Origin of the sequence: Bradyrhizobium sp. BR13661, assembly GCF_029892425.1 — a bacterium.
GTDB lineage: Bacteria > Pseudomonadota > Alphaproteobacteria > Rhizobiales > Xanthobacteraceae > Bradyrhizobium.
The window spans coordinates 1-115343 of sequence record NZ_JARXWB010000005.1 but is presented as its reverse complement, the minus strand read 5'-3'; the positions used below and the strand labels follow the sequence as shown (position 1 = coordinate 115343).

The 115343-nt window shown below is 63.6% G+C and carries 96 protein-coding genes and 1 tRNA gene (1 of these 97 running past the window's edge); 55 read left to right on the top strand and 42 right to left on the bottom strand.

Features of this window, described 5'->3' with window-relative positions:
- The 3 genes from M2427_RS10200 to M2427_RS10190 form a co-directional block, all read right to left on the bottom strand.
- Positions 1-645 carry the 5' end (the start) of a hypothetical protein gene (locus M2427_RS10200; RefSeq protein WP_280706149.1) on the bottom strand. Its footprint begins 648 nt before the window's first position, so only the first 645 of its 1293 coding nucleotides appear in the window; its start codon is at positions 643-645; the stop codon falls past the left edge of the window.
- Positions 645-1655 carry a peptidylprolyl isomerase gene (locus tag M2427_RS10195; protein WP_280706148.1) on the bottom strand — a complete coding sequence of 337 codons (1011 nt, stop codon included), beginning with the start codon at positions 1653-1655 and terminating at the stop codon, positions 645-647. The genes M2427_RS10200 and M2427_RS10195 overlap by 1 nt, the downstream gene beginning before the upstream one ends.
- Before the next feature lie 135 nt (positions 1656-1790).
- Positions 1791-2888 (bottom strand): thioesterase domain-containing protein, encoded by a 1098-nt coding sequence (locus M2427_RS10190; protein ID WP_280706147.1) that lies wholly within the window; start codon positions 2886-2888, stop codon positions 1791-1793.
- A 643-nt stretch (positions 2889-3531) separates the two neighbouring features.
- On the opposite strand from M2427_RS10190, the gene M2427_RS10185 reads away from it, so the two are divergent.
- The 6 genes from M2427_RS10185 to M2427_RS10160 all read left to right on the top strand — a co-directional run bounded on the left by M2427_RS10185 (position 3532) and on the right by M2427_RS10160 (position 23444).
- Complete coding sequence (locus M2427_RS10185) at positions 3532-5130, top strand: substrate-binding domain-containing protein (protein ID WP_280706146.1); 1599 nt, start codon at positions 3532-3534, stop codon at positions 5128-5130.
- A 440-nt stretch (positions 5131-5570) separates the two neighbouring features.
- Positions 5571-18134, top strand: coding sequence for a filamentous haemagglutinin family protein (locus tag M2427_RS10180; protein WP_280706145.1), 12564 nt, complete (start codon positions 5571-5573; stop codon positions 18132-18134).
- Positions 18135-18297: 163 nt separating this feature from the next.
- Positions 18298-20574, top strand: a complete 2277-nt coding sequence (locus M2427_RS10175) for a polysaccharide biosynthesis tyrosine autokinase (protein ID WP_280706144.1) — start codon at positions 18298-18300, stop codon at positions 20572-20574.
- Between the two features lie 360 nt (positions 20575-20934).
- Entirely contained in the window at positions 20935-22017 is a 1083-nt protein-coding gene (locus M2427_RS10170) for a polysaccharide biosynthesis/export family protein (protein ID WP_280706142.1), read from the top strand.
- A 153-nt stretch (positions 22018-22170) separates the two neighbouring features.
- Positions 22171-22584 (top strand): hypothetical protein, encoded by a 414-nt coding sequence (locus M2427_RS10165; RefSeq protein WP_280706141.1) that lies wholly within the window; start codon positions 22171-22173, stop codon positions 22582-22584.
- A gap of 47 nt (positions 22585-22631) precedes the next feature.
- Positions 22632-23444 (top strand): transglycosylase SLT domain-containing protein, encoded by an 813-nt coding sequence (locus M2427_RS10160; RefSeq protein WP_280706140.1) that lies wholly within the window; start codon positions 22632-22634, stop codon positions 23442-23444.
- Between the two features lie 50 nt (positions 23445-23494).
- On the opposite strand, the gene M2427_RS10155 is transcribed toward M2427_RS10160, so the two are convergent.
- Positions 23495-23758, bottom strand: coding sequence for a DUF4880 domain-containing protein (locus tag M2427_RS10155; RefSeq protein ID WP_280706139.1), 264 nt, complete (start codon positions 23756-23758; stop codon positions 23495-23497).
- Positions 23709-24368 (bottom strand): RNA polymerase sigma factor, encoded by a 660-nt coding sequence (locus M2427_RS10150; protein WP_280706138.1) that lies wholly within the window; start codon positions 24366-24368, stop codon positions 23709-23711. Before M2427_RS10150 ends, M2427_RS10155 begins: the two co-directional genes overlap by 50 nt.
- A gap of 381 nt (positions 24369-24749) precedes the next feature.
- Between M2427_RS10150 and M2427_RS10145 the strand changes: the two genes are divergently transcribed.
- From M2427_RS10145 to M2427_RS10095, 11 genes are all read left to right on the top strand, one after another.
- Positions 24750-26480: a ShlB/FhaC/HecB family hemolysin secretion/activation protein gene (locus M2427_RS10145; RefSeq protein ID WP_280706137.1), complete on the top strand. Its 1731-nt coding sequence runs from the start codon at positions 24750-24752 to the stop codon at positions 26478-26480.
- Positions 26481-28439: a MotA/TolQ/ExbB proton channel family protein gene (locus tag M2427_RS10140; protein ID WP_280706136.1), complete on the top strand. Its 1959-nt coding sequence runs from the start codon at positions 26481-26483 to the stop codon at positions 28437-28439.
- Positions 28440-28443: 4 nt separating this feature from the next.
- Entirely contained in the window at positions 28444-28848 is a 405-nt protein-coding gene (locus tag M2427_RS10135; RefSeq protein ID WP_212235883.1) for a biopolymer transporter ExbD, read from the top strand.
- A gap of 21 nt (positions 28849-28869) precedes the next feature.
- Positions 28870-29583 (top strand): TonB C-terminal domain-containing protein, encoded by a 714-nt coding sequence (locus M2427_RS10130; protein WP_280706134.1) that lies wholly within the window; start codon positions 28870-28872, stop codon positions 29581-29583.
- Positions 29584-29665: 82 nt separating this feature from the next.
- Positions 29666-31450 (top strand): putative porin, encoded by a 1785-nt coding sequence (locus M2427_RS10125; protein WP_280706133.1) that lies wholly within the window; start codon positions 29666-29668, stop codon positions 31448-31450.
- An 86-nt stretch (positions 31451-31536) separates the two neighbouring features.
- Complete coding sequence (locus M2427_RS10120) at positions 31537-32046, top strand: hypothetical protein (protein WP_348521921.1); 510 nt, start codon at positions 31537-31539, stop codon at positions 32044-32046.
- Positions 32043-33080 (top strand): peptidylprolyl isomerase, encoded by a 1038-nt coding sequence (locus tag M2427_RS10115; RefSeq protein ID WP_280706131.1) that lies wholly within the window; start codon positions 32043-32045, stop codon positions 33078-33080. The genes M2427_RS10120 and M2427_RS10115 overlap by 4 nt, the downstream gene beginning before the upstream one ends.
- 220 nt (positions 33081-33300) lie before the next feature.
- A complete protein-coding gene (locus M2427_RS10110) occupies positions 33301-34764 on the top strand; it encodes an undecaprenyl-phosphate glucose phosphotransferase (protein ID WP_280706129.1) in 1464 nt (487 codons plus the stop codon).
- Between the two features lie 158 nt (positions 34765-34922).
- A complete protein-coding gene (locus tag M2427_RS10105) occupies positions 34923-35201 on the top strand; it encodes a hypothetical protein (RefSeq protein WP_280706128.1) in 279 nt (92 codons plus the stop codon).
- Positions 35191-35796 (top strand): A24 family peptidase, encoded by a 606-nt coding sequence (locus M2427_RS10100; protein WP_280706127.1) that lies wholly within the window; start codon positions 35191-35193, stop codon positions 35794-35796. The genes M2427_RS10105 and M2427_RS10100 overlap by 11 nt, the downstream gene beginning before the upstream one ends.
- A gap of 291 nt (positions 35797-36087) precedes the next feature.
- Entirely contained in the window at positions 36088-36309 is a 222-nt protein-coding gene (locus tag M2427_RS10095; protein WP_280706126.1) for a hypothetical protein, read from the top strand.
- Positions 36310-36400: 91 nt separating this feature from the next.
- Here M2427_RS10095 and M2427_RS10090 read toward each other — a convergent pair whose 3' ends face one another.
- The 3 genes from M2427_RS10090 to M2427_RS10080 form a co-directional block, all read right to left on the bottom strand.
- Positions 36401-37372 (bottom strand): helix-turn-helix domain-containing protein, encoded by a 972-nt coding sequence (locus M2427_RS10090; RefSeq protein WP_280706125.1) that lies wholly within the window; start codon positions 37370-37372, stop codon positions 36401-36403.
- A 443-nt stretch (positions 37373-37815) separates the two neighbouring features.
- Positions 37816-38091, bottom strand: coding sequence for a hypothetical protein (locus M2427_RS10085; protein WP_280706124.1), 276 nt, complete (start codon positions 38089-38091; stop codon positions 37816-37818).
- A 228-nt stretch (positions 38092-38319) separates the two neighbouring features.
- Positions 38320-38583, bottom strand: coding sequence for a hypothetical protein (locus tag M2427_RS10080; protein ID WP_280706123.1), 264 nt, complete (start codon positions 38581-38583; stop codon positions 38320-38322).
- Between the two features lie 306 nt (positions 38584-38889).
- Between M2427_RS10080 and M2427_RS10075 the strand changes: the two genes are divergently transcribed.
- The 3 genes from M2427_RS10075 to M2427_RS10065 all read left to right on the top strand — a co-directional run bounded on the left by M2427_RS10075 (position 38890) and on the right by M2427_RS10065 (position 41127).
- Positions 38890-39336 (top strand): hypothetical protein, encoded by a 447-nt coding sequence (locus M2427_RS10075; protein ID WP_280706122.1) that lies wholly within the window; start codon positions 38890-38892, stop codon positions 39334-39336.
- Between the two features lie 89 nt (positions 39337-39425).
- A complete protein-coding gene (locus tag M2427_RS10070) occupies positions 39426-40298 on the top strand; it encodes a DMT family transporter (protein WP_280706121.1) in 873 nt (290 codons plus the stop codon).
- Between the two features lie 91 nt (positions 40299-40389).
- Complete coding sequence (locus tag M2427_RS10065; RefSeq protein ID WP_280706120.1) at positions 40390-41127, top strand: hypothetical protein; 738 nt, start codon at positions 40390-40392, stop codon at positions 41125-41127.
- A 60-nt stretch (positions 41128-41187) separates the two neighbouring features.
- Here M2427_RS10065 and M2427_RS10060 read toward each other — a convergent pair whose 3' ends face one another.
- Together M2427_RS10060 and M2427_RS10055 are read right to left on the bottom strand one after the other, a co-directional pair.
- Complete coding sequence (locus M2427_RS10060) at positions 41188-41460, bottom strand: hypothetical protein (RefSeq protein ID WP_280706118.1); 273 nt, start codon at positions 41458-41460, stop codon at positions 41188-41190.
- A gap of 68 nt (positions 41461-41528) precedes the next feature.
- Positions 41529-42920, bottom strand: a complete 1392-nt coding sequence (locus M2427_RS10055; protein ID WP_280706117.1) for a deoxyribodipyrimidine photo-lyase — start codon at positions 42918-42920, stop codon at positions 41529-41531.
- A 170-nt stretch (positions 42921-43090) separates the two neighbouring features.
- Between M2427_RS10055 and M2427_RS10050 the strand changes: the two genes are divergently transcribed.
- Both M2427_RS10050 and M2427_RS10045 read left to right on the top strand, forming a co-directional pair.
- A complete protein-coding gene (locus tag M2427_RS10050; RefSeq protein ID WP_280706116.1) occupies positions 43091-44821 on the top strand; it encodes a Cache 3/Cache 2 fusion domain-containing protein in 1731 nt (576 codons plus the stop codon).
- A 92-nt stretch (positions 44822-44913) separates the two neighbouring features.
- Positions 44914-45309, top strand: a complete 396-nt coding sequence (locus M2427_RS10045; RefSeq protein ID WP_280706115.1) for a DUF2177 family protein — start codon at positions 44914-44916, stop codon at positions 45307-45309.
- Between the two features lie 5 nt (positions 45310-45314).
- Here M2427_RS10045 and M2427_RS10040 read toward each other — a convergent pair whose 3' ends face one another.
- Entirely contained in the window at positions 45315-45974 is a 660-nt protein-coding gene (locus tag M2427_RS10040) for a peroxiredoxin (protein ID WP_280706114.1), read from the bottom strand.
- A gap of 392 nt (positions 45975-46366) precedes the next feature.
- Between M2427_RS10040 and M2427_RS10035 the strand changes: the two genes are divergently transcribed.
- Entirely contained in the window at positions 46367-46939 is a 573-nt protein-coding gene (locus tag M2427_RS10035; RefSeq protein WP_280706113.1) for a hypothetical protein, read from the top strand.
- A 65-nt stretch (positions 46940-47004) separates the two neighbouring features.
- On the opposite strand, the gene M2427_RS10030 is transcribed toward M2427_RS10035, so the two are convergent.
- Positions 47005-48861 carry an alkaline phosphatase family protein gene (locus M2427_RS10030; RefSeq protein ID WP_280706112.1) on the bottom strand — a complete coding sequence of 619 codons (1857 nt, stop codon included), beginning with the start codon at positions 48859-48861 and terminating at the stop codon, positions 47005-47007.
- A 1158-nt stretch (positions 48862-50019) separates the two neighbouring features.
- Here M2427_RS10030 and M2427_RS10025 point away from each other — a divergent pair.
- Positions 50020-50466, top strand: a complete 447-nt coding sequence (locus M2427_RS10025; RefSeq protein WP_280706110.1) for a hypothetical protein — start codon at positions 50020-50022, stop codon at positions 50464-50466.
- Positions 50467-50501: 35 nt separating this feature from the next.
- Here M2427_RS10025 and M2427_RS10020 read toward each other — a convergent pair whose 3' ends face one another.
- Together M2427_RS10020 and M2427_RS10015 are read right to left on the bottom strand one after the other, a co-directional pair.
- Entirely contained in the window at positions 50502-50816 is a 315-nt protein-coding gene (locus M2427_RS10020; protein WP_280706108.1) for a hypothetical protein, read from the bottom strand.
- Positions 50817-50965: 149 nt separating this feature from the next.
- Positions 50966-51808, bottom strand: a complete 843-nt coding sequence (locus M2427_RS10015; protein ID WP_280706107.1) for a GNAT family N-acetyltransferase — start codon at positions 51806-51808, stop codon at positions 50966-50968.
- A gap of 155 nt (positions 51809-51963) precedes the next feature.
- On the opposite strand from M2427_RS10015, the gene M2427_RS10010 reads away from it, so the two are divergent.
- The 4 genes from M2427_RS10010 to M2427_RS09995 all read left to right on the top strand — a co-directional run bounded on the left by M2427_RS10010 (position 51964) and on the right by M2427_RS09995 (position 54713).
- Positions 51964-52668 carry an SDR family oxidoreductase gene (locus M2427_RS10010; RefSeq protein ID WP_280706106.1) on the top strand — a complete coding sequence of 235 codons (705 nt, stop codon included), beginning with the start codon at positions 51964-51966 and terminating at the stop codon, positions 52666-52668.
- Between the two features lie 106 nt (positions 52669-52774).
- A complete protein-coding gene (locus M2427_RS10005; protein ID WP_280706105.1) occupies positions 52775-53179 on the top strand; it encodes a metalloregulator ArsR/SmtB family transcription factor in 405 nt (134 codons plus the stop codon).
- A gap of 2 nt (positions 53180-53181) precedes the next feature.
- The gene (locus M2427_RS10000; protein ID WP_280706104.1) at positions 53182-53673 is read left to right on the top strand and encodes an SRPBCC family protein; all 492 of its coding nucleotides are present in this window, start codon (positions 53182-53184) and stop codon (positions 53671-53673) included.
- Positions 53674-53870: 197 nt separating this feature from the next.
- Positions 53871-54713 (top strand): hypothetical protein, encoded by an 843-nt coding sequence (locus M2427_RS09995; protein WP_280706103.1) that lies wholly within the window; start codon positions 53871-53873, stop codon positions 54711-54713.
- Positions 54714-54716: 3 nt separating this feature from the next.
- Here M2427_RS09995 and M2427_RS09990 read toward each other — a convergent pair whose 3' ends face one another.
- Genes M2427_RS09990 through M2427_RS09980 form a run of 3 tightly spaced genes read right to left on the bottom strand, consistent with a single transcriptional unit; the run spans position 54717 to position 58332 of the window.
- Entirely contained in the window at positions 54717-55922 is a 1206-nt protein-coding gene (locus tag M2427_RS09990) for an ABC transporter substrate-binding protein (protein WP_280706101.1), read from the bottom strand.
- Positions 55923-55964: 42 nt separating this feature from the next.
- A complete protein-coding gene (locus M2427_RS09985) occupies positions 55965-56816 on the bottom strand; it encodes a fumarylacetoacetate hydrolase family protein (protein WP_280706100.1) in 852 nt (283 codons plus the stop codon).
- Positions 56817-56835: 19 nt separating this feature from the next.
- A complete protein-coding gene (locus M2427_RS09980) occupies positions 56836-58332 on the bottom strand; it encodes a bifunctional 3-(3-hydroxy-phenyl)propionate/3-hydroxycinnamic acid hydroxylase (RefSeq protein ID WP_280706099.1) in 1497 nt (498 codons plus the stop codon).
- 228 nt (positions 58333-58560) lie between these two features.
- On the opposite strand from M2427_RS09980, the gene M2427_RS09975 reads away from it, so the two are divergent.
- Positions 58561-59709, top strand: coding sequence for an ABC transporter substrate-binding protein (locus M2427_RS09975; RefSeq protein ID WP_280706098.1), 1149 nt, complete (start codon positions 58561-58563; stop codon positions 59707-59709).
- Between the two features lie 19 nt (positions 59710-59728).
- Positions 59729-60910 (top strand): cytochrome P450, encoded by a 1182-nt coding sequence (locus tag M2427_RS09970; RefSeq protein WP_280706096.1) that lies wholly within the window; start codon positions 59729-59731, stop codon positions 60908-60910.
- Here M2427_RS09970 and M2427_RS09965 read toward each other — a convergent pair.
- Positions 60907-61698: a DNA-binding transcriptional regulator gene (locus M2427_RS09965; RefSeq protein WP_280706095.1), complete on the bottom strand. Its 792-nt coding sequence runs from the start codon at positions 61696-61698 to the stop codon at positions 60907-60909. The genes M2427_RS09970 and M2427_RS09965 overlap by 4 nt on opposite strands.
- A gap of 143 nt (positions 61699-61841) precedes the next feature.
- Here M2427_RS09965 and M2427_RS09960 point away from each other — a divergent pair, with 143 nt between their 5' ends.
- Positions 61842-62825, top strand: a complete 984-nt coding sequence (locus M2427_RS09960; RefSeq protein WP_280706094.1) for a VOC family protein — start codon at positions 61842-61844, stop codon at positions 62823-62825.
- A 17-nt stretch (positions 62826-62842) separates the two neighbouring features.
- Here the strand turns inward: M2427_RS09960 and M2427_RS09955 are convergent, their stop codons facing one another.
- Both M2427_RS09955 and M2427_RS09950 read right to left on the bottom strand, forming a co-directional pair.
- A complete protein-coding gene (locus M2427_RS09955; RefSeq protein WP_280706093.1) occupies positions 62843-63496 on the bottom strand; it encodes a response regulator transcription factor in 654 nt (217 codons plus the stop codon).
- Complete coding sequence (locus tag M2427_RS09950; protein WP_280706092.1) at positions 63493-64878, bottom strand: HAMP domain-containing sensor histidine kinase; 1386 nt, start codon at positions 64876-64878, stop codon at positions 63493-63495. Before M2427_RS09950 ends, M2427_RS09955 begins: the two co-directional genes overlap by 4 nt.
- 186 nt (positions 64879-65064) lie before the next feature.
- Between M2427_RS09950 and M2427_RS09945 the strand changes: the two genes are divergently transcribed.
- Entirely contained in the window at positions 65065-65928 is an 864-nt protein-coding gene (locus M2427_RS09945) for a DUF3280 domain-containing protein (protein WP_280706091.1), read from the top strand.
- 2 nt (positions 65929-65930) lie between these two features.
- Here the strand turns inward: M2427_RS09945 and M2427_RS09940 are convergent, their stop codons facing one another.
- The 3 genes from M2427_RS09940 to M2427_RS09930 are packed head-to-tail and all read right to left on the bottom strand — an operon-like array spanning position 65931 to position 68965.
- On the bottom strand, positions 65931-66962 hold the full coding sequence (locus M2427_RS09940) for an L-idonate 5-dehydrogenase (RefSeq protein WP_280706090.1): 1032 nt from the start codon (positions 66960-66962) through the stop codon (positions 65931-65933).
- Between the two features lie 23 nt (positions 66963-66985).
- Positions 66986-67753 (bottom strand): SDR family oxidoreductase, encoded by a 768-nt coding sequence (locus tag M2427_RS09935; protein WP_254132089.1) that lies wholly within the window; start codon positions 67751-67753, stop codon positions 66986-66988.
- 12 nt (positions 67754-67765) lie between these two features.
- Positions 67766-68965 (bottom strand): mandelate racemase/muconate lactonizing enzyme family protein, encoded by a 1200-nt coding sequence (locus tag M2427_RS09930; RefSeq protein WP_280706088.1) that lies wholly within the window; start codon positions 68963-68965, stop codon positions 67766-67768.
- A gap of 178 nt (positions 68966-69143) precedes the next feature.
- On the opposite strand from M2427_RS09930, the gene M2427_RS09925 reads away from it, so the two are divergent.
- Together M2427_RS09925 and M2427_RS09920 are read left to right on the top strand one after the other, a co-directional pair.
- Positions 69144-69911, top strand: a complete 768-nt coding sequence (locus tag M2427_RS09925; protein WP_280706087.1) for a GntR family transcriptional regulator — start codon at positions 69144-69146, stop codon at positions 69909-69911.
- Positions 69912-69935: 24 nt separating this feature from the next.
- Positions 69936-71300, top strand: a complete 1365-nt coding sequence (locus tag M2427_RS09920; RefSeq protein ID WP_280706086.1) for an MFS transporter — start codon at positions 69936-69938, stop codon at positions 71298-71300.
- Positions 71301-71356: 56 nt separating this feature from the next.
- On the opposite strand, the gene M2427_RS09915 is transcribed toward M2427_RS09920, so the two are convergent.
- The 5 genes from M2427_RS09915 to M2427_RS09895 form a co-directional block, all read right to left on the bottom strand.
- Positions 71357-71584, bottom strand: coding sequence for a hypothetical protein (locus tag M2427_RS09915; protein WP_280706085.1), 228 nt, complete (start codon positions 71582-71584; stop codon positions 71357-71359).
- Positions 71585-71680: 96 nt separating this feature from the next.
- A complete protein-coding gene (locus tag M2427_RS09910) occupies positions 71681-72931 on the bottom strand; it encodes an arsenic transporter (protein ID WP_280706084.1) in 1251 nt (416 codons plus the stop codon).
- Between the two features lie 22 nt (positions 72932-72953).
- On the bottom strand, positions 72954-74237 hold the full coding sequence (locus tag M2427_RS09905; RefSeq protein WP_280706083.1) for an MFS transporter: 1284 nt from the start codon (positions 74235-74237) through the stop codon (positions 72954-72956).
- A 67-nt stretch (positions 74238-74304) separates the two neighbouring features.
- Positions 74305-74745 (bottom strand): EamA family transporter, encoded by a 441-nt coding sequence (locus M2427_RS09900; protein ID WP_280706082.1) that lies wholly within the window; start codon positions 74743-74745, stop codon positions 74305-74307.
- 11 nt (positions 74746-74756) lie between these two features.
- Complete coding sequence (locus M2427_RS09895; RefSeq protein ID WP_280706081.1) at positions 74757-77234, bottom strand: PAS domain S-box protein; 2478 nt, start codon at positions 77232-77234, stop codon at positions 74757-74759.
- A 213-nt stretch (positions 77235-77447) separates the two neighbouring features.
- Here M2427_RS09895 and M2427_RS09890 point away from each other — a divergent pair, with 213 nt between their 5' ends.
- The 5 genes from M2427_RS09890 to M2427_RS09870 all read left to right on the top strand — a co-directional run bounded on the left by M2427_RS09890 (position 77448) and on the right by M2427_RS09870 (position 82818).
- A complete protein-coding gene (locus tag M2427_RS09890; protein ID WP_280706080.1) occupies positions 77448-78590 on the top strand; it encodes a putative zinc-binding peptidase in 1143 nt (380 codons plus the stop codon).
- Between the two features lie 186 nt (positions 78591-78776).
- On the top strand, positions 78777-80792 hold the full coding sequence (locus M2427_RS09885; RefSeq protein ID WP_280706079.1) for an acetyl/propionyl/methylcrotonyl-CoA carboxylase subunit alpha: 2016 nt from the start codon (positions 78777-78779) through the stop codon (positions 80790-80792).
- A 59-nt stretch (positions 80793-80851) separates the two neighbouring features.
- On the top strand, positions 80852-81718 hold the full coding sequence (locus M2427_RS09880) for an isocitrate lyase/PEP mutase family protein (RefSeq protein WP_280706077.1): 867 nt from the start codon (positions 80852-80854) through the stop codon (positions 81716-81718).
- Entirely contained in the window at positions 81715-82014 is a 300-nt protein-coding gene (locus M2427_RS09875) for an acylphosphatase (protein ID WP_280706076.1), read from the top strand. Before M2427_RS09880 ends, M2427_RS09875 begins: the two co-directional genes overlap by 4 nt.
- 156 nt (positions 82015-82170) lie before the next feature.
- The gene (locus M2427_RS09870; RefSeq protein ID WP_280706075.1) at positions 82171-82818 is read left to right on the top strand and encodes a Crp/Fnr family transcriptional regulator; all 648 of its coding nucleotides are present in this window, start codon (positions 82171-82173) and stop codon (positions 82816-82818) included.
- Positions 82819-82846: 28 nt separating this feature from the next.
- Here M2427_RS09870 and M2427_RS09865 read toward each other — a convergent pair whose 3' ends face one another.
- Positions 82847-83494, bottom strand: coding sequence for a c-type cytochrome (locus M2427_RS09865; RefSeq protein ID WP_280706074.1), 648 nt, complete (start codon positions 83492-83494; stop codon positions 82847-82849).
- A 280-nt stretch (positions 83495-83774) separates the two neighbouring features.
- On the opposite strand from M2427_RS09865, the gene M2427_RS09860 reads away from it, so the two are divergent.
- From M2427_RS09860 to M2427_RS09845, 4 genes are read left to right on the top strand one after another with little or no spacing between them, the layout of a single operon-like run.
- Entirely contained in the window at positions 83775-85259 is a 1485-nt protein-coding gene (locus M2427_RS09860; RefSeq protein WP_280706072.1) for a cytochrome C, read from the top strand.
- 25 nt (positions 85260-85284) lie between these two features.
- Positions 85285-86055, top strand: a complete 771-nt coding sequence (locus M2427_RS09855; RefSeq protein WP_280706071.1) for an outer membrane beta-barrel protein — start codon at positions 85285-85287, stop codon at positions 86053-86055.
- A 29-nt stretch (positions 86056-86084) separates the two neighbouring features.
- The gene (locus tag M2427_RS09850) at positions 86085-86732 is read left to right on the top strand and encodes a c-type cytochrome (protein WP_280706070.1); all 648 of its coding nucleotides are present in this window, start codon (positions 86085-86087) and stop codon (positions 86730-86732) included.
- A gap of 59 nt (positions 86733-86791) precedes the next feature.
- A complete protein-coding gene (locus M2427_RS09845; RefSeq protein WP_280706069.1) occupies positions 86792-87394 on the top strand; it encodes a c-type cytochrome in 603 nt (200 codons plus the stop codon).
- A gap of 30 nt (positions 87395-87424) precedes the next feature.
- Here the strand turns inward: M2427_RS09845 and M2427_RS09840 are convergent, their stop codons facing one another.
- The gene (locus tag M2427_RS09840) at positions 87425-88945 is read right to left on the bottom strand and encodes an ATP-binding protein (protein ID WP_280706068.1); all 1521 of its coding nucleotides are present in this window, start codon (positions 88943-88945) and stop codon (positions 87425-87427) included.
- 152 nt (positions 88946-89097) lie between these two features.
- Between M2427_RS09840 and M2427_RS09835 the strand changes: the two genes are divergently transcribed.
- The 3 genes from M2427_RS09835 to M2427_RS09825 are packed head-to-tail and all read left to right on the top strand — an operon-like array spanning position 89098 to position 91770.
- Entirely contained in the window at positions 89098-89655 is a 558-nt protein-coding gene (locus M2427_RS09835) for a MarR family transcriptional regulator (protein ID WP_280706067.1), read from the top strand.
- A gap of 16 nt (positions 89656-89671) precedes the next feature.
- Positions 89672-90337, top strand: a complete 666-nt coding sequence (locus M2427_RS09830; RefSeq protein WP_280706066.1) for a DUF4166 domain-containing protein — start codon at positions 89672-89674, stop codon at positions 90335-90337.
- Entirely contained in the window at positions 90334-91770 is a 1437-nt protein-coding gene (locus tag M2427_RS09825; RefSeq protein ID WP_280706065.1) for a TIGR01777 family oxidoreductase, read from the top strand. Before M2427_RS09830 ends, M2427_RS09825 begins: the two co-directional genes overlap by 4 nt.
- A 6-nt stretch (positions 91771-91776) precedes the next feature.
- Here M2427_RS09825 and M2427_RS09820 read toward each other — a convergent pair whose 3' ends face one another.
- The gene (locus tag M2427_RS09820) at positions 91777-92631 is read right to left on the bottom strand and encodes a LysR substrate-binding domain-containing protein (protein WP_280706064.1); all 855 of its coding nucleotides are present in this window, start codon (positions 92629-92631) and stop codon (positions 91777-91779) included.
- A gap of 111 nt (positions 92632-92742) precedes the next feature.
- On the opposite strand from M2427_RS09820, the gene M2427_RS09815 reads away from it, so the two are divergent.
- Entirely contained in the window at positions 92743-93165 is a 423-nt protein-coding gene (locus tag M2427_RS09815) for a tautomerase family protein (protein ID WP_280706063.1), read from the top strand.
- 43 nt (positions 93166-93208) lie between these two features.
- On the opposite strand, the gene M2427_RS09810 is transcribed toward M2427_RS09815, so the two are convergent.
- Positions 93209-93922 (bottom strand): DNA helicase, encoded by a 714-nt coding sequence (locus M2427_RS09810; protein WP_280706062.1) that lies wholly within the window; start codon positions 93920-93922, stop codon positions 93209-93211.
- A gap of 198 nt (positions 93923-94120) precedes the next feature.
- Complete coding sequence (lipB, locus tag M2427_RS09805) at positions 94121-94855, bottom strand: lipoyl(octanoyl) transferase LipB (protein ID WP_280706061.1); 735 nt, start codon at positions 94853-94855, stop codon at positions 94121-94123.
- A gap of 82 nt (positions 94856-94937) precedes the next feature.
- On the opposite strand from lipB, the gene M2427_RS09800 reads away from it, so the two are divergent.
- Both M2427_RS09800 and M2427_RS09795 read left to right on the top strand, forming a co-directional pair.
- Entirely contained in the window at positions 94938-95180 is a 243-nt protein-coding gene (locus M2427_RS09800) for a FliM/FliN family flagellar motor switch protein (RefSeq protein ID WP_011088012.1), read from the top strand.
- A 172-nt stretch (positions 95181-95352) separates the two neighbouring features.
- Positions 95353-95437, top strand: a tRNA-Leu gene (locus M2427_RS09795).
- 77 nt (positions 95438-95514) lie between these two features.
- Here the strand turns inward: M2427_RS09795 and M2427_RS09790 are convergent.
- Genes M2427_RS09790 through M2427_RS09770 form a run of 5 tightly spaced genes read right to left on the bottom strand, consistent with a single transcriptional unit; the run spans position 95515 to position 106087 of the window.
- Positions 95515-97587: an SWIM zinc finger domain-containing protein gene (locus M2427_RS09790; protein WP_280706060.1), complete on the bottom strand. Its 2073-nt coding sequence runs from the start codon at positions 97585-97587 to the stop codon at positions 95515-95517.
- A 14-nt stretch (positions 97588-97601) separates the two neighbouring features.
- On the bottom strand, positions 97602-98765 hold the full coding sequence (locus tag M2427_RS09785) for a VWA domain-containing protein (RefSeq protein WP_280706059.1): 1164 nt from the start codon (positions 98763-98765) through the stop codon (positions 97602-97604).
- Entirely contained in the window at positions 98762-101185 is a 2424-nt protein-coding gene (locus M2427_RS09780; protein WP_280706058.1) for a DUF5682 family protein, read from the bottom strand. The genes M2427_RS09785 and M2427_RS09780 overlap by 4 nt, the downstream gene beginning before the upstream one ends.
- A gap of 10 nt (positions 101186-101195) precedes the next feature.
- Positions 101196-102299: an AAA family ATPase gene (locus M2427_RS09775; protein ID WP_280706056.1), complete on the bottom strand. Its 1104-nt coding sequence runs from the start codon at positions 102297-102299 to the stop codon at positions 101196-101198.
- A complete protein-coding gene (locus M2427_RS09770) occupies positions 102299-106087 on the bottom strand; it encodes a DUF4132 domain-containing protein (RefSeq protein ID WP_280706055.1) in 3789 nt (1262 codons plus the stop codon). Before M2427_RS09770 ends, M2427_RS09775 begins: the two co-directional genes overlap by 1 nt.
- Positions 106088-106752: 665 nt before the next feature.
- On the opposite strand from M2427_RS09770, the gene M2427_RS09765 reads away from it, so the two are divergent.
- Positions 106753-107121 (top strand): helix-turn-helix domain-containing protein, encoded by a 369-nt coding sequence (locus M2427_RS09765; protein ID WP_280706423.1) that lies wholly within the window; start codon positions 106753-106755, stop codon positions 107119-107121.
- Here M2427_RS09765 and M2427_RS09760 read toward each other — a convergent pair.
- Both M2427_RS09760 and M2427_RS09755 read right to left on the bottom strand, forming a co-directional pair.
- The gene (locus tag M2427_RS09760) at positions 107118-107852 is read right to left on the bottom strand and encodes a transglutaminase-like cysteine peptidase (protein ID WP_280706054.1); all 735 of its coding nucleotides are present in this window, start codon (positions 107850-107852) and stop codon (positions 107118-107120) included. The genes M2427_RS09765 and M2427_RS09760 overlap by 4 nt on opposite strands.
- A gap of 236 nt (positions 107853-108088) precedes the next feature.
- The gene (locus tag M2427_RS09755) at positions 108089-108346 is read right to left on the bottom strand and encodes a hypothetical protein (protein WP_280706053.1); all 258 of its coding nucleotides are present in this window, start codon (positions 108344-108346) and stop codon (positions 108089-108091) included.
- 223 nt (positions 108347-108569) lie between these two features.
- On the opposite strand from M2427_RS09755, the gene M2427_RS09750 reads away from it, so the two are divergent.
- Complete coding sequence (locus M2427_RS09750) at positions 108570-108944, top strand: hypothetical protein (protein WP_280706052.1); 375 nt, start codon at positions 108570-108572, stop codon at positions 108942-108944.
- 1 nt (position 108945) lies between these two features.
- On the opposite strand, the gene M2427_RS09745 is transcribed toward M2427_RS09750, so the two are convergent.
- Together M2427_RS09745 and M2427_RS09740 are read right to left on the bottom strand one after the other, a co-directional pair.
- Positions 108946-110238 carry a polysaccharide deacetylase family protein gene (locus M2427_RS09745; RefSeq protein WP_280706051.1) on the bottom strand — a complete coding sequence of 431 codons (1293 nt, stop codon included), beginning with the start codon at positions 110236-110238 and terminating at the stop codon, positions 108946-108948.
- 193 nt (positions 110239-110431) lie between these two features.
- Entirely contained in the window at positions 110432-111199 is a 768-nt protein-coding gene (locus tag M2427_RS09740) for a polysaccharide deacetylase family protein (protein ID WP_280706422.1), read from the bottom strand.
- Between the two features lie 116 nt (positions 111200-111315).
- On the opposite strand from M2427_RS09740, the gene mgtE reads away from it, so the two are divergent.
- The 4 genes from mgtE (at position 111316) to M2427_RS09720 (ending at position 115159) form a co-directional block, all read left to right on the top strand.
- Positions 111316-112737, top strand: coding sequence for a magnesium transporter (gene mgtE, locus M2427_RS09735; RefSeq protein ID WP_280706049.1), 1422 nt, complete (start codon positions 111316-111318; stop codon positions 112735-112737).
- A 182-nt stretch (positions 112738-112919) separates the two neighbouring features.
- On the top strand, positions 112920-113252 hold the full coding sequence (locus M2427_RS09730) for a helix-turn-helix domain-containing protein (RefSeq protein WP_280706048.1): 333 nt from the start codon (positions 112920-112922) through the stop codon (positions 113250-113252).
- Positions 113253-113385: 133 nt separating this feature from the next.
- The gene (locus tag M2427_RS09725) at positions 113386-114204 is read left to right on the top strand and encodes an aldo/keto reductase (RefSeq protein WP_280706047.1); all 819 of its coding nucleotides are present in this window, start codon (positions 113386-113388) and stop codon (positions 114202-114204) included.
- A gap of 49 nt (positions 114205-114253) precedes the next feature.
- On the top strand, positions 114254-115159 hold the full coding sequence (locus tag M2427_RS09720; protein ID WP_280706046.1) for a hypothetical protein: 906 nt from the start codon (positions 114254-114256) through the stop codon (positions 115157-115159).
- Positions 115160-115343: the final 184 nt, after the last annotated feature.

Sequence of the window (115343 nt, the reverse complement as noted above, 5' to 3'; positions counted from 1 at the left end):
GACCTCGGGGCGTGCAGGGCGTAGCCCATGCCGATCCAATACGCCCCACTGCAGAAGGACCGTAAGGAAGTTGCCGATGGAGAACACGCCGCCAAGTAACGCACCGGCCGTTGCTCGCGAGACATGTGGCGCGAAGATCAGCGCCACTGCTGACACAACATAGATGATAGACCCGGTCAGCCCGCTGACCCCGCTCAGCTTCAAGCCATCGAGCATGCCCGCCGCGTTGATCGCGCACAGCAGGAAACCAGGAGACGCTAGCAGCACATAGAAGGATGTAAATGGCTCGGCGGAGATTGCCATGGCGTAGATCCCACCACCGAGGACGATAAGCAGGGCGAGCATAAGCCTGACCAGGCTGGTTTCCCAGAAGATCAGGGAGATCTCCTTTCGCGACGCTTGGCCGGCGGAAAGGTGGGCAACATGACGGGCCAGAACCGTGATCGCACCCGCGTCCACGAACATCGTGCCAAGGATGGCGAACGAGAAACTCGTACCGAACGCCGCCAGGAGGTCGAGCTCACTTCGCGCGACCAGCCAGGTCTGTGCGGCGAAGATTGATCCCTGGCCGAGGCCGAAACCGCCAATCAGCAATCCAATGTTCAGAATGCGGGCCCATCGGCCGTCACGATGGATTTGTGCCACTACTTCGCTGCTTCGGTCGGCGCTTGAGTGCCAGGCGTGTCCAGGATCTCGATCTTTGCCTCTGAGCGCAGATCGGAGATGAGCTGCAACTCCGCTTTGCGGGCGATCATCGTCTCGAGCTTGTCCCGCACAGCTTCAAACGAGATCGGCTCGCGCGTTCGCTTGTCCTCAACTTTGAGGATAAACCAGCCGAACTGCGTCTTCACCGGATGGGAGACGCCGCCGCTATTGAGGGCGAAGGCTGCGTCGGCGAATTCCTGACCCATCGTGGCTCGTGTCAAATAGCCGAGATCTCCTCCATTCTGCTTGCCGGCTGGGCTCTCGGAAGTCTCGCCGGCCACGGCAATGAAGTCCTCGCCATGGGCAATACGCTCGTACGCAGCTTTGGCCTTGCCCTCGGCAGCCTTGGCTCCCGCCTCGTCCTTGAAAAGGAATACGATGCTGCGCAGGCGGAGTTCAGTCTCGGCAGGGTTCTTGGACACGACTTCGCGATATGCCGCACGTACGGCCTCATCCGTAATTGCCGCACTGGCGGTCTTCTGCAGCAGCGTATCCATCAGCGCCTTCTTGCGCGCGAATTCCACGCGGTGCTGAATGCGCTGCATATCCGCCTCGTCAGCGACGTTGCGCTTCTGGGCCGCATTGGACATGATGACCATGTCTGTCAGAAAATGCAGCAGATTCTCGCGTTTGGCCTTCTCCTCTCGCGGCTGGCCCCTGCTGAGGAATTCCTCGGCCAACGCGAGGTCGCTCTGATGGATTTCAACGTTATCGACCTTCGCGATGACGGGATCGCTCTTGGTTTGCGTTAACACCGGGTCGAGCGCCACGATCTGGGCCTGAAGGGGATCTGTTGCGAGAGTTTGCCCGCGGATCGAAGCTGGCGCCGAAACGATTGCCGCGGTCGAGAGAGCGACTGCAATCATGTGACGACTTGCGACATAAGTCCGCGATATCGAAACGTTCATCTCTACCCCACACATAGCGTTAGTTTCGCCGACATTTGCCACCTCAACCCCTTGAAACTGGAGGCCAATGCGTCGTGCCGCTCCCTTAGGTTCCGGGCCGGTCTCGCGCCAACTTAAACGAAACGAGTGCAACGTGACTGTGATGCAAGAAAGAAGGATTCATGAACACACCGCTTGTTACACTGACGCAGATCGAACCGTCCTTTCGGCCGGCTCGTTCAGGCGGCCTGCGACGGCCGCGGCGAGGCCCTTCACCAGTGGCGGCCGGATCATGTTTCCATGACGACCTTCAACTTCGATCACATCGAGCGCCCGAATGTATGGTCGCCAGATTTCTTCCGCATCGACGAGGTCACTGGAATCCGGTTTTGCCTTGAACAGGACTATTGGAACATCGATCGCCGTTGGGATGTACTTCTCGTTCGCTACGATAATGCGATCCAGCACGGCCTTTAACCTGACATCGAGGGTCGGCTGATAGGCACTTGCAAACACCGGACGATTGAAAACTGCGCCGAGGATTCGATTTCGGAGGGGGCGCAAGATATTCCGGATCGCATCCGCCCGTCTTTCGCCATGAACATTAATGAGCCCACGCAATCTCGCAGTGCTGCGTGCCCACAGATAGCGAGCCCGCTTCGCGAACGGCCAGCGCCTTTCGGCGAGAGGGGTATCGATCAGTCCGATCAGTCCGGTCCTGCGATTTTGATCATGAAGCAGGCGTCCCATCTCAAGCGCGATCAGTCCTCCGAACGAGAACCCGATCACGTTGACCGGATGATCATTCATCCGGGACGTGTGCTCAACGTAGTGGGAAGCCAAAGCCTGAATGGAATCAAGCGAGGCCTCGTCGCCGTCGAAGCCAGGCGGCTGGAGGCCCCAGGTCTTGCCTGGGTGATCGATCGCCAAGGCCAGGTTACAGGTTTCGAGGATGATCCCCCACGCTCCCGCGATGAGATAGAGCGGCGGATGGTCGTCGCTTCCATCCTTCAATAGTACGAGCGGCGACGGCCCCGGCCAGCGGCGAGCCTTGATGGCATCGGCAAGCGCCTCGACTGTTCCGAGTTTCAGGGCAACGCCGATCGGCAATTTCACGCCAAAGGCAGACTCGATCTCGTCCAGGAGACGCAAAATCCGTTTCGTGCCGACGCCGATATGAAGGAGGCTCGCATTTTCGCCACGGCCCTTCGGGCCGAGTGCACGGGTCCAGATATCAGATACGGTTCGCAGGGTCTCCGCGGATACCGTCTGGACGCCAACAGCCTGGTCTCCCATCGACCCACCTTTTCAGGACACCGCGTGGCGCCCGGCCTATGATATTAGAAACACTGGATACTTACACGGCGCGTGACAAATGATAGCTATTCAATGGCAGTCATTTTGAAGGCGCTCATTGTGATCCGGCGATGATATCCAAACAAATCAATGTTTCAGGGCTGTGACGTGCGTTGTGTCTGATTCCGCGGCAAGCACGGCCGCAGTGATCGGCCGACTTATCATAACGCTTCGTGCGCTTTCGCGATGCCGCTGTGATCGGGGACGGAGAGCTTCATCTCGATCAACTCCTGCGGGCCGCGAGCCGCAGCGGAGTCGATTGCCGGAGGTTTGCCGTGCCGGCGTCGCGTAGATCATCGCAGGAAGCGCAATGCGACGAATATGATATGCGTGTGCCGACATTATGTTGGTGCGTTGCGTTGACGATGACCATGCGATCAATCGGCCCGTTATCAACAGGGATTTTTTGCATTCGCGCGCGCGAGAATTTCGTGTCGCGTGATGTTATGTGATTTTTATCATAAATTCACAAAACAAAGGACAAAGCATCATAAGTCCCGCCTAGGGTCCGCGCACCCTACACAAGTTGTCGATCAGGACGACGTGTTTCGGGGGCGTTATAAAATCCATGGAGAATTTGGATATGCGGACTCTCAAATCTTGCATGCTGGCGGGCGTCGCCCTCGGCTGCTTCGGCCTGACCGGCGGTGCAAACGCCCAGCAGGTTTTCGGTGCCGGCTCGACCTTTGCCGCTCCGACCTATCGCCTGCTGATGGATTGCTGGGGCATTCCGGTTGACGGCGTCGGCTCCGACCATACGATCGATGCCGGCATCGTCGTGCAGCCGGTCTCGTCGCTCTGCCCGAGCGCTACGGGCGACGCCAGCGGCCGGACCGCGCAGATCCTGTTCGCTCCCGTCGGTTCGGGCGGCGGCAAGCAGGGCCTCGCCAACCACGACGGCTCGACCAACACCAGCACGGGCATCAAGACGCCGGGCGCCGCTAACACCGTCCCGTTCACGTCAACCTTCTTCTCGACCTACGGCTATCCGGCCCTGCAGTTCGCCGGCAGCGACGATCCGTGGCTGGCCTCGGACGTGGCCAAGTACAATGCCATCAGCGGCCCCAGCAAGTACGGCAAGATCCTGGAGTTCCCGGCGTTCGCTGGCGCTGCCACGATCTCGTTCAACAGCACCGGTTTGACCATTGCCAACCCCACCCCCACCGGCGGCAGCAGCGGCCTCAATCTGTCGCGTCAGGCTCTCTGCGGCATCTTCTCGGGCCACATCACCAAGTGGAACAACCCGATCCTGACCGCGCTTAACGGCGGCACCACCCTCGGCACCGGCTCGATCACCGTCGTCCATCGTACCGATGGCAGCGGCACCACGTTCATCACCACCAATGCCCTGATCACGCAGTGCGTTGGCGTGACCGGCCCGAACAGCGAGACCGACTCGCACGTCGCGTCGTATCAGTTCCCCTGGACCGACCGCGGCGTCGGCACTTCGGTCTGTAACGCGACCGCTCCGCTCAGCGCGGCTTCCGTCGGCGCCAGCACCGTCATGAACTGGCCTGATCTCGGCACCGACCAGTGCGGCGCCACGATCTCCAACCCGGGTGGTGGCACCTTCGCGACCGCGAGCGGCAACTCGGGCGTTGTCGCTGCGATCCAAGCCACGACCGGCGCGATCGGCTACTCGACGACGGACTACACCCAGCCGGTCGTTCCGACCGGTCCGAAGAACGCGAACCTCCAGAACTCCTACACGATCGCCAATTCGGGTGCTCCTGGCGTTCTGGCGTTCGTCCCGCCGACCTCCGCGACCGTGACGGCCGCGATGGACACGTCTGTGCCGTTCTTCCCGCCGATCGTCTCGGAGGCGAACGACATCACCAACACGCTCAACTGGAGCCTCCAGACCACCAATCCGAACCCGGTGTCGATCAATGCCTATCCGTTGGTCGGCTTCACCTACTTCGACTTCTATCAGTGCTTCAAGAACACCAACACTCCGGGTCTGGCGGACTCGAACAACCTGGAGACCATCTTTAGCTACCTGACCTACCACTACACGGACGCTTCGGCTGCCGCGATTATGTCGGGCCAAGGCTTCGCGCCGATCAGCCAGACCAGCCTCTCGAACTGGTACAACGCCGCGGTGACCCTGCTGTCGTCCGGTTCGTCGGCGATGAACGTTGCCGGCACCGGTGCCTGCAGCGCCGTTTCGCCGGGCGCGTAACAACGCGTCTCATCAACTGCCAGCCTCGGCTGGCAGTTGATACCTGCCACTGCTGGTGCACCCGGTCACGCCGGGTGCACTTTTTTTTGGGAGCAGCAACGCGCCGCCGCGACGGGGCGATATCGTTCACATTCACGTGGGAGCGGTGAGGCTCGGTGATGGAACATCCCGCCGTGACACTTGCCGCCCTCGGCAGATCGCCCGTCCGGCTCCCCAAGTAACGCTACGGGTCGATTAACAGTATGCGATAACACTATAAAATTGACATATAGCCGTCAGGTAATGCCGCTAAACGCTTTGTTAACGGTATTATGCCTGCCGATGATATCCAGGGCAGTGCCGACCAAGTCCGGATCGATCGGGGGAGAAGACGCGCGACGCTCTTCGCGTGATCTCCTGCGATTGCTCCGGATTTTGTTCTGTCTGGAAAAGGACTTGCTATGGCCGCGAATGGCACTCTCGTCCCGCACTACCGGTCGCACCGCTTTCGCGAGCAGATGCTGCTCGGCAGTGTCAGCGTTCTCGCGTTGGTGGCGTCTGGTGCCGTGGCCGAGGCGCGGAACCTGAACAGCATTGGCGCCCCGTCGGCCGTCGCCGCCACGCAGGCGGCTCAGCAGGCGGCCGCGATCCAGGCCTCGATGGCCGGGTTGCAGGCCCAGCGATCGCTGACGCAGGGTGCGCAGGCGCTGCGGGCCCAGCTCGCCGCTCAGGCCGCGGCAGCTGCTGCGGCGCAGAGGGCGCCGACCTCGGTTCCGGACGGGCTCGCGATCGGCGGTCTCAACCCGGCAGCGGGTGCGATCGTCAACGGGAAAGTGGCAGATACGACCCTGTGGAAAAATGCCGACGCGCCTGTCACGTCCAAAAAGGACGGGCGCACCTATGTCGATATCACGCAGACCCAACAGAACGCGATCCTGAATTGGCAGACGTTCAATGTCGGCCGCAACACTACTCTCGATTTCAACGGGCAAGCGTCGAACTGGACGGTGCTGAACCGGGTCACGGATCCGAGCCTGGCGCCGAGCCAGATCCTCGGCCAGATCAAGGCGAACGGCGGCGTCTACATCATCAATGCCAATGGCATCATTTTCGGCGGCAGCTCGCAGATCAATATCGGCTCGCTGATCGCCTCCGATCTCGACGTCGGAGCCCGCGGCTCGAACCGAACGGCACGCGACAATTTCTTTCTCAGCACCGGCATCGCCAATACGACGACACAGAGCTTCTCCACCACCTTGCCGGAGGATGCCGTCCCGACCGGAAGTGGCGTACGCGTCGACGCCGGCGCGACGATCGCGACCAACCCCAATCCATCCGCGCCGGGCTTTGTCTATCTGTTCGGCGTCAACGTCGCCAACCACGGCAGCATCATCGCGCCCGGCAATGAAGTTGCGCTGATCTCGGGGCAGGAGATCACGGCCACCGCGGGAAGTTACATCAACGGTACCATTCCGAAGTCGGTTCTGACCAGTGCCGGCTTCCGGGGCACCGGTTTCCAGATCCAGCAATATGCCACTGCATACAATCCAGCTACAGGTGCCCCGGCCGGCACCAGCCCATTTCGACCCGGGACAGGTCTCGTCAGCAACGACGGATTGATCGTGGCGCCGCAGGCCGCGGTGGTGATGATGGGCGACCGGATCTCGATGGACGCGCTGCACGACGCTGCCGGCAACGTGATTCTTGATCCGGCCACCGGCAATCGCGTGGGTGGCGTCATCTATGCGCCCACCAGCATCTCCCGCAACAGCATGGTCCTGATGGATGCCGCGACCAGCGTAACCATGAACGGCACCATCTACGTTCCCCCATTGGAAAATGGGGAGACACTGTCCGGCGGCTCATCGGGCAGTTCGGTCCAAGACTTTACACCGGCCTTCGTCGAGATGAGCGGTCAGCTCAGCGTCACGCTCGGAGCCGGGGCGCTGGTTTCGGCACCCTCCGCAGTGGTGTCGCTCAACGCCTTTGCCACAAACCCGGCTTATAACGGCAACGTCAACAGTCAAATCCCTCCCAGTCTCAGCGGATCGCAGGGCATCGTGATGTCGGGGCCCGCGACCGTTGACGGGATAGCCCAGGCCGGTGCCACAATCGACGTCGCCGGTTTGCAGGATGTGCAGCTGCCGGCGAGCTATAATTTCATCTCGATCCAACCGCGCGGCATCGACTTCGCCGACGAGCCGCTCCAGCGCAGCGGCGTGCTCTACGGCAAGACGCTTTGGATCGACATCCGTGCCTCGGGGAAGAACAGCAACGGCTCGACTTGGTGCGGAACACCGGTCGCAAACGCCTGCGGCTATGCGGACGCCGTCCCCAGAAGCATCGACCAACTGATGACAAAGGGTGGGAGCGTCAGCTTCAAGACCGACATCAACTCGGCGACCCCCACCGCCGTCACGCTCCAGTCGGGCTCGGTGGTCAACGTTGCCGGTGGCTACGAGGAGCTTCTGGCCGGCATCGTGCCGACGACCGTGCTGCTCGGATCCGACGGCCACCTCTACGACATCGCCCATGCCAGCCCGGATTTGACTTACACCGGCATCGTCGGGCAGTTCACTGTCAATCATGCGCATTGGGGCGTGACGGAGACCTGGACCTTTTTCCAGACCCGCTCCGTGCAGGCCGGCTATCTGCAGGGGTCCGATGCCGGCAGCATCTCCTTCACCGCTGTCAACCCGCAATTCCAGGCCGGCACGTTGATCTTCGGTGCGGTTACAGGCGCGCGGCAGGCTGCGGCCGGGACCGCGCCCTCGCAGGGGACGCTCTCCGTCACCACACCCTCGAGCGTGGTGGTCACAGGACAGAGCGGCGGCACGTCATCAACCAATTTTACCTCGACCAGCCAGCTCAGCCCGACGACGCTGTCGGCCGACCAGCTGTCGTCCTACGGCCTGAGCGGCCTCTCCATCACCGCCAATGATCTGTTCGTGACGTCCGACAGCACGCTGAATCTTGCCGCGGGTGGCAGCTTCTCAGTGGTGGTGCCGGGCGCGATCGACATCGCTGGGACGGTGTCAGCGGCCGGCGGCAACATCAGCCTGGTAACTGATCGTAATCTTTTCACGAATGCCCCGCATGGGAATCCGTTCGGCACTTGGGTTAGCACGCCGCAGACCGCCTCGGGCAAGGCTGATATTTTCGTCGAGGGTACGCTGGATGCCAGCGGTCGCTGGGTCAACGATTCTGGTCGGCTCGGTACAGGCTTAGTCGGCCCAGGATTCATCAACGGCGGCAGCATCTCGATCACGACCAACAACAGTTCTACTCGCCAGCAGGTGGATACGACTGGCAACATCGTGCTCGCGTCGGCGAGCCAGCTCGACGTATCGAGCGGTGGTTACATTTCTCCGCAGGGCAAGGCCAAAACAGCGTCGCCGGGCGTCATGGCCGGAAGCGGTGGCAGCATTTCGCTCGAGCTCTACCAAGGGAATCCCTGGGGAGGCGAACCGGACTCGCCAATTCCAGGGGATCCCCTGAACCCACATAGCGGCGCTATCTCGACGCTCCAGTTGAACGGATCACTGCGCGCCTATGGTTTCCAAAACAACGGCACTCTCACGCTTGCCGCGCCGCAGACCATCCAGATCGGCGGACAGCCCGACTCCGACGGGCAGCCGGCGGGCGGTGGCTTGTATTTGCCCGCGTCGTTCTTCAATAGCGGCGGCTTTGGCGCCTATGTCATCGAATCCGCCAGTTCCGGCCATCCTGGCGTTACCGAGAACATCACGATTGCCGCGGGAACGTCCCTGCGCCTGGAGCAGCAGAACCTCTCCAGCATCGCAAGCTACATCTCGGTGCCGACAGGCACCAAGATCGCCTCGGTGCCAAACGGGAACGGGTTCGCGCCGCTATTTCCGCTGGAGACGCTGGCGGACGATTTGCGTACGCCTGTCAATCTCACCCTTGCCTCGAACAACATCGCGCTTGGCGCCGGCGCCTCCGTCGTCACCGACGCGCGTGCGAACATCGCGCTCTATGGCACACCTGGTGTCGCGTCACCGTCGCTCGGCGTCGACACAACAACGCAAACCACGGCCCAGAGCGTCCTCCTGCTCGGCCAGATCGTCGACCACGGCGGCGCTGTGTCAGTCTATTCGCAGCAGACCTGGCTCGGCCCGAATGCGCTCATCGACCTGTCGGGGACTGTGATCGCCAATTCAAGCTTCGGCAACACCGGCATCACCAATGGTGTCAGTGCCACGTTGTTGTCTGGTGGTACCTTCACGGTCGAAGCGTTTCCTCAGACCTCAATTGCGGCAGATTCGACCGGGACCCTGACAGGAACTTATCTGGTTGCCCAGCAGGGCGCAGTGGTCGATGTGTCCGGCATCTCGGCCACGATCCAGGCCAAGGACGCCACCGGGCGCGGCGCGAGCCCGGTTTCGATGTGGAGCGATGCGGGCACGGTCAGCGTTGATGTCGGCGCCTTCGTGTGGGGCGGGACGTTCACCGCGGTCGGCGGCCGGTCGCCGGTCACGGGGCAGGGCAATCCCTCGGCCAATGGCGGAACATTGATGCTGGGCGGGTCGAACGTCACACTCCAGCAAAGCTCGGCCAATTTGACGGCAGCGCTCGCATCTCTCGCGACGCCGGCGAGCGCGGGAGATCTCACGTCGCTAGCGTCGCTCGGCAGCGGTCAGCTCGCGCCTTTTACCGGTCAGATCGTGGCCACGGTGGATCGTTTGGGGGCGTTCGACAATGTTTTCCTGTACAGCGGTTACTCGGTGGGTGGCCCGGGCCATATCTTCACTGATCTGACCGACAAGACCTTCGGCTTCAAGGCGCCCACTTTCCTCAATCTCACTATTTCCGGCGCGCTCGACTGGAACGTGACCAACCGGCTGCAAATCGCCGCCAGCTCCATCACGCTTGACGGAAACACTCCCGGCAGCAGCACGGTGCTGTCGGCGCCCTATGTGCTGTTCACCGGGGGCGGGGGGACTTCGACTGTCGCGACCAATCCGGCCGGCAGTCTCGTCGTCGATGCGATGAACATCGACGTCGAAGGTGCTGCGTTCTCAAACTTCGGTCAGGTCACACTTGGTGGTTCGCCGAACCCGGGCAATGCCAACCGCTACACCACCGCCGATATCCGCCTGAGCACGCCCAAGGTCGCGAACGGAATCAGCCAGATTGTCGGACAAACGGCGGTGGTGGTCTATCCCTCGACGTTCTCAGGCAGCCTTGCGGCGAGCGGCAATCTGACGCTTTCGGCCGAGCGGATCTACCCGGTCTCCGCCGTCAACTTCACCATCCAGGCGCCGGGCACGGTAACCTTCACCGCGCCCGCCGGCAGCGCGCCTCAAACGCCGCTGTCAGCCGGCGGCAGCATCAAGGTGCTGGCGCCGAACATCGTGCAGGATGGCAATCTGTTTGCCCCGCTCGGCACCATCACTCTCGGCGGCAGCGGCACCCAGCAGGTCACGCTCGGGGCAGGGAGCCTCACGTCGGTCTCGCTGGACAATACCGTGGTGCCGTATGGCACGACCCAGGACGGCATCAACTGGTATTACAACAACTCGCTCGCGCCGCTTACGCAGCTTCCGGGCAAGGCCGTGACGCTGAGCGGCACCAATGTGAGCGTGGGTGTTGGATCGACCACCAATTTGAGCGGTGGTGGCGACGTGGTCGCGGGCGAGTTCGTGGCCGGCACCGGCGGCACGAGGGACACGCTTGCAACCGCCAGCGGCCAGCCGACCGTTTATGCGCTGCTGCCTTCGCGCAACGACCCGGTCGCGGCGCTCGACATCAATTTCACGGCGGCGCTGAGCGCCAGCCAGGCCGGCGATCCGTACCCGCTCGCGGGAACGCAGATCACGATCAGCGGCGGCGGTGGCATTCCGGCCGGCACCTACACGCTCTATCCCGGCCATTACGCGATCTTGCCCGGCGCGCTGCGGGTCGTCGACTATGGCAGCAATCTGGGCAGGAACATCGTGTCCGGGACCACGTTGCAGGACGGCACCGTCCTGGTGTCGGGCAATTACACCCAGTCCACCAATGCCGCGACGCGTTCGGCCGGCAGTGAGTTGTTCGCGATCCAGACCGGGTCCGTCTGGCGGCAGTACAGCGAGTACAACGTCACCAGCGGCAACAGCTACTTCCCCAAACACAGCAGTACCACGACCCCGTCGCCGCTGCCGATCGACGCCGGCCGGCTGGGCGTCGTGGCGCAGCAGCAAATCCTGCTGTCCGGCACGGTGCTGACCCAGCCAGGGACCGATAGCAGCGGCAATGTCGGCCGTGGCGGTCAGCTCGACGTTTCCGGCAGCCAGGTGGCGGTGGTCAATGGCACCGGCAATGCGCCGGCCGGTTATGTCGGTCTCGACGTCAACGAGCTCAATGCGTTCAACTTCGAGAGCATCCTGATCGGCGGCCAGCGCAGCGACCAGGCCAATGGCACCACCACGATCACGCCGACAGCATCGAGTGTTGTGATCGATACCGGCGGTGTGGCCTTTACCGCACCGGAAATCCTGCTGGTGGCGGGGGCGACACCGCCGCAAACCCAGACCGTCAATCAATCGTTCTCGATCGCGGGCGGCACCTTTACCACCAACTTCCAGGTGAGCACGACGGGCGGGGGGCAGGTCGTCGTCAAATCCGGCAGTGTGATCGACACGGTCAGCGGTGTACAGAGCTCCTACGGCCGAAACTATGTCTACGCGAACCCGGCGTCCGCCGCTGCCACCTCGGCGCAGGCGATCGCAACAGCGCTTGGCGGCACGCTGGATTCGACCGGCACGCATATCACCGGCGCGAATATCTTTTCGTTCTTCACCGGCAGCGGCACGCCTCTCAGCAACGTCTCGTTGCCGCTGTACAGCGGCGGCCTCGGCGCGGTGTTCATGGCGACCAGCAATCCGAAGAACACCATCACGGGTCCGACCGGCACGTCGACGCCCGCGCTCACCATCGACTTCGCCGATATCTCGGCGGGCCCGGTAATCGGTTCGCTAACACTTCCCGCCGGCAACACCAGTAACGTCACCATCGAGGCCGGCACGCGCGTTTCCACCACGACGTTGAGCCTGCAGGCGTCTGGGCCGTCGAACGCGATCGCGCTGAACAAGCCGGTCAACGGCGCAGCCGCCGCCGTGATCCAGGCCAAGCAGCTCAACCTGACCGCTCAGACTATCGGCCTCGGCAACGGCGCGACCGGCGCACTAGCGTTGTCGGCCGATACGCTCCAGACCACGCTCGCGTCGGTGCAGGGGCTGACGCTGAAGGCCTACAACGGCAACATCGCATTCGCCAGCGGGGTTGCGTTTGCACCAACGCTTCAGAACCTGACGCTCGATGCGCCGGCGCTGCTGGGCAGTGGCGCCGATGTCAACATCAGCGCTGGCGCCAGCGTCACTCTCGTCAACCACAGCGCGATAGCCGGGGCGGCGAGTGTGCCGTCCACCGGCGGAACGCTCACCATCGAGGCTGCCGAAATCGATCTCGGCGGCGGCGTTCAGACGATCGGCGGATTCTCGCAAGTGAACTGGACTGCCAGCAAACAGATATTGCTCGCCGGTTCCGGCGCAATGACTCTCGGCGGCTCGGGTGCCGCGCCAGTCAATCTCTCCATGACGACACCGGACTTGCTGGTCGGCGGCGCGACCGCGAGCGGCACCGGGTCGCAATTCATCCTGACGACGCTCGGCAATGTCAGCATCGCGCGCCCGGCAGGAGCTTCTGCCAATCCCGGCTCCAGCAGCCAGATTGGCGGCAACTTCGCGCTGAAGGCAGCGAGCATCGACGTGTCCGGCACCATCCAGGCCCAGGCCGGAACGTTGGGGCTTGAAGCGACCACGGGCGATCTCACGCTCGAGAACGGCGCCTGGATCGCCGCGGGCGGCTACGCGAAGACGCTGGTCGACGCCACTCAATACGTTGCCGGCGGCAAAGTGTCGCTTCAGGCCGATCTCGGCAATGTCGTGACCATGGCCGCCAGCACGATTGACGTGTCCCAGCCCGTCGGAGGTCAGGGCTATGGCGGCGTGATCAACGTGACGGCGACGGCCGGCTCTGCCAAGCTGAGCGGCCAGCTGCTTGCGGCCGGCTATGCCGGCAATCCACAAGGAGGCGTGGCGAGCCGTGGCGGCAGCTTCAACCTCTTCTCCAACGGAGCGATCGAACTCGATCCTTTAGCCGATTTGCTCTTTGCGGGTGGCGTCACTGGCGGAATCTCGGTTCGCACGCAGACCGGCAATCTCCAGCTTTCGGCAGGTCACACGCTGAGGGCCAACACCGTCACGCTCACGGCAGACGACATCACCTGGACGAGTTCGGTGCAGAATGGGCAGGTCATCATCGGCGGCCTGATCGAGACCGGCTGTACGGTGACATACTGCAACGGCCAGGCGGGCGGCCAGGTTGGGCTCTACGGCAGCAATGCAGTGGTGCTGCAGAGCACCGCCTCGATCGTCGCTTCGACCAAACAGGCCGGCCAGCTCGGCGGCGACATCAAGCTGGGCACAGGGTGGAACGCGAGCGGCTATATCGACCTGCAGTCCGGCGCGAAGATGGACGTGTCGGGTGTCGGCAACGGCGGGAACGGCGGGACGGTGTACCTGCGCGCCCCGCTGGTGACCGGTCACGCATATCAAGAAGGCACTGTGAAAATCCTGGGCCTTGACGCCAACATTACCGGCGCCCGCAAGTTCAGTCTTGAGGACTACGCAACGGTCTCGACCGAGAGCGGCGTTGGGTTGCCGAATGTGAGCTGGAACGGCGTCCTCGATCCCGCCAACAACCCGGCCTTCACGAATGCCGTCGCGCAATTCGTGCAGGGAACGCTAACCGGGCTGGACTCGGCGGGGAAGGTCGTGAGCTACGGCTTCAATGGTGCGGTCGCCCAGCTCACGCAGTCTAAGATATTTGCTGATCTCCAGAATAATAAAAATAATCAAGGAGCCGCGGTCGAGTTTCTCCCTGGCGTCGAGCTGGTCAATACAAGCACCGCGGTCAATTCCGGCAACATCACCATTGCAAGCAACTGGAATCTGGCGGCCGGCACGGCGGTGAAGCTCCAGGGCAGTGGCATCACAAAAACATACGATCCTGCCACCAGCGCCGTGAATTTCGAGTACCGCTATGTCGCCAATTTCGGCACCCAGTCACAACCTCAGTTCAGGATTGAGCCGGGCGTGCTGACGCTGAGGGCCGCGGGCAACATCAACGTCAACGCCTCGATCTCCGACGGTTTCTTTCAATTCGGGAACTACAACGACAAAAACTACGTCGCGAATGTAGCCAATTATCTGAAAAATCAGGGCAATCGGGGTATTGATCCCATTGGCAATAATCCCAATAACACCGGATATCTCTACTATCTGAACAATTACACCGCCGTTCCAGTCGCTCCCTACGATCCCACCGCGAATATTTCGAGCCCGACCTCGCAGCAACTGGCGGGGGCGGATCTGTTTCCGCATCAGCTGAACGTCTGCGTCAACTGCAATGGCGCAATCGCATCCAGTCCGCCGGTGACGCCCGATTCCAAGGTTCAGATCGTTCAGGTCACCAATCCCGCTTCCTGGTCCTATACGTTCACGGCGGGCGCCGCGGCGCGATACACCAACGGCGCCGTCGCCATCAGCGCCAATCCTAACGCCATGGTACCGCTTGCGTCGATCGACACCGGTCATTTCCCCGGCAGCGGCGACGTCGTTGTCTCCGGTCACACGAGCTATACGCAACAGGTCTATGCTTCGGGCAATCAGACCGGCACAACCACCGTTGCGCTGCCCACAATGATCCGCACCGGCACCGGCAGTATCACGGTGTCGGCGGCGCGCGACATCCTGCTTTCGGACCAAACTGCTCCCGGCGTGATCTACTCCGCCGGCGTCAACACCGCGCTGCCCGCGTCTCCCGGATATTATCTGGATGGCTCGGGGAATGTCGTTGCAGCCAATCCCAATGGCTTCCTGGCGCCTCAAGTCCTGGCCTACTCGCAATTCAGCAACAGCAACGCGCTTAGCAACGGTTATGCTGCGGTTTACGGTCCTCCGACTGCGGCGGCTTTCCCGACCGAGGGTGGCGACGTCACGATGGTGGCGCAACGCGACATCATTCGTACCGGCAATCCAACCGAGACCGTTACGGCATCAATCGCTGGGACCAGGACGGTCTCGGACTATCAGTACTTCTTCCCATGGCTGCTCGCCGATGCGGCGATCACGCCGATCGGCTCCGCGAATGACGCGCCGAATGTGAGTCTGCTCGGCGCGGGTGTGTTTGCCCCATTCGGAACCGCAATAGCGTCGCAATCCGCATGGTGGATCCAATACGGCAGCTTCCAGCAGGGCATCCTCAGCGCCGGCGGCAATGTGTCGGTCACGGCAGGGCGTGACCTGATCGACGTGTCGGTGTCGTTGCCGACCACTGGCTATGCCAGCGGTGGCCTCGCTTCGGTCGGCAGCGGCGTCTTGAACACGCCGGTCATGACCGTCAACGGCAGCGGCAACATGGTCGTGCAGGCGGGCCGCAATATCCTCGGTGGATCCTTCTACGAGGGCTCGGGCACGGCAACGATCGTTGCCGGCGGCTCGGTCGGCCCCAACGGCAACCTGGCCACCAAGACCGGTACGTTGCAGGACCTGCCGGTGCTCGCCGTCGATTCCGGCCAGATCACGCTCACCGCTGGAGGATCGGTCTCGATCGGCGGGGTAATCAATCCGGCCGAGTTGCACTTCCAGACCACTTCCTATGCAAATCCTGGCAACTCAGGTGCCGCGGCGCTGCTGCCCATCTTCATGGACACCTATGGTCCTGACAGCGCGGTCAACGTCGTCGCTATCGGAGGCAACATCAACATCGCACTCAGTCAGACAGCGACGATCTCCTCGAAGATCGCGTTCCAAGGCTCGATCTACGAGACCAATTTTCCAGCGAGCTTCAGCGCGATTGCCCTGAACGGCGACATCACAACCAACGGACTGACCGGTGCAAAAAACAACGGTCTGGTGCTCAGCGGGTCGCCGAACGGTACATTCCAGTTGTTGGCCGAAGGCAACATCGATCTGACCGGCGGCGTAAGCCCGACGTTGCCGGGCGGCGCACATAATCTTGATTCGAACTTCCCGACCATCTCGGCTGGCCCGTCCTTGCTCGACCAGGCGTTCGATCCGTACCAGCCCAATAACGGCGCTCCGTACGACCCGAAAGACGGCGCCACCGGCGCCTTCAGCCAAGCGTACCTGGCACAAGGCAAGAATGCCTCCACCGCCAAGATCTACGCGGTGACCGGTAGCATCACCGGCGCCGGCCCGATCAACATCAACCGGCCGACCAAGGTTCAGGCCGGTCTGGACATCGTCGACCTTAACCTGACCGTCGAGAACATCGCTGCCAGCGATGTCAGCAGCGTCATCGCCGGCCGGGACATCTCTTATACCGGTTTCCACAATCTCGGTGGCATGCAGGTCGCAGGCCCGGGCTTCTTCCTGGTGGAGGCAGGGCGCAATCTCGGCCCCTTCCTGCCGGTGAACTTCGACACCGCTGCGTCCGCCAAGGTGCAGGAAGGCATTACCTCGGTGGGCAACGCCGGCAGCATCCCGGTGGGCAACCAGTGGGTTCAAGGTTCGCCCGGCATGTACAACCCGGCGTTGCTCGGTCCGTTCACCGCCGCGGTCAAGAACCGCAATCCGAAGCTGTATAAGCCCGGCGTGGACATCGTCGGCGCGGACATCATCGCGCTGTTCGGTGTCGGCAATCGCGTCAACTACCAGGGCGTGATCGACACCTACATCGATCCGGCCAACGCCACCAACGTCGCGCACAACTATATGGCTGAGCTCACGACCTTCCTCTGCTCGACCGGCGCGTTGAATTGCTCGACGGGTGTTCCTGCAGCCGCCGACGTGTTCGCGAAATTCCTGAACGAGCCGACCGCGCTGCAGCACGTCTTCATCGATCAGGTCTTCACCGCCGAGTTGAAGAACATCGGCAACACGAGCAGCAGCCTTTATCAGTACTATCAAGGAAATCCGACGCTCTATAGCCAGACCCAGAAGGCCGCTCTTCTCGACGGCTACATCATGATCAACACGCTGTTCCCGGCAGCGAGTGGCTACACCAACAATCTGGGTGGCTCGCTGCAACCGGTGGGCAGCGGTCTGGCGAGCGCGCTTGGTCAGGCCAACAGCTCGGGCAAGTACGCGGTCAACGTGCTCAGTTTGATCCAGACCGTCGACCTCAACGGCGCTGCCGCCAATTTTGCCAAGGAGGTCCCGACGCTGGTTCAGACCGGAGATCTCAATCTCCTGCACGCCACCATCCAGACGGACCTCGGCGGCAACGTCTCGCTGCTCGGCCCGGGCGGCAATGTGCTGGTCGGATCGCTGGCCGTGGAGCCCAACTCCAATCTGAAGCTAAACAACCTCGGCATCCTGACGCTCGCCGGCGGCGACATCAACACCTTCTCCGACGGTAACGTGCTGGTGAACACCAGCCGCATCTTCACCGAGCAAGGTGGCGACATCTCGATGTGGAGCTCCAACGCCGATCTCGACGCCGGCCGCGGCGCCAAGACCACGGCCTCGCAGCCGCCGTTGCAGGTGGTCTTCGACGCCGACGACTACCAGACCACCGATCCCGCGGGTCTCGTCACGGGCGCCGGCATCGGCGTGCTTCAGACCACCAGCAACAGCGCAGATTCCAACCTCTATCTGCTCGCGCCGCGCGGCATCGTAAATTTCGGCAGTGCCGGTGTCCGCGCTCCCCACATCGAAGTGGTGGCTCCCGTAGTCTTGAATTCGGACAACTTCCAAGCCAAGTCGGTGACCGGCATTCCGACCGTGACTGCCCCGAATGTCGGCGCGCTGACCGCCGCGTCGAACACCGCTGGCGCTGCCAGCAAGACCGCGGAGACGCCGACTGCCTCGAAGCCTGAGGGCACGGCCTCGGTCTTTGTTGTCCAGGTGCTCAGCTACGGCGACGGGCAGGATGCGACGGGTGCCAGCGGGGACAGCAATGTCAAGAAGAACAACCAAGGTAACGGTGCGCAATGAGGCGGTTTCACGAGTTTGGTAAGCGCAAATCCCCGTTGAGCAGCATGGCGCTATTCATGCCAATCACGCTGAGACGTAGTCGCGGAATTAGGTTGTAGATCAACAAATGGATAAAGCGTTACGACCCAGGAACGCCTCGCCCCAACTCCAGGGAAGCGGGTTGGTGCAATCTGATCGCGTTTCCGACTTCCTCGATTGGTGCACGGGGTTTCTTCGTCGGCAATATCTTGTAATTGCAATCGCAACGCTGTGTTCGGTTGGCTTTGGGCTCGTATATCTCGTCCTTACGCCGCCGCAATACACAGCCAAGGCGATGATATTGATTGACAGCAGCAAGGTCCGGGTTCTTCAGCCTCAACAACAAGCGTTAGGCGACGCCCCGCTCGACACCGCACAGGTCGAAACACAGGTCGAAGTTCTCAAGTCCGAGAAATTCGCACATTCCGTGATCAAGGAATTGCACCTGACCGACGACCCGGAATTCGTTGGACGAGGAGAGGGACTTCTTCATCGTATCGGTCTTGGCAATTCGACGCCGCCTTCGGAAACGGAGCTCGTTCGCGCTGCGGCGCGAACATTCATGGCACATCGGACGGTCGCGCGCGTCGGGAGGACCTACGCTATCGAGGTCGGGTTTACGTCGCGCAATCCTGCGAGCGCCGCTGCTGTCGCCAATGGAATTGGCCAAGCCTATATCCTGGATCTGCTCCAGTCGAAGTATCAGACGACTCGCCTTGCCAGTGATTGGCTACAGGATCGCATCAAGGAACTCCAGAATAGGGCATTGACGGCGGACAAGGCGGTCGTCGAGTACAAGGAGAAGAACAACATCGTGTCCATGGACGGTGGGGCAGGGTCCACGGTCTCGGGGCGCCTGATCGGCGAGCAACAACTCGCCGAATTCAACACGCAGTTGATCAACGCGCGCGTTGCGACCGGTGAAGCCAAGGCGCGGGTGCAGCGAATTAACGATATTCTCAAACAGGACAGCCCGGATGCGGTGACCGCGGATGCGTTGCATAACGATGTCATTACCCGCATGCGTAACCAGTATTTCGATTTGACCGCGCGGGAGGCCGACTGGACGAAGCGCTACGGCGCCGACCATCAGGCCGTGTTGCATCTCCGCGATCAGATTGAGGAGTTGCGCCGATCCATCAGGGAAGAACTCGGCCGTATAGCCGCGAGCTACAACAGCGACTACGAGATCGCAAAGGCGCGGGAGGAAAGTCTCGAACGGAAGGTCGTAAGCCTCGTCACGGAGGGGCAGTCCACCAATCGCGACCGGCTGGGGCTGAACGAGCTCGAGAGCAATGCGAAGGCCAACCACACAATTTACGATACATTTTTGCAGCGCTACACCGAAGCTCTTCAGCAGGAGTCATTTCCGATTACCGAAGCGCGCGTGGCTAATCCGGCGCTGCCGCCCGAACAAAAGAGCAGTCCGATCGCTTCGATCGTTCTCGTGGTCTCGGGACTATTCGGCCTCGTCGCAGGTCTGGGCGTCGGAGCGCTGAAGGAGTCGCTCGATCTGGTGTTCCGTACCGCTCGACAGGTCGAGGAGGCGCTGCGGACGTCGTGTCTTGCGGTGTTGCCGCTCGTGACTGCGGCGGACGCGCTGCAGCGGCCGGCGCAGCAAAAGGGCGCGCAGGAGCCAGGCGTGAGAGGTTTCCGTGGAAGGCAGTCTGTCGCCAGACAACTGCCGCAGGACCAGGTCGTGACACTGACTAGCACCTTGATGCGGCAAGTCGTTGAAGAGCCGTTTTCACCGCTCGCCGAGGGCGTGCGGTCCATCAAGATAGCTGCAGAGCTTCATGCGGCCTATGAAAAGAACAAGGTGATCGGCATAACGTCGACGTTGCCCGGCGAAGGCAAATCGACCCTTGCCTGCAATCTGGCCGAACTGATGGCCGATGCGGGCAAGCGCGTGATCCTTATCGACGCCGATCTGCGAAAACCGACGCTCATTGATAACCTCGAGCCGAGGCCGGTAGTGGGATGGCTTGAGCTGCTCGAGGGCAAGGCCGATTTGTCGCAGGTGGTACGGTTCGATGCCGAGACCGGTCTTGCAATGCTGCCGTCGATAAGCGATGCGAATCTCGCGCATACCGATGAGGTCGTTTCGTCCGACGCGTTCAGAGGTCTGCTGGAGCAACTGCGCGAGCACTACGACTACGTCATCCTTGATCTTCCGCCACTCGGTCCCATCGTTGACGTCCGCGCGGCAACGCAGAGCGTGGACTCCTTTATTTTCGTGGTGGAGTGGGGCCGCCTCCGCGTCAACCTAGTCCAACGTTGCCTGGACTCCGCGCCCGAGGTCCATGACCGCCTCTTGGGCGTCGTCCTCAACAAGGCCGATCCCAAGATGCTGGGTCGCCACGACCACAGCTACGGTGGCCTCTATTGGAGCCAGCCTTACGGGCAGTATGGGCGCTCCTGATATCTCCGCGCACCAGAAAAGCGCTCCCGACACCGACCTGACATAGCCGGCCAGGTGGTGCTCCGAAAGCTGCTCCGGCCGTGAGGGCGTTGAGCGCATTCGTCTCCCGGTGTTCTGTCCTGTTTTCGCAATCCCCTCAGCTGCATCGTCTATTGAGCATAAACCGCACGTTGGCGCACGCCCTCGGGCGGGAGGGCGGGCTCACGCGAACAGCGTCGTGCAGGCTCGGTGAGATGTGCGTTAGCTCGGTGCGAATGAAGCGTCATGCGATTAAGAAATATCCCGGCCATCGCGTGCTGCCTGATCTGGTCGACCTGGTTGGGCGGCTGCGGCTTCATTTCCATGTCGGGACCGGCGAGCATGGACGTGAAGAGCGAAAACACGACAACCTTGCCGTACGCCGTCGTGAAGCTTACGCCCGAGATCGTCCAGGTGCTCGATAAGTTCGAGCCCAATGGAATTCCAGGAAGTCTGGCGGCTAGCAAGCCTCCGAGCAGCATCCGCTTCGGTATTGGCGACATCGTCAGTGTGACGATCTTCGAAGCATCCGCAGGCGGGCTCTATGTCCCCCTGGAAGCCGGCGTGCGTCCGGGCAATTACGTGAGCCTTCCGGATCAGTCCGTCGACAACGACGGCAATATCACTGTGCCCTATGCCGGCAGAATTCGTGCGGCAGGTCGTACCAACGGGGAAATCCAGGACGACATCCTCCAGCACATCAAAAAACGCGCGATCGATCCGCAGGTCATCGTGACGGCGAGCCAGCAGCGTTCGTCGCTCGTCAGCGTCTTCGGCGAAGTCCGAACGCCGGTGCGGTTTCCCATGCCGTTGGCGGGGGCGCAGGATCGAATTACCGACGCGATCACGCGCGCGGGCGGCATCAGCGGCGCCGGCTGGGAGACCTGGGTTGTCCTCGAACGCAACGGCAAGCGGGCAACGGTGCCTTTCGGCAATCTGGTCTACTGGCCCGCGAGCAACATCTTCGTGCAGCCGGGAGACCGAATCTATCTGTACCGGGAGCCGATGAAGTTCACGGCTTTTGGGGCGACGGGCCAGCAGGGCGAGTTCAATTTCGATGCGTGGCGGATCAATCTGACGCAGGCGGTCGCCAAGGCGGGAGGCCTGCTCGACCTGCAGGCCGATCCGGGATCGGTGTTTCTTTATCGCCGCGAACCGCGCGAGGTGGCGCAGCAACTCGGGGTCGACTGCTCGAAGTTCAATGGCGATACCGTGCCGATCATCTTCAACGTAAGCTTCCAGGATCCAGCGGGTTATTTCATCTCGACGAAGATGAAGATGCGTCCTTTCGACGTGCTCTATGCTGCCAATGCGCCGCAGGTGGATATCACCAAGGTCCTCAACTTTATCAATACTGCCGTCACAACGGCCGATGACGCGACGCTGCTGGTCAATGATGTCAAGGGGCTTCGAACGAGGCTCTAGGTGAAGGTATGTATGAGAGAGCCCCGATTTCTCGGATCTCATTCGGGTAATTGCAGTAGTGTGAGAATCTCGTATCGTATCAGGCAGTCGGCAATGGTATCATTCCCGTGGCGCCGCCGGATCGAAGCGCGCAGGTCATTGGAGGCTCGCAGCATGGGCGTCGCTCTGTCGAGACACGGATTTGTGCGCCGTGGTGGCCTTGCGATCTGCCTGGTCGCGATCATCACAACGCCGGTAACGGCCCAGGCCCCTGGTCCGGCCAATCCACCCGCTCAGCAGCGTGAGGGCACGATCATCGGCGGCAAGCCGACCGGCACGGTACGGCGTTGCGTCGATGTGCAGATCGGCGGCGATAGCGCGTTCGGGTGTTTGAACGAACAGCTTCGGCGAGAGGTGGACAAGGTCAATCCAACGCTCAATCTGCCGCCGATCGATGCACGCTCATCGGACGTGCGCGTGGGTAATGCCAACGAGGCGGCCATCCGCCAGCAATATGGTTCCAACTACGGTCGTTCGGCCACTCCGTTCCGCCCTCCCGCTATTTCCAACGTGCTGCCGCACCGCTGATGTCGAGGTCCCCTTCAAGAGCCAGGACGGTCGGAGCCGAACGCCAATTGTGGCCATCGGTCGCGTTGTGCCTGTTAGTCGTCCTGAGCGGCACGGCAAGGGCGCAAGCCGATGAGGTCGGCCGCACGGCCGAAACCGGCAGCACCGAAGGATCGTCAACAGATGCGGACGATACCGCGCCCGAGCCTCTGACGCTCGAACCGTTCGCGCCGAGACCACTTACGGCCGCCGATTTTCCCCCTGCCAATCCGCTTCTCTCTACCTACACTTACCGGACGAGCGCAATGTTCGGCCGCGACTGGCGCGCCGGGCGCGCGCAATACCGGCAACTGATCGAGCGTGAATCGCTTGCCTTTGGCCTTCCGCCTGCGCTCGTGGATGCGGTCATGGCTGTCGAGAGCCGATACAATACGGCCGTCGTCGGAATGGATGGCGAGGTCGGCCTGATGCAGGTCATGCTGCCGACCGCGCGAATGATGGGCTTCACAGGTACACCGGCCGAACTGGCCACGCCCGACGTCAACGTGCATTACGGCGTCCGCTATCTAGCCGGCGCCTGGCGTCTCGCCCATGAGGATCTCTGCACAGCGGCAATGAAATATCGCGCTGGTCACGGCGAGACCCGGTTTTCCTATCTGTCGGTCGAATATTGCGCGCGCGTCCGTGCACATCTGGCAGCCAACGGCGTTGCCGTCACCGGCTCCGTCCCGCAGCCGACATTCGGCAGGCCTGGTGGTGGCGGTACCGCCCCGCGCAACAGCCGCGTCCGGACCGCCATCGGGAGCCCGATCAACTTCGCGGAGCTCAATACGCGCCTGCGCGGCGCGGTCGAGCGAAAATCGCCCTCCGATCTACGCTGATCCAATTCAAGCCGAGATTCAATCGGCGGCCCGACGGCTGGCCTGCCAGATCATGCCCGCTTCTTGTTGCCCGTTTGACGCCGGCGTCGCACCGCGGGTGCCGGGCGGCCGGTCGCCAGCGCCTTGCCGATCGCGCGCCAGCATTTTACGGCATCGCGGAAGGCATGCTCATGGGCGGAGCTTTTGCCGCGCCAGTCCATCAGTTGTTCGGCATCCGCAATCGTCGCCTCACCCGATTTGAGGCGCATGATCCACGACAACGCCTCACGGATTAACGGATCTAAGTGATCGACCTGATGGTTTCGCTTCGTCACGACCCAGCGCTTTCCCGCCCATGCCGGTCATGAGCGGATGGCCCCGATCGACATATCTCTTTAACTGAGACGATGCGACGCGCTGAAAACCGAATTTGTCGCGCACGGGTCTTTTGAGGCGCTCGGCGCAGTGCTCGACCGCCTGCTTCAGGTCGGTCTCGACGGTCCGGACCGTGACGCCGAGCAGCGCGGCGATCTCGCGGTTCGGCAAGCCCTCGATGCGGGAGAGCATCAGGACGCGGCGACGTCGTTCCGGAAGCTCGGCGATCGCGCGCTTGAGATGCTCGACGTCCGAGCGGTTCTCGATCACGCGCGCTGCGTCCGGCTGGTCATCCGGAATCTCGAGCATGGCGTCGACCTCGTCGGAGGTGAGGCGGCGCTTCTCGGCGCGGCGGCGATCGGTGGCGATGTTGAGGGCGATCCGAAACAGATACGCCTTGGGGCTGCGCACGGTCCCGATCTCCCGCATGCCGGCGAGACGGAGATAGGTCTCATTGAGGGCTTCGGAGGCGAGGTCCGGCGAACCGAGGCGGCGCGTCAGTCGTCGATCGAAGTCGACATACTCGGCGAGCAGCAAGCCGCGCAGGTTGGAGATGACGTCGATGGTCATGTTACGCCCCACTTATTAAACCCCGAATTTTGGCCGGACGGTAGAGAGGGCGCACAACGATAATGTGACGAATTGTTGGTGAGTAACACATGCACATCGATAGTCGTGTTATGTTGCGCGAAATCATCACATCAACGGTCGCGCCTCATCACGGCTTGCGAGAATCTTTTCGCGCCGGCCGCGGGCGTGACGTCTATCGGATAAGGCCAGGTAGACCGGCGCGTTCCGGTCGGTTCGGGCTGTCCGAAGATCACTGCGGTCGCGACGTGTTGGCCGCAATGCGAGCATGATATCGAGGCTTAGGTGAATTCGCGTGGTCTGTATGAGAGGAGCGCGCGCCGCCATGCGCAGCTTCCGTTGCGCGCCACGCGGAGAAGCGGGTTGGCTTCCGCACGCCCCGCGCGTCTCGTCTTCTGCGGCCTCTTGATCTGCGCGATGTGTACCAGCCCGGCGGTTGCGAAGTCCGGAGCCGGCGCCGCCAAGCCAGGCCAGCCCAAGCCTGCAGAGGGCAAGCCTGCGGAAACCAAGCCTGCGGAAACTGCGCCGGCGAAGAACGCCGCAGACGCCGGCAAGCCGGCGGCTCCACCAGCTCATTTCGATATCGACGAATTTCGCGTCGAGGGTGCGGACAACCTGCCGCAGATCGAGGTCGAGGCCGCGGTCTATCCGTTCCTCGGTCCAAACAAAAGCGAACAGGACGTCGAGAAGGCGCGAGCCGCGGTGGAGAAGGCCTATCACGATAAGGGTCTTCAGACGGTCAGCGTCGCGGTCCCGCAGCAGGATGCGCAGCGCGGCTTCGTCGTGCTCAAGGTCACCGAGAGCCGGGTCGGACAGCTCCGCGTCAAGGGTTCGCGATACTTCGACCTCAAGAACATCAAGGACAACGCTCCCTCGCTGAAGCAGGGAACGCTGCCGAATTTCCAGGACGTGACCAAGGACCTCGTCGCGCTCAATCGCTGGGCCGACCGGCGCATCACCCCGGCGCTGCGCGCGGGCGTGGCGCCCGGAACGGTCGACGTCGATCTCAACGTCGACGACACCTATCCGCTGCACGGCAGCGTCGAGGTCAACAACAAGCAGAGCCCGAGCACCACGCCGCTGCGGACCAGCGTCTCGATGCACTATGACAACCTCTGGCAGCTGGGCCATTCCATGACCTGGACCTACCAGTTCGCGCCGATGAATCCGAAGGACGCGATGGTGGTCTCCGGTTCCTATCTGGCGCGCACGGAGATCGATTGGCTCAGCGTTCTCGTCTACGGCCTGGTGTCGGACAGCTCGGTCGCGACCGTCGGGGGTGCCAACGTCGTCGGCCCCGGTCAGGTGATCGGCGGGCGTGCCGTTCTGACGCTACCGTCCAGGGGCGATCTGTTCCAGACATTGTCGCTCGGCGTCGACTACAAGGACTTCAAGCAGTCGCTTCGACTGGGCACCGATGCGTTCGACTCTCCGGTGACGTACGTGCCGCTCGTCGGGACTTACGGAGCCTCGTGGCAGGGCGATGGCCATCTCACGCAGCTCAACGCCACGATCACCACTGGCCTGCGTGGAATAGGCTCCAGCCGCGACGAGTTCGACGCCAAGCGCTTTGACGCGACAGCAAGCTTCATCACGCTGCGCGCCGACATCTCGCATACCCAGGATTTCGCCGGCGGGTTCCAGCTCTACGCCAAACTCCAGGGACAGGTGGCCGACCAGCCGCTGGTGTCCAGCGAGCAGTTCAGCCTCGGCGGTCAGGACACGGTGCGCGGCTATCTCGAGTCCGAAGTGCTCGGCGACTACGGCGTGGCCGGTACGCTCGAGCTGCGCACGCCAAATCTGGCGCAATATCTCGAGCAGAAACTGCCCAATCCGCTCGGAGATAGCATCAAGTACAACGCGTTCGACGAGTGGCGCTTCTTCGCCTTCGTCGACGGCGGCAATGCCAGGATCCACGAGCCGTTGATCGATCAGCAATCGCATTTCGACCTCGCCAGCTACGGGGTCGGCATGAAGATGAAGAGCCTGCGTTACCTCAACAGCATCGTGTTCGTCGGCATGCCGCTGACCAGCCAGCAGGTCACCGTCGCCAACCATCCACGGTTCAGCTTTCGGGTCTGGGGAGAATTCTAGATGTCGCTCCTTCGCTTTGGATTACGCCGCGGAAACGGCCTGAGTGCGCCGGTGATGCTGCTTCTCGTCCTCGCGGCCGTGTTGTGGCCGAAAGCTGCCTCCGCGTGGTGGAACGACCAGTGGACGCTGCGCAAGAAGATCACGATCGACACCGGTCAGTCCGGCGCCGGGATCAGCGACGCCATCGGCACGGCGCCGATCCTGGTGCGGCTGCATGTCGGCAATTTCCGCTTCGGCGCGGCCAAGGACGACGGCGGTGATCTCCGCTTCATCGCGTCAGACGACAAGACCCCGCTCAAGCATCATGTCGAGAAATACGACTCACTGCTTGGCGAGGCTCTGGTTTGGGTCAGCGTTCCCGATCTGAAGCCGGGCACGAAGAACGATATCTGGCTCTACTACGGAAACCAGAAAGCGCCGACTGCGATCGACGCCAAGGGGACTTACGATCCCGATACGCTGCTGGTCTATCATTTCAACGATCGTGGGACGCCTGCCCAGGACGTCACGGCCTGGGCCAATTCCGCGCAGAACGCGGTGCCCGCGGCTGACGGCGCCATCATCGGGCAGGGCGCGCGTCTCGATGGACAGACCGCGATCGCGCTTCCCGGCTCTCCGTCGCTCGTGCTTGCCGAAGGCGGTGAGCTGACCTGGTCGCTCTGGGTCAAGATGACCGCGCCGCAGCCGGGTGCTGTGCTCTTTTCGCGTACCGAGGGCGCGAACGGACTGACCGTCGGGCTGGACAATGGTGTCGCGTTCGTCGAGGTCGCGAACGGTGGCGACAAGCAGCGCAGCACCGGCGGTGCGGCTATCGCGGCTGCGGGCTGGCATCAGATCGCATTCACGGCCAAGAGCGGACAGATCACGCTCTTTGTCGACGGTAGCCAGGCCGCCACATTGGCCGCCAGCCTGCCGACCATGACCGGCGTGGCGCAGCTCGGATCGGCAGCGCCTGCGGCAGCTCCGGCCGCGACTCCCACCGCCGACGCGACCCCGGCTGCGCCGGCGGGAGATGCAGCGCAGACGCCGGCGCCAGTGGCCGCGCCTGCGGGCACGGCGGCGGGATTTGCCGGCGACGTCGACGAATTCGAGATTGCGAAGGTCGCGCGCCCTGCCGGCTTCATCAAGCTGTCGGCAATCGGGCAGGGGCCCGATCAGGCGAAACTGATGTCGTTCAGCGTCGACGAAGAAAACTCCGGCTGGTTCAGCGGCGGCTATTTCGGCGTGATCCTGCGCTCGGTAACGCTCGACGGCTGGGTCGTCATCGGCTTGCTGGCGATCATGGCGTTCATCAGCTGGTACGTGATGGTCGATCGCATCTCGTATCTGAACCGGGTCGCGCGCGGCAACGAGCTCTTCCTCGGACAATTCCGTGAGACCTCGACCGACATCGGCGGGCTGCTTCAGCTCGACAGCGAGGAAAACGACCCGAGCTTCGGCGGCGAGCTCGGCAAGAAGCAGCGCAAGGCGGTCCGTGCCGCACCGCTCTATCGCCTGTTCGCGGCCGGCGCGCAGGAAATCCGCAAGCGCTTCGCCGGCGGCGGTTATCGCCGGCTGTCGCCGCAGGCAATCCAGTCGATCCGTGCGGTGCTCGACAGCGGTTTTGTTCGGGAGAGCCAGCGCCTCAACCGGCTGATGGTGATGCTGACCATCGCGATCTCCGGCGGCCCGTTCCTCGGCCTGCTCGGCACCGTCGTCGGCGTCATGATCACCTTCGCGGCGATCGCGGCGTCCGGCGATGTCAACGTCAACGCCATCGCGCCTGGAATCGCAGCGGCCCTGGTCGCCACCGTCGCCGGTCTCGGCGTCGCGATCCCCTCGCTGTTTGCCTACAACTACCTGACGATCCGCATCAAGGACGTTTCCAGCGAGATGCAGGTGTTCGTTGACGAGTTCATCACGCGCATCGCGGAGTCCTACGAGCTTCCGGACGAGCCGGTGAAGCAGGCGGCGGAGTGAACCCATGCAAGTCCAGTCCGAAAGCAAACCATACGACGACATCAACATCACGCCGATGCTCGACCTCGCCTACGTGCTGCTGGTGATCTTCATCATCATGACCACGGCGACCGTGCAGGGCATGAAGGTGAACCTGCCGAAGGCGAGCGCGGCGCCGAGCCTTGCTCAGCAAACCACCAAGGCGATCACGGTTGCCAATGACGGCAAGCTGTTCCTCGACACCATTCCCGTGACTTTGGCCGAGCTCGAGCAGCGATTGGTGCAGCAGCGCGCGCTGACGCCTGAATTTCCGATCGTCGTGCGCGGCGACGCCCAGACCCAGTACCAGAACGTCGTCGACGTACTCGACATGCTCGGCCGCCTCAACTTCACGCAGGTCGGCATGGCGACCAAGCCGGTGGCTCGGTGAAGCGGGCCGCATGTGACACCGATGGATCAGCGCGACACCAGCGAGGAGAACGAAGGACCGGCCTGGCGGCGCTATTTGCTGCTGGGCGGCGGCGGTCTCCTGGTGGTCGCCCTGATGGTCGGCGGCATCATGGTTCTCATGAGCGGCGACAAGAACCCGCCGCGCAAGGTGAACGAGCTTCAGGTGACGATGATCGTTCCTCCGCCTCCGCCACCACCACCACCGCCGCCACCCGAGAAGCAGCCGGAACAACAGCCCGAGCAGAAAGTGGTGGAGCAGCCGCAGGTCAAGGATGTCATCGAGGAGAAGCCGGTCGACATTCCGAAGGACGCGCCGCCCGATGCGGGACCGGATCCAACGCCTGGGCCGCCGGATCTTGGACTCGGCAATGGCCCGGGCGCCGGCGGCCTTTCGCAGGGTAAGGGTCGTGGCGGAGGCGGCGGAGGTGGTGGAAGCAAATGGGGCTATTACGCCAGCATCGTGCAGACGCAAATCGAGGCCGCCTTGCGAGCCAACGAAAAGACGCGCCACGCGGTCATGCAGGTCAAGGTCAGGCTGTGGTCCGACGCGACCGGCCGGGTCAGCCGCGTGCAACTGGTGTCTTCGACAGGCAATGGCGAGCTCGATGCGGTGATCCGGGACCAGATCCTCAGCGGCATGACGCTGCGTGAACCGCCGCCGCGGGAAATGCCGATGCCTATCGTGATGCAGGTGACGGCGCGCAGTCCGAGTTGAACTGAAGACGAAACGGCGCGAGCCGTTCGTGTGATTGAGTGATGAGACTGGAAGAAGGGTTGATGTGATGTGGCGTGCAGAAATGACGAAGCGACAGCTGGCGGGTACCGCGGCTATCCTGCTTGCGCTTTCCGCTCCGGCGTTGGCCCAGGACGACACACAGCCGGGCAAGCGTCCGACGGTGTCGCGTGATGCGCCGCCGTCGTCGAACGCAACCGTGAACCTGATCAACCTGCTGGTAAAGCAGGGCACGCTGAGCGAGGAGCAGGCTACAGCGCTGATCAAGCAGGCGGACGACGAAGCCTATGTCGCCCGCCAGGCGACACGCGACGCCACCACCAAGGCGGAAGGCGCCGAGAAGGCGGCCGCGACCGCGACGGATGCGGTTTCGCCTGCTGGTACCAAGCGCGTCACCTATGTCCCCGAGATCGTCAAGAAGCAGCTGCGCGATGAAATTCGCGCCGAAGTCATGGCGAAGGCGGAGAAGGAGAACTGGGCCTCTCCCGGAAAATATCCGGAATGGGCGCAGCGCATCCGGTTCTATGGTGACATCCGCGCGCGGTACGAGGGGGATCATTTTCCATCTGGAAGCGGGCCGCTCGAGAACTTTAACGCCATCAATACGGGATCTCCCTTCAATGAGGACCCTTCGCTCAATCCCTACTTTCCCCCATTCTATAACACGACACAGGATCGTAACCGATTCCGCTTCCGCGCGCGGCTTGGCGCCGACGTCGATCTTTTTGATGGTTTCAGCGCCGGCCTGAGAATTGCGACGGGCGACAGCAGCTCACCAGTCTCAACCAACCAAACGTTCGGCGGTAATGGCGGTAACTTCTCGAAGTACGCGCTTTGGCTCGACCGCGCCTTCGTCAAGTATCAGCCGGTGCAGGATTTCGTCGGCACTGTTGGGCGGTTTGACAACCCGTTTTGGTCGCCGACGGACTTGGTCTGGTACAAGGATATCGGCTTCGACGGCTTTGCAATTCAGGCCAAGCACGAAGTCGCGGAGGGATTCACGCCATTCTTCGTCGGCGGCGCTTTTCCGGTCTTCAACACCGATCTCAACGCAGGCATCAACAGTGTAACCATTGCAGGACCGACCTTCGCGCCGAGCCGGGACAAGTGGTTGTTCGGCGCACAGGGGGGCCTCGGGGCGAAACTGGATTCCGAAACCAACCTGACATTGGCGTTTGCCTATTACGACTTTATCAACGTGAAGGGCAAGCTTTCCAGCGAATGCTTCGTCACCAGCGCGGTCGATACCTGCGATACCGATCTGCTGCGTCCGTCCTTCGCGCAGAAGGGCAACACGTACATGAAGTTGCGCAACATTCCGTTTACACCGGGATCGACGACCCTCTTCCAGTTCTACGGCCTTGCCAGCGACTTCCGTCCGGTTGTCGCGAGTGGTCAGCTCGATTTCGCGCAGTTCAACCCGGTCCACATCATTCTCGACGCCGAATATATCTGGAACACGGCGTTCGATCGCGCGGCGGTGGCAGCTGTTGTGGTGGGACCAAACAACACCGCTCCGTCGTCAACCCCTAACGTATTCGGCCCGTACAACGGCGGCAACCAGGGCTGGCTTGCGCGCCTCACGGTCGGCAATAAGGAGGTCAAGCATCTCTGGGACTGGAACGCTCACGTCGGCTACAAATACCTTGAATCCGACGCGATGGTAGATGCGTTCGTCGATTCCGATTTTGGCCTCGGCGGCACCAACCTCAAGGGCTATTTCATCGGCGGCAATGTCGGCCTCGGCGAAAACATCTGGGGTTCGGTGCGCTGGATGAGCGCCAACAACATCGCTGGCCTGCCTTATAAGGTCGATATCGTCCAGCTCGATCTCAATGCGAGGTTCTGATCATGCGGCTGTTGCGTCTTTCATTCGTGGCCGCATTGGTGCTGATGGTCGCCTCGACCGCGCGTGCGGACCAGGAAAGCGACCGGTTGCGCGAGGCGCTGCGCAGCGCCACCGCGCAGGCACGCGCGGCGGAAGATCAGCGCGCGGCACTGCAGGCCAAGCTGACCGCGACGGAGCAGGAGCGTGATCGCTTCCGCAAGCAGAGCGAAACCTATCGCGCCCAGGTCAAGGAAGCCGAGCAGGCCTACCGCCAGGCGGTCAAGGATTTCAACGACCGTATCGCCGAGCGCGACGACTCGCTCGAGAAATGGAAAAGCGCATACGGGGAGGCGGCCGCCGTCGCGCGCACGAAGGACGCCGAGCGCGCCAAGTTTGAAGCGGACGCGACGGCATTCAAGGCCAGCACCAAGGCCTGCGAGGCCAAGAACGTTCGTCTGGCGAAGATCGCCGACGACGTCGTTCGTCAATATGAGGCCATGGATCCGCTCGAGAAGGTGCTCGATCATGATCCCGTTTTCGGTCTGAAGCGCGTCGAGCATCAAAACGCCGCTCAGGATTTCCGCGACAAGATTCTCGAACAGAAGGCCAAGCCATGAACAAGACTTTTGCTTTTAGTGCGATCGCCGTCGCGCTGGTGTTCACGGCTGCGCCGCAGGTCGTTGCCCAAACCCGTAACCCAGCGCCGGCCGCTCCTGCCCGTGCGCAGTCCGCGCCGGCCGCATCGAGCCAAGCGGCGGCACCGGCCCAGCCTGCGCCCGCTGCGGCAGACAATGCGGCCGTCAGAGGCGGCGAAATCATCGCCAGGGTCGGGGACAGCGATGTCACGGCCGAGGAAATTCGCGCGACGATCCAGCTCCTCGACGCCCGCCAGCAGGCAGCCATGGCGCATGATCCCGCCGTGCTGAGCCAGACCGTGCGGGCGATCCTGGCCAATCGCCTGGTGCTCAAGGAAGCGATGACCAAGAAATGGGACCAGCAGCCTGCCGTCGTTGCCCAGCTCGCGCGCGCAAGGGAGAATGTGATCATCGAGACTTATCTTCAATCGGTCACTTTGCCGGCTGATAGTTTCCCGAACGATGCCGAGATCAAGAGCGTCTATGAGGCGAACGCCAGCGCGTTTCTCGTCCCTCGCCGGTTCCGTCTGGCCCAGATCCTGGTGGCCGTCGCGAAAGACGCCGACAAGAGCGCCCAGGATGCCGCGCGCAAGAAGCTCGACGATGTCGTGAGCAAGCTGAAGCAGCCCAACGCGGAGTTTGGTCAGCTTGCTCGCAGCTCATCGGACGATGCGCCGACCGCAGAGCGGGACGGGGAGATCGGCTGGGTGGGTGAACCGGATCTGCGCACCGAGATTCGCGGCCAGGTGACAGGCTTGCCAAAGGCGGGCTTCACCGACCCGATCCGGCTCGATGACGGCTGGCATATCCTGAAGTTGCTCGACACCGAGGCCTCGCACACGCGGCCGCTGGTTGAGGTCAGGGACGCGCTGGTGCAACGCATCAGGGCTGAGCGCGTCGAAGCCAATCGCCGTGCCTATGTTGCCGAACTTCTCAAGCAGAGCCCGCCCGTCGTGAACGAAATCGCGCTGTCGAAACTGCTGGACACAAAGTCCGCCACGGCACCAGCGCGATAGCATCCAAATCCGATCCGAGCGGCGGCCACCTGAAAAAAGCCAGCGCGGCCCGGTCCTTGTCCGGGCCCGCATGGTGGTATTCCCGTTGCGATTGTTCGGCGTCGCGGCTCCCGACCGCGAGGGTCGGTTTGGGCTGCAACAGACCGGTAAACGTTAAGTAAATATCATCATAATGTGATATATAACGTGCTATGCGGCGGTCTACCGGCGCAGGTGCAGCATGACTGACATAACCAATCTCGACCGTTCGTCATCAGCCGTCGAGGAGCACGCCAGACGGCCCCGTATCGGCGTCCGGTTTGAGGTTATTGAGCCGCTTTTCGCGCTCGCTGACGCCCTGGTGATCGTCGTGGCCGGCATCTTGGGCGGGGTCCTCTACCAGCGCGCGATCAGCGGCAGTTTCGGCGACGCTGGTGTCTACGCCGGCCTGGGCCTCGTGGCCAGCTCGACATATGTGCTTGCGGCGTACCAATTCGGTCTTTACCGGATGAACGAGCTGCTCGAGCGGGAGCGCGACCATGGACGCGTCTGGGCGAGCTGGTGCCTTGCAATTCTTGTTCTTGCAGTTGTCCTGTTCCTGCTCAAATCCGCGGGCGAGACCTCGCGTGGTTCTGTCGTTTGCTTCTTCCTCTTGGGGGGATTCGGCCTCGTGGCGACGCGGCGCCTGGCGTGCCGTTGCCTGAGCTCGGCCCTCATGACCGGAGCGATCCGCGGCCGGCCCGCGATCGTGATCGGAACACAGAGCGAGATGGCGCAGTTCGGCCGGCGCGATCTGCTGGTCAGGTTCGGCCTGGACGAAATCGAGCGCGTCGTGCTGCCTCGCGACGGGAAAGGTGACCCGTCCTCGGAGCTGCACAAACTGCACGTCGAAACGGCGCAGCAGCGCGTGCGGGGGACGCCGGCAGAGGAGATCGTTCTCGCCTTGTCGTGGGCGCGCGCCGGGGACATCGAGCTGGTTCTCGATCGGCTGAGGGCAATCCCCCTTCCGGTTCGCCTGCTGCCCGATTGCGCAGTGTCGACCATCTTGCGCCGTCAGACCTCAATACCGCAGCGGTCATACATGGTCGAGCTGCAACGCGCGCCATTGACCGCGGTTGAGCGCCTGTCCAAGCGCGTATTGGACGTGACGGTGGCGGCCACCTCGCTGTTTCTGCTATCTCCGGTGTTGGTCCTGGCAGCACTCGCCATCAAACTTGAATCGGATGGCCCCATCATCTTCCGGCAGCGGCGCCATGGGTTCAACGGCCAACCCTTCGTCATTTACAAATTGCGCAGCATGAAAGTGCTGGAAGATGGTGCTGCCGTCGTGCAGGCGACGAAGCAGGACCCACGCGTCACCCGGGTTGGTCGCTTTCTCCGTGAGACCAGCATCGACGAGCTACCGCAATTGTTGAACGTGCTGCAGGGTAACATGTCCATGGTCGGACCACGGCCGCACGCACTGGCTCATGATTACGAATACGGCAAAATGATCGCCAATTATGCTTTCCGGCACCATGTGAAGCCCGGCATCACGGGGTGGGCGCAGGTGCAGGGATGTCGCGGCGGTACTCCGCAGCTCGAGCTGATGGAGAAGAGGGTCAAGCTGGATCTTTGGTACATTGATAACTGGAGTCTGGCGTTCGACATCTCCATCATGTTCAGGACGGCCTTCGAGTTGATCCGGCCGCGCAATGCGTATTGATGCGAGGGGCTCCATGCGCGTACCGCGGCAGCGCGTCTAAAGCTGGATTTGCAAGATAAAAGATTTTGTGCCGAGCCTGCCGCCTCGGCCTGCTGGATTGACTATATCAGCCTGAAATTCGATCATCCTCCAGTTCACTTGGTGCTTGAGAACACAAGATGATGGCCAGGCTCGCAATTGTGGCATTTGGGCTCCTGTTTGGCGCTGCGGCCTTCGCGCAGCCGTTACCTGCGCTGACACCGGGCCAACCGCCCGTGCTGCTTGTTCCATTTCCCGTTCCGCCCAGCGCGTGCATTTGGGCCAGCCGTGTCTTTAGTGAAGGCGCTGAATTCTGTTTTGCCTCTAAAGCGGTCATGGTCTGTGGCAAGGAAAAGCAGGGTAAGTGGACCTACGAGGGCAGCGATGCCTGCAATGGCGCGCCCCTAGATGCAAAATGACGAGGCGGATCTCACGGTTGCGGCCGAAACCATCGTTGGCTATCGCTTTTGGTCTTACGTTGTCGCTGCCTTGGCCGGTCTCTTTTCGGTCGTAACGAGTCTGTCGGTTGCCCATGGCGCTTTAGGCGTGGCGGGCGCGGCGTTGGCGCTTGTCATGCTGACAATTGCCGTCATCGACGCGAAATATCTTCTGATACCCGATGCCTTGAACGTTGCCGGGCTGGTCCTGGGCTTGGTCAATGCGATGGTGGTGGCGCAGGGTGACCTGTCGGCGCTGTTGATCGCCGTGCTGCGTGCCATCGTTGTTGCTGGCGCTTTCTTGGCAGTGCGCGTGGCTTACGCTCGCCTGCGCGGCCGGCATGGCCTGGGACTTGGTGACGTCAAGCTCGCCGCCGTCGCCGGGGCGTGGCTTGATTGGTCGATCTTGCCGATTGCAATCGAAATCGCGGCGCTTTCAGCTCTTGCGACCTACGCGCTCCGCTATCTTGTTTTGCGTCAACGGCTGCGGCTAACCAGTCGTATGCCATTCGGCCTGTTCTTCGCTCCCGCGATCTGGGTCGGTTGGCTGTTGCAGATGACGCTGCTGGGCGCCTAGCAAAACAAATCCGTCGCGTCGCGAGGCTCGCTGCAACAATCGTAGTCGTAGCGACGGATGCATCTGCGAGATTGCGGTTCAGCGACAGGACAAGTTTTGCTGGCAACGCAAACGAAATTTGAGCAACGAATTTCCCACATTCGGCCGGAAATCTGACTCTTTGTTTAAGATCAGTCACAGCAACGATAAGAAACATAACTAGTAAGAGGCTGAAACAGGCTCGGCCTCGCGAGTGGGGTTGCTCGCGAGACTAGTTGGTGCGTCTGTTGTGTGCCGTTATTGGGGGTTGAGGTGCCTGGAACAACAAATCCGATAAAAAAATCGGGCTTTGACAAGGCGCCGCCGCAGGCGAACGCAAACTCAAATGTATACGATCTCGCTTTGAAGCAGGACGAGAGCAGCCGGCGGCGCCGTATTGCCGACCTTGAGCATGAGAATGCACTTTTGATGCGCGTGATTTTGGAGACGCGGATCGAGGTCGCGCGCCTGCGCAAACTGTTGTCCTCCAACTAATCGATGGCAGTCCTCCGCCGCCCGTGCCTTTTTATCGGCGGTGGATTTGACGCGTTTGTTATGCTGGTGTTAGGCCAGTGTTATTCTTGTGTTACGCTAGGTTGGTCGGAAAGCCGGCTTGCCGGGCCCGCGCCAGCGTATCCGAGGGCGCCTCGTGGAATGTCGCGCGGTAGGCTGCGGCAAACTCGCCGAGGTGATGGAAGCCTTGGGCGCGCGCACACGAGGCGACCGATGCCCCGCCGCTCCTGAGCAGTTGTGTGCGTGTCGCCCAAAGCCGCTTCAGGCGGATGTATTGATGCAGGCTCATCCCTCGCACCTTGGCCACCGCGCCGCCGAGGGTCCGGATCGAGACGCCGAATTCATCGGCGAGATCGGCCGTATAGATCGGAGCGGTCGGGTAGGCTCTGACATAGTCGTCGATCTGCTGCACGAGCCTGGCCGAGCGCGCGCCCGCGCTCGGAACTCCGCACTCTGCCAGCGGGATTCTTCGAAACAGGTCGTCGAAAGCGAGCAGCAGCCCCTCCTGCAGATGGGCGGCGACCTCGGTCGTCTCGAACATGTGCGGCTGGACCGACGCGGTCCGCAGGATGTCCTGCACAAGCTGCCGTGCGTAGAGATGAGCGGCGGGATCGGCGATGCGAACCCACAATGCATCGGCGCGATCGAACCAGCCGCGATCCCTGAGCGCGGGCGAGAACATGATCAGCGCGTGATGATTGACCTTGGGCTCCACGAAATGGCAGTGATGAATGCCGCGCAACGCGACGAAGAAGCGCGAGTCGAACTCCACTCCGCTCGAGCGGGCGCACAGATCGTCGCTCATTGGAAGGATCACCATGCCGCCCGGTGCGCGATAGGTTGTCTCCAGGATGCGTGCAAACGACCTTGCCACAAATATGCGGCACGCCGGCAGGTTTACGATCGCTCGCGCCGCGGCGAAATTGGCGACGTCGAGGGGAATGCTTCGAGAATCCTCCAGGGACTCGGCCGGCCGAAACGCGTCGATATCGGTAAACCGGGTCAGCTGGAGCGCGGAGGACGGGGCGAGAGCGTCGAAAAACATGCGTCTGGCCGGATGCTGCAATGTGACGATGAAATGAACGTCGTTACATGGCCATCAATGGCGATACTTGACGATTCAGTAAACAGGATTCAGTGCCGTAATATTGCGGACCTCATTCCACGAGGTCGGAACGATGCCGCCGTCAACGATCCCGGTTCATCGGCTTGCCGGAGGCGAGGTCGATGAAGTGGAGTCGTGTGCACGCTGGGCAGGGGAAGGACTCAAAACTTCGTCCTTCCTCGATCTTCTGCTTCTCGAGATGTGTTTGCACATTCATGCCCGTCTGAGGGCATCGGAATACGATCAAATCGGCCATCGATCCAGCATATGACCGAATGACGGATTTCATCCTTGATCTAGATCAGTTTTGGAAGCACTCCAGCAGCATCGACTGAGTGCACCATCTCGCAAATGCGAAGGGGCCCGAGGGCCCCCTTGAGATATCACCAGCGGCGATAGCCGTAATAGCCATAGTAGCGCGGACCATAATAACGCGGACCATAATAGCGCGGCGGCCCATAATATCCGGGGCCGTAACCGTAATACACGTTGGGCTGCCACCAGCAGCGTCCCCAGGCGTTGCAGACCATGCGGACCTGCTCGATGCCCGAGACTTGCGGCGTCGCGGGCGCCGGCGCAACAGGCATGGCCGACGCCGGCGACGATGCCGCGAGGGCACCGAACAAGGATGCGGCGACGAGGCCAATCTTTGAATTCATGATGTTCTTCCTCCGCTTACGCAATACAGGATATCGAAGTTGTTCTGATCAAATTGTGGCGGAGCCGAAATGTAATGCTGATGAACAAAGCTTCAGCCAGCCCACCGTAGCCATGACCACCGCAGGTACCCAGATTAGCATCCAGGGCTCATGCCAAGCAGGCGGGGCAAGGCTGTCGCTTCGAATAATTCGAAGTGCGGAGCGGATCGGCGGGTCGCCGCGGGTCCCTCAGTAGCAGGGGTGCCGCCGGCGGTCCTGGCCAACATAGGCGGCAGCGCTCTGGTAGCAGTGGTTGGTCGATGGGCCGTCGTAGAAGGCGAAGGTACCGGGCTCAATTCCGGGGCCGTAATTATGCAGATAGCTGATCGGGTAGGGCAGCGGGTTGGCGTAGGAGCGGTGGTACCGGTGGTGCACCCGCGCCTCCGCGAGGCTGGGGGCGAGGATTGCGGCCGACAGGGCAGCAACCGCGGCTACAAGCTTCAACTTGCTCATCTCGATTCTCCGGAACCTGCACGAATAGCTCAGCCATCTATAGCTATTTCGGGTCGCCGGGGCACCCGTCCGGGGCGGGGAAATCGGGTCCGATCCTGCAGATTCCCGGGCAAGTGTGACAGAAATGCCGGAAATGGGAGCGGAGCCTGCCCATTTTTGGCCTTTTCGGGATGCTTAACGAATTCCCCACACAAGTATGGCCAAAGAGAATCCGGTCAAAGATTCCTCCCGCCGGCTCCTTGGGGTTTTCATTGGGGGCTCTTCGGGGCCGGTTCATTCCTGCAAGGTTTTCGTCGTCACGCTGCCATGCGCATCACGCTCCTCAGCCTGCTGTTGCTCTTCGTCGCTGCTGCCGCGCCAGCGCGCGCCGAGCTGCATATCACCCGCGACCATGGCGGCTATGTCGAAGAGTACAAGGTCAAGTACAAGCGCGTCCGCGACACCGGTGAGCGCGTGATCATCGACGGCATCTGCAACTCGGCCTGCACGCTCGTGCTCGGCATCGTGCCGCTGAACAAGATCTGCGTGACGCCAAAGGCAAGCCTCGGCTTCCACCAGGCCTACTACGACAAGGCCTTCACCTTCGGCATCAAGGTCACGAGCTCGGAAGGGACATCCGACCTGATGTCCTACTATCCCGACACAGTGAAGGACTGGATCCGCCGCAATGGCGGGCTCACTACCGACATGAAGAAGATCAAGAACGGGGTCGATCTCTGGAAGATCATCGATCCCTGTCCGGAAGAATGGTGATCGGCTGATCTGAGCCGCCGCGTCCGTCGCAGCGCAGCATGCGAAATTCGCATTGCCGCGCCGTCCCCGCTCGGGCAATGAGGGCGGCAATGAATCATAACCAGGAAAATCTGGCCGCGCGGGCGGCGCCGGTCCTGTTCGTGCTGCTCTGGAGCACCGGCTTCATCGGCACGAAATACGTCATCAACAACGCCGATCCCTTGACCTATCTCGCCATCCGCATGGCCGTGGTGGTCTGCCTGATGGCCATCATCGCAGGCGTCGCCCGGCCGAAATGGCCTGATCGTACCGGCATCGCGCACAGCGCGGTGGCTGGCATCCTGGTCCACGGCTTCTATCTCGGCGGCACCGCGATTGCGATCGCGCACTCAATTCCGGCGGGGCTCTCCGCGCTCATTCCAGGCCTGCAGCCGATCCTGACCTCGACCATCGCCAACCGCTGGCTCGGCGAGAAGGTGACGCCGGTGCAATGGGGCGGCCTGCTGCTTGGGCTCGGCGGCGTGGCGCTGATCCTGCACGATCGCCCCATGACGGGAGAGGCCGGACTCGGCTGGCTTGCCTCGGTGGTCTCGCTGATCAGCATCACGCTCGGCACGCTCTACCAGCGCCGCTACTGCAATCACATCGACTGGCGCGCCGGCAATCTCGTGCAATACGTCGCCGTCACCATCTTCTTTGCCGCCGGCGCCTTCCTGTTCGAGGATCGCGTGGTGCACTGGACGCGGGAGTTTGTGCTTGCGCTTGGCTGGCTTGCCGTTGCGCTCTCGATCGGATCGATCGGCCTGTTGTACTGGCTGATCCGCCATGCTGCCGCGACGGCTGTTGCCAGCCTGTTCTACTTGGTCCCGGCGGTCACGGCGCTGATGGCTTATCTGCTGTTCGGGGAGAGGCTGGATGCGCTGGCGATTGGCGGCATGGCGATGTGCGCGACGGCCGTCTTCGTGGTCAACAGGCGCGTCTAGGCGTCGGATGACCGGAATACATCCCTGACGTGCGCCGCGCCGTCATGCTAGGCTGGGCCCATTTCAGTTTCCCTTTCACCCGGTGATTTCCATGAAAAAGGCGAGACGTGCACTGCTCGGCAGATCCATGAAGCCGGTTCGGATCGCCTGCATCAACTATGCAAAGATCGACGAGGGAGAGATGCGCCAGCTCACCGCGGCGCTGCAAAAGTGCTACGACAAGCATTTCCTTCCGGTGTGGGGCTGTCCGGTCGATCTCTATGTCACGCGCAAACCAGAGCGGACCGACTGGCAGCTGGTCTATTTTGACAATGCCTTGCACAAGAACATGCTCGGACGTCATGAGTTGACCCATCGCGGCCAGCCGATCTCGAAGATCTTCGTCGAGGCGCTGAATGGCGAGCCGATCAGCGTCGCGGCCTCACACGAGCTGTTCGAGATGGTGCTGGATCCCATGGCCAATCTCTGGGCCGACAAGAATCGGAACACCCAATTCGCCTATGAAGTCTGCGACGCTGTTGAGGAGGACACGTTCGACGTCGATGGATGGCCGATGTCGAACTTCGTCTATCCGTCCTGGTTCGAGCCGTTCAAGCATCCCCGCGGCACGAAGTTCGACCACAAGGGGACGCTCAAGGCGCCGTTCTCGATGACCGAGGGTGGCTACGTCATCAAGAAAGTCAACGGCAGGAAGGTGATCAGGGCGTTCGGTTCACCGGGAAAGCGACGGCGTTTCGCGAAGGAGGACCGGCGGGGTCATCGCAGCGAGTTTCGCGATCCGAAAGGCGTCCATCATCCGGGTCGCCGCAAGTCCAAGCGGGGAGGCTAGGGCGTCTTCGGGCGGAATCTCCGGGCGCCCCGCACCCGGAGACTTGCTCTGAAGCCGCGATCAGCGCTTGGCCTTCTTGGCCTTCTTCTTCTTGGCGGCTTTCTTCGCTGTTTTCTTGGCAGCCTTCTTCGCGGTCTTCTTGGCAGCCTTTTTCGCCGACTTCTTGGCGGTCTTCTTCGATTTCTTCGCAGCCTTCTTCGGCGCTACTTTCTTCGCAGCCTTCTTTGCAGCCTTCTTGGCCTTCTTTGCTGCAGGCTTGGGAGCCGCCTTCGGCGGCTCGGCAGCAGGCACTGCTGCTTCGATTGTCGGCTCAACTGCAGTTACGTCGTCCATTTCGTGTCCCCCACGGTTTGCATGGAGCGATGACGATAGCGGGTTTCATAATTGTGTCAAAGCAACCCTCAACCTTTGCGGATATTTGCGTAAGCGGCGAGCGCGCGCTCGCGTCCCTTGGCATGATCGATGATCGGCTGCGGGTAGGTCTTGCCGAGCGTGACGCCGGCGCTTGCAAGCTCGATCGGCGTCGCCTGCCAGGGCTGGTGGATCAGCTTCGCCGGCACGTCCCTCAGCTCCGGCAGCCAGCGCCGGACATAGGTTCCGTCGGGATCGAACTTTTCGCCCTGGAGGACCGGATTGAACACGCGGAAATAGGGTGCGGCGTCGGCGCCGCAGCCGGCGACCCATTGCCAGTTGGCGGGATTGCTGCCGGCGTCCGCATCGACCAGCGTGTCCCAGAACCAGGCCTCGCCGTCGCGCCAGTCGATCAGGAGGTGCTTCACCAGGAACGAGGCGACCACCATCCGGACCCGGTTGTGCATCATGCCGGTGTGCCAGAGCTCGCGCATGCCGGCATCGACGATCGGGAAACCGGTGCGGCCGCGCTGCCAGGCGGCGAGGGCCTTCTTGTCGGTCTTCCAGGGGAAATCGTCGAAATTGGTTTGCAGGTTCTCGGTGGCGAGGTTCGGGTGATCGTGGAGCAGGTGGCGGCAGAACTCGCGCCAGCCGAGCTCGCTCAGGAACTTGTCGATCCCGGATCCAATCGCCGGATTCTCCCCCGCGGCGAAACGCGCGGCGTGAAAGACCTGGCGCGGGCTGAGCTCGCCGAACCGCAGGTGCGGCGAGAGGCCTGAGGTGCCCTCGCGATCGGGGCGGTCGCGCTCGCCGGCATAGTTGCGGGCGGTGCGCTTGAGGAAGTCGCGCAGGCGGGCGCGAGCGGAGGCTTCACCCGGCGTCCATCTCTCTCGCAGGCCGCCGGCCCAGTCCGGCTTGGTCGGCTCGAGCTGCCAGCTCTCCAGTGTGTCGCCGGTGATCTTCGGGCCGGGGCGCAGTTGTGTCGGCGCGGGCAGCGGTTTGGGTGGATCACCAAGCGACAGCACCCGCCGCCAGAATGGCGTGAATACGCGCAGGCCTCTACCTTCCTTGTTGCGGATCGCCGAGGGGGGAACGAGCAGATCGCCGGGGAAACTTTGCGAGTCCACGCCGAGCTTTGCCAGCGACGCTTCGAGCTGTCTCTCGACGGCCTGATGCGGCGCCTGAGCGATCATATTCCAATAGACCGCGCCAGCGCCGGCCTCGCGCGCCACCTCGGGGATCACCCGGGCCGCCGGTCCCTTGCGCAGGGCAAGGAATCCGCCGCGCGCGGCGATGTCGGCGCCGAGCGCGCGCAGCGACTGCGCCAGCCACCAGCGGGCCGCGCCACCCGGTGCCCGTCCGGCCGCATCGTCCAGCACATAGAGGCAGATCACCGGCGCGCCGGATTTCGCGGCGGCGTGCAAAGCGGGATGGTCGGACAAGCGGAGGTCGTCGCGGAACCAGACGATGACAGGCGGGGGGCTTGGCGGGGGCAGGGCGCGTCCTCGTTTACGTCTTGGAAAGCATGCCGCGGGCGGCGGTGTGAACCAGCGTTAATGGGGTCGTAAGCGAATTGCATGAATATGCAGGAATTCCGGGGGTAGTTCCATTCATGACCAACTCATTAACGGCGAAGTTCGTGCCGCAATTCAAGCTGGGCACCAAGGCTGTCTTGTGTGCCGTCCTGCTGATTGCGATGAACACCGCATTGGTGGTCGGCGCCGGCTACTGGTCGCTCACCTCCGCCTTCAATGATCGCGCGCTGCGCGACATCGAGGTCAGTCTGCGCACGCTGGCGCTGACCTTCGCTGAAGTCTTTCCCGACGCGAAGATCACGATGCGGGATGGTGCGGTGGCGCGCGCCGATATCGCCAAGATGCCGGACTTCAAGGATCACGCCATCGTCGATCGTGCGGTCTCTTATGTCGGCGGCAATGCGACCCTGTTCGTGTTTGACGATGCGAGCGGGCAGTTCGTCCGTCGCTCGACCAATGTGAAGAAGGAAAACGGCGATCGCGCCGTCGGCACCCAGCTCGCCGCCGACCATCCGGCGCAGGCGCTGCTGCGCCGTGGCGAAGCTTATAAGGGGCCTGCCACGCTGTTCGGCAAGTCCTTCATGACCGCTTACTTCCCGATTGCGGACTCGGCCGGCAAGGTCGTCGGCATCCTCTATGTCGGCATCCCCATGGCGCAGTACGAGAGCATGCTCGCCCAGGCGATTTGGAGCATGGCTGTCGCGGCCGGTATCGCCGCGTTGCTGGTCCTTGTGCTCACCATGCTGGTCGTCCGCCGCGTCACCCGGCCGCTCACCTCGGTCACGCGCTCGCTGACGGCGCTTGCCAACGGCCAGAGTGACGTCGCGATCGATTGCGAGGACCGCGGCGACGAGATCGGCGAGATCGCCCGCACGGTGGCGGTGTTCAAGAGTAATTCGCTGGAACGGGCGCGGATGCGCAGCGAGCAGGCGGAGACCGCGGCCGCGGCGATCGAACAACGCAAGGCGGATCTGCGCAACTTCGTCGGCCAATTCCGCGGCAGCGTCGGCGGCATCCTTGACAAGGTGCTGCATTCCTCGAGCGAATTCGAGCGCGTGGCCCGGCAATTGACCGATACTGCGCGATCCACGGCCGACCTGTCGGCGAAGTCGGCCGGCGCCTCCGAGCAGGCCTCCGATCACGTCCGTTCGGCGGCGTCAGCCTCGGACGAGCTGTCGCAGTCGATCTCCGAGATCACCCGTCGGGTGCAGGAATCCAACGCGATCTCGGCCGAGGCGGTGCAGCAGGCCGAGGCCACCGACCAGCGCATCGCGCAGCTTTCGGAAGCAGGCTCCCGCATCGGCGACGTGGTCAAGCTGATCACTTCGATCGCCGAGCAGACCAACCTCTTGGCGCTGAATGCCACCATCGAGGCCGCGCGCGCGGGTGATGCCGGGCGTGGCTTTGCGGTGGTGGCCCAGGAGGTCAAGACGCTCGCCGGCCAGACCGCCAAGGCAACCGACGAGATATCGACCCAGATCGCGAGCATGCAGCTTGCGACCGAGGAGTCGGTGACGGCCATCAAGGCGATCACCGAGACCATCGAGCGCATCAGCGGCATCGCGGCCTCGATCTCGGCGGCGGTCGAGCAGCAGCGCAGCGCTACCCAAAACATCGCGGCCAGCGTTCGCGCCGCGGCCTCGGGCACCGCTGACGTCGTCGTCAATGTCCGTCAGGCGGCCGAGGGCGCGAGCGAGACCGGTGAGACGTCGAGCCGGATGTTTGCCTCCGCCCAGGCGCTGTCGGGCGAGAGCCTTCACCTCAAGGCCGAGGTCGACAGCTTCCTCGATCGCGTGCAAGCGGCTTGATCCCGGATTGGTGGGCTGAAACCAGCAGCCCGCCGTGGCGTAACTGATGGCAACATGACTGTCCGCGAAACCTGCGGGCAGGGAGGCCGCCAGTGAACCGTATCGCCGTGCTCTATGTCGCAACCCTGATCGTCCTGACCGGGCTGGACTTCCTGTTCCTCGGCCTGATCGCCAAGGGATTTTTCGCCGCTCAGGTCGGCAGCATGCTGGGCGACGTCAGGCCCCTTCCTGCCGTCCTCTTCTATCTGATCTACGTCGTCGGTGTTTTGGTGTTCGTGAGCGGCACGTCGACTGCGACTTGGCAATCGACGATACTATATGGCGCGCTATTCGGCTTGTTCTGCTACGCGACCTTCGAGCTGACTGCGCTGTCACTGCTCAAGCACTGGACCTGGCCCGTCGTCGTTTTGGACATCACATGGGGCGCGGTGGTGACCGCGGTCTCGTCGACCGCGGGTCTGTTGGTGGCGGATCGTGTGACCGGCTAGGCCATTTACTTCGGCTGCGGCACGATCCGGATGTAGGGCTTCGGCTCCTTCCAGCCCTGCGGGTAGATCGTCTTGGCCTCGTCGTTGGACACCGAGCCCGCTATGATGACATCCTCGCCCGGCGACCAGTCGGCCGGCGTCGCGACGCGATGTTTGGCGGTGAGCTGCAGCGAGTCGATCACGCGGAGGATTTCCTGGAAGTTCCGGCCCGTGGTCATCGGGTAGACCAGCACGAGCTTGATCTTCTTGTCCGGCCCAATGACGAAGACGTTGCGGACGGTCTGGTTATCGGCGGCGGTACGGGTGAGGGGATCACCCGAGATCGCGGCCGGCAGCATGCCGTACAGCTTCGACACGTTGTAATCGGTGTCGCCGATCATCGGGTAGTTCGGCGCGGCACCTTGGGTCTCCTTGATGTCCTCCGACCATTTTGAATGACGGTCTACCGGGTCGACCGAAAGGCCCATCAGCTTGACGCCGCGCTTGTCGAATTCCGGCTTCAGCTTGGCGAGGGCGCCGAGCTCGGTCGTGCAAACCGGTGTGAAGTCCTTGGGATGCGAAAACAGCAGGGCCCAGCTGTTGCCGATCCAGTCGTGGAACTTGATCTTCCCCTCGGTGGTCTCGGCTTCGAAGTCAGGGGCGGTGGTGCCGATCGGAAGTGTCATGGTTTGACCTCATCTCATTGAATTTGCTTGGAAATTACCGTCTAGCCGTGCGGATCAGTATAGGCGCTTGGCGAGGCCAAGTGAACGGCCCCTGAACTGCTTGAAGTAAAATGTGAATTTCTGCTCTGAAGGGCTGATTTCTCAGCACATTTTTGTTACGGGGACACCTGCGGCGAAACATCTCCACCGGGGCTTTGCGGTCTCGATTGCCCCGATAAAGCCTTTTATGACCCGCATCACGCTCGCCCGACGCTCCCTGGAACCGAAGTGGTCCTCATAGCGACTAATCGGCAACCATTGAGAAAAGTCGCGATCCCCATATCGAATCATTAACCGCCCCTTTACGCCCGCATGAAAATGCTGGTCGATCAGAAGAAATCTGGAAGTGAACTATGTCTGCCGCACTGTCGAAGTCAGTTGAGTCGCCGTCCCTCGAACCGTCCTGCTGCGACACCGCAGCCCACGCCCTCACCATCGTCCGCGACGGCGTGATCACCGGCGAAGGTCCGACCACCAAGGGTCGGATGCACTTTTCTCGCTCCCTCGATGCCGATGACACCGCCTGGTGCGCCCGCATCCTGACGGCCGTGGCCGTCAACGACCAGCCGGTCAGCCGCGCCGAAGCCGAGGCGCTGTTCGAGATCAACGAGGCCGCGACCGAGCGTACCGATGGTGGCCGTTTCGACGATTTGCTGGCCAAGGCTGTCGCGCATTACGCCGCGAGCGCCTCGGGCCTGAAGGTTCCCTCGCGTAGCGTCGCGCTGGCGCAGGACACCGACATCGAGAGCTGGGCGCCTTCCTATGCCTCGAAGGTCAAGAGCGAGATGCTCGAGTGGATCGCCGGCCAGATGCGCGGCAAGCGCCAGAACAACCGTCGCCTGATGGCGATGGTGGCGACCTTCCTGGGCGCCACCGCACTGCCTCTGGCGGGCCAACTGCCTAATGTCTTCGACATTGGAATGTAAAGAATCTAGGCATGTAACCAAGAGATTTTCGCGCCCTCATTGAGGGCGCGAATGAAGCGGCGGGGTTATTTCCCCGCCGTTTTTTGTTTGCCGGTCTCCGGCTCGAGTCCCTGAGTGCGGCCGGGGAAACCGGCGACGTCGAAATAGCGCTGGCTGCCGACGCGCTGGACGTTGAGCACGGTCTCGAGGCCGTTCTCGGACTTCTTCTTCGACCTCTCGACGGCCTTGAACGCCTTCGGCACGATGCCGTTCGGCAGCGCCTCCGACATCACGCGGCCGACCAGGCCACCGTTCTCCGAGCCGTGCAGGCCGAGGAGTCGCGCTGCGGTCATGCCGACGTCGGCATTGCTGACCGGCAGCTCGTCGACATAGCCGGCTTTGAAGTCCGGACCGATCGCGGCCATGAAGTTGTAGGTGTCGCCGCGGCTGAAGTTGCCATGCATGCCCTGGCCCTGACGCAGCACGGTGTCGGCCACCTGCACCGAGCAATTGGTCGGCGCCTCGCCGCATTCGCTGGCATAGGAGCGGAAGTTGACGACGATCGCCGGCGTCGGCGTCGCCGCCTTGCCGCGCAGATTGATGCTCGACAGCGGCAGGGTGCCGGGGAAGCGGCCGAGCTGGTCATCGACGAACAGGCCGGAGATATAGTCCTGTTCCAGCAGTGCGTTGATGGTCTTGGCCGCCAGCTTCTTGTCCTTGTTCGGCAAGTAGATCAGGTCCGAGCCGCCATTGGTGGCGACGACGAGGTCGGGCTTGGTCGGCTCCTTGCCGAGCACGCCGTTGCCGGCCTTCGGATGGGCGTTGCCGGTGACGGCCGCGTTCTTGTCGTTGGGGTCGAACAGCGGCAGGTCGAGAGCCTTGGCAAGGTCGAGGGCGAGGAAGCCCATCGGCAAAAAGTCCTTTGGCGTGTCGTCATAGCTGACCTTGGCCGAGGGACTGGTCTTGCTCTCCTTGGAGATGGTCGAGAAACCGTGGTCGGCCTGGATCATGATGTTGGTGCTCGCCGCGAGCCCGAGCTCGTCCAGCGCCTTGCGGATCTGGGCGAGGTTGTTGTCGGCATTCTTGATGCTCGCCATCGAGCTCGGGCCGTTGATGCCCGGCAGGATCTGGTTGAGGCTGTCGCCCTGGTTATGCTGGGTGCCGTCAGGATCGCGCGACCAGAACACCAGCACGAACGGCTTGTTGCGCGCCTTGAACATCGGCAGCACCACCTTGGTGGCGACGTCGGCGAAATAGGCCTGCTGCACGACATTGGCCGTCGTCGTGCCGGGCGTCTTGGCGTCGCCCGCCTTGCCGTTGTCGCCGCGGCTGGGGGCGGTGAGGGCGAGACCGGCCTTGGTCAGCGCATCCTTCATCTCGTCCGAGAGCGCCACGCCGACCTTGCCGCCGGTAGCATCGTCGACGACGATCGAGTGCTGGCCCGGCTTCTCCGGATGGTCGGTGTGATCAAACTGATAGGTCGGGCCGACCTTGCCGATCGCAGCCGTGCTCAGGCCCTTGTCGCGGGCCATCTTCAAGACGGTCTCTTCGTTGAGATAGTCGCCCTTGAAATGCTCGTCGATGTCGCCGAGCACGGCGTCGTTCTCGATGAAGGGAACCACGGTGTCGCCGGCCGGACCTGAGGTGTAGTTGGTCCAGATCGTGTTGGAGAACACGCCGGTGTCGCCGAGATAATGACCGGTCGACATCGCCGAACCGTTGGCCATGGTGAAGGTCGGGAACAGCGAGTGCGAGTTCTTGAAGTTGACGCCCTTGTCGCGGACCTCGGCCATGGCCGGCGCGGTCTCGGGGGTGACCTTCAGTGCGCGCAGCCCGTCGGGGATGAACAGGATCAGGTTCCGGGGCGTGTTATTCTCAGCGGACGCAAATCCGGTGGAAAGGACTGTCAGCCCGGCGGACAGCAACACCAGTGAACGGCGCATCAAAATCTCCTAGCGATGAGGCGGCATGGCCGCCGAACCGCGGCCCCCGGCAATCGTTTAGTTTTGCTGTATGACGCTTTTGTTACAAGGGCGGATCGGCGTGAAGAAGTGACTGGAAGAGGGCTCGGCATCCACGGATTCGTCGTTGCGGAGTGGCCCTCGCGTCCCGGACGCGCTGCAGCGCGTAGCGGTGCGGCGCAGAGCCGGGACCCAGAAAGCCACAGGGCACAATGCGGCGAGATGGGCCCCGGCTCTGCAGCGCATCACTTCGTGCTGCGCAGCGTCCGGGGCACGACACCATTTTTCAACGTCAGACATAGCTGATCATCCTCGCGGCTCACCTCGCCCGAGCTTTGCTCCGTCGCCTCACCCCCTTTGAAAGAGAGCGCAGGGAAGACCGGGTGCCCGACTGGCACCCGCGGTCCACTGTGCGAAGATTGCGCTACAAGAGGCTGCACAGCGGCATACAGGTGAAGCCGAAACATCCGGCCTTCCCTGCGCAGTGGGTTGACGGCTTATGTCGTGATCTCCCCGGGGAGCGATGCACTATTGCCCCCGTCGCCTTGCGGATGGCTGATGTGCACGCCCGGTTGGACATCGCACATCACCACAAGGCTTGGCGCACAGGCTCCGGGCGCCAGGACCACACGATTTTGCCGTACGCCGATCACACCGGTCGTTTGCGCGGTGATCTCGCTCACGGTCGCCCGCCCTGCAAAACCTGATCGCGCCGATGTGGCCTGCGTCCACCGCCGTCCGGCCCGCGTTCGTGACGATCGCGATACGCCCCTCTTCCATGGGCCGGGTTGCCGCGACACATACGCCGTTTCCGAATTTCGGTAAAGCGGAATATTTTCGACGGCGCGGATTGCCCCACGCCTAGCGTGTTTTGCCCGTCAGGCAACACAAAGGGTCGTAACCCCTTCGCCGAAGGCGTAATCCACCAGTGTCCGTCTCCGCGGTCACAGAAGCGGTGGATTACGCCCACGACTGCGCTTCGCGCGGTCGTCGTCCAATCCACCCTACGAGACCACCCGGTTCCCCATTAATCCCGTGCCTTAACCAATAATTAATTATAGGTTTGCGGGCGGGTGACGGACCGGCCTAGCCTGCGGTGGGGAGCCGTTATCTGCGAAGCCAGACGAGTTGGTGCGTATCATGATGTCCAGATCATATGGGGCGTTGTTCGCCTCGCTCAGCGCAGCCGCCGCGCTGCTCCTTACTGCCGCTGACAGTTTTGCACGACCGGGCGGCGCTGCTCCGCACGGCATGGTGGCTGCGGCGCGACCGCCGATCGCGCCTGGTGCGCGGTTCCACGGCCGCGGAAATCGCTTCAACAATCCCTGGGTCTACTGGCCGGGCGGCGGCGCCTTCTACAACGACAGCATGGGCTACAGCGAGCCGTTCGCCGATGCCGGGCAGCCGGTCACAAACGACGTTCGCTATACCTACACCTACGACGTACCGTGGGACTGGGCACATCGCTTCCCGCCAAATGTCGTACCGTCTGATCGGCCCTATGTGCCGAGCTGTCCGACGGAGCAGGTGACGGTGCCCGGCCGCGGCGGCGGCGAGCACACCGTCAACATCATGCGCTGCTACTGAGCGGCGCAGCTCACTGCATTCGAGGATTGCTGGTATCAGAGGATTCCCGCCGCGGCCGCCTGGTCGCGGTCGGATTGCTTCTGCCTGACATTGGCGAGCTCGCGGCTGCAGGCCGCAAATGCTGACGTCCCCGGGCGCAGCCCGAACTGACCGCAGACATCCCGATCCTCATCGGCAATGATTCGTGCCAGCTCCGTCTGGGCGGCCTCCCGTATCGCAGGCGCGGAGACGAGCGTGTGCAGACCGAGGGCCATCACAACGGCAAGCACCAGCGCAGCCCCGATCCCGATGCGTTGCGTCTCATCGGCCGTGTACTGAAGAAAGCGAGCCTTGGTTCTGGCTTCGGTCATGAAATCCTCGCGCATGAAAATATCGATGGTCAGAAAATGACGTTCTAGCCGTCCGGGACAATCGGCGGATCGAACACCCATACACGCTGCATCGCAGCGGCAACGTGAAGCAGATTACAAATTTCAGGCGGGCTTGTTCAAAATCGGTACTAGCCCAGTTCAAAACTGGTGACGCCGAACACGCGGTCGAGCCGCAGTGACGGGGCCGGTCCAGTGTACATTCGCGCCGTTTCGAATGTCGGCTTCAGCCCAAGGAATTCCGCGAGCGCAATAGCATCGCGGTTCACCGCGGGGATGTCGAGCACAATCTCGCGGCATCCCGGGCTCGCCAGCAAGGTATGCAACACGGCCTCCGCCGCGGCGCGATCATCGGCTACCAGCGGGCCGATCTTGCAGCCCGTCCGGCAAGGGCGGATCACTCCCCACGCGGCGAGCTTGCCGTCGCGCATCAATGCGCGGCTAACGTGTCCAGGTGCGTTGATCCAAGCGCGCAGAAAATCGCCGCGCTGCGCCGGGAAGACGGCGGCATCGCTGGCCTGCACGAGCGCGAACGGGATCTTGTCGAGCGCCACGACGTCCGCGGGCGGCGTCGGTGGCGCGGCAACGACGCCGCCATAACGGATATTGGCGTAAGCGAGCTGGAAGCCGGACTTTCTGTAATTGTCCTGCTGTGCCACGACGCCGTCGAGGCCGATCACGCGCGTGCCCGCATGCGCGATCGCGGCGTTCCAGATGCGCAGGCCGTGCCCTTTGCCGCGAAAGCCTGCACGTACGATGTAGAATCCGAGAAAGGCAAAGCGATCGTCGTAGATGACGCAGGAGACGGTCGCGACTGGCTCGCCGTCGATCTCGCCGACGAAGAAGCCTTGCGCGTCGGGGATCGCGAAGCAGGCGGCGTCAAGCAGGCCGGGATTCCAGCCCTCGGCCGCGGCCCAGTCGATCGCGATGGAGATCTCGTCGGGGCGTAAATTGCGGATCTGCAAATCGCTCATGTGGCGTGACCTCGTGACAATAGGCTTGTTGGCAAGTCTGGTTCGCGGGCGCGTCTGGCTGTAGAAGGCCTTTCGACTGGCTGAGCCCTGGTAGACTGCTCCTTGGGGGACTGAACCTTGAGCTCGCCGCAACGCTATCACAGGGATATCCGATCATGGCAGCAGAGAAGGTCGCATTGGTCACCGCAGGCGGCAGCGGCATGGGAGCAGGGGCCGCGCGGCGGCTCGCGGCCGACGGCTTTCGCGTCGCCATCCTGTCGTCCTCCGGCAAGGGCGAAGCGCTAGCGGCCGAGCTCGGCGGCTTTGGCGTCACAGGCTCGAACAAGTCCAATGACGATCTGAAGCGTCTCGTCGACCGTGCGCTGGCGACATGGGGGCGCATCGACGTGCTCGTCAACAGCGCAGGCCATGGCCCGCGTGCTGCCATCACCGAGATTACCGACGAGCAGTGGCACATCGGCCTCGACACGTATTTGCTGAACGTGATCCGTCCTGTCAGGCTGGTGACGCCGGTGATGCAGGCGCAGAAGGCCGGTGCTATCATCAACATCTCGACCGCCTGGGCGTTCGAGCCGAGTTCCATGTTTCCGACCTCGGCCGTGTTCCGCGCGGGCCTTGCCGCCTTCACAAAGATCTTCACCGACACCCATGCGGTCGACAACATCCGCATGAACAATGTGCTGCCGGGCTGGATCGACAGCCTGCCGCAGACCGACGCGCGCCGCGACAGCGTGCCGCTGAAGCGTTACGGCAAGGTCGAGGAGATCGCGGCGACGATCTCGTTCCTCGCATCCGACGGCGCGGCCTATATCACCGGCCAGAATATCCGCGTCGACGGCGGGCTGACGCGCTCGGTGTGAGGCGTTTTCGCGCATCTGCGCTGCGCTCCATCCGGGCCACGAAAAAACTTAGCTGATGAGCTAACAATTATTGACGCCGGATCGCGATGCGCCTATAGTTAGCTCCATGGCTAACCAATTATCCCAGCTCGACCAGGTCTTCGCAGCGCTTGCCGATCCGACGCGGCGGGCGATCGTGATGCGGCTGTGCGCAGGCGAAGCCTCGGTCGGCGAGCTCGCCGAGCCCTTCGAGATGGCACTGCCGAGCTTCATGAAACACATCCACGTGCTGGAGACGTGCGGACTCCTGCAGTCCGAAAAAGAGGGCCGCGTACGCACCTGCCGGCTCAGCCCCGAAGCGCTGCTCAGCGCGGAAGACTGGTTCCAGCACCAGCGCGCGATCTGGGAAGCGCGGCTCGATCGCTTCGAGGCTTACGTGATGAAGCTCAAGAAGGAGAGGGCGGCCGCCAAGCGGCCGTCCAAAACAACAGAGAAGACGACCAACAAGCCAAGTAAACGGAAAGGTGCCTGACGATGACGAGTGCTGCCAACGCTGCCCTGTCGCAATGGTCGATGGATCGCGAGATCGTGATGTCGCGCGTGATCGACGCGCCGCGCGATCTGGTGTTCGAGGCGTGGTCCGATCCAAAACACCTGCCGCAATGGTTCGGGCCGAAGGGATTCAAGATCGAGACCTTCGAGATCGATGTGCGGGTCGGCGGCGTCTGGCGCTTCAACATGATCGGACCCGACGGCACGGTCTATCCGAACCGCATGCGCTTCCTCCGCATCGAGCGGCCATCCTTCATGGAGATGGACCACGGCGGCGACCAGGACGACGATCCCGGCATGTTCCGCTTCACCATCACCTTTGCCGAGCAGGCCAACGGCAAGACCGTGCTGATGATGCGGCAGCTGGCCGCAAGCACCGAGCAGCGCGACGGCATGATCGGCTTCGGCGCCGTCGAATACGGCTACCAGACGCTGGACAAGCTCGCGGCCTATGTCGGTGGGCTGAAGAAATAGGACGGCTTCGTGATTCGGGGGCGCCGTCGAAATGGCGCCCCCGGAATAAGCCCGGAAACGCCGGCGCCTTCGCGATTTATGACAGCGCGCAGGCGAATTATGACAGTGCCGTCACGTAAATTTTTGTCGCCTGGAACGACAGATTTATGACAGAATTGCTACCGTTGAATGTCATGATGACTACGGCGGAGCGGTTCATGTTGCAGTGGCAGGCACGGTCAAATCCCCTGGCGTGGTGGTGGGGCTCCCTGACGCTGGTCAGCGCTACGAACATTCTCGTCTGGTTCATGCTGTACCGCGAGTTCTATCCGAGCGTGGCTGGCAGCATCGGCGGCGGCTCGGATATCGGCCTGATGTTCCTGCTCTGCGCGGCCTATGTGTTCGGTTGCGCCTTCCGCTCGGTGCTGCCGCGCGCCGACGTGCAGCGCATCTGCCTGTTCGACACCTGGCTGTCGAGCGTCTTCGTCGGCCGCACGGTCGCGACCGTGGCCGAAGTCTGCTTCGCCGCCCAATGGGCGATCATCCTGCATCAGCTTGGCAAGATGACGGGCGCCGAGACCGCGGTGAACGTCGCGCTGGTGATCGTGCCTGTCATCATCATCGCGGAATGCTTCTCCTGGTATGCGGTGGTGACCACCAATTTCTTGTTCAACGCGATCGAGAACTCGCTCTGGGCGGTGACGTTCTTCCTCGCGGGAATCGCGCTGTGCCGTCTGGTGCCGGAATTCCAGGGCGTGGTGCGCTGGGCGTTGATCGCGGGCATCGTCGGCATCGCCTGCTTCCTCGCCTTCCTCGTCACCGTCGACGTTCCCATGTATCTCAGCCGCTGGCGGGCAGGGCATGCAGAGGGCAACAGGTTCCTCGGCTTCCTCGAGGGCCTGCACGACGTCTCGACGCGATGGGTGGTGACCCATGACATCGCGCATTGGAAGGGCGAGCTGACCTGGATGTTCCTCTATTTCAGCGCCGCCGTGTGGTCGAGCCTTGCGCTCTGCGCGCTCTACGCCATGGAAGGCTATCTCACGCGCTATCTGGCCTGAAGGTTATTTGCCCACGAGGCTGCACTTGCTGCGGTCGAGCGGGCGGAACGCCTGGTCGGGCGAGATGGTCGCGACCAGCTTGACGAAATCCCACGGGCCCTTGGATTCGGCTGGCGTCTTGATCTGCACCAGATAGAGATCGTGCACCATGCGCTGGTCCTCGCGGATGCGGCCGTTGGTGGTGTAGGCGTCGGAGACGGGGGTCGCCTTCATTTTTTCCATCACGGTGGCGCTGTCGTCCGAATCGGTATCCTTCACCGCTTGCAGATAGTGGCGGACGGCGGAATAGACGCCGGCCTGGATCTGCGAGGGCATCGCCTTGCGGCGGGCGTAGAACGCATCGGAGAACTTTCGCGCCGCCGGGGAGACGTCCTCGAAGAACGAGGTGACGATCAGATCGCCGCGCGTTGCCTTTAGGCCGACCGCCTCGATGTCGACGTTCTGGAATGACATCGGCACGATCTTGATGCCTTGATCCGCGAGGCCGAACTCCTCGGCCTGCTTGATCGCGGTGGCGTTGTCGCCGGCGACGTTGATCGCGAGGATCTTTGCGCCCGAGGACTGCGCCTGCAGCAGAAACGATGAGTAATCGGGCGTACCGAGCTGCGCCTTGACGCTGCCGGCGACCTTGCCGCCGAGCGCGGCGATACGGTCGCGCGCGGTCGCCTCGATCGAATGGCCGAAGGCGTAGTCGCCGGTGATGAAGAACCACGGCTCCTTGCTGGTCTGCATGATTCCGGAGACGACCGCGGTCGCGGTTGAGTAGGCGTCCTGCGTCCATTGCACGCTCGTGGGCGCGCAAGCCTCATCGGTGAGCTGGTTGGCGCCGGCGCCGGAGACGAGGAAGATTTTTCCGTTGCCGCGCACGAGTTCCTGCACCGCGAGCGCTGCGCCCGAGCTGCCGCCATCCGCGATCGCCTGCACGCCGTCGCTGAACCATTTTCGCGCCAGCGAGGCGGCAAGATCAGGCTTGTTCTGGTGGTCGGCCTGCAGGATCTCGATCGGCTTGCCGTTGATCTTGCCGAACTCCTCCGCCGCCATCCGCGCCGCCTCGACAGAGCCCGGGCCCATCGCAGTGGCGAACACACCGTTCATGTCGGTGAGGACGCCGATGCGGACGGCATCGCCCTTGATCTCGGCGCGCGCGGTACTCGCGAGCGCCAGCGTGATCAGCAGGAGGGCGGTGGATGTCGAGCGGATGGCGGCCATGGCGTTTCCCTGATTCTATCGTTGATTTGATGTCGCAGACGGTCAGGCTGCTTCGGCCACTACCTTGTTGCGCAAGACGCCGATGCCGGAGATCTCGACCTCGACGGTGTCACCGGGGCGCATCCACAGCGGCGGCGTGCGCTTGAGGCCGACGCCACCCGGCGTGCCCGTGACGATGACGTCGCCGGGGACGAGCGGGCAGATCGTCGAGATGTAGGCGATCAGGTCGGGGATACCTGTGATCAGAAGATCCGTCGTCGTGTTCTGCACGACGGTGCCGTTGAGGCGGGTCTGAAGCGTGAGCTTCGACGGGTCGGGGATCTCGTCCGCCGTCGTCAGCCACGGACCGAAGCTGCCGCTCTCCGCGAAGGTCTTGCCGGAGAGGAACTGGCTGGTGTGGCGCTGCCAGTCGCGGACGCTGCCTTCGTTGTAGCAGGCATAGCCGGCGATGTGTTGAAGCGCGCTGCTCGCGGGAATGTGCCGGCCTTGCTTGCCGATGACGAGCGCGAGCTCGCCTTCATAGTCGAAATCGTCGCTGACTTTCGGCTTCACGATCGGCTGGAGATGGCCGACCTGGCTGCAGGGGAAACGGACGAAGAGCGCGGGCTTCTCGGTGACGGTGCGGCCGGTCTCGGCGACATGGTCGCGATAGTTGAGGCCGACGCAGATGATCTTGCCGGGATCGGGGATGACGGGCGCAAAGCTGATGGCATCGAGGGGATGATCGGGCGCGGTGGCGGCGACCAGCTTTGCAGCTTCGGCAACGCGATCCGCTTCGAGCAACTGCCGCAGCGTGGTGCAGGGCGCCATGCGCGATGCGAGATCGACGACGCCATTGTCCTTGACGGCCCCGAACGAGGCGCGGCCGCCAGCGATGAAAGAGAGCAGCTTCATGAGATATCCTGGTGTTCGGTCAGGCCGCGGACGGCACGTGGGTTGGAGGCGTAATGGCGGCGATGAGCCGGTCGAGCTCGGCATCGTTGCGGGCGGTGCCGCGGATGTAACGGTCGGGGCGAACCAGCGCGGCGGTGAGGCCGTGCTCGCGCAGCCAGGGGCCGATGCCCTGGGCATCGTCGCTGGTCAGCATTTTGATCCCCGTTTGCGAAATTGCGGGACGCACCGCGCTCTCGACCAGCAGAACGTGGCTATAGCCGATGACATCGTCGCCGCGGATGCCGCCCTTCAGCGTGAACTGTGGCGCGAGATGTCCGGCGAGAGGCAGGTCGCCGAGCGCGAGCCCGGGCCCGAGCAGGGGCTTCTTCACCTCGAGCTTGACCGGCGCATTCTCACGGGCTTGGCCGGCCGCGAGACCCGCTTCGATCGCCTTGGTGTTGATGACACCGCCGAGACGGATGGCGAGCTCAATGAACTCGCGCACATGCGGCTGGCGCTCGGTCTGATAGGTGTCGAGCAGGCTGGGCGAGGCGCCGTCGCGGACGACGCTCGCAAGCTTCCAGGCCAGGTTGGCGGCATCGCGGATGCCGGCGCACATGCCCTGGCCGAGGAAGGGCGGGGTCTGGTGCGCGGAATCGCCTGCGAGCAGCAGCCGGCCATTCCGCCATTGCTGGGCGATGACGGAATGAAAGGTGTAGACCGCGGCGCGTTCGAGCTCGGCATCCTCAGGCGTGATCCAGCGCGCCAGCAGCTCCCAGACCTTTGCCGGCTGGGCCACGTCGTTCGAATCCTCGTCGGGGAGGACCGTGATCTCCCAGCGCCGGCGCGTGCCGGTGCCGCGGACATAGGTTGCCGGCCGCTTGGGATCGCAATGCTGGAGGCTGTAGTCGCCGAGATCGTCACGCGCGCGCTTGAGCAGCACGTCGATCACCAGCCAGCGCTCGTGGAAGCCGAGATCGTCCATGCCGGAGTCGATGAAGCGGCGAACGAGGGACCGTGCGCCATCGCAGCCGATGATGTAGGCCGCGCGGACCTCGCTGAGTTTTCCATTGGAGAGATCCTCGTAGCGGACGCGCACGCCGCTCTCATCCTGGTCGAGCGCGAAGACATCACAGCGGTTGCGCATGCTGACGTGCGGCCAGCGTGCAAGGCCGGCGATCAGCACGTCCTCGAGATCAGGCTGGTGGAAGCGATAGCTGAGATTCCAGCCCATCGGCGTCGGCGTCTGCGGCCGGGACCAGTCCAGCAGCATCTTGCCGTCGGCATCGAGGAACAGCATGCCGGGGCTGAGGATGACATGCGGCAGGATCGCATCGGTGAGGCCAATGGTCTGGAATACGCGCATGCATTCGTCGTCGAAATGTACCGCGCGCGGCAGATGATAAGTCCGCGCCTCGCGCTCCAGCACCAGCGTCCGCACGCCACAGAGGCCGAGCAGATTGGCGAGCGTGGCACCGACCGGGCCACGGCCGACGATGACGACATCAAACTCTTCAAGGGCGGATTTATCTTGCATGGGGCTATCTCTTCCCCAAGCCGCGCCGCAGCATCAATGCCGTCGCGCCAAGTGTCCACCCAGCGGACGCGGGGTCATCGGGACGCGCGACCTCAGTATCGGCCTGCTGTCCGTCAGCCGGACAACTCGCTGATAGCGCTACGCGCCGCCGGCTCGTTTTGGCTAGGGAAGAGACAAAGGAAATAAAATTCAGGCCGCCCGCGCGGCGGCCGACGGGAGGAGACGACGATGCTGCGATCCATGCTGGGCGTGTGCCTTGCGATGCAATTGTGCGTGGCACCAGGCTTTGCTGCCGACATCAATGTCGGGATCATCCTGTCGGCAACCGGACCCGCTGCCGCAATTGGCAACGCCGAGCGGAACGGAACGACCTTTGGTCCGACCGAGATCGCCGGCAAGAAGGTCAATTATCTTTTCCTCGACGAGGCGTCGGACAGCACCGCGGCGGTCGCTGCGCTGCGCAAGCTCTACCAGGAGAGCAAGATCGACATTCTTGTCGGTCCGACCTCGACCCCAGGCTCGTTCGCCGCGATCGATCCGGCGGTCGAATACAAACTGCCGGTCATCACACTCGCGCCTGTTAACGCGCTGGTCGCCCCGGTCGATGCTAGGCGGCGCTGGATCTTCAAGACCACGACCAACGACGATCATGAGGCGACGCCGTTGTTTGCGAACATGAAGAAGACCGGCGTGAAGAAGCTCGCGCTGATCGGCTTTGGCGATTCCTACGGCGACGCCTGGAGCAAGGTCAGCGCCGATATGTGCAAGGCCGCGGGAATCGAGCTCGTCGCCGACGAGAAATATGCGCGGACGGATACCACGGTGGTGGGGCAGATCCTGAAGATCATCGCGGCCGGGCCGGATGCGGTTCTGATCGCAGCCTCCGGAGCGCCGGCGGCGCTTCCGTTGCTGCAACTGCGGGAGAAGGGCTATGAGGGCCAGATCTACGGCACGCTGGGTGCCACATTCGGCGATTTCCGCAAGCTGACAGGCGCGCAAGGCGATGGGATCTTCGTGCCATTGAGTCCGGCCGTCGGCGCCGCGTCGTTCCCGGACGACTATCCCGCCAAGAAGGCGGCGCTCGACTTCATCCAGCGCTATGAGGCCAAGTTCGGACCCGGCAGCCGCAACATCTTTGCAGGCTCGGCCTACGATGCATTGATCCTGATCGAGCGTGCGGTCCCTGCAGCATTGAAGGCGGGAGAGCCCGGAACGGCGGAATTTCGAGAGGGCCTGCGGAGCGCGATCGAAGGGCTCAAGGGCATCGCGGGGTCGCGCGGCGTCTACAATTACGGGCCGAACGACCACACCGGACTGGACCAGAGCGCGCTGACACTCGGCAAGCTCGATAAAGGCGAATGGATCGCCGTGCGCTGAGTAGCAGAACGGAGCAGGGATGATGCCAGCGATAGCGGAGTGTCCGGTCTACGATTTCGATCTCTACGGCGACGACGTGCTGCGCGATCCCTATCCGCACTACCGGGCGCTTCGGGATCTGGGCGCAGCGGTGTGGCTTCCCCAAAATGGGCTCTATGCGCTGGGACGCTTCGAGGACGTCCGCGCCGCCTTGCGCAACCCCGGTGTGTTTTCATCGGCGCAGGGAGTTGCCGCCAACGATCATGTCAACGAGATGTCGCGCGGCACGACGCTGGCGAGCGATGCACCTCTGCACGACCGGTTGCGCGCGATCATTGCCGCGCCGCTGCTGCCGCGTGCCCTGGAGGAGATCGGCCCGCAGATCCGCGCCGAGGCGCGGCGGCTGGTCGAGGACCTCGTAACGCGCGGGCAGTTCGATGCGGTGACGGATCTTGCGCAGCACCTGCCGCTCACCATCGTGTCCAAGCTGGTGGGGCTGGAGGACTACGGCCGCGGCAGCATGCTGCGCTGGGCGTCGGCCACGTTCAACGTGCTCGGGACGATGAATGCGCGCGGTTGCGCTGCGATGACCGACGTCCAGGATATGCGCGGCTATCTCGGCGGCGCAGGCATTCGCGAGCAATTGCGGCCGGGAAGCTGGGGCGATCGTATTTTCCAGGCCGGAGAGCGTGGTGAGGTCGAGCCAGAGCGTTGTCCGGTGCTGATGCGCGATTATCTTGGACCAAGCCTCGACACCACGATCTTTGCAACCGCGAACCTGATTATGCTGTTCGGCCAATATCCCGCGCAATGGGATCTGGTTCGAGGTGACCCCACGCTGATCCCCAACGCCATCAACGAGTCGCTTCGGCTGGAATCGCCCATTCGCGGCTTCACCCGCCATCTTGCCACGGATGCGACGATCGGCGGCATGACCATTCCGGGTGGAAGCCGGATGCTGCTGCTCTATGCCTCGGCCAACCGCGACGAACGGAAATGGGAAGACGCCGAGCGCTTCGACGTGCGCCGCCGTGCCAGTGATCATCTCGGCTTCGGCAACGGGACGCATATGTGCGCCGGCCTGCATCTGGCTCGGCTGGAGATGACCGCGCTTCTCGAAGTTCTGGTCGAAAAGGTGCGGCGCTTCGAGATCGGCGAGCCTGTGCTTGCGCTCAACAACGTGCTGCGCGGGCTTACTTCACTGCCAGTGCGGGTGAGCTAGGGACTGACCGGGATCGCTTCGGCCGTATCGCGCAGCGGGCCGACGAACTGCGCCATGGCTTCCGCGATCCCCAGCGCCGAGCGGATCCAGATGATGGAGATGCAGCCGAACACCGTGCCATTGCGAACAATAGGCACGGCGATCGATGCCGTCTTCGGATTGTATTCGCCCTCGTTCCGTATCGCGTAGCCGCGCGCCTGCGTCTCAGCGATCATCTTGTCGAGGCGGCCCTGGTCGAGGAAGGGACGATCGTCGGCTTCGTCGATGCGGCGGAGATGGCTGACGATGAGGTCGCGCTCGCGCGCGGGGCAGGCGGCGAGATAGGCGCGGCCCGCGGACGTCCGCAGCATCGGCAGGCGCTTGCCGATCATGCCGCGGTCGATCGAGAGCGGGCTGCGGGAATGGGTGGTCTCCTGCACCACCATCGCTGCGTTCTCGTAAGTGGAGAGATCGACCGGCCAGACCAGGGTCTTGCTGAGCTCGGCGAGATAAGGGGCTGCCGCCTGGCAGATCACCACGCCGGGGTCGTAGCCATCGCCGAGGCTGAGGGCGAGCCGGGTGACGCGAAAACGGTCGTCGCTGGCGCTGCGGGCGACATAGCCGAGTTCCTCCAGCGTTTCCAGCAGGCGGTAGACGGTGGGGCGGGGCAGGTCGAGCGCGCGGGCGACATCGCCGGCACGGATGCCGCCGGAGCGGTTGACCTCCTGCAGCACGTCCAGCCCGCGCTTGAAGGCACGGACGCCCTCCGACTGCCGCGGCGGCCCGTTTCGCGTCCGCTCCTTGGACACTTCCCAATTCCTCCCTTGCGTGGCGTCTTCCCACGACTATCGTCGTCGTTGCAAACGCGAAGCGATTGCGGCGCCACCGTAGGATCGCACGCGGCCGGTATCAAGTTCGCCGCAGTGCAGCGGGTGCCTTTGGGAGAACGTCGATGGAAATCACCGCGCTTGGCTATGTCGGCATCAATTCGTCGCAGCTCGAGCAATGGGGGCAGATGGCGACCGGGCTGCTCGGCATGCAGCAGGTCGATCGCGGCGGCAAGACGCGCGCCTTCCGCATGGACGACCGCAAGCAGCGCCTGATCGTCGACGGCAGCAGCGATGCCGGCCTCGCGGTGATGGGCTGGGAGGTTCCCTCGATCGCGGAGCTGGATCAATTGGCCGGGCGGCTGGAAAGCCACGGCGTCAAGGTCACGCGCGGCTCGCGCGCGCTGGCCGATGAGCGGCATGTCGGCGAGCTGATCGCGTTCGCGGATCCCGCCGGCAACAGGCTCGAGGCCTTCTGCAAGCCTGCGCTCGCAACCGAGCCTTTCAAGCCAGGCCGGCCGATCTCGGGCTTTCGGACCGGCGCGCTCGGCATGGGGCACGTCGTGCTCAATGTCGAAGATGTCGAGCCTCTGCTGCCGTTCTATCGCGACGTGCTCGGCTTCCACGTCTCGGATTTCGGGCTCAAGCCGTACGGGCTCTATTTCTTCCACGTCAACGGCCGCCACCACTCGTTTGCGATGGTGGGCTCCGGCCGCAAGGCGCTGCACCATTTCATGGTCGAGCTCGGCAGCCTCGACGATGTCGGGCAGGGCTACGATCTCGCGCAGATGGACGATGGCCGCATCGCCTACACGCTGGGCCGGCACACCAACGACCACATGACCTCATTTTACGTGAACACGCCGTCCGGCTTCTTTATCGAATATGGCTGGGGCGGACGCATCATCGATCCCGCGACATGGCAGCCGCACGAGACCTTCGATGGACCGTCGCTGTGGGGCCACGAACGGCTCAACATGCCGGACGAGCAGCGCAAGCGCCTGCGCGACATGCGGATGGATGCCGCGGCCCGCGGCGTACGCGTACCGGATCCGCGCGTGCCGCCGCTGAATTGCGCGTGGCTGGACCAGGTCGTTGCGCGCGAATGATCTCCGGCAGGTGATGCTCAGGCCTCGCCGAGATCGGGCTCTGTCAAAATTCCCTGGCGCAGCGCCAGCCGGACCAGCTCGATGTCAGAGCCGACGCCGAGCTTGTCCTTGATCAGCGAATGCAAATTCGCGACCGTTTTCGGGCTCACATGAAGCGTTTCGGCGATCTCGTCTGTGGTGTTCTCGGCGAGCAGAAGCCGCATCACTTCGAACTCGCGTGGCGTGAGCACATCGGCGGCCGAGCTCTCGCCGCTGATCCGGCTGAGCGCAAGCTCGTGGTCGATATCGGGGCTGATCGCGATCTTGCCGGCAAGCACGTCCATCACCGCGCGCACCAGCGTTTCGGGCGGGCTGGTCTTGGTGACGTAGCCTCTTGCGCCGGCGCGGATGGCCTGCACGGCAAAGCCGGCATTCTCGTGCATGGTGAAGACGAGGATCTTTGCCGCCTTGTCCCATTGCCGGATGCGCCTGACGGCCTCCACTCCGCCAATGCCGGGCATGCTGAGGTCCATGATGACGAGGTCGGGCGTCTCGGATTTGTAAAGGCGATAGGCCTCCGCGCCGTCGCCGGCCTCGGCGATGACGCGCAGGCCCGGCTGCTTCTCGAGCACGGAGCGATAGCCTTCGCGGACGACGGAATGGTCGTCGACCAGGAGGATCGTCGCGGTCATGCCGCGTGCTCCATCACTTGCTGATCGGGTGCCACGACCGGAATAATGACGCGCAACGCGGAGCCGCCGTGGGGGCCGGCTTCAAAACTCAGCCGGCCGCGCAAGGCCGCAACGCGTTCACGCATGCCGAGCAGGCCCATGCCCGATTTCGCGACGGGATCGGTCGAGCGGCCGTCATCGTCGATGGCGAGCGCGATCTCGTCGGCATGCATCGCAAGTTCGAGATTGACCTTCGTGGCGCCGGCATGCTTGGCAGCGTTGGTGAGCGCTTCCTGCACGATGCGGTAGAGGTTGGCGCTGATCGCGGCCGGAAGGGTCTCGAATGTGCCGTCGAAACGGATCGCAAAGCGCGTCTCGCCGCGGCTGCGTCCATTCCAGCCCGCGACAAGGCCTTCGAGACTGGCGACGAGGCCAAGCTCCTCGACGTCAGGCGGCCGCAGCCGGAACAGCGTGCCGCGCAGCGTCTCCATCATGCCAGTTGCGGTCCGGGCGATGCCGTCGCACTCGCCAAGCAAAGAGGGGCAATCCTGTGCGGCGGTCTGGCGGGCTGAGGAGGCGAGCGCGCGGATCGCGGCCAGCGACTGGCCGAACTCGTCGTGCAGCTCGCGGGCGAGATAGCGGCGTTCCTCGTCCTGAAGCGCGATCAATTTCCGGGTCAGCTCGGCGCGCTCGGCAAGCGCGGTGTCGAGGCTCTCCGCCAGATGATTGAAGACGTCGCGCACGGCGGACAGTTCGGCGAGGTCGAACGGCGGCAGCCGCGCGGTGAGGTCGCCGGCGGCAATCCGCTCGAGGCCGCTGCTGATCAAGCGGGTGGGGCGCAGCGCACGCGCCAGCGCGGCGTAGACCAACATGCACAGCAGCGGCAGTGCGATCGCCAGCGCCAGCATCAGGCGGCCCGCCTCGTGCCAGGCCTCTGCCGTCTGCACGGCCGGATCGACCGAGACCACGGCCTCGCCGAGCTTCGTTCCGCGCAGGATCACGGGCCGCGCGGCTTCGCGGCCGGGGTCGAACAGGCTGTGATAGAACGCTGTGAAGGCTTGCGGTGGTGGGTCATCCGTGACAGGCGCCCCGCTGCAGAACCGCTGGAGCATCTCGCCGCTTGTGGCCCGGAAAGCCAGGCACAGGCCGGGTGTCATCACATAGGCCGAGACGGGATCGAGGTTGGGAAAGTCCGAGCGCGGGCTCGCGGTCCACAACACCTTGCCTTGCTGCAGCTCCAGTGTCTTCGCCACGATGGCGGCAATGCCATCGATGCGTGCATGGGCGGCGCGGTCGGTGGTGATCAGGAAGTAAGCGGAGATTGCAGCGAAGCAGGCGGCCGATATGGCGGCCACGCGCAAGGTCAGGCGGACCTTGAGATCGAATCTCGGGCGGTTCCACATCGGCGGGCACCTGCGCGAACGGAATTGTCGCGCCCGCATTAAAGGGCAGAATGCAGGCGGCGGAAAGCGGCACGCTTACCGCAGTGCACCCCCGTGAAATTTTCCCGGCTCTGCTCGGGATAGCCACGGCTGCCTTGCGCGAAAGGTCCGCCTAACTTGCGGCTCTCCCGTCATGCGAGGCCCGCCATGCGCCGCACCCTCTCGTTGCTGTCTTTCCTTGGTCTTCTCGCCGCCGGCCTGGATGGCCGGGCCGCGGCCAATGAGGCCACCGCCATTGCTCTCGACGATTTCAGCTATACCGATACCTCAGCCGAGCCGACCGATCAGAACGCCGCCCACCAGAGGCGGCTGCAGGCGTTCATGGTTGCGCTCCGGCGCGACATCGCCGCCGACCCGCGTTACCGTTTGGCGCCGTCCGTGCAGGAGGGGGCGACGTTCAAGGTCATCGGCGGCATCCAGAAGACCAGCACGCTGGTGCAATGGGCCAAGGTCGCGGTGATCGACGTCGGCGCCAAAAAGGTCGTGATGGACAAGCTCTATACCTTCCGCGGTGACAATGATGAATCGTGGGAGCGTGCCGAGATCTTCGTGTCCCGCGAGATCATGGCCGCGCTCACAACGCCAGCGCCGGTCGCGCTGGCCGTGTTCGATTTCGAGCTCGAGGATACGACTGCCGCCTCGGCGGGCGCGTCTGCCACGTCGGATGCGTCCTATCTCGCCGAGGTGACGGCCAGCGTGCGCGAGGCGCTGGGCCAGTCTGGCCGCTATCGCATCGTCGATGTCGGCGGAGAGGCGGCGAAGGCGCGCGCCTTGCGCGACTGCGATGGCTGTGAGGCCGCGATTGCGCAAAAGCTCGGCGCTGACCAGTCGCTGATCGGCGTGGTGCGGCGGGTCAGCCGCACCGAATACACGCTCGGTTTTCAGGTGCGCGATACCAAAACCGGTGCCGTGCTGGCGCGCGGCGACAGTGGCTTGCGCCTGGGCGCAGACTATTCGTGGAAACGCGGCGCCGTCCGGCTGGTCAGTGACCGGCTAATCGAGAACCAATAGCTCTAGAATGTCAGCTGCACCTTCATTGATTGCGAGCGGTCGGTCGCCAATTCGAACGCCGCGACCGCGTTCTCGAACGGCATGGTCGCCGTGATCAGCGGCTTGACGTCGATCAGGCCTTCGCCCATCAGCCGGACCGCCAGCTCGAACTCGGGATCGAAGCGGAAGGTGCCGCGGAGCTGCAATTCCTTGGCGACGATGGCATTGATCGGCAGCGTCATCTCGCCGCCGAGGCCGAGCTGAACCAGCGTCGCGCCGGGACGGAGCACGTCGAGCGCAGCGCGTAGCGCGGCCTGATTGCCCGAGGCTTCGAACAGCGTGTCGAACACGCCCTTGCCGGCGCGCCAGGGATCGAGCGCGGTGGCATTGGTCGCGACATTGATGGCGTGCGTGGCGCCAAGCTTTTCGGCAACCGCCAGCGGCGCGTCGGCGACGTCGGTCACCACGATCTCGGACGCACCGCCAAAGCGCGAGACCAAAATCATCAGCGCGCCGATCGGGCCGCAGCCGGTGATCAGCACGCGCTTGCCGAGCAGGGGACCGGCCTGTTTGCCGGCATGAAGGCAAACCGCCAGAGGTTCGGCGACCGCGGCTTCCGCCAGCGAGAGCTTGTCGGAGATCGGCACGGCCTGCGCCGCATCGACGGTCATGAACTCGCGAAAACCGCCCTGCACATGGGGAAAGCGCATCGCGCTGCCGAGGAAGCGCATGTCGAGGCATTGGTTGCGCATGCCTTCCTGGCAATGAAGGCACACCCCGCACGGTTTGCTCGGATTGACCGCGACGCGCGTCCCGGCCTTCACGCTGGTGACGCCGTCGCCGACGGCTGCGACCACGCCGGCGATCTCATGGCCCAGCGCCATCGGCTGCTGGATGCGAACGACGCCGAAGCCGCCGTGATGGTAATAGTGCAGGTCGGAGCCGCAGATGCCGCCATTGGCGATCTTGACGCGGACCTCGCCCGGGCCGGGCGCCGGATCAGGGTAGCTGTCGATCCGCAAATCCTTCGGGGCGTGAATGACGACGGCGCGCATGGCTTCGTTCCTCAGTTTCGCGATCACATCGCGGCGATCATGCCGCCATCGACATAGATGATCTGGCCGTTGACGTAGGTGGAGGCGTCCGAGGCGAGGAAGATCGCCGCGCCGACCAGCTCGTCCGGCTTGCCCCAGCGCTTGGACGGGATGCGACCCATCAGCCAGTTGTTGAAGTCGGTGTTGTTGACCAGCGCCTCGTTCATGTCGGTGAGCATGTAGCCCGGACCGATCGCATTGGCCTGGATGCCATGCTGGGCCCATTCCACCGCCATCGAGCGGGTCAAATTCTTGATGCCGCCCTTGGCCGCGGTGTAGGGCGCGATCGTGGGGCGCGCCAGCTCGCTGCCGAGCGAGCCGATATTGATGATCTTGCCGCGCTTGCGCGGGATCATCCGCTTGCCGGCCTCGCGGCCGATCACGAAGGCGCTGGTGAGATCGGTCTCGATCACCTTGCGCCATTCGTCGGTGGTGAACTCGACCAGCGGCTTGCGATGCTGGATGCCGGCGTTGTTGACGAGGATGTCGACGGCGATGCCCTTTTTGTCGAAGTCATTGAAGGCCGCGACGATCGCGGGCTCGTCGGTGACGTTGAACGCCGCGCCTTCGGCCTGATGTCCGGCGGCGCGGAATTCGGCGACGGCCTGCTCGACACGCTTGGGATCGACGCCGTTGATGATGATTTTGGCGCCGGCCTTGGCCATGCCTTCGGCGATGGCGCGGCCGAGCCCGCGGGAGGAGCCGGTCACGAGGGCGGTGCGGCCGGAAAGATCGAAGAGGGCGGTGCTCATCTCAAATAATCCTCAAGCGTTGGAGCGTCGCACGATCAGATCGGAACGATCGAAGACGGCGGGAAGAAGGTCGACACCAAGGCCGGGGCCTTCCATCGGGAAGACATAGCCGTCCTTGATAACAGGCATCGTGGTGACGAGTTCATTGTACCAGCCCTTGTAGAAGGCGCGCACGGATTCCTGGATCAGCGTGTTGGGCTGGCTGAACGACATGTGGATGGCGGCGATGAAGCCGATCGGGCCGATGCAATCATGCGGCGCAAAAGGCCGGTGATAGGTCTCGGCCATCGCCGCGATCTTGCGGCCCTCGGTGAGGCCGCCGGTCCAGCAGAGATCTGCCATCACCACATGCATGGCATCGCGGTCGAGCATGTCCTTGTAGGGGAAGCGCGAGCCCAGCGTCTCGCTGGCGCAGACCCAGACGTCGGTCGAGCGGGCGTATTCAGCGAGCGCCTGCGGCGAGTTCATGCGGATCGGGTCTTCGTACCAGGTCGGCTTGTACGGCTCGAGCGCGCGCGCGATCTGCTTTGCGGTCGGCAGATTCCACAGCGAGTGGAGCTCGACCATGATCTCCATCTTGTCGCCGACGGCTTTGCGGATTTTCTCGAATGGCTCGATCGCCTGCTTCATCTGCGCGGCCGTGATGTAGAGACCCTTGTTCTCCTGCGCCGCCGGATCGAACGGCCAGATCTTCATCGCCGAGATGCCACTTTCGAGCAGGCTTTCGGCCAGCGCATCGGCGCGGTTCATGAAGCCGTCGAGGTCTTCGTAAGGACCCTTGTTGGCGCCGAGATTCCAGTTCGCAACCGGGCTGATATTGGTGGAGCGGACGTATTGCGTGCCGGCGCAGGTGTTGTAGATGCGCTGCTTGTCGCGGCAGAGGCCGCCGAGCATCTGGTGCACCGGCTGGCCGCAGACCTTGCCGAACAGATCCCACAGCGCGATGTCGATCGCTGACGCTGCACGATATTCGACGCCGGTGGACGATTGCGCCATCGGCAGGTTCAGCATGTCGCGATGGATGGCCTCGATGTGCAGGGGATTGCGGCCGAGCAGGCGGCCGGCAAAGGTGTCGTGGATCTGCGCCTCGACTGCGCCTGCGCCGTAGAAGGTCTCGCCGAGACCGATCATGCCCGTGTCGGTGTGAACCCGCACCCAGATGACGTTGGAGAATTCCTCGGTGCGCAGCGTCTCGATCGACGTGATCTTCACGGCCAATGTCCTCCCAGCACAGGCGCCTCGCGCCGCTCTTGTTCATTTCGCACCGCAACATGATGCGTGACGTGCGGGAGTCTTACGCCCGCTTGTAATATATCACAACATGTTTTAAGGGTGCCACAAATAAGGCGCCGCCCTGCGAGCGACAGCGCGAGGCGGACGGGAGGCGAACATGGCACGGCGCAAGCGCGCGCTCGAGGTGGTGAGATCAGACGACGACGGCGAGGGCAGGCCCTCGCGGCGCAACCGTCTCAACTTCTTCGAGCTGGCCTATCAGAAGATCGAGGAGCTGCTCGTTCATTGCGAGCTCAAGCCCGGCCAGTTCATGACCATGCTGGAATTGCAGCAGATCACGGGCTTCGGGCGCACGCCTGTGCATCACGCGGTCAATCGTCTGTCCGCCGACACGCTCATCATCATTCGTCCGCGTCATGGACTGCACATCGCGCCGATCGATCTCGCGCGCGAGCGCATGCTGTTGGCCTTGCGTCGCGACATGGAGCGTTTTGTCGTTCGTCTTGCGGCTGACCGCGCCAGCCTATCGCACCGCAATCAGGCGCTGCACATCGAGCGCTTGCTGCGCGAGCGACGCGCCACGTTGACGCTCGACGAATTCAACAGTCTCGACCGGCGCATCGACGCGCTGGTGCTCGAGGCTGCGGGCGAGCCGTTCCTGGTGCACACGCTGCGGCCGCTGCACACGTTGTATCGCCGCATCGGCTACATCCATCACCGCTTCATGCCGGGGCAGACTGATCTGTCAGGCACGATTGATCGCCATCTCGCCATTCTCACCGCGATTGCCAGCCGCCGCGTCGACGACGCCGTGAAGGCGAGCGATGCGCTGATCGACTACATGGACCAGATGTTCACGGGCATGGAGGCGGGGATCGATCCGCGCCTGCTCGATTGCAGCATCGAGCCGCTGCTTGGCGCGTAAAGAGTTTTGAAGAAGGGACCAGACATGTCGACTATGGCCGTGCCACAACCGACCGCGAGCGAAGCCGCGGTCCGCTACCTCATCACCAATTACAGCCCCAAGGGCAACAAGGTCGGCTGGCTGATGATGGCCTCGATCCTGGTCGAGGCCTGGGATCTCTATTCGATCGCCTTCGTGCTGATTTTCATCAAGGAGCAGTACAATCCCGATCCGCTGATGCTCGGCCTTGCCGCGGCGGGCACGCAGGGCGGCGCACTGATCGGCGCAATACTCGGCGGCTGGATGTCCGACAAGATCGGCCGCCGCGTCATGTTCCTGGTCACGATGGTGATGTTCATCGTGCTGGCGCTGGCGCAGGCCTTCGTGCCCAGCGTCGGCTGGCTCGTCGCAATCCGCTTCCTGCTCGGCATTCCGCTCGGCTCCGACATCTCGACCGGCTACACCTACATCATGGAATCCATGGCCAAGGGTGAGCGCGAGGTGATGGGCAATCGCTGGCAGTTCATGTTCGCCGTCGGCGAAGTCCTGACCATCGGCGTCATCGTGATCTTTCTGCTGCTTGATATCCATCACGAGACGCTGTGGCGCGTGACGCTCGGCCTCGGTGCGGTGCCGGCCCTGATCATCCTGATCATGCGGCACGACGTGCCGGAGACGGCGGTGTGGCTGGTGCAGAAGGGGCGCTTCCGCGAGGCCAAGCAAGTTGCGCGCGAGATGTTCAACGACGATCTCGCCATGCTGCCCGACCAGGACGTGGTGATGCCGAAGGTCTCGACCCGCGACTTCATCAGCGACCTCAGGAAGGATCCGATCCGCTGGCGCGCCACGATCTACGGCTGGATCGCCTGTTTCGCGCAAGGCAGCGAGTTCTCGACCTTCGCGTTCTATCTGCCCGTGCTGTTCGTGATGGTCGGCGTGTCGAGCATTCTCGGCAACAACCTCGTGACGATGGCGCTGTTCTGCTTCGCCGCTGTGTCGGGCTGGGTCGGCCCTCTGCTGACGCCGAAGATCGGCCATCGCGGGATCGCGATTGCGGGCTTCTCGATCGTGCTGTGCGCGCTGCTGGTCGCCGCCTTCGCGCTCTACACCGACAACAAGATGCTGCTGCCGTTCGCGGCCGCCGCGATGCTGTGGGGCCATTACTGGGATGCGTCGAACTGCATGACCATCCCCACCATGGTCGCCAAGCCGAAGTACCGCGGCACCGCCAGTGGCTTTGCCTACATGTTCGTGAAGCTGCCGTCGTTCCTGGCGATCTTCCTGTTCCCGTCGCTGTTCGCAGCGATCGGGCAGGCCAACGCCACGCTGTTCGTCGCGATCTTCCCGCTGATCGGATTGTGTGCGGCCATCTTCATCCTGCCGGAAGTCTACGGCTACGAGAACGACTAGAGCCTGATCCGGAAAAGTGCGGTCGCGGCCGTCATGGCCGCGACCGGGCCTTCTCGCTACGGGCCCATGAATGCGGGATCAATCCCGGTCGCTGCATAGCCGATGAGGCCGATGGCCTGAAGCTGGGCGCTGTGCAGGTCGATCTGCACGATGACGGACAGGGTCAACAGCACCACGGCCACGAAGACGAGCAGCGGGTGGGACGCATCGTCCGGTGCGGCGAGGCCGTGAAGCGAGCGGCGCAGGGAAAAGCTCTGCGGCAATGCCTTTGATTGAATGTGCATGATAAATCTCCTTGCCGCGCCTATCAGGCTACGCGACGGAGAAAAGTATAGGTTCGGTCTTGCCGGCCACATTGATGCGCCGCAAACTGCGCGCGATTATCGGATCGCAGCAGCCAATGCCGCGATCAGGGCCGGCGGCGTGACCAGCATGCCGAGCTTGAGGAACGGCCAGGCGCCGACCTCGATCTTCTCCCGCCGCAGCGCGACCAGCCAGAGAATGGTCGCGAGCGAACCGGTCACAGATAGATTGGGTCCGAGATCGACGCCGATCAGGATCGCGCTGACGACGGGCGCGGGCAGGTGATCGCTGGCAGCGACTGAGCCTGCGACGAGACCAACCGGCAGATTGTTGGCGATGTTGTCGGCAATGGCGGTGGCGATGCCGACGCTCCATGCGGCTTTCGGGATCGATTGCGCAACCGCTTCATGCAGCAGCGCACTGAGCTGCCCGATCACGCCGGTCTTGATCAGTGCCTCCACCATCACGAACAGACCGCCGACCAGCGGCAGCACGCTCCAGGATACGCCGCGCAGCACCGGCAGCGGCGATTGGTGGCTGATCAGCAGCACGATCGCGGCCGTCACCACGCCGCAGATGAAGGTCGGCAGGCCCAATTGCTTGTCGAGCGCAGAGGCCGTGACCAGCACGATTCCGATGGCGACGATGCCGACCGCCGTCAGCTTGCCGCCGCGACCGAGCTTGGGATGCGGCACGCTGCGGGCAATTGTCTCTTCCTTCAGCGCGCGGTGCTGGGTCAGGCGCAGCACGATGTAGGTCAGCACGATCGAGGCTATCGAGGGCAGGGTGAAGAGGCGCAGCCACTCCGTCAGCTGCGGCATGCGCGCGCCGAACACGACGAGATTGGCGGGGTTGGAGATCGGCAGCACGAAGCTCGCGGCATTGGCGATGAAGGCGCAGACGAACAGATAAGGCAGCGGCTTGGCGCCGGCCGCGCGCGTCGCGGCGTAGACCGCCGGGGTCAGCACGATCGCGGTGGCGTCATTCGAGAGCAGCACGGTGACGACAGTGCCGACGACATAGATCAGCAGGAACAGTCGCTGCGGCGAGCCGGCAGCGTATTCCACGGCGAGCGCTGCGAGATAGTCGAACAGTCCTTCGAGCCGCGCCAGTTCGGCGATCAGCATCATGCCGATCAGGAAAAGATAGACGTCGACGCCTTTCTCGACGCCGTCCAGCGCATCCTGCCACGGCAGGAAACCGAGCAGCACCAGGGCGCCGGCGCCGAGCACGGCCCAGATCGCCTCGGGCAAGCGAAATGGACGGATGATGACGCAAGCGGTCGCGGCGACGATGATGATCCAGGCCCAGATGGCGTCAGACGGCACGTTCAATCCTTGTGGCGTGAGTTCATTTGGCAGCGATAGCGGAAGCGGGCGCTGCTGTCTTCCCCTGCAGGCGCGGGCCGTCATCCGCGATTTGTCGCGTCTCGGGTAGCGCCAGAAGGCAGATCACGGCGCCAATCGCGCCGACCGCGCCGAGGGTGATGAACGCGGCGCTATAGCCCGCGCCGACCACGACGAAGCCGGCCAGTGTCGTGGACAGCGCGGCGCCGATGCTCTGGGCGGTGATCACGGCACCTTGCGCGACGTTGAAGCGGCCGGTGTTGCGCATGAGATCGGCAACGATCACGGGGAAGATCGCGCCAAAGATGCCGGCGCCGACGCCGTCGAGCAGCTGCACGGCGACCAGCCAGACCGGATTGTCCGAGAGCGTATAGAGCGCTCCCCGAATGGGCAGGATCAACAGCGCGCCGAGGAAGAAGCGCTTGTGGCCCCAGCGGTCCGCCTTCGCGCCGACCAGCATTGCGAACGGCACCATGACCAGCTGCGCGGCGACGATGCAGGCCGACATCAGGCTGGTGCCCATGTTCTTGTCCTGCAGCGCCAGCTTCTGCCCAACCAGCGGCAGCATCGCTGCGTTGGACAAGTGGAAAAGCGCCGTGCAAATCGCGAAGACGAGCAGGGGGCGGCAGGTCAGGAGGATGCCGAGACCGGATGGTGCGTCATGCGGCTTGTCCGCACCAGCTTCCTTCAGTCCGCGGGCAAGGTCGTGGTCGATGGCCCTTTCGGGAATCGCCAGGATGCTGACGAGGCTCGCGATCGCCATGGCTCCAAGGAGATAAAACACCACTGATGGCCCGAACCAGTAAGCCGACACGCCCGCAAGTCCGGCCGCGACCGCGTTGCCGGCGTGATTGAAGGTCTCGTTGCGTCCGATCCGCCGGGTGAAGGCGGCGTGCCCAAAAATGCCGAGCGAAACGGCGGCGATCGCCGGTGGGAAGATCACGGCCGCAGCCTGCGCGATGCCTTGCGAGATCGCGACCGGCAGGAAGGCGGGAAACAGGGGTAGCGACAGCGAGGCGAGCGTCACGAGGATGGCGGCAACCGCCATCGCCGTTCGCTTCGCCCGAGTCGCATCCACCACCGCGCCGGCCGGCGTCTGCGCGACGATGCCGGCGATGGTCGAAATCGACATCACGAGGCCGATCCGTGCTTCGTCCCAGTGTTGCTCGGTGAGGAGATAGACGGCGAGATAGGGGCCGAGCCCGTCACGGACGTCGGCGAGGAAGAAGTTCGATGCATCCAGCGCGTGGCCAGCCTGCCGTGCCTGGTCGGGGCTTTTGCTCGACATCGGTCTCTCGATCGAGGCTCAAGTCGCCCCGGGGCAGAAACCGACGTCACGCCCGCTTTGTTCCGCGCTAAAGCTTCACAGCCAGGAGAACAGCGCCGGCGCCGATCATGGCGATCCCGATCCAGCCCTGCGCGCTCGGCCGCTCGCCGAGAAAGGCGAAGGCGAACAGGGCGACCAGCACGACGCTGAGCTTGTCGATCGGCGCCACCAGCGTGGCGGGCCCAAGCTTCAGCGCGCGAAAATAACACAGCCAGGAGGCGCCGGTCGCCAGCCCCGACAGCACCAGGAACAGCCAGGTCTTCGACGAGACTGCTGAGGGCACGGCGAACTGCCCGGTGAAGAACAGCAGCACCGAGAAGGCGAGCAGAACGACGATGGTGCGGATGAAGGTCGCGAGGTCAGGATTGATGTTCGCGACGCCGACCTTGGCGAAGATCGCGGTGAGCGCCGCAAAACAGGCGGAGAGCAGCGCCCAGGTTTGCCAGGCGGAGAAGAGGGCGGGTTTCATGGGGATATTCCTTAGCGAGCCACCGACAGCTTTTCCATGATCGCCTTGCGCAGGATGCGCGAGAGCGATTCCACCGAATATGGCTTCTGGATCAGTTCGAATCCGCGATGGGCGTTTTCGGCGAGCACGTTGCTGTAGCCGCTGGTCAGCACGACGGGCAGGCCCGGATAGCGCTCGCGGATGATGCCGGCGAGCTCGACGCCGTTCATGCCGGGCATGATGACGTCGGAGAAGACGAGATCGACCGCAAATTCGTTCTCGCCGAGGATGGCGAGGGCGGCCTTGGCGTTGGCGGCACGGCGGGTGACATAGCCGAGGTCTTCCAGAAGCTCGGTCGAGAACTGGCCGACGTCGTCGTTGTCCTCGACCACGAGCACGCGATAGCCGCGCCCGGTGGTCGCGCCTTCGCTGGTCAGCGATGCCGCTTCTTTCTCGGCGGTCGGGCTCTGCGCCTGCGGCAGATAGATGGTGAAGGTCGCGCCCCTGCCGGGCGTGCTCGTCACCGCGATGTCGCCCTCGGACTGCTTTGCAAAACCAAAAGCCTGGCTGAGGCCAAGGCCGGTGCCCTTGCCGACCTCCTTGGTGGTGAAGAAGGGTTCGAAAATGGCGTCGATGTTTTCGGGGGCGATGCCGCTTCCGGTGTCCGCGACCGATATCGCGACATAGTCGCCGCCGCGCGCAGACTGCGCCCGGAGGTTCGGGATGCCCTGAACCTTGCGTACTGAAATGGTGAGGCGGCCTTCGTCATCCATGGCGTCGCGGGCGTTGATGGCGAGGTTGATCAGCGCGGTCTCGAACTGGGCGATGTCGGCGACCGTAAAGCAATCGGAATCGTCGATCTCGACGACGATCTCGATCCGGCCGCCGACCAGCGGTCGCACCAGCTGCGCCACGCCCTCGACCTGGCTGCCGACATTGAAGATTTGCGGCTTCAGCGGATGCCGGCGTGCAAAGGCCAGCAGCTGCGCAGTCAGTTTGGAGGCGCGTTCGACGGTGTCGGAGATCGCATCGACATAGCGGCGGCGGCGCTCCTCCGGGAGCTCGCGGCGCCGCAGGAAGTCGGTCGCCGAGCGGATGATGGTGAGGAGGTTGTTGAAATCGTGGGCGACGCCGCCGGTGAGCTGGCCGATCGCCTCCATCTTCTGCGATTGCCGCAGCGCTTCCTCGCCGCGGCGGCGCTCGGTGATGTCGACGGCCTCGGGCACCGCGCCGGTGATATTGCCGTGGCGGTCGAGCACCGGACGCATGCCGAATTCGAAATCGCGCTCGCCGATCGGCAGCCGCAGCCGCATCTCGATCCGCACCGCTTCGCCCTTCAGCACGGTGTCGAAGGCCTCGCGGACGACAGCGCTCATGCCGGGGGTGCCGGTGAACCAGGCCGTGTCCCAGAACGGCTTGCCGATGACGTCAGTAGAGCTCGCCTTGATGCCGTCGAGGGCCGTCTTGTTGGCGTAGAGCAGCTCGCCCTTGAGATTGACCAGGCCTTGATACTGGTTGCTGGTCTCGAGGATCGCGCGCAGACGTGCCTCGTTGGATTCCAGCTCGGCGGTGCGCTCGGCGATGCGCTCCTCTAGGGTCTCGTTGAGCCTGCGCAGCTCGATCTCCGCCTGCTTGGCAGCAGTGATGTCGTGGGCGACGCCGATGAAGCCGATATGCTTGCCGGTCGGGTCCCAGCGCGGCTGCGATTCCGAGTGCAGCCAGCGCCATTCGCCCGATGCGTTCTTGTAACGTGCCTCCAGCACGAACGGCTTGAGCGAGGCTTCGCCCTGGACGGATTGCTGCAGCACATGCGGCAGGTCGTCCGGATGCAATACCTTGCGCCAGTCGAAGGCGATGGCCTGCTCGTAGGGCAGGCCGACGAAATCGACATAGGCCTGGTTGGCGAAGGAGCGCGTGCGGTCGAGCTTCGTCACCCAGATCGGCACCGGCGCGCTGTCGGCGATCAGGCGGAAGCGTTCCTCGCTCTCGTGTAGCGTCGCCTGGGCCAGCATCTGGTCGGTGACATCGAGATCCGCACCGACCAACCGCACCGCGCGCCCGTTCGCATCGCGCTCGATCTTGCCGACGACGCGGATCCAGCGGATCTCGCCGTTATCAGGGCGGATGATGCGATAACGGTCGGAATAGTCGCTATTCTCCCCCTTGAGCGTGTTGAAGAGATGCTCGACCGTCCGATCACGATCCTCGGGATGGATGCGGCCAACCCAGTCCTCGTAGGTCTCATGAGCGGCCTCCGCCGGCAGACCGTGGATCAGGAGATATTCAGGGGTGCGCCGGGTCTTCACGCCGTCGCGGAAGTCGATCTCCAGGCCGCCGACGCCGGCGATCCGCTGGATGCGCGCCAGCTCAGCCTCACGTTCCTGGAGCGCGCGATAGGCGTTATCGCGTTCGCGCGCGATCTCTTCGAGGTGCAGGCGCAGCCTCTCGGCGGCAATGGTTTCGGGTGTCGGATCGTTCAAGGCGTCGGCCGTTGTGATGCGGGAGCGCACGTGCCGGGCCGATATTCACACAGACAAAGCGTGATAGCCATTGCTCAAAAGGGAATAGATCGGGAAATGGCCCGCCGAGCGGCATGTGGCGGCTATGAATGAACGCGAGGTCCGACAAATTGTTCCTGATAAAGGAACGATGAGCCTCGGCGCGCGTATCTGCGGGGCGCCACCTCTGCTATCAGTAAGACACCCTTTCCCAAGAGGCTCATCTTGAAGCTCTTTGTCTGCCAGGCTTGCGGCAACGTTCTCTATTTCGAGAACCGTGCCTGCGAACGCTGCGGCCACCGCGTTGCCTTCCTGCCGGAGAGGGAGACGATGTCTGCGATCGAGCCTGCTGCAGAGGGCTGGAAGGCGCTTGCGGACAAGGGCGAAAGCCGCTTGCTCTGCCGCAACGCCGAGTATGATGCCTGCAACTGGCTGACGGATGCCAGCGACACCACCGGCTATTGCCACGCCTGCCGCCATAACGGCATCGTGCCCGATTTATCCGATCCCGCGCAACTTGCCGGCTGGCGCGAGCTGGAGGTGGCGAAGCACCGGCTGTTCTATTCCCTGATCCGCTGGAAGCTGCCGCTCCAGACCCGGCAGGAGAATCCCGAGCGCGGGTTGATCTTTAATTTTCTCGCCGACGATCCGAACACCGGGGAAAAGATCATGACCGGCCACGATAACGGCCTGATCACGATCGCGCTCACCGAGACTGACACGATCGAGCGCGAGCGGCGCAGGCTGGAGATGGGCGAGCCGTACCGGACGCTGCTCGGGCATTTCCGCCACGAGGTCGGGCACTATTTCTGGGACGTGCTGGTGCGCGAGGGCGGCAAGCTGGATGAGTGCCGCGCCGTATTCGGCGACGATTCGGTTGACTACGGAGAGGCCCTGCAACGCTATTATGCCGAAGGTGCACCGCCGGACTGGCAGCAGAATTACGTTTCGGCCTATGCGACCACGCACCCCTGGGAAGATTTCGCCGAGACCTGGGCGCACTATCTCCACATCGTCGATACCCTGGAGATGGCCTCCGAGTTCGGCATGGAGGTGCGGCCGCGGGTCGATCGTGACGGAGAGTTGTCGACGCGGATCCGGTTCAACCCCTACGAGGCACGGGACATTCAGGCGATCGTCGATGCATGGCTGCCCTTTACCTTCGCCATGAACAGCGTCAACCGCGCCATGGGCCTGCGCGATCTCTATCCCTTCATCCTGTCACCGGCCGTGGTCGCCAAGCTGGGCTTCATCCACGGCCTGGTCCGGGACGTGGCCAAGGATATGGCAAGGGACGTGGCCAAAGACTTGGCCAAGGACTTGGCCAGTGACATGGCCAGAGATTTGGCCAAGGCCGGTAAGCCATAGGGCTTGCCGGGGCGAGGCGCCCGGTCATTTCGGTCTTGGCGGTCTTGCGCTGGTACGCCAGAGCGGGGCGGATTTGGCCGTTGCCTCCGGCCGATTTTGCTGTACCACGACAGGATACGGCCCCGTCCGGTCTACCCGCCAAAGGCCCGGGAGGGGTCCCGCCCAAGGGACGAAGCTCAAGACAACATGTTCAAACGCATCCTGATCGCCAATCGCGGCGAAATCGCCTGCCGGGTCATCAAGACCGCCCGCAAGATGGGAATTCAGACCGTTGCGGTCTATTCCGAGGCGGACCGCGACGCCCTCCATGTCGAGATGGCCGACGAGGCCGTGCTGATCGGCCCGCCCGCTGCGGCCGAGAGCTATCTGGTGATCGAGAAGATCGTCGAGGCATGCAAGAAGACCGGCGCCGAGGCCGTGCATCCCGGCTACGGCTTCCTGTCCGAGCGCGAGGCGTTTCCGCGCGCGCTGGAAGCCGCCGGCATCGTCTTCATCGGCCCGAACCCGGGCGCGATCGCGGCGATGGGCGACAAGATCGAATCCAAGAAGGCGGCCGCCAAGGCTGACGTCTCGACCGTGCCGGGCTTCCTCGGTGTGATCGAGGACGGCAAGCACGCGGTCAAGATCGCGGACGCGATCGGCTATCCCGTGATGATCAAGGCCTCCGCCGGTGGCGGCGGCAAAGGCATGCGCATCGCCTATTCGACCGAGGAAGTCGCGGAGGGATTTGGGCTTGCCAAAGCGGAGGCCAAGGCGTCGTTTGGCGATGATCGCGTCTTCATCGAAAAGTTCATCGTCGATCCCCGCCACATCGAGATCCAGGTGCTGGGCGACAAGCACGGCAACGTCATCTATCTCGGCGAGCGCGAATGCTCGATCCAGCGCCGCAACCAGAAGGTCATCGAGGAAGCGCCGTCGCCGCTGCTGGATGAGGCCACCCGCCGCAAGATGGGCGAGCAGGCGGTCGCGCTGGCCAAGGCCGTGAACTACGATTCCGCCGGCACCGTCGAATTCGTCGCAGGCCAGGACAAGAGCTTCTACTTCCTGGAGATGAACACGCGCCTCCAGGTCGAGCATCCCGTCACGGAACTCATCACCGGCGTCGACCTCGTCGAGCAGATGATCCGCGTGGCCGCAGGCGAGAAGCTCGCGCTGACACAGAAGGACGTCACGCTGACCGGCTGGGCGGTGGAATCGCGTCTCTATGCCGAAGATCCGTTCCGCAACTTCCTGCCCTCGATCGGGCGGCTGGTGAAATATCGCCCGCCCGCGGAAGTGAGCCAGGACGGCATCACCGTGCGCAACGACACCGGCGTGCAGGAGGGCGGCGAGATCTCGATCCATTACGATCCGATGATCGCCAAGCTCGTGACGCATGCGCCGTCGCGCGCCGCGGCGATCGAGGCGCAGGCGACCGCGCTTGACTCGTTCTATGTCGACGGCATCAGGCACAACATCCCGTTCCTGTCGGCGCTGATGCATCATCCGCGCTGGCGCGAGGGCAATCTGTCGACCGGCTTCATCGCGGAAGAATTCCCCAAGGGCTTTTCCGTGCGCGTGCCCGAAGGTGAGGTCGCCCGGCGCATCGCCGCGGTCGGCGCCGCCATCGATCACGTGCTCGGCGAGCGCAAGCGGCAGATCTCCGGCCAGATGGGCGGCCGCGTCGTGCAGCGCGAGCGCCGCCGCGCGGTCTGGCTCGATCGCCAGGAAATCCTGCTCGAGGTTGCCCGTGAGGGTGATGCGATCGCGATCCGCTTCGTCAGCGCCGAGGGTAAGCCCGGCAACGCACATCTGTTGCAGTCCGCATGGAAGCCTGGCGATCCGGTCTGGCAGGGCACCATCGACGGCCACATCGTCGCGGTGCAGGCGCGCCCGATCGCCAACGGCATTCGCCTGGCGCATCAGGGCGTCGAGGTGCCGGTCTATGTCTGGACCGAGGCCGAAGCTGCTTCCGCGCGGCTGATGCCGGTGACCACGGCCTCCGACACCGGCAAGAAGCTGCTGTGTCCGATGCCGGGCCTGATCGTCTCGATCGCGGTGACCGAAGGGCAGGAGGTCAAGGCCGGCGAGACGCTGGCGGTGGTCGAAGCCATGAAGATGCAGAACGTGCTCCGCGCCGAGCAGGACGGCACCGTGAAGAAGATCCACGCCAGCGCAGGCGCGACGCTCGCGGTGGACGCGCTGATTTTGGAGTTTGCGTAAAAGTGTAAGTGGGTGCGGGCCAGTCTGCCAGCACTCACCAACTCGACCGAGACATCGCCATGGCCTTTCGTTCCCGCCGCGAAAAACTGCGCTCCATCCTGTCGGGCTCGGCTTGCGTCCATCCTGGCTCGGTCTATGACGCGATCTCGATCCGCATCGCCGAGGACCTCGGCTTTCCGCTCGGTATGTTCGGCGGCTCGGTCGCTTCGCTCGCTGTGCTTGGCGACCCCGACGTCACCCTGATCACGCTCACCGAGCTTGCCGAGCAGATGCGGCGGATGTCGCGCGCCGCAAGCCTGCCGGTGCTGGTCGATGCCGATCACGGCTATGGCAATGCGCTCAATGTCCGCCGCACGGTGCAGGAGCTGGAAACGGCGGGTGCGGCCGGCCTCACCATCGAGGACACGCTGCTGCCGGCTGCCTTCGGCGAGCCGAAGGCGCAGCTGATCTCGCTGGAGGAGGGCGTCGGCAAGATGAAGGCGGCACTCGATGCGCGCGGCGATGCCTCGCTGGTCATCATGGGCCGCACCGGTGCCGCCTCGATCACCTCGATCGAGGATGCGATCCGCCGCGCCAAAGCCTATGAAGCAACTGGTGTCGATGCGCTGTTCTTCACGGGAATCAAGTCGCGGGCCGAGCTCGAGGCGATCGTCGGTGCCACGCATCTGCCGATCGTGCTCGGTGGCGCGCCTGACGAACTGAACGCGATCGACTATCTCGCGGGCCAGCGCGTCCGCATCGCGCTCCAGGGCCACGCGCCGATCGCAGCGGCCACGCAGGCCGTCTACGACGTCCAGAAGGCGTTGCGCGATGGCATACCGCCGAAGGCGCTGAAGGGATTGCCCTCGGCTGAGCTGACCCGTCGGGTCACGCGCGAGGCCGAGGTGAAAGCGCGCAGCGCTGACCTTCTTGGACTGAAGACATGAGCCGCGCGATCCTCCAGGTCATGATCCGCGGACGCGTCCAGGGCGTCGGCTATCGCGCCTGGGTCGAATACCAGGCGACAGCGAGCGGTCTCGAAGGCTGGGTGCGCAACCGCCGCGACGGCAGCGTCGAAGCGCTGTTCGCGGGTGCGCCGAAGCATGTCGCCGACATGGTGGCGTTGTGCCGCCACGGCCCGCCATCGTCGCGCGTGAACAGCGTGACGAGCGAGACGGCGAGCGTGGATGAGCTGAACCTGCGCAGGGCAGGGGAAGCGTTCTCGGTTCTGCCGACGGTCTAGAACGCACCCCAAAATCAAGAATGCCTCGCAATTGCAGGTGAAGGCCTTGATCTGTCGCAACACTCGCAGTTGCGAGCAGTGCATCAATGGCCGTGTTCAAGATCCCAAGATCGGTAAGTGCATGCCATGTCTGATGCAGCACCGCTCGATAGAACGGTGAAAGCGCCGTTCGACCCCAAGGCATTCCTGACCAGGCCCGCCGCCGGCGTGACGTTGGAGCGGTTTGAAGCCGGCTGGCAGATTTGTACCCAGGGTGAGCCCGCCGACACCGTAGGCTACATCCGCAAGGGGCGGGTCAAGGTCGCGACGTTTTCCAACCGCGGCAAGGAAGCCATCGTTGGGATCATCGGGCAGGGACAGTTCTTCGGTGAAACCAGCTTGCGCAGCGCGAACACGCGGACCGCAACCGTCGTGGCGCTGGAAGATTGCCTGATCACCTCCGTAACGACCGAAGTGATGCTGTCGACGCTGAGTGCCGAGCCGGAATTCTCAAAATTCTTCATGGCGCATCTTCTGTCGCGCAATACGCGGCTCGAGGAGGACTTGGGCGACCAGTTGCTGAACCTGAGCGAAAAGCGGCTTGCGCGGCTTTTGCTGGTCCTTGCCGAGCAGGGACAAGACGGTGGAAGACCGAATGAGATCAACCTCAGCCAGGAAGCGCTTGCGGAGATGGTTGGCACGACCCGATCCAGAATCAGCACCTTCATGAACAGGTTTCGCGAGCAGGGATACATCAGCTACGACAGCCACGGTCGAAAGATTCAGGTCTACACCGCACTCCTCGTCTCGATGTTGGGACTCTAGCCAGTCGCGTGATCAATCGGGGGCCAGCCTATTCCAGGTAGCTGAGATAGGCTGCGACGGCTTTGATCTGCACTTCCGTGAGATTGTGGGCGATCGGTTGCATGATCGCGGAATTGTCGGGGTTGGCCTTGTCCTGGCCGCGCTCCTTGTCCCAGTTCGTCAGCTTTCTGATCATGTAGTCGTGCAGCTGACCCGCCAGACGCGGAAACGCATCGGCGCCCTTGGCGTCCGGTCCGTGGCAGGATGCGCATGGCGGGACCTCGGCGGCAGGAACGCCCTCTTCATAGATTTTCTTTCCGACAGCCAGCTGGTCCCTCGGCGCGCCCCCCAATGGCTTCGGGTTGAGGTCCTTGAAATAGGTCGAAAGGGCCGTGAGCATTGTCGGCGTCAGAACATGCGACACGTTGAACATCACCGGGTTGGTTCGCCTGCGCTCGATGAAGGCCTGCAATTGATTTTTTACGTATTCCGGTTGTTGCCCCGCCAGGCGCGGCATCGGAAGAGATCCCCGGAAACCTTGTCCCGATAGGCCGTGACAGGTCTTGCAGTAGTCAGTCTTGGCCTTGAGCTCCTGCGCAGGAACGGAGGCATCCTTCTCCTCCGCAAGGCTCGGCGCTGAAACGCCGGCAATCAGGAATGTTGCCAGCAGCATCGGCCTCAGTTCACGGAGCTTCATAATCGTCCCCCGATGATAGGAGTTGTCCTGCAAATTGTTCACGACAAGCGTGGTGCGTAGCGTTGCTTTGTTTACGCCCAATCCATGTTGCTAAAACGCCGCACATTATCGAAATCAAATTTGCTGTTCTGTTTTGAACAGTCGCTTCGAGGCGGCTCGGTTTTAGCTCGACAGTGTCTCGATGTTCATGACCGCGCCGGCGGCATGCTGCGAGTGGATGGATGACGCGATGCGAGCCAAGTGGGATCGTCGTTTCAGGTCTCGTGCAATCCGAAGGCTGTTGGCCGCTGCTGCGCTCGCGTATTCAGCGTTGTGCCTGACGACCGGTTTTGCTCCGCCTGCGCAGGCCCTGCCGAGTTTCGCGCGCCAGACCGGGCAACCGTGCGGCACTTGTCATACCGACTTCCCCGCGCTCACGCCTTACGGGCGGCGCTTCAAGTTGCTCGGATATACGGCCGGGGGCGGCCAATTCCGCACGACGCCGTTCTCGTCCAACGATGCGCTGAGCGTGCGCGCCGAGTACGACTCGCTGCGCGGCTACGCGAAGGCGGTAGCCCCGCAATCTCAAGCCGACGCCGATAGCAAGGAATGGGTCCCGCCGATCTCGATGATGGCGGTCGTCGGCTTCACCCACACGCAGGCGGACCTGCCACCGCCGACAGATCCCTATGCCCCGAACAACAACACCGTGATGTCGCCGTTCAGCATCTTCTGGGGCGGAGCGATCACGAGCAACATCGGCGCCTTCGCGCAGGTCACCTACAACGCTGTGCCGGCCGGAGGATTTGGCGATCCCTTCGGGCACACCTGGACGTGGGACAACACCGACGTTCGCTTTGCGAGTACCGCGATGGTCGGACCTCTCGACATCGTCTACGGCATCACCGCCAACAACAATCCGACCGTGCAGGATCTGTGGAATACGACGCCGGCCTGGGGATTCCCGTACGCGGTATCGACCCTGGCGGCGACGCCCGCCACCAAAACCGTTGTCGAGGGCGCGCTTGCCGCGCATGTCGGCGGCGTTGGCGCCTACGCGATGATCAACGATCTGCTGTATCTCGAAGTGACCGGCTACAAGATGCTCTCCTTCAGCCAGCAGAACGCGCTCGGGACGGATCCGTTCGGCGTCGGACAGCTTGGCGGCATCGCGCCATATTGGCGCGTGGCGTTTGAGCCGCACTGGGGCCGAAATACGTGGATGATCGGAACCTTCGGCATGTATTCCGAGCTCCATCCATGGCTCAACACGGCGTTCGGGACGTGGACGACAGCGGTCGATCCCTTGTCGGACAAGTTCACCGACATCGGCTTCGACACGCAGTACCAATATCAGGGCGATGATTTCTGGCTGACGCTGCGTGGCAGCTACATTCGCGAATATCAGCGGCTCGATTCGAGCTTTGCGAGCTTTGCCGCCGCCAATCCGACCAATCTCGTCAACAGCATGAAGCTGCAAGCCTCGCTGGCGATGGGTGCCGACAACCGCGTCGTTCTCACCGGCCAATACTTCAAAATCTCGGGCACTTCCGACGCGAATCTTTACGGCACCGACCCGCTCAGCGGACTGGCCATGACCCCCAACAGCGACGGTTGGCAGGCCGAGATCGCCTACATCCCCTTCGGGGCGAGCAAGATGATCGGCTGGCCGTGGTTCAACGCCCGCATCGGCCTGCAATACACTTACTACAACAAGTTCAATGGCACCTCGGTCGCCGCCCACGACAACAACAGCCTGTTCCTCCACGCCTGGTTCGCCATGTAGGCCGGACTGCTCAGGAGATCGTCGCATGAGAAAATCGATTGCCGCATATGCCGCAGCGCTCGCACTGAGCGTGATTGGATCGGCGCATGCTGCCGATCTGGCAGTCCCGCCTGCTCCTTTCGCGGAGCGCTTCAACTGGACCGGCTGCTACGGAGGTATGCATCTTGGTGGCGGCTTCGCCACCAAGAACATCACCGACCCGGTGCAGCTGGTGCAGGACAACGCTGGTCCGGGTGGGACGGTCGGGGTAACGACCGTCAACCCGGGGCCGACCGGCGCTGTTATTGGTGGTCAGATTGGCTGCGACTATCAGTTCGCTTCCTCCGCTTTCGTGATTGGAATCGAGGGCAGCGCGTCAGGCTCGACCATGAAGGCCAACAGGACCGTTGGACTCCCGGTCAGCGTTCCCGACACGGCATTGGTACAGGCGAACACGGATTTTCTGACCAGCGTGACTGCCCGCGTCGGTTACGCCTTCGACAACGTCCTGCTTTACGGAAAGGGCGGCGTCGCGATGGCCGGCGACAAATACGAGGTCAGTGGCTCAATCGGTGGCGTGCCGTTTGATTTCCGCGGCCTCGACAACCGGATCGGCTGGACAGTCGGCGCCGGCGTCGACTGGGCCTTCACGCGTCACTGGTCGGCTAACTTCGAATATGACTACTACGGGTTCGGTCGCGGCAACCTGAATATGTTTGATCCGCTCACGGGGACTCAGGGCTTGGTCAGCGTCAGCCAGACCGTTCAGGTCGTGAAGGTCGGACTGAACTTCCACATGTGGGGAGCTGGTTGGTAATGTCCCGCTCCTCGGTACGAAGGCGCATCATGCTGCGGAGCACGGCCGGCCTGAGCAGGGCCTTGCGGGCATCGATGCTCGCGCTGGCCTTCTCCGTCGCGTGTCATGCCGAGGAAAGGGGCGCCGCTTCCGGCGGAAGCCTCGAGGCCAAGCTCGAATATTGCAAGACATGCCATGGGCTATCGGGTCAGGGCTATCGCGGATATTTTCCGATGCCGCGGCTGGCCGGGCAGCAGCCGCAATATTTGGAGAACCAGTTGCGGGCGTTCATCGAACGCAGGCGCACCAATCCGATCATGGCCAACGTCGCTCACGTGCTGAGCCCGTCCATGGTGTCTGCCCTGGCCGCCCATTTCAAGAGTCTCGATCCGAAGCCGTTCGGAGCGGCGCCGCGCGGCTCTCTGGCGGTCGGCAAGCGTATTTACGAGGAAGGGATTCCGGAGGCCAACGTGCCGGCGTGCTCGGCCTGTCACGGCACCGATGGCAAGGGCCAGAACGAAATCCCGCGCCTTGCGGGCCAGCTTTACGACTATACGGTCGGCCAGCTCACGGGATGGGCGAAAGTGCGAGGCCTAGGTTCGGCGGTCGATACCTCGGCGATCATGGCGCCGACGGCGCACAACCTGTCGCGCTCCCAGGTCGAAGCGGTCGCAGCCTATGTCGGTTATCTGCAATGACGGTAACGCCGTTTCAAATCTGCGGCGTCCGCAAACCTGAGGCGCGATAGCGTGGGCTCATGAAGGGCATCGGTTGGAAAATCGTGGTTCTGGCCATCGTGGGCTCGATCGCACCGGCGCTCGCATGGGACGGAGGCGACGCCCGGGTCCGCAATTGCACGTGGTGCCATGGCACTGGGGGACAGGGATACACGGTTGCGCCGCGGCTGGCTGGTCAGCGTTCGCAATATATCGAGAGTCAGATCAGGAGCTTCCGCGACCACACGCGCGATAATCCGTTTTCAAAGCAGTACATGTGGGGTGCCGTCGCCGCGCTTGCGCCCCAGGACGCGCGCGACCTTGCGGCCTATTTCGCGTCCATTCCGCCAAAGCCCGCCGGTGACGGCGACAGGGGCCTTGCCGCACGGGGCAGAGCGATTTACCTCGAAGGCATTCCAGAAGCGAACGTCGCGTCCTGCTATGCATGCCATGGTCCGAACGCCGAAGGTGTGCGGGACATTCCTCGCCTCGGGGGACTGGCTTATGTTTACCTGAAGACCCGGCTGGAGCAGTGGGGCCAAGGCTATCACTCGGGAGTGGGAACGCCGATGCCGATCGTCGCCCGCTCGTTGGGCCCGGCCGAAGTCGAAGCGCTGGCGTCCTATCTAAGCTTCGTTAGATAGCCCTCGGGTAATCAGCTCCCTGAGGGTTGTTCACCGCGGCAGCTTGGAGATCGCTTCGCTCAGTTCGTGGATTTCATACGGCTTGCGCAGGATCGGGAAGTCGCCGCGGACGCCGGCGGCGACTTCGCTGTAGCCGGTGGCGAGCAGGATCGGCAGGTCGGGGTGGGTCTGCCGCAGGAGGTGAGCAAGGCCGAGGCCATCCATCTTGCCGGGCATGACGATGTCGGAGAAGACGAAGTCGACGCCGTTGTGCTCGAGCTCGCGCAGCGCGGCTTCGGCATCTGCGACCCGGCGCACGTGGTAGCCGAGCTGTTCCAGCAGACCGGTGCTGACGATCGCGACATCAGGATTGTCCTCGACCAGCAGCACCGTGCCGCTGCCCCGCGCGGGCGTCGGCTCGGGCGCTTCGCTCGGCATGCTCGCGGTTTCGCGCGGCAGCAGGATGGTGAAGGTCGTGCCCTTGCCGAGCTCGCTCGCGACCTTGACCGTGCCTCCGGCCTGGTGCGCAAAGCCGTGCACCTGTGACAGGCCGAGACCAGTGCCTTTGCCGACCGGCTTCGTCGTGAAAAACGGCTCGAATATCTTGTCGACGACGTCGGAGGGGATGCCGAGCCCGGTGTCGGCAACGGTGATGGCAACGAATTCGCCGCTGTGGAGCGGGTCGTCGAGCACGGTGTTGCGCGCGCCGATCGTCACTGTGCCGCCATCAGGCATGGCATCGCGTGCATTGATGACGAGATTGAGCAGCCCCGTCTCGAGCTCGGAGACGTCGGCCTTGATCGGCCAGACGTCGTGCTCGATGTCGAAGGCGAGGCGAACAGCGCTGCCGACGCCGGCGTGAAGCACTTCGCGGATCGCCGCGATGCGGTCGGCGAAATGGATCGGCTGCGGATTGACGCTCTGGCGCCGCGCGAAGCTCAAGAGCTGTCCCGTCAGCGCGGCGCCGCGCTTGCTGGCCGTCTCGATCGCCAAGATCGCGCGCTGAAACTTGGGATCGTCGACGTCGCCTTTCTTGAGGATATGAAGGCTGCCGCTGATGATCATCAGCAAATTGTTGAAGTCGTGCGCGACACCGCCGGTGAGCTGGCCGAGCGCGTCGAACTTCTGCGACTCGGCAAGCTGCGTCTGCATCGCCTCGAGCTTCAATTGCGTATTGCGGCGCTCGGTGATGTCGCGGGTGATCTTGGCGTAGCCGACGAGGGTGCCGCCTTCATAGATGGGGTCGATCACGACGCTTGCCCAGAAGAAGGTGCCGTCCTTGCGGACGCGCCAGCCTTCCTCCTCGTAGCGACCCTGGTTCCGTGCGATGCCGAGCGCCCGGGCAGGCTTGCCGTTGGCGCGATCGGTCTCGGTGTAGAAGCGCGAGAAATGCTGGCCGAGGATCTCCGCGGGCGTGTAGCCCTTGATCCGCTCGCCGCCGATATTCCAGCTGGTAATGATCCCATTGGGATCGAGCATGTAGAGCGCGTAGTCGGCGACTCCTTCAACCAACAGCCGGAAACTGCGTTCGCTCTCGAACAAGTCTCTCTGTTGACTGAAGTTTCTGATCATTCCGGACCCCGCCTCGACCGGGGCAAACGCTCGTCACGGCGTTTGGTTCCGATTCTCTGGGACGTTTTTAGGCAAATATTGCGAACGGTATGCAGGACGCAAGGCGCCCGACGGCACTTGACACGCAATCGAAGGCGTCAGATATTTCTGTCATGACAGAAACAACCGGAAAGAAGAAACTCCCCGCCGCCGTCGAGCGCTTCATCCTGCATTGGGGCGACATGGGGGATCAGTGGGGCGTCAACCGCTCGGTCAGCCAGATCCACGGGCTGCTCTATCTCGCGGAGGCGCCGATGACAGCGGAGGACATCGCCGACACGCTCGGCATGGCCCGCTCCAACGTCTCCAACTCGTTGAAGGAACTGCTCGCCTGGAACCTGATCCGGCGGGTGCCGATCCTCGGCGACCGGCGCGATCATTACGAAGCGGAGACCGACATCTGGGAGGTTGCGGCCCGGATCGCGGCGCGGCGCAAGGAGCGGGAGCTCGATCCGGCGATCACGGCGCTCAGGGCCTGCGTCACCGATGCCGCCGACGATCCGACCATCAATCCGGTCGCGAGCAAGCGGCTGAAGGAGATGCTCGCCTTCACCGAGCTCGCCGATCACTGGTTCATGCAGATGCTGAAAGTGCCGCGGCCGCGGCTGGTCGCCTTGATGCGGCTTGGCGAGAAGATCGTCAACCTGCTGCCGCTGGGCAAGGCCAAATAGTGTTGAGGAGGTTGCGATGACGTCGGCGAGATTATCAGGCTCCAGCGCACCAACCTCCGCTCACATCAAACTCCTCGACGACCGCCGCTTCCGTTCTCTGCTGTCGGACGAGGATTGGGGCCGCCTGCCGCTCGCGACCTGGCGGCGCTTCTCCAAGCGTGTCGCCGATGGCGACAGTGTCGTCTATGTCGGCGTGGTCGACGAGGTCTCGTTTAGCGACATCGGCTGGTGGTTCGCGCAAGCCGCACGGCTGATCGGCGGGCCGCTGCCGACGGGACGCGACACCGGCGTGCCGATGATCGTCACGGTCACCGAGGATGGTGCGACCGGCGGCCAGACCTGGACCCGGATCTGCGCGCGCAAGCGCGGCTTTCCGCAGGTAATCCATTCGGCCAAGCGTTTCGCCGGTCCGACCGGTCTGGAGGAATATGTCGGCTTCGGCGTCTCCATGGCGCTCCGCATCGCGGTCGAAGGCGAGACGCTGACGTTTCGCAGTGCCGGATACGGTCTGCAACTGGGAAGCTTCTGGATCCCGCTGCCGCAATGGCTCACGCCGGGCGATCTCACCGTGACGCACACAGATCTCGGCGAGGGCACGTTCCGCTTCACCCTCGATGTCGTTCATCCGCGTTACGGCACGCTGATCCACCAGTCTGCATTGTTCAGGGAGGCCGTATCATGACGCCGCTGTTGTGGACGCTCATCGCCATCCAGATCGTGATGGGCGTGTTCGACACCTTCTATCATCACGAATTCACCGAGCGCCTGGCCTGGCGGCCGTCGCAGCGGTTCGAGCTCAAGCTGCACGGCATTCGCAACATGCTCTATGCGCTGCTGTTCCTGTTGCTCGGCTGGTTGGAGGTCTACGGCCTGCTGGCGATGCTGGTCGTCGCAGTGCTGGTCGCCGAGGTCGTCATCACGCTGATGGATTTCGTCGAGGAGGATCTGAGCCGGAAACTGCCGCCGAGCGAGCGGATCAATCACACGCTGCTCGCGATCAACTACGGTGCCATCCTGGTGCTGCTGTTGCCGGTGCTGATCGACTGGGCGATGCGGCCGTTCGGCGTGAGCGTGGTCTATCAGGGCCTGCTCAGCATCGCCGCGACCGCCTGCGCGGTTGGAGCGGCACTCTGCGGCGTCAGGGATTTTGCCGCGATGCGCCGGCTCGGCCGCATGAAGAGTGTGCCTGCAGCAGGGCTCGTCGAAAAACTGCCCGGCCGCAAGACCGTGCTGATCACAGGCGCCACCGGCTTCATCGGCAGCCGCCTGGCGGCAAGCCTTGCTGGCGCAGGGCACAACGTCATCGCGTTGATTCGCAATCCCGCAAAGGCCGAGATGCTGCCGCCGCCGGTGACGCTGATCACCAGCCTCGATCAGCTCGGCTCCGACATGCATATCGACGCCATCGTCAACCTCGCCGGCGAGCCGATCGGCAACGGCCTGTGGACTGAGGCCAAGCGCGCCAGGATCATCGGTTCTCGCCTCGACATGACCGGCGATGTGGTGAAGTTGATCGCGCGGCTCGAACGCAAGCCCGAGGTGCTCGTCAGCGGCTCCGCGATCGGCTGGTATGGCCTGTGGGCCGACCAGGTGCTGACGGAGTCGGCGAAGTCCCATGCCTGCTTCAGCCACGAGCTGTGCGCGGCCTGGGAGAAGGCGGCGCGGCCGGCGGAGGAGCTTGGCGTGCGCGTCGTTAACTTGCGGATCGGCCTCGTGCTCGGCACGGAAGGCGGCTTCATCACGCGCCTGCTGACGCCGTTCGAGTTCGGGCTCGGTGGTCCCATCGGCACCGGGCGGCAATGGATGTCCTGGATCGAGCGCGACGACCTGATCCGGCTGATCGCTTACGTGGTGGCAACGCCCGATTTGACCGGGCCCGTCAACGCCACCGCGCCGATCCCCGTCACCAACGCCAAGTTCACCGAGGAGCTCGGTCGTCGGCTGCATCGGCCCGCAGTGTTCCGTATCCCCGGCGGTCTGCTCCGCCGGATCGGCGGCGGCTTTGCCGACGAGCTTCTGCTCGGCGGTCAGCGTGTGCTGCCGAACAAGGCGCTGAGCCGTGGTTTTGTGTTTCGGCACGAGACGCTGCGCAGCGCGTTCGAGGCGATCTTGTGAGGACTCTCAGGCGGCGGCCCCACTGCGGAACGTTGCCGCCACCGCACGCAGCGCCGCGAGCTTGGCGGGATCGCTGACCTTCGAATGCAGCATCACCTTCGAGCTGCCGAGCTTTGGCAGCTTGTGCGCGGGCCCGATGTCGACCAGGCCGGGAGGCGCGATCCTCCGTGCCAGCGGCGCGATCGCAAGTCCCGCAAGAGCGGCCGCGACCACCGCCGTCACGCCACCGCCGACAAAGCGCTCGCGCCAGGCGATGCCGGCCTTGTCGAGCGCGCGCACGGCGATGGCGCGGACGCCGCAGGGCGGGGCGAGGGTCGCCAGCGGCAGAGCTTCGCCCTTCGGCAGGGTGAAGCGTCGCGACGCGAACCAGCCGAACTCGTCCTCCGTCAGTTTCTCGCCACCGCGGCGGCTGCCTTCCTGGCGGACGATCACGGCGTCGAGCTCGCCCGCGTCATAGGCATCCTGCATCTCGCGCGAGAAGCCGATGGTGACGGCGAGGGTGAGATTCGCTGACATCGCATGCAGCCGTTCGAGCAGCGGCACCAGTTCGGGGCCCGCGGCGTGATCGGAGATGCCGAGCGAGAGCGATTGCTCAGGCCGAGCCTCGCCCGACAGCGCGCGGTCATGCGCCGCCATTAGCGCGCGGGCGCGATCGAGGAAGCTCGCGCCCTCGGTGGTGAGGCGGACTGCGCGCGGCGAGCGCTCGACGAGGCGTTTGCCCAGCAGCGTTTCCAGCCGTTGCAGCTTGAGGCTGACGGCGGCCTGTGTCGTGCCGAGCGCTTCGGCGGCGCGGGTAAAGCTCTGGAGGTCCGCGACCAGGAGAAAGGCTTGGACGGTGGCGATGTCGAGCGTGGCTGTCATTATAATCCGTTATCACTTGTATCATCTTAGATAAGATACCAAAATGACGGTGGAAGGTCTAGTTTCTCACCAACGCCGCGCAAACCGCGCAGCATCTTGAGGAGAACGACCATGCCCCTGATCACCGTGTCCTACACCTCGTCCCGCCAGTCGCCGTCGCTCAAGGCCGACATCGCGCGCGCCGTGTCCGAGCTCACCGCAACAATCCTGCACAAGGATCCCAAGGTCACCGCCATCATCGCCAAGTCCGTCGATGCGGGCGACTGGTTCGCCGGCGGCAAGTCGCTCGCCGACGAGAAGCTCGCCAGCTACTGGATCGACATCCACATCACGGAAGGCACCAACACCAAGGACGAGAAGGCGGCCTATCTCGCCGCGATGTTCACACGCATGGCTGAGATTCTCGGCCCGCTGCATCCCGAGACCTATTTGCATGTCGACGAGGTCAAGGGTGATGCTTACGGCTTCGGCGGCCTGACCCAGGAGCGCCGCTACATCGCCGGCAAGCTCGAAATGTCGCTGAAGGCGGCGTGAGGTCGCAAGCCGCGGGTGAGCGATCTCACCCGCGGCCCGATCATCAGCTTGCGGCGCGGAACTGCACCTCCGCGTTGTTGATGAAGCAGGTCTTGTCGAACAGCTTCAGGTCCAGCGGGTTCGGCAGCCTGACATCGTTGAGATCAGGGCAGGGCTTGACCGCGGAATCGTAGGACCGGTCGATCTGCGCGATGAACACGACGATCAGCCCCTTGTCGCGCGCGAAGGATTTTAGCGAACGCACCTGAACAGTCAGGTCGGGGTTTTCCCGGCGCTGGTCCAGCAGTTGCAGATAGTCGATCACCACGACCGTGCCCAGCGGAGCCATGGCCATCTGCTTGACGACGTAGTCGGCGCTGATGGCGTCGGAGCAATCGACCTCGAATAGTTTGTCGAACTGCGCGGGCTCCGCGCCGATCGCGCGCAAGCGATCGAGCACGTCCTTCTCCGTGTATTCGAGCGAGAAGAACGCGGCACGATGGCCTGATTTCATCGCCTCGACGGCGAGTTCGAGGCTCATCAGCGTCTTGCCCTGGCCGGGTCGTGCCCCGACCAGCACCAGATCGCCCGGCTTGAGTTGCGGAAACAGCTTGTTTGCCGGTGCCGCCGCCGCAGCTTTCGCGGCCAGCATGCTCCAGGCGGAAAACCCTTCCGTCGTGGCGATGCGGTCCAGCGCGTCGTGGAGCGGAATGCCTTCCTCGCGGGACAGGCGCTTGGCTTTGCGCTTCAGATGATAGATCGGTGCAGACAGTTTCATCGTCAGAACCTCCTGGTGCGAGCTGAAACGCAATCCCTCCTTATGCTCAGCGCTCGAACAGTTGGTCCGATGGTCGCAACGCCCGACATGAAGTCTGCTTTCCCGGCGGAGGGGGGAGGCGTGGGCGCCGCCTGACACGAGCGTAACCGATTCCGCGCTCATCGCGAACGCGATCGGCGTGTCTCCAACAGAAATGCGTTAGACCGCTTCCGGCAGCAGCGCGCGAGTCGGCCCGAACAGCTCTTCAAAGGCTTGCCGGAGCGCGACGTCAACATCTTCCAAGGTCACGAGCTGGCCGAGATCGACCAGCGAGGTGACGCCGTAGCGGGGATCGGCGACGCCGCAGGGAACGATGCCGGCAAAGTGCTCCAGCTCCGGCTCGACATTGATGGCGATGCCATGAAACGAGACCCAGCGCTTCAGCCGCACGCCGATCGCGGCGATCTTGTCCTCGTGGTCTAGCCCCTTGTCCGGGCGCTTCACCCAGACACCGACCCGGTCCTCGCGCCGCTCGCCGCGGACGTTGAAAGCGGCGAGCGTCTTCAGGATCAGTTCCTCCAGGCTGGCGACATAGGCCCGCACGTCAGGCCGGCGGCGCTTGAGATCGAGCATGATGTAGGCCACCCGCTGGCCGGGCCCGTGATAGGTGAGCTGGCCGCCGCGCCCGGTCGCGAAGATCGGAAAGCGGGGGTCAAGCAGGTCGGTCTCCTTGCCCGAGGTCCCGGAGGTATAGAGCGGGGGGTGCTCGAGCAGCCAGACCAGCTCGGACGCTTCGCCCGCCGCGATCGCGGCGACCCGGGCCTCCATAGCTGCCACGGCGTCGGGATAGGGCACGGGCGCATCCGAGATTCGCCACTCGACGGCCGCGCCGCTGGTGGCGGAAAACGACGTCAAATCGAGGTTTTGGCGGGGGTTTTGCGGCGAATTAACCATTGGCTAACCATAACGTGGTGATGATTGCAGGCGCAAATGCCAAGTTCTTGGCGTTGAGTCTCCAGTTGCGGTGGTCCTGACAGTGCCCACACTCGATAAAGTCACCGTGGATCTCATGGTCGTCCTCGGGACGACCACCATGCCGATCCATCAAGTATTACGTCTTTCCCGCGGCGCCATCATCGAGCTGGATGCAACCGAGGCCGACGAGGTCAAGGTTCTCGCCAACAATCTGCCGGTCGCCTCCGGCGTCGTGCTGGTCGACCGCAACCGGATCGCGGTCGAGGTCAAACAAATGCTGCCGCGGACGCCCGGCACGCGGTAGCGGCCCGGGCACGCGGTAGGGGGACCCGATAGGGCCAATTCGGGCCAAGACGTGAGTTTCACGCCAAGCTTGTGGAATTCAGGGTCTTTGCAGGCTTGTATCCCCCTGATGGATTTGTTAGATCGGCGGCCGCTGATCCGGCCAGCCAACGACCTCAGGCCGGTATCTTCTTGCGCTCGTGGCGGAACTGGTAGACGCGCTGCCTTGAGGTGGCAGTGGGTAACACCGTGGGGGTTCGAGTCCCTCCGAGCGCACCACCCAAATGTGGCACTGAAATCCTACGCTTTTTTTGAGCATGACCGCGGCTTTGTCGCGGCCCTGCTTGTCGCGCTGATCAGGTCCAGACCTGAAGGCGGCCGGTGAGGTTTTGCAGCGTGAACAATCCCTGGGCCGAGGCCAGGGCCGCGGGGGGGACGTCGCCTTCGCGGCTGGCGAGGGTGCGCAAAAAGAGCTGGGCCAGGGGATTTAGCGAAGCAAGCTGATAGGTCTGTGCCAGCGGAGCCAGCAGCTTCTGTTGGGCCGAGGCATGGAGACCGGCTTCCGCGAAGCTGATCAACGCATCGACGCCGGTTTGCAGCAACTGAGTCGTCTGGCGCACCGTGACGTCTGCGGGCGGCGGTGGAGCGAACTGGACCACTTTCCTGCGCAGGCCCGCCATGATGCGCGAGACCACGTCGGTCGTCACAGGAGCGCGCTCAGGGAAATCGAGCGAGGTCTGCTGGTCTCCCCAGAGCGCCATCGGCTCCAGCGTCATCTTTCCAGCCTCGGGCCGGGCCAGCGCGACGATAGCAAATGGCCGCTTGGTGCCGCCATCGCCGATCGCAGCCTCGAGAGCCACGATGCGGCTGGCGCCAAGGCCGCGTCCCTCGTCGTCATGATCGAGCGTGAGCGAGATCCAGGCGCCGCCTGCGTCCATCAGCGGCCAGCGCAGCCGCTGCGTCAGATCGTCAAAGGCCACCGGCGCTACTCGGCTCGGCAGCAGCACGACGGGCTGTGCCGACAGCGGCGGCGCATCGAGCGAAGGTGCGAACTGCCGGGCGAGATGGTCGGCAAGCATCGGCCAGGACACGTAAGCGAGACCGGCAAGCGGACTCGTGTGATCCTGAGCCCAAGCCGCAATCGCGTCGCGGTTTGGTCGAAATGGCTGGACCGTCTCGGCGCGGCTTGTCTGCGACAGCGAGAGCCGGCCGGTGGAAGACGCCTGCGCGCCGGACAGGCGGAAAGTCGCCGACGACAGCCGGGCCAGTGTGTGGCCCCAGATCGCCTGGGTCTGATAGGCCGCGCGCGGGTCAAAGCGTGTGTCGTGGGTCGTGGCCCTGGCCAACGTGGCCGTGAAGCGCTGCCCTGTCGCCGGTTCGACGAAATGGCTGGTCACACCAACCGCACCCGTGATTGTCTCGAACAGGGTCGCGCCAAGCCCGATCAGGTCAAAATCGCCGACCGGCTCGTATTCGGCGCGCGCCTTGCCAGCAAGCCGGCGCAACCGCGCCTCATCCCCGGTCTGCGACATCGCATAGAGCAGCGCATGGGCTGATGCGATCTCACGCAGCAATTCCACCGGGTCGTGGTTGACGTTGCGGGACCGCCGCTGGTCGAGCCCCTCGGCAATGCGCCGCAGGCTCGCGGAAAGACGCGGCATAGCCTCGGCGCGGCCAGACACCGCAAGCAAGGTCAGCCGCTCTTCGAGCGCGCGAGAGGGGACTGCAAACCCCTGCGCGTAGGCACGGCAGACTGCGTCCCGCATGGCGGCGAGCAACGGGCCATCCAGAACGAATCCGCCCTGATCGGCGACGGCTTCTGCATCGTCGAGCTCGATCGCCTCGTGGCCGAAATGCTGGCGCGCTGCGAGGATGGCAGCGGCGTGGCCGGCCGGCCGGCGGCGCTCGGGCAGGGCGGATGCGATCGCGCCAAAACCGCCCTGGCCGGGAATCACGATCTCGATCTCCTCGGCATTCGATCGCACCACGACCCTGAGCGAGGCCCGGCTGGGCTCGATCGTCGCAAGTTCGGCGAGGGCCAGCAGCCTGATGGCTTCGCGCAGTCCGGTCTTGCCGACTGCGCTCTGGAGGGTTTTGCGATCGAACGTCGCGAGCCGGGCCGGCCAATCCGTCTCGACCACCGGTGCGGCGGCCTGAGATTCGCCGGCCCTGGCGCGCAGCGCCAGCACGACGGCGATCTTGTGCCGGCAGACGGTCGCGGCCGGGCACGTGCAGCGTGCCTTGCCGAGGCCCTTGTCGTCGAGCCGCACCGTGGCGTCTTCGATGCGGCCGACGATCTCATCGGCGCCGATCTTTTCGAACTGCACATTGACCGCGTCGGCACCCGCGCGGCGAACGATGCCTTTGGACGCCGTCGCCTCCAGGGTGGCATCGTCGATCTCGGCATAGAGCGGGATGAGCGCGGACATGATTGTGCCAGGCCTCAGTCCATGACGCCGACCAGCCATTCGGCGAAGCGGTCGGGCGTCATCGCCGCGACATGCATGCCAAGGCCTGCTAATTTCTCGGCGGCGGTGCGATTGAAGACGGCTGTGCCGTCGGTGTCGAGCGCGGCCAAGCCAATCAGCTTGGTGCGAGCTTCCGCCAGGCGGCGCACGCAGCGCAGCAGCTCGGCGAGCGAGCCGCCTTCCTCGAAATCGCTGATCAGCGCGATGACGGTGCGGCTCGGATTGACGACGAGGCTCTCGCAATAGGTCATTGCGCGCGCGATGTCGGTGCCGCCGCCGAGCTGGACCGAGAGCAGCAGGTCGACCGGATCGGCAAGCTTGTCGGACATGTCGACGATCGAGGTATCGAAGGCGACGAAGCGCACGTCGACGGCCGGCAGGCCTGCAAGGATCGAGGCCATCACGGTGGCGTGGATAAGCGAATTCAGCATCGACCCGCTCTGATCGACGCACAGGATGATCGTCCACGGCATGCGGCGCTTCTGCCGGGACACGAAATGCAGCCGCTCGGCGATGACGGCGTTACGCTCGGGATCAAAATGGCGCAGATTGTCGCGGATGGTGCGGCGGAGATCGAGATTAGCGGCTGATCGCAGCTTGCCGCGGCGAAACCGATCGCGCCGGCCCGACAGAGCGCGGTCCATCTCCGCCTTCAGTTTCCGCTTCAACTCTTCGACCACGACATCGACGACCCGGCGGATCGCATCGACCAGGTTCCTGTCCGCCTTTCCCTTGAATGCGAGCAGCACCTTCATCAGGTCGAGATTGGGCTGCAACTTCTCGAGCGCGGCCGGATCGGCGAACAGACCGGCGAGCCCGAGATCATTCAGCGCATGGCCCTGAATGGTCTCGAATACCGAGCCCGGAAACAGGCGGCGGCTGTCGGTGAGCCAGTCGGGAATGGTGATCTGGCTCGGATCGAGCGAGCCTTTGCGGCCGCTGCCCATGCGCAGGCCGCGCTGGCGTCCGCGTTCGGCATAGATGCGCTCGAGCAATTGATCGCGCCGCAGATCTTCGGCCGAGAGGCCCGAAATGCTGAGCCGGTTGTCGGCGTAGCGCCCCAGCGCCATGCGCCAGCGCAGCAGGCGGCGTGTCTGCTCCGCTGATAATCGCGTCGTCCCGTCGTTTGGCGACGTCATGGCGCCTGCTCCAGCCACTGCGCCAGACCGTCCTCGCGCCACCGGTTGCGCAGCCGTTCGCTGAGTGCGAGGTGATCCGACAGCACGCGAGCATCCGGGACCTGCTGCAGCACGGCGATGTCGTCGTCGCCGGCGCGGTGCGCAGCTGCGACGACGGCGGCCACACGATCGGTCTCATGTGGACTGAGTTCGGCGAACGCCATGCGCAGTTGCGGCAGCAGCGCGAGGAAGCCCTGGTCGTCCACGGCACCGAACAGATCGTCGACGGCCGCGATGACGCCGCTGTCATTGACGAACAGCTGCGGCGCAAGTGCCATCACTCCCGACAGCGTGCGGATGGCCTCGCCGGGGCGTTCGAATGCGCCTGCCAGCGCGGCCGACAGGCGTCGACCCGCTTCGGTTTCATCGATCTGCCCGATCGAGGCGGCAACCGCGATCACGGCGCCGGTCAGTTGCGGATCGAGCTGCGCGCTCAGGAGCTGCGCAAGGGCATCGCGAAGCGGTTGCGTCGGAAACGGCGGATCGGGATCGGCCATCGCCTCGACCAGGGCCGCAAGGCACTGCGTTGCTTCGCCAACATGGTCGGCATCGACGGCGGCAAGGTCGGGCAGCAGCTCGGCGATGCGGCGCGCCAGCCGATCGAGCAGGGGCGTGAGCAGGGATGCAAATGCCCGGACGGTCGCGTCGGAGTGCATGGCCTTCGCCCGGCCATCGAGGCCCTCGCCTATGACCAGGGCATTGGTCAGGCGCAAGAGATTGGTATCGGCGCCGACCGCGGCGCTGACGGCGGCCATCAGCGTATCGGCGGCGCCGCCGATCCCGGCATCGAAGGCAGTGCTGAGCAGGTTGAACGCCGCCTCGGTGTTGTTGCTCTGGCCCTCTTTTTCGAGATCGGCGAGACGCCGGATCAGGATCGCGGCGGCGACGTCTTGCACGGTTTCACCGTCGGCTGCCCGCTCGATCAGGGATGCCTCGACTACGGGGGACCAGGCGTAGGTCCAGGTCTCCATCAAGGTATCGGCGCGAAAGCCATGGACCCTGTCGGGGCCCTTAACGCGCTGGGCGAAGGCGGGCGCCACCAGCCGCATCGCGTGCAGAAACCGGCTGGCCTGGGTATGCCGTGGCTTGCGATAGATATCGAGCTCGCGTGTCTTGGGCACGGCGTCTTCGAGAGACAGGCCGTGCGCTCTGGCTTCGCCGCGCGCGCGCTGGATCAGCGGCGGCAGCCGGCTGCCGGGAGGCAGGTCTCCCAGCCGGTCGCCACCGAGAAATGTGGTGAAGGCGGCCAGCAGCGGATGACTGCCGAGTTCGATCTCCTCCTTGATGGCCGACGATTGCACCGCGTCGAACAGCTCGGTGCGCCCGGGCTCGGACAGTTCGCGCAGATCGGCAAGACGCCTTGCCGTTTCGACCATGGCGCGCAGGGTCGGGAACGGGAACGCCAGCGCCGGTTCGTTCGCGATCAGATGGGCGCGAAAGCTCGTCAGGATCTCCTCGGTCAGCGAGCTCTCGGCCTCGCCATTCGCGCCGATCAGGCGCTCCCAGACGCGTTCGTAGAAGCCGGGCAGCGGAAGACCGGCGCCGTAGCCGTTCAGCCGGTCGAGCGCACGAAAGTCGTAGCGGATGAGCCATGCATCGGAGCGGCTGTTGGTCCCGTCCGGCTGTGACGTTTCCGGTTGCGCGTCGATCAACGCTGGTGTGTGAAAGCCGCCGGTCACGACGGCGATGGGTCCCGATGCCGTTGCGATCGCACCATGGATGCAGCCGCGCATCATGGCTTCGCGCGCCTGCGTCCCGTCGGCCAGCAACTCATCCGTGTGAGACGCGGCGCGCAACGACGCGCAATAGGCCCCGACGCTCGCAAAGAAGCTGCGCCAGTCGGTGCTGCGGGCGCGTGCCTCGAACAGCCCGTCCCATAACGCCAGGCCATCGCGGAAGCCGGTTCGCGCGCACATTGTCTGCACATAGGCGCCGCGATCGAAGATGGTCTCCCGCATCGGTAGCAGCGGCTGGTCCTTGTCGCGACCGTCCGACAGCATGGCGGGATGGCGGGATGGCAGGTCGATGAAGCGGATGGCGGCACCGAGTTGGCGGGCTTCCTGGATCGCGACATATTCAGGCGAATGGCTGCAAATCGGATAATAGGTGGTGCCGCTGCGGCCTTTGCCGGCTCGCGCCTCGCTGCCCGGCAGCGCTACCATGGCCACCGGTGGCACGACGCCGGGTGCTAGCAACTCGTCGATCAGCGGCTCGAAATCGACCGGCCCCTCGATCAGTACTGCGGCGGGACGGATGGCGCGCAGCGCGTCGCGCAGATGCAGCGCGCAGGCGGGCGAGTGATGACGGATCGGGAAAAAGTAAAGCTTACGTTCGGTGTCAAACAGGCGGCCGGCGATTGCGGCCGGATCAAGTACGCTCATGCCGTGAGCCTCAGCGCTCGTCTTTCATCGCCTTCACCGCGCTGAGAAAATCCGACCACACCTTGCTGCGGCGGGCGCGTTCCTTGACGATGTGGTCGACATAAGCGCGAACCTTCTTCACGTCGTCCGCATTGTCTTTGACAATGACGCCCTGCAACTGGCGCCCGATATGAGCGCCGCCGACGTCGCCATTGCCGAGAAACGCCGCCTCGAGCGCGGCGGCGTGGGCGATGTTCACGGCCTCCGCGGTCGACATCACGGCCGACGGTTTTGACAGCGGCACCTGGTCCCTGGTCTGGCCCCGGCGCAAATCCTGGAAGGTCGTGACGAGAAGATCGGTGACCTCGTCGGGGAAGTTCACCGAAATGTCGGCACGGCCGAGCCGCTTGTCGACTTCCTGGCGGATCAACTCCAATTCCAGGGCGGGGTCAGTCAGCGGAAGCACGGTTTCAAAGTTGAAACGGCGTTTGAGCGCGCTCGACATTTCATGCACACCCCGGTCGCGGAGATTGGCGGTACCGATCACCGAGAAGCCCGGCGCAGCATAGACACTGGCGCTCTCGCCGAGCTCGGGTATCGCCATCACCTTTTCCGACAGCACGGAGATTAGGACATCCTGAATCTCGGGCGGACAACGCGTCAGCTCCTCGATGCGCACGACACGGCCAAGCCGCATCGCTTCCATTACCGGCGAGGGGACAAGCGCGCGCGGGGTCGGGCCCTCGGCGATCAGCAGCGCATAGTTCCAGCCGTAGCGGACGTGGTCCTCGGTGACGCCGGTCGATCCTTGCACCACCAGCATGGAGGAGCCGCTGATCGCTGCGGCCAGCAATTCCGATAGCATCGATTTGGCGGTGCCGGGCTCACCCACCAGCATCAGGCCTTGCTCGCTCATCAAGGCGACCAAAGCGCGTTCGACCAGCGCGTCGTCGCCATAGAACTTGCGGCGAATGGAGAGCTTGCTGTCGCCAAGGATGAAACTGCGGACCGCGCGCGCGGACAGTGCCCATCCCGGCGGCCGCCGGCCCTGATCGGCCGCCTTCAGCGCCGAGAGCTCGTCGGCGAAGCGGGCTTCGGCGCTGGGGCGAAGCTGCAGGGCATTTCGTTGTTCCATTACCAGGCCACCTTGTTGCGCCAGTCGGCGGCAAAGCCGCTGCCGGCGGCCGCAATCTGATGAAGGTCGTTCCAGACTTCGCTCAACAGCACGGGCGGTACCTCGTTGAGCGCCAGCTGCGCGCCGTAGCTCGACCGCTGCCCCTTGCGCGCACGCACGAATTTGGCCGCGACCAGCGCCACCGCACGATTCTCTTCCGGAAGCGGCGACCCTGTGAACTCGATCACGGCGTTGATCGCGATGCCGGCGAACGGCTTGATGTATTGCGTGAACCAGCCGCCGTCTTCGGCCTGCGCGCGGTCATAGCCCAGCTTTTGCGCCGCGCTGCGCAGCTTGAACGCTTCGATGATGAATCCGGCCCGATCGTCGATGGAGCCTCCGACTGCGCTTGCCAGCACCGGGCGATCCAACTGGTTGAACAGCGGCTCAACCTTGTAGTCCGCGAAGTGCTGTTTCCAGCTTTCGCTTTGTTCGGCCGTCAGCAGTGAACGATGCGCCAGTTGGACCGTGGCGAAGGAGGCAGGATCGACCGCATTGTCGCTGCTGTCGGTCAGGGACAGGTCTTCGAGCGGCCGGAACGAGGTGACGATGTCGCCTTGCGCGTCGAGGCCAAGCCAGATCAGGCGCTGCACCAGGCGTCCGACGATCGGGTGCTCGAGCAGGAAGCGTTGCCAATCGGCAAGCTGCCAGCGGCGTCCGACGCAGAGCGCTTCGTACAGCCGCTTGGCCTGGAATTCGTGAACCTGCTTCAATTCCTTCTTGGCGTTCGCGAGGGCCTTCTTGGCTTCCGCGGCGCTTTCCTTGTCCGGCCCGTCGCTGACCTGGGGCAGGCTCTTCACCACCTTGCCGTCAGGATTGTAGAGCGTCAGCACGTCTTCGGCATCAAGCTTGGCCTGATAGAGGCGGCTGCCGATTTCAAGGTCGAGAATGGCGCGCTCGTCGAGACCTGCCGTCGGGATGGTGCGGTCGGCCAGTTCGTCGGTGGTCCAGTCCCGTTCGTCGGCAAGGCGTTCGACCAGCGATTGCGCCAGCACCTGCACCGCGTTGGTGCGATGGCGGCGGGCGACCGACAGCAGCATCTGGAGCGCGGCCGACGACGTATGGCCGCTCAGATATTCCGCGAGCGCCTTGACCTGCGCAGTCCTCCTGTAGTGGTCGCGCATATAGGTGCGGACCATCTGCACCGCGAAGGTGCCTTCCGCGCGCGTCGCTAGCCCAAGGATGCCACGATCGGCCTGGGCATTGTTGAGATAGGTCCCAAGTTTTTCTGCGCGCAGATCGGCAAACGCCTTCTCATATGTATAGGAGCGGTAGAACTCGTTGTTCCAGCGCTTGGCATAGTCCTGATATTGCTCGTAGCGCTGCTGGGCGTGGGCCTTGGCGTGGGCATTGGCGTCGTCTTCGGAGCAATGCGCTGCGTCATAGCGCAGGAAGCTACCGAGGATGTGGCGGCCGAGCGCCTCGGCGCTTTCGGGCGCGAGCTGATCGAGCCAGAGCGAGAACAGCGCGTTGCCGGCGGGTTGCGCGAGCTTTCCCGCGAGCGCGATCCACCAGCGTGGCACGTCTGCCGGAACTGCGCCGCCGCTCGCCCAGGTGAGGGCGGGGAGGGTGTCGAGCGGAAACCAGCCGATATCCTTGGCCTTCTTGCCTTTCAAACCGGAGGCCGCGTCCTTGATTAGGATCTCCGGCGAGACGTAGCCGGAGATGTCGACATTGAGCCGTCGCAGCGCGCCGAGGAGGGCAGCCCGCACCAGTTCGGACTTCTCCTTGCCGAGTGCTTTCTGCATGGGTCCGATGGCGCTCTCGGCGCCGACGGCCCCGAGCATCTCGGCGACACCAGAACGGATGTCCTGTTTGCTGTCGGAAAGGAACGGCAGCAGACGTTGCTCGATGCCGTCGACCTCCAGCAGCAAGCCACGGGCGGGCTTGTTGAAGGATTTCTTGGACGACAGCGCGTGAGTCAGGACGGTGTTGAAATAGCGCGCTGGCAGTTTCGGAAACACGCGAAGCACGCCCAGGGCGTTCTGCACCGGCGGATCGTGAAAATCCGTTGCCGCTACTTGCCCCAACGCCTGGTCAAGCACATCGAAGTGAGCCGCCAGATAGGGCCAGATCGTTTCCGGAGCTAGGTCTTCGGAAAGGCCGGCGTTCAGCGCGTGCTTCGCCAGTTCGTTGGGCTCCAGATCCTTCTGCATCAACGCCGTCACCGAGCGCAGATCGAGGCCGTTGGTCAGTCGTGCATGAATGGCGGCCGGAATCGCTCCGTGGCCATTCAGCAAGTTCCCGAGGTACCAATGCGCATTGCTGGCCCGGTAGGTTTCAATTGTCCTCGCGCGGCACAGGTGCCACAGCGTCAGGTCCGGATTGCTGAACGGCGGATCGGCCGCGGCCTCGGGGTTGTAGGGTGCGAAGGGGCCGACGACCCCGATCGCGGTGATTGCGGTTTCATTGATCGGATCGTTCGACGCCAGGAAGGCGCAGTATCGGTCGGCGATGGCGCGGTCGACCGGTTGAGGCGGTACTGGAAGAGCCGATTTTGACCAGGATTTCCGTTGCTCGGCCGTGGCTTGTTCGTAATACGCTTTTTGTCGCTCGTAATGCTTCATGGAATTGGCGTGGGCCTTGTCGAGCAAAGCGTAGTACCCGGCCTTGACGTCGTCGGACAGCGGCGTCGGTGGCGGCAACGCGGCAGCTGGCGGCGCGAGCACTTCGGTGCCGTCAGCGGCGAGATAGCCTTCGGCGCCGTCGCCCTGCAATGTGCGCACGGTCTGGGCGGCTTCAGCGCTGACGAATGACGATCCGAGCCCGAGCTCGATGACCTTGCGGACGTTCTTGGAGGTTTCGTTGGCGAGATGGTTCTCGAGTAATGGTCGTGCCCGTTCGCCCATAACCATCGGCAGGATCTGCGCGGCTTGCGCGCGCGCCGTCGGATTGCCGTCGGCCAGAGTCTGCATCACGCTGGCGGCCAGAGTCTCGGGCGATGCGGCGAGCAGCGCGTTCTGGGCTGCCTCACGAACGGCTTTGCTGGGGGACAACAAATATTGCTGGTAGACGAGCTGAAAATAGTCGTCTCTGAGCACGCCGAACTGCTTCAGAACATGAATGACAATGGCCTGGCTCGGACGGTCGTATTTCGCAAAGGACTCGATGACCGCCGGCTTCTCCGCCAGCAGGCCATGTTCGAAATCGAACTGTGATCCGAGGTCGCGATGACCAAGATAATATTGGTGGGTCTTCTCCAGAACGAGCAGGTCTAACGCGAGCACGGTTGCACTGTCGTCGGTATCGCGCCAGCTCAGCACTGTCGTGAGATCGGTTGCTGGCTTTTGCCGCGTATGCAGGCCGAGTTGGCCCTGGGCAAAAAAGCCCCGAAGCCACAACGGGCTCGGCCCTTTATGGGCGAAGACACCGTAGCGAGAGCCCTTGTGAGGCTGCGTGAGCACCTCGAGGTAGCGCCGTATCCACGTCGCTTCGGGTCCATGTTGCCGCTTGAGAACATTGTCGCGGGCTGCAATTGCCTTCTGCTGCGCGGCCTGAGCCGCGGGCGTGTGCTGGTATTGGTTGAGAGCGGCGTTGACGGCATTTGCCTGTTGTTCGAGCTCAAGCAGCACGGAACTGGCTTCGCCCGTCAAGACATAGGCGATGGCGCGCTTGGCGAGGTCCGGGCTGATCGTCTCCAGCCGCTTGAGGTCGATCACGATCTCCCGGGCCGTGGCGTTGTCGGCTTCGGTGGCAGGCACGCCCGCCGGCTTGCCGATGCCGATTACCGATTTGAGAAAATCAAACATGCCTGCATTTCTGGATTGAAGATTGATAGTAGCGTCCGCGTATCACGGCTGCACGAACAAATGCTGACCTTCAACCAGAACTAGCGCCGCTCCGCGTCGTCAAGGCGAGCCGGATATTCGCAATATCATCTTGTTCCGCAACATCATTTTAAGGAACCTGGTGCGATTCGAGGCGGGGCCTCAGCAAGGTCTCAGGCTCCCGGCAGATTTTTGCGCACGCCAGGTCGGGATGATCCGGCGAGCGCGTCAGGCCGCATTGTCGCCACAGGCCGCCGTGACGGTTGGTGCCTCGACGACTTGGATCCGATCAAGTTATTGAATTGTCTTATTTATCGGCACGTCCGCCTGCAGGACCGGTTCGTGGAATAAGCCATTGAAGTCGCAGGGAACGCGACCGCCCTCCGAGCGCACCACACGACATTGGCTGAAAAACATTGGGCTGATTTTGCGCTGCGTCCGCGGGCTTCCCCGGAACGCCGGTCAACCTCAGACGATCCGTTTCCGTGCTTGGCCATTCGTTGCTGTACCGCCCCTGGTGTTGCTCGAGGCCACGAAGCCGTGTTCGATGCCGATCAGCCGCAGCCCAACTCTTCATAACCATATTGAAAAGGTTGGCTCGCCGCGCTTACTAGGGTGGTTAGGGACATTGGTTGAAGAGGGTGGCGATGGTCGGCAGGCGGCATGATTCGCAGGAAATATCGGACAAGCTCGCCCAGGCGGATCAGCTCGCAGCCAAGGGCAAGACCCAGCGCGAGATATCGAAGGCGCTCGGCGTGAGCGTCATGACCTACCACCGCTGGAAGAAGATGCTCCGATCTCCAGCGCCGGAGACGGCCGACGAACCGGACGACGGGGTCAATGGCGGCTCGCCGTCCCGGCACAGGGTCGGCTCCGAGCAGCTCATCAAGCAGCTCGAGCTGGAAAACGCCCAATTGCGACGTCTTGTTACTGACATGTTACTGGAGAAGCTGAAGTACGAAGAGCAGCTTCGTGCACGGCAGGAGCCGCGGCTTCGGCGCCCCGAAAAGGGCTAAGGCTTGATCCCCAGAGGGGGAGGCAGCTCCAAAGGCGAGGCGCTGGATACGGGAAGCGGCGTCGCCGCCACCGCGATCGCCGGCTTGGCCTGTCCGGTGCCATAGGACACCCAGACATTCGGGTCATCAGCGCTCTGCCGTGACAGATAGCGATAGCTGGTCTCGTACCAGAACAGGATTTCCGGGGTCTGGTTGTCGAGGATCATTTCGCCGCGGTCGGACCGGACGGTCAGCACCGCGTGACGCGTCTTCGCTCCTTGTCTCTCTTGGCCGCGCTCCTCGACGACGGTGATCAGCAGGGCGCCAATCGGCCAGCCGGCCTTGGCCAGCATCCGCCGCTTGAGCAGGACCATGTCCTCGCAATCGCCGCGGTCGAGCGGATAGGCCCAGCGTTCGCTTGTGCCGTAGAGCTCGTCATCGCTGGTCCAGGTGACGCGGTCGTTGACGTATTTGTTGATGTCATAGAGCTGCTGGAGCAGGTCCGGCGTCAGCGTCACATCGCGCGCCTGGTCGGCGGCCGGTTTGCATTCCTCGGCATTGCTGGCGCAGAGCTGCAACCATCCGTTCGGCGCCTTGGTGGTGCTTCCGATCGCAGCGAACAGCGCCGGGCGGACCAGGAAGGCGTGGGCCGGCGCGCCGTTCAGCACGGCGGCGGCGAGGGCGGCGGCAGCCATCATCCACCGGCAAAGCCGTGCGGCGGTGTCGCGTTGCTCCCTGCAAGATCCGGCCATGCCTGTCCCCCATCGGCGTCCGGACGGGAGGCTCGCAGAAAGACCTCGCGATGCCGCTAAGCCATTGCCTCAAATTGAATCGATCCCGGAGGAAGCCGGCCCGGCCCATTGGTCATGGTGTGATTTCGATGAATGCACGCGCCTCTTGCGGCTCAGGTGAAGCCTGAGCCTGAAGGATCGATGGCAAGCCGTTGAAATGACGTCGGATGGGACCGCCTGAGGGGCAGGCAGATCGCCTAGCCATATTCCTCGCCGATGCCGTATTCCTTGTAGATCTCCAGCGGATCCGTCTCCGGGAATAGGCGGCATTTGGCCTGGGCCAGGTGCAGGCTCACCGCGCTCGGCTCCTTGCCGTGCGACAGCATCTTGCGGATGTCGTCCATATGCGCGCTCGGCCGGTGCTTGGCCTCGAGCTGCTCCAGCGCGACCAGGGCGGTTGCGAGCGCTTCGGTCAGAACCCAGTCGTCGTGGCCCGTGATTCCCTTCTTCGGCATCGGCAGACCTCAGGCGTAAGCGGCGGCGGCAGTCTAGCGTAGCTTGCCTCGAATCTCCATCGAGCCGCGGCCGAGGGCGCGTGGAACGGGCGGCGGCCTGCGGCTCTCGCTTGCATTGTGGCGGCGCGTGGCTAAAAGGCGGCAGCGTGCGGGCGATGGTATCCTTGTTGAAACAAAATTGGCGTAGACGGACCTCGCGCGACCTCTCTCGCCTGGAGCCAGCATGGTCTTTCTAAGCTTCGTCTACCGCTTCCTGACCAATTTCCTGTTCCTGGCGATGGTCTATTTCAGCCTGAACTACATGGAGAAGTACGAGCACCGGGCGGCCGTGGCGATCCTCGTGCTGGTCTATACCGGCATGCGCGCGGCCTCCACGCTGCGTGCGTTCTACTTCTTCCAGAAGATCGAGAAGCTCGAAGCCGAGACCAGGCGGCTTCAGGCGCCGATCAACGACGGTTCGGGCGGGACCAACACGCGCAAGCAGATCGTCGCCGACGTCGGGCGGCTGCGCCGCGACGGCGAGATCAAGTCCTACATGGACCTGTTCTTCCTGGCGCTGATCGTGCTGCTCTGCGTCGCCGCCATCATGCGGCAGTAATCTAGGCGCGCTTCTTCACGCTGGTGGCGACGCGGGTCGGGCGCGGCGCCGTGCCCTTGGCCTGAGTCTTGGCTTGAGTCTTGGCTTGAGCCGCGTGCTTCGGCGCGGCGTGTGCGGCACGCGCCGTTCGCTGCGCCTGGATCTTGCCGGCCTTGCCCTTGCCGGCACGCGGCGTCTCGGCCGCCATCGCCAGTCGCGTCGCGGCACGCCGCGACAGGGTGGTCGACAGCAGCACCTCGACCGAGCCCTCGGGGATCGCAAAGAGATCGCGGCCGGGTGCGGGCAAGGTGGACGCGACATCCGCCTGCGCCATGGTCTTGTGCGGCAACACCACGTGCTCGTGCGCTGTCTGCGCGTTGAGATCGGCGAGGCCGGGCGCAGGCATCGCGGCGGTCTGCGCGAACACGAAATTCGGAACGACGGGCCAGCGCGCAATCGGCGTGGTCTCCGTCGGCGGATGCAGCAGCCACTCCACTGATGTCGTCGGTGTTGCCGGCTGGTCGGCGGTTGCGGGCACCACATTCACGATGCGATAGCCGCGCGCCTTGAGGTCGCGAATGATCTTTGGCAGCGCCGCCACGGTGCGCGGCTGGATGTCGTGCAGCAGCAGGATGCCCTTGCCCTTGGCTTCCAGCCGCTGGATCGCGAGCTGGTAGACGCGATCGGGCGAGACGTGCCGCCAGTCGTCGGCCGGGAAGTCGGCGCTCCACACCTGGATGCCGCGCGAGATCAGATGATTTTCCACGCCGTCGGCGCGCATCAGGCCGGGAATGCGGAAGAACGGCGCGAGCTTGGACGGGTCCGTCATCGCAGCCGACGTCCACTCGATGCCGCCGTTGATCTGGGCCTCGGCCTTGTCGAGCGGCATCCGGTCCATCGTCAGCGGATGGGTCATGCTGTGGGTGCCGACGGTATGGCCCGCCGCGACCAGCTTGCGTACGCCTTCCGGGTTCGCCTTGGCCTGCTCGCCGATGATGAAGAAGGTCGCCTTGATGCACTCGTCGGCGAGGATTTGGAGTACCTGGTTGGAATATTTCGGCAGCGGACCGTCGTCGAAGGTCAGCACCACCTCGTGGTCCTTCAATGGCAGTGTCTCGCGGTACTGCATGGTGCCGATGCGCGGATGCTCGCGGGGATCGACGACGAGGGTGCGGGAGGTGCCGAGTGCGTCGGGATGGCCGGGGCATTCGGCCGCGAATGCCGCCGGCGATGCCGTGGTCAGCAACCCAAAGAAAAGGCCACCGAGCAGGACGGTCCACGATCGCGTCCAAACAACAACGCTACTTCCGATCATGAATTCCGTCTGTCCTCATCTACGTCGACTGCGCTATTCGTAGGTCGGAGATGCCCGGAAACGGTTCAGGGGCAAAGACCTTTCCCGCCAAGTACCGTCCAAGGGCACCACCCAATCATTGCATGGCGTAGCATGAACAGAGTGTTAATAGGGCTCAAATCACCCCATTTTGGTCGGGCGTGACATTCCGGCATCAATGCGCGGAGGCGTTCTGCTGCGATGTGCCCGCCGGTACGATGTGGACGATGTGATAGCCGTTCTCCCGTAACCAGCGCAGAAAGTCCGGCATCATGGCTGCCGTTCGCGCCTGGGCATCGTGGAACAGAATGATACCCTTGCGGTTGGCGGTGACGCGGTCGGTGATCAGCTTGAGTTCCTGTTCCGGCGTCATGTCGTTCCAGTCGCTGGCCCAGAAATCGGCCCCGAACACGACGATGCCGCGCTGCTCGAGCAGGTCGAGCTGGGCCGGCGTGGACTCGAAATAGGGGAAGCGGAAGAACGGCGTCGACGGCGTCGTGGTTGCGACCCCGGACAGCGCCTTCTCGTCGGCGGCGATGCCGTGGTCGATCTCGTACTTCGCGGTCTCGGCCGGAATCCGTGCCATGTAGGGATGCGACCAGGTGTGGTGGCCGATGGTGTGACCCTCGCGGGCGATGCGCTTGACGAGGTCAGGAAATTCGGTGGAGCTCCGGCCGACCAGGAAGAAGGTCGCGCGCACGCATTCCTGCGCCAGCGCCGCCAGCACCTTGTTCGTCGACGGCGGACGCGGGCCGTCGTCGAATGTCAGTACGATCTCGCGATCGGCGAGCGGCAGCGTCTGCGGAAAACTCTTCAGGCCAACGCGCGGCGTGGTCTTGGCATCGACGCTCAGCACGCGCGAGGTGCCGAGCGCATCACTCCGCGGGCAGTCTGCGGCCGAGGCTGAGCCGATCGCGCCGAGCGTGGCGACGGCGAGGCTCATCGCGATCGAGGTCCATTTCGGTTGGTGCATCTTTACCATTGCGCCCGCGATTGCCTTGTGGGTATTGGCTGACTGTCAGCCAATACCAGCAACCTGTCAAACGGCGAGGCGTTCCCATGGACGAACATATGGACGGCGCCGCTTCCGCTGAGACCTCGGTACTCGACCACGTCCCGATGCGCAATGAAGACGGCGAAATCCGGCACGAATTCGTCGAGGAAATTGCCCACGCGATCGAGGCCGGCGACAGCGCCGCGCTGCGCGGCTGTGTTGCCGATCTGCACGAGGCCGATCTCGGCGATCTCATCGCGGCGCTCGCGCCGGATGACCGCGTTCGCCTTGTCGAGCTGACCGGCGCCGACTTCGACTTCTCCGCGCTGAACGAGGTCGACGAGACCGTCCGCGAGGAAATCCTCGACGAGCTGCCGCCCGAGACCGTAGCCGAGGGCGTCCGCGAACTGGAATCCGACGACGCGGTCGAGCTGCTCGAAACCCTCGACGAGGAAGAGCAGGAGGAGATCCTCGAGAAGTTGCCGCTGCAGGAGCGCGTCGCGCTCGAGCGCAGCCTGCTGTATCCGGAGAACTCCGCCGGCCGGCGCATGCAGACCGAGTTCATCGCCGTGCCGCAGGATTTCACCGTCGGGCAGGCGATCGATTACATGCGCGATACGCCCGATCTGCCTGACCGCTTCTACGAGATCTACGTCGTCGACAAGGACCAGCACTGGCAGGGTGCGGTTCCGCTCGACGTGCTGCTCCGCGCCCGCCGCCCGGTGCCGCTCACGGAGTTGACCGACGAGGATCGCCGCCGCGTCTCCGTCCTGGAGGACCAGGAGGAGGTGGCGCGCATGTTCGGCAAATATAACCTCGTCGCCGTACCCGTGCTCGACACCCAGGACCGCCTGGTCGGCGTCATCACCGTTGACGACGTCGTCGACGTCATCGAGGAGGAGGCGGACGAAGATCTCAAGGCGCTGGGCGGCGTCACCAGCGACGAAGAGCTGTCGGACACGTTTCTGACCATTGCCCGCGGTCGCTTCAACTGGCTGCTGATCAACCTCGCCACCGCCTTCCTGGCCTCGTCCGTGCTCGGCCTGTTCGAGGGCCAGCTCGAAAAGATGGTGGCGCTCGCCGTGCTGGCGCCGATCGTCGCCAGCCAGGGCGGCAACGCCGCGACCCAGACCATGACCGTCGCAGTGCGGGCGCTCGCGACGCGTGAGCTCGGCTCCTCCAACGCGTGGCGCGTGGTGATCCGCGAGACGCTGGTCGGCCTCGTCAACGGCATTGGCTTTGCCGTGATCACGGGCATTGCCGCGGTGGCCTGGTTCAGGATCCCGGGGCTCGGCGTCGTCATCGGGCTTGCGATCATCGTGAACCTCGTTGCCGGCGCGCTCGGTGGCATCCTGATCCCGATGGCGCTCGAGCGCGTCCGGGCCGATCCGGCCGTGGCGTCAGGCACGTTCGTGACGACCGTGACCGATGTGGTCGGCTTTTTCTCCTTCCTCGGCATCGCAACGCTGTGGTTCGGGTTGAAGTAGCGGTTAGCTCCACCCTGTCATTCCGGGGCGCGCCACTTGGCGCGAGCCCGGAATCCATTTATCCGCAGGATCCGTTGCCTGATGGATTCCGGGCTCGCGCTCCGCGCGCCCCGGAATGACTGCAAGCCCATCTTTAATCCGACCTTAAGCGACCTGCCGCATGATTCCCCGCGCTTAGGGGAATGAGCATGCGGTTGCGGCTGAAGGCGGACGGACGGGTCGTTGAGTTGCGGGACGGGCAAGAACTTCCCGTCCAGCCGTTTCCGGTCCAGCCGTCTCCAGTCGAGACCGCGGTCGAAACGTCGCCGGCTGAGGCCGGTCCGCTCGCGGTGCGCGATTTGCGCCGGCGCGCCTGCCTGACCCAGATGGAATTTGCCGCCAAGCTCGGCGTGCCCGTCGAGACCATCCGCAACTGGGAGCAGGGCAAGCGGGCTCCGCGCGGACCCGCCCGCGCGCTGCTCGCCGTGATCGCGCATGCGCCCGACACGGTCTTCCAGGCGCTCGCCAAAGCCTGACATCAAGGTCTTGCACGAACCTCCCGTTAGCATTGCGCTGAAGATCCGCTGCCGAGGCCGGCGTCATCCGTTGCACAATGGCCTGCCGGGTCCATAATGATGTGAGGGGCTGCCGCAACAGAGAGGATTCCTCATGCTGTTCGTCGAGGCCAATGGCGCAAGAATTCCGGCGATCGGGCTCGGCACCTGGGAGCTGAGCGGGCGGACCTGCGCGCGCGTGGTCGAGCAGGCGCTGCGGCTCGGTTACCGCCACATCGATACGGCACAGGTCTATGACAATGAGCGCGAGGTCGGCGACGGCTTGCGCGCCTCCGGCGTCCGCCGCGACGACGTATTCGTCACCACGAAGGTCTGGACCAATCATTTCGCACCCCACGATCTCGAACGGTCGGTCAAGGAGAGCCTGGCGCGGTTGCGGCTTCCCCACGTCGACCTCGTGCTGCTGCACTGGCCCAATCCGCACGTGCCGCTGGAAGAGACACTGGGCGCGCTGGCGCATGCCAGGCGCATGGGCCTGACGCGCCACATCGGCGTTTCCAATTTCACGGTGGCGCTGATCGAGCAGGCGGCCTCTCTGTCAAGTGAGCCGCTCGTCTGCAACCAGGTCGAATATCACCCTTATCTGGATCAGACGAAGGTGAGGGCGGCGTGCGACCAGCACGGGATGGCGCTGGTTGCCTATAGCCCGATCGCCAGGGGCCGGATCAAGGCCGACCAGACGCTCGCCGCCATCGGCCGCGCCCATCACAAGACGCCGGCGCAGGTCTGCCTGCGCTGGCTGGTGCAACAGAATGTGGCTGCCATTCCCAGAACCTCGCGTGTCGAACGTCTGTCGGAAAACATCGAGATTTTCGATTTCGAGCTCTCGGCCGACGAGATGGCGGAGATCGCCGCGCTCGCCAGCCCCAGGGGGCGCCTGACCGATTTCGGCTTCGCGCCGAAATGGGATTGAGAGGGAGCCGCGGTATGCTAGGAGCAAAGCGACAACCCAAGATCGGGCGATGGAACTGCGGAAGATCATCCGGACGGACATTGCGGCGTCGGCGATCGCGCATCTGACGCTGGCGGCGCTGATCATCGTGATCAGCGAGGTCCGTCCGTTTCATCCCGCGCCGCCCGAGACTGTTGCGGTCGATATCGTCACCCCGGAGCAGGTGAAGCAGGAGGAGGCCAAGGCGGAAGAGAAGGCCCAGGAGCAGACGAAGGAGGAGCAGACGAAGCAGAAGCCGCCCGAGCCGCTCCCCGAGCTGAAGTTGCCGAAGCTCGACTTCACCGACAAGGACAAGCCAGACACATCGCCCAAGCCCGCGGCCAAAGAGAAGGCCGCGGAGAAGCCGGCGCAGCAACAGAAGCCTCAGCCGTCGCAGGCGGCGAAGCAGCATGAGGCCAACGCGCAGTCGCAACCTCAGCAACCTCAAGCCCAGCAGCCACCGCCCGCAATGCCGCAGCCACAGGCCGCGCCGCCGGCCTATAAGCAACCGGAGCCCGACGTCACCCTCAAATATGGTGTGATATTGGGCCTGCCGCCCGCATTGCCGCCCGCGCCGAAAGACGCCCCCGAGGATGACGGCGGCGATGCCAAGGACCCGATCGCAGCCAAGCTGCCGCCGGAGGTCATCGCCGAGCTTCGCCGTCACCTCAGGAGCTGTTCGAAGCTGCCCGCCGGGGTCGCTGCGACCGATGCCGTCCGCATCAGGCTGCGCGCGGTGATGGCCACCGACGGCACGCTGGCGCGCCCGCCGATCCTGATCGAAGCCCCGCCGTCGACAAAGGGTGTCGCCATCGTGAAATCCGCGATGAGCGCGCTTCAGGAGTGCCAGCCCTACAAGATGCTGCCGCCCGACAAGTACGCGGAATGGAGTGTGATGGACCTGTCCTTCACGCCACGGGATTTCGGCGGATCGTAGCTGCATGAATGGCACGTCGGGCAAAACACCGCGGATCCTGTCAATCCATCCGCGCAAAAATATTCCACTTTACCGAAATTCGGAATTGGCGTATGTGTCGTCCATCCCGGCTCGACCTTGAGGGGCGATCGTACGTCGTCACGGATCGCGAGCCGGGCTTGCGGTGGACGCGGCAGCGTCGGCA

Bases quoted from the DNA above. Each gene is read 5' to 3' on its own strand.
- M2427_RS09765 (WP_280706423.1), top strand. From the start codon at position 106,753: ATGGTCGGCAGGCGGCATGATTCGCAGGAAATATCGGACAAGCTCGCC.
- M2427_RS09750 (WP_280706052.1), top strand. From the start codon at position 108,570: ATGGTCTTTCTAAGCTTCGTCTACCGCTTCCTGACCAATTTCCTGTTC.
- M2427_RS09775 (WP_280706056.1), bottom strand. From the start codon at position 102,299: ATGGAACAACGAAATGCCCTGCAGCTTCGCCCCAGCGCCGAAGCCCGC.
- M2427_RS10040 (WP_280706114.1), bottom strand. From the start codon at position 45,974: ATGACACTTCCGATCGGCACCACCGCCCCTGACTTCGAAGCCGAGACC.
- M2427_RS09940 (WP_280706090.1), bottom strand. From the start codon at position 66,962: ATGCGCGCCGTCGTCATTCACGCCCCGAAGGATTTGCGGATCGACAGC.
- M2427_RS09995 (WP_280706103.1), top strand. From the start codon at position 53,871: ATGTTGCAGTGGCAGGCACGGTCAAATCCCCTGGCGTGGTGGTGGGGC.
- M2427_RS09785 (WP_280706059.1), bottom strand. From the start codon at position 98,765: ATGACGTCGCCAAACGACGGGACGACGCGATTATCAGCGGAGCAGACA.
- M2427_RS09950 (WP_280706092.1), bottom strand. From the start codon at position 64,878: ATGTGGAACCGCCCGAGATTCGATCTCAAGGTCCGCCTGACCTTGCGC.
- M2427_RS09945 (WP_280706091.1), top strand. From the start codon at position 65,065: ATGCGCCGCACCCTCTCGTTGCTGTCTTTCCTTGGTCTTCTCGCCGCC.
- M2427_RS09920 (WP_280706086.1), top strand. From the start codon at position 69,936: ATGTCGACTATGGCCGTGCCACAACCGACCGCGAGCGAAGCCGCGGTC.
- M2427_RS10135 (WP_212235883.1), top strand. From the start codon at position 28,444: ATGCAAGTCCAGTCCGAAAGCAAACCATACGACGACATCAACATCACG.
- M2427_RS09835 (WP_280706067.1), top strand. From the start codon at position 89,098: ATGACAGAAACAACCGGAAAGAAGAAACTCCCCGCCGCCGTCGAGCGC.
- M2427_RS09840 (WP_280706068.1), bottom strand. From the start codon at position 88,945: ATGATCAGAAACTTCAGTCAACAGAGAGACTTGTTCGAGAGCGAACGC.
- M2427_RS09815 (WP_280706063.1), top strand. From the start codon at position 92,743: ATGCCCCTGATCACCGTGTCCTACACCTCGTCCCGCCAGTCGCCGTCG.
- M2427_RS10020 (WP_280706108.1), bottom strand. From the start codon at position 50,816: ATGACCGAAGCCAGAACCAAGGCTCGCTTTCTTCAGTACACGGCCGAT.
- M2427_RS09975 (WP_280706098.1), top strand. From the start codon at position 58,561: ATGCTGCGATCCATGCTGGGCGTGTGCCTTGCGATGCAATTGTGCGTG.
- M2427_RS09820 (WP_280706064.1), bottom strand. From the start codon at position 92,631: ATGACAGCCACGCTCGACATCGCCACCGTCCAAGCCTTTCTCCTGGTC.
- M2427_RS09960 (WP_280706094.1), top strand. From the start codon at position 61,842: ATGGAAATCACCGCGCTTGGCTATGTCGGCATCAATTCGTCGCAGCTC.
- M2427_RS09810 (WP_280706062.1), bottom strand. From the start codon at position 93,922: ATGAAACTGTCTGCACCGATCTATCATCTGAAGCGCAAAGCCAAGCGC.
- M2427_RS09845 (WP_280706069.1), top strand. From the start codon at position 86,792: ATGAAGGGCATCGGTTGGAAAATCGTGGTTCTGGCCATCGTGGGCTCG.
- M2427_RS10050 (WP_280706116.1), top strand. From the start codon at position 43,091: ATGACCAACTCATTAACGGCGAAGTTCGTGCCGCAATTCAAGCTGGGC.
- M2427_RS10140 (WP_280706136.1), top strand. From the start codon at position 26,481: ATGTCGCTCCTTCGCTTTGGATTACGCCGCGGAAACGGCCTGAGTGCG.
- M2427_RS10190 (WP_280706147.1), bottom strand. From the start codon at position 2,888: ATGGGAGACCAGGCTGTTGGCGTCCAGACGGTATCCGCGGAGACCCTG.
- M2427_RS10075 (WP_280706122.1), top strand. From the start codon at position 38,890: ATGCGCATCACGCTCCTCAGCCTGCTGTTGCTCTTCGTCGCTGCTGCC.
- M2427_RS10105 (WP_280706128.1), top strand. From the start codon at position 34,923: ATGATGGCCAGGCTCGCAATTGTGGCATTTGGGCTCCTGTTTGGCGCT.
- M2427_RS09900 (WP_280706082.1), bottom strand. From the start codon at position 74,745: ATGAAACCCGCCCTCTTCTCCGCCTGGCAAACCTGGGCGCTGCTCTCC.
- M2427_RS10185 (WP_280706146.1), top strand. From the start codon at position 3,532: ATGCGGACTCTCAAATCTTGCATGCTGGCGGGCGTCGCCCTCGGCTGC.
- M2427_RS09980 (WP_280706099.1), bottom strand. From the start codon at position 58,332: ATGCAAGATAAATCCGCCCTTGAAGAGTTTGATGTCGTCATCGTCGGC.
- M2427_RS09780 (WP_280706058.1), bottom strand. From the start codon at position 101,185: ATGAGCGTACTTGATCCGGCCGCAATCGCCGGCCGCCTGTTTGACACC.
- M2427_RS09925 (WP_280706087.1), top strand. From the start codon at position 69,144: ATGGCACGGCGCAAGCGCGCGCTCGAGGTGGTGAGATCAGACGACGAC.
- M2427_RS09830 (WP_280706066.1), top strand. From the start codon at position 89,672: ATGACGTCGGCGAGATTATCAGGCTCCAGCGCACCAACCTCCGCTCAC.
- M2427_RS10035 (WP_280706113.1), top strand. From the start codon at position 46,367: ATGTCTGCCGCACTGTCGAAGTCAGTTGAGTCGCCGTCCCTCGAACCG.
- M2427_RS10090 (WP_280706125.1), bottom strand. From the start codon at position 37,372: ATGTTTTTCGACGCTCTCGCCCCGTCCTCCGCGCTCCAGCTGACCCGG.
- M2427_RS10025 (WP_280706110.1), top strand. From the start codon at position 50,020: ATGATGTCCAGATCATATGGGGCGTTGTTCGCCTCGCTCAGCGCAGCC.
- M2427_RS10060 (WP_280706118.1), bottom strand. From the start codon at position 41,460: ATGGACGACGTAACTGCAGTTGAGCCGACAATCGAAGCAGCAGTGCCT.
- M2427_RS09740 (WP_280706422.1), bottom strand. From the start codon at position 111,199: ATGAGCCTCGCCGTCGCCACGCTCGGCGCGATCGGCTCAGCCTCGGCC.
- M2427_RS09855 (WP_280706071.1), top strand. From the start codon at position 85,285: ATGAGAAAATCGATTGCCGCATATGCCGCAGCGCTCGCACTGAGCGTG.
- M2427_RS09875 (WP_280706076.1), top strand. From the start codon at position 81,715: ATGAGCCGCGCGATCCTCCAGGTCATGATCCGCGGACGCGTCCAGGGC.
- M2427_RS09755 (WP_280706053.1), bottom strand. From the start codon at position 108,346: ATGCCGAAGAAGGGAATCACGGGCCACGACGACTGGGTTCTGACCGAA.
- M2427_RS10030 (WP_280706112.1), bottom strand. From the start codon at position 48,861: ATGCGCCGTTCACTGGTGTTGCTGTCCGCCGGGCTGACAGTCCTTTCC.
- M2427_RS09725 (WP_280706047.1), top strand. From the start codon at position 113,386: ATGCTGTTCGTCGAGGCCAATGGCGCAAGAATTCCGGCGATCGGGCTC.
- M2427_RS10115 (WP_280706131.1), top strand. From the start codon at position 32,043: ATGAACAAGACTTTTGCTTTTAGTGCGATCGCCGTCGCGCTGGTGTTC.
- M2427_RS09935 (WP_254132089.1), bottom strand. From the start codon at position 67,753: ATGAGCACCGCCCTCTTCGATCTTTCCGGCCGCACCGCCCTCGTGACC.
- M2427_RS09790 (WP_280706060.1), bottom strand. From the start codon at position 97,587: ATGTCCGCGCTCATCCCGCTCTATGCCGAGATCGACGATGCCACCCTG.
- M2427_RS09720 (WP_280706046.1), top strand. From the start codon at position 114,254: ATGGAACTGCGGAAGATCATCCGGACGGACATTGCGGCGTCGGCGATC.
- M2427_RS10000 (WP_280706104.1), top strand. From the start codon at position 53,182: ATGACGAGTGCTGCCAACGCTGCCCTGTCGCAATGGTCGATGGATCGC.
- M2427_RS09825 (WP_280706065.1), top strand. From the start codon at position 90,334: ATGACGCCGCTGTTGTGGACGCTCATCGCCATCCAGATCGTGATGGGC.
- M2427_RS09760 (WP_280706054.1), bottom strand. From the start codon at position 107,852: ATGGCCGGATCTTGCAGGGAGCAACGCGACACCGCCGCACGGCTTTGC.
- M2427_RS09970 (WP_280706096.1), top strand. From the start codon at position 59,729: ATGATGCCAGCGATAGCGGAGTGTCCGGTCTACGATTTCGATCTCTAC.
- M2427_RS10065 (WP_280706120.1), top strand. From the start codon at position 40,390: ATGAAAAAGGCGAGACGTGCACTGCTCGGCAGATCCATGAAGCCGGTT.
- M2427_RS10005 (WP_280706105.1), top strand. From the start codon at position 52,775: ATGGCTAACCAATTATCCCAGCTCGACCAGGTCTTCGCAGCGCTTGCC.
- M2427_RS10180 (WP_280706145.1), top strand. From the start codon at position 5,571: ATGGCCGCGAATGGCACTCTCGTCCCGCACTACCGGTCGCACCGCTTT.
- M2427_RS09730 (WP_280706048.1), top strand. From the start codon at position 112,920: ATGAGCATGCGGTTGCGGCTGAAGGCGGACGGACGGGTCGTTGAGTTG.
- M2427_RS10100 (WP_280706127.1), top strand. From the start codon at position 35,191: ATGCAAAATGACGAGGCGGATCTCACGGTTGCGGCCGAAACCATCGTT.
- M2427_RS09885 (WP_280706079.1), top strand. From the start codon at position 78,777: ATGTTCAAACGCATCCTGATCGCCAATCGCGGCGAAATCGCCTGCCGG.
- M2427_RS10165 (WP_280706141.1), top strand. From the start codon at position 22,171: ATGGGCGTCGCTCTGTCGAGACACGGATTTGTGCGCCGTGGTGGCCTT.
- M2427_RS10070 (WP_280706121.1), top strand. From the start codon at position 39,426: ATGAATCATAACCAGGAAAATCTGGCCGCGCGGGCGGCGCCGGTCCTG.
- M2427_RS10130 (WP_280706134.1), top strand. From the start codon at position 28,870: ATGGATCAGCGCGACACCAGCGAGGAGAACGAAGGACCGGCCTGGCGG.
- M2427_RS10010 (WP_280706106.1), top strand. From the start codon at position 51,964: ATGGCAGCAGAGAAGGTCGCATTGGTCACCGCAGGCGGCAGCGGCATG.
- M2427_RS09955 (WP_280706093.1), bottom strand. From the start codon at position 63,496: ATGACCGCGACGATCCTCCTGGTCGACGACCATTCCGTCGTCCGCGAA.
- M2427_RS09745 (WP_280706051.1), bottom strand. From the start codon at position 110,238: ATGATCGGAAGTAGCGTTGTTGTTTGGACGCGATCGTGGACCGTCCTG.
- M2427_RS09880 (WP_280706077.1), top strand. From the start codon at position 80,852: ATGGCCTTTCGTTCCCGCCGCGAAAAACTGCGCTCCATCCTGTCGGGC.
- M2427_RS10125 (WP_280706133.1), top strand. From the start codon at position 29,666: ATGACGAAGCGACAGCTGGCGGGTACCGCGGCTATCCTGCTTGCGCTT.
- M2427_RS10015 (WP_280706107.1), bottom strand. From the start codon at position 51,808: ATGAGCGATTTGCAGATCCGCAATTTACGCCCCGACGAGATCTCCATC.
- M2427_RS10110 (WP_280706129.1), top strand. From the start codon at position 33,301: ATGACTGACATAACCAATCTCGACCGTTCGTCATCAGCCGTCGAGGAG.
- M2427_RS09915 (WP_280706085.1), bottom strand. From the start codon at position 71,584: ATGCACATTCAATCAAAGGCATTGCCGCAGAGCTTTTCCCTGCGCCGC.
- M2427_RS10080 (WP_280706123.1), bottom strand. From the start codon at position 38,583: ATGAGCAAGTTGAAGCTTGTAGCCGCGGTTGCTGCCCTGTCGGCCGCA.
- M2427_RS09850 (WP_280706070.1), top strand. From the start codon at position 86,085: ATGCTGCGGAGCACGGCCGGCCTGAGCAGGGCCTTGCGGGCATCGATG.
- M2427_RS10150 (WP_280706138.1), bottom strand. From the start codon at position 24,368: ATGACCATCGACGTCATCTCCAACCTGCGCGGCTTGCTGCTCGCCGAG.
- M2427_RS10085 (WP_280706124.1), bottom strand. From the start codon at position 38,091: ATGAATTCAAAGATTGGCCTCGTCGCCGCATCCTTGTTCGGTGCCCTC.
- mgtE (WP_280706049.1), top strand. From the start codon at position 111,316: ATGGACGAACATATGGACGGCGCCGCTTCCGCTGAGACCTCGGTACTC.
- lipB (WP_280706061.1), bottom strand. From the start codon at position 94,855: ATGGTTAATTCGCCGCAAAACCCCCGCCAAAACCTCGATTTGACGTCG.
- M2427_RS09990 (WP_280706101.1), bottom strand. From the start codon at position 55,922: ATGGCCGCCATCCGCTCGACATCCACCGCCCTCCTGCTGATCACGCTG.
- M2427_RS09770 (WP_280706055.1), bottom strand. From the start codon at position 106,087: ATGTTTGATTTTCTCAAATCGGTAATCGGCATCGGCAAGCCGGCGGGC.
- M2427_RS09865 (WP_280706074.1), bottom strand. From the start codon at position 83,494: ATGAAGCTCCGTGAACTGAGGCCGATGCTGCTGGCAACATTCCTGATT.
- M2427_RS09905 (WP_280706083.1), bottom strand. From the start codon at position 74,237: ATGTCGAGCAAAAGCCCCGACCAGGCACGGCAGGCTGGCCACGCGCTG.
- M2427_RS10170 (WP_280706142.1), top strand. From the start codon at position 20,935: ATGGACGTGAAGAGCGAAAACACGACAACCTTGCCGTACGCCGTCGTG.
- M2427_RS09985 (WP_280706100.1), bottom strand. From the start codon at position 56,816: ATGAAGCTGCTCTCTTTCATCGCTGGCGGCCGCGCCTCGTTCGGGGCC.